This is a genomic window from Streptomyces sp. NBC_01017, assembly GCF_045162795.1.
Classification (GTDB): domain Bacteria; phylum Actinomycetota; class Actinomycetes; order Streptomycetales; family Streptomycetaceae; genus Streptomyces; species Streptomyces machairae.
The window spans coordinates 2,471,462-2,586,804 of the sequence record NZ_CP108683.1 but is presented as its reverse complement, the minus strand read 5'-3'; the positions used below and the strand labels follow the sequence as shown (position 1 = coordinate 2,586,804).

Genomic DNA, 115,343 nt, shown 5'->3' with positions numbered 1-115,343 from the left:
AACTCCAGCTGGCTGACCCGCCGTTGCTTTCGCCAGGCCCGCAGCAGAGGCCCTACGCCCCGATCGGCGGGGGCGGTGCTGGGCGCGGCATCTCCGGGCGGGACCATGGTCATGTGTACGACCGTAGTCGAGGAGCGTGTGAAATGACCGAGCCGTGGACGTCGACCCTGGTGGGCGAGGCCGTGTACCGATCCCGAGTGCGTGGCTGCCTCCTCGGCGGAGCCCTCGGTGACGCCCTCGGCTACCCGATCGAATTCAGCTCGCTGGAACGGATCCGGTCGGCGCACGGCGAGCGCGGAGTGACCGGACTCCTCTTCGCCGGTGACAGCCGCGTGGCCCTGGTCAGTGACGACACGCAGATGACCCTCTTCACCGTCGAGGCGCTGATCCAGGCCCATCAGCGCGAGCGGCTCAAGGGCATCGGCGGCGGATGGGCCCTCCTCGTGCGCTGGGCGTACGAGCGCTGGCTGGAGACCCAGCGGCACCCCGGCCCGGAGCAGGCCGCACCGCCGCAGAGCGGCGCCCCCGAGGGCGGCCTGATCACCCAGGCGTGGCTGTACGCCCGCCGGGCTCCCGGCAACGCGTGCGTGTCGGGGATCGCCCAGGGGGCGCCCCCTCTGGGGGAGTACGCCCCCGACCCCGGGCTCGCCCTCGACGGCACGCCCGGACAGGTCAACCCCGACTCCAAGGGCTGCGGCACGGTCATGCGCTCGGCCCCCTTCGGCCTGCTGAATTCCGCCGACGGCGCCTTCGCCATGGCCGCCCGGGCCGCCCAGATCACCCACGGTCACCCCACCGGCTACTACGCGGCGGGCGCCCTGGCCGCGATCGTCGCGCATCTCGTGGCGGGCGACTCCCTGGAGGGAGCGGTCCTGCGCACGCTGCGGCTGCTGGCGCGCCACCCCGGCCACGAGGAGACCTCGGCCGCGCTCACAAAGGCCCTCGACCTGGCCCAGGAGGGCTCACCGACGGCGGAGAAGATCGAGTCACTGGGCGCCGGCTGGGTCGCCGAGGAGGCGCTCGCGATCGGCGTGTACTGCGCCCTCGTCGCGCCCTCCGTGCCGGACGCCCTGCTGCTGTCCGTCAACCACTCGGGCGACAGCGACTCCACCGGCTCCGTCTGCGGCAACCTGCTGGGCGCCCGGCACGGCGACCACGGCCTCCCGCACGCATGGCTGGAGCGGGTCGAGGGCAGGGCGCAGATCGCCGCGCTCGCCGACGACCTCGCGGCCGAAGGCGTGCGGCGCTGATCCTGGGGGAACCGTCTGACCAGGGCCGCCGCGCGCAGGCTGTGGCAGGCTGAACGCGAACCATCCCCTGCAGGAAGGAGCGAGGCCATGCCCCTCGAACCGCTGTCGCAGAAGGAGATCGAGGACCGGCTCGCGGAGCTGCCGGGCTGGACGTCGGACGGCGACCGCATCGCCCGCTCCTACCGGCTCGCCTCGCACTTCGCGGCCACGGCGATGGTCGTGCACATCGCCCAGGTCCAGGAGGAGCTCGACCACCACTCCGACCTCACCCTCGGCTACAACACGGTGTCCCTCACCGTGAACACGCACACCGTGGGCGGCGTGACCGAGCTGGACTTCGCACTCGCCCGCAGGATCGAGGAGCTCGCCCCCGGCCACGGGGCACAGTGACGCGCGTGCTCGACTACGACAAGGAAGCCGAGCGGTACGACGCCTCGCGCGGCGGCGAGCCCCGGGCTGCCGCCGCGGCCCAGGCCGTGCTGGACCTGCTGCCGGACGGGACCCGGCGGCTGCTCGACGTCGCCTGCGGCACCGGCATCGTGACGCGGCGGCTCGCCGCCGGGCGGGACGGCCTCTGTGTGACCGGCGTCGACCTCGCGCCCGCCATGGCCCGGCAGGCCGCCACCCGCCTGCCCGGCGCCGTCGTGCTCGCCGACGGCCGCCGGCTGCCGTTCCCGGGCAACGGCTTCGACGCCGTCACCAGCGTGTGGTTGCTGCACCTCGCGCAGTCCGCGCAGGACGTACGCACCCTCGTCGGCGAGTGCGCCCGTGTGCTGCGGCCCGGCGGGGTCTACGTCACCACCGTCGACAAGGGCGCCGCGCACAACGTGGGCAGTGACATCGACGCCGTCATGGCATCCCGCCCGCCCCGCCCGGCCCGGGACGCGGCGGACCTCGTCGAGTCGTACGCACTCGGCCACGGCCTGGCCCCGGCCGGCGGGGCCGGCTTCACGGGTCACGGCCAGGGCCGCAGCCCTCGCCGCACGATGGCCGACCTGCGCCGGGGCTGGTTCGTCACCGTGCCGCCCGGCGGCGCGCTCGCCGACGGTTTCGCCGCCCGCCTGGCGAAGCTCCCGGACCAGGACCGGCCCCGGCCGGACCCGGTGTTCACGCTCCGCGCGTTCCGCAAGACCGAGTGAAGTCCATGGTCCAGTTGGTCAGCCAGGACTCACCGCCGTCCGTGGAGAACGCCTGCTCCCAGCGTGCCGTGGTGGCCGAGATGCCGGACCAGACAAACCGCACCCGTACGTCCTTGCCGTCGTGGACGTCGTCGCCGTAGAAGGCGCCGCGTTCGCCCTCGAAACGCCCGAACACCGGCGGGAACAGTGTGCCGGTGCGGCTGGAGGACCAGGTCAGCGACCACTGCTCGGTCTCCCGGTCGAAGAGCCGCAGCGTCAGCCCCTTCGAGCCCAGGTGCGGCATGTCGATCTCGTCGAGGTTCGCGGCCCCGTCGAACAGCGGTTGGCAGCGGCTGGTGGCCGGGAACTCCTCCCAGTCGCTGCCGGGGTCGAGGAAGTCGGTGCGGCGGCGGTGGCGGACCTCCCACTCGCCGTGGAAGAAGTCGAAGTCGTGCGGGCTGCTCATGTGCGGTCTCCAGTGGTTCCGTCGGGCCGGGAATCGGCCAAGTAGGCCGCCAGATCCGGGACTTCGGGCGCGAGCATGTGCCGCACCCAGGCGTCCCGTTCGTGCAGGATCGGCGGGAGCTCCCAGACGCAGCCGATCCAGGGCAGGTCGGGGACGACGAAATGCGTGGGGTCGCGGTCCGGGCAGCCCAGCACCGGCTGTCCCGCCGACGCGCCCTTGAAGTGCAGGACGTTGTCCCACACCCAGCTGTAGACGTTCAGATAGGCGCCGTCGTCGCCGCCCCGGTGCAGTACGACGAACGTCGCCGGGGGTGTGCCGTCCGGCTCCGGGAGCAGCTCCGGCAGGATCGCGTACGCCGCCCGCTCCACCTCGGGCGCGATGCCCGCGGGGTCGGCGGTGACGTGGTAGCGCTTGATGTGCCGCCCGGCCACCTCGATAGGCGGCGGCACGGTCAGCAGTTTCTCGGCGAAGGCGGGGGTCTCCGTAAGGGCCATGGCAGGACGTTATGACCGCTTCACTGACATCCTGTGGCAGTGAAGTCCAGCCGACTCGTCTCGATCCTCCTGCTGCTCCAGACCCGCGGCCGGATGACCGCCGCCCAACTCGCCGAGGAGCTGGAGGTGTCGGTGCGCACGGTCTACCGGGACGTCGAGGCGTTGAGCGCGGCCGGCGTGCCGCTGTACGGCGACGCGGGCCACTCCGGTGGCTACCGCCTGCTCGACGGCTACCGCACCCGCCTCACCGGCCTGACCAGCGACGAGGCCGAGGCCCTCTTCCTCGCCGGCGCCCCCGGCCCCGCGGCCCAACTGGGCCTCGGCTCCGTGCTGGCCGCGGCCCAGCTCAAGGTCCGTGCCGCCCTGCCCGCGGAACTGCGCACCCACGCCGACCGGATCAGCGGCCGCTTCCACCTCGACGCACCCGGCTGGTACGCCGACGCCGACGAGACGCCACACCTCCCGGCGGTGGCCGACGCGGTCTGGAACTGCCGCGTCCTGCACGTCCTGTACCGCCGCTGGCGTGAGCCCACCGACGTGGAGCGCCGCCTGGAGCCGTACGGACTCGTCCTGAAGGCGGGCCGCTGGTACGTCGTCGCGGGACCCGGACCCCGCACCTTCCGCGTCGATCAGATCCTTCAACTCACCTCCTCTCAGGCGGAGTTCACGCGCCCCGCCGACTTCGACCTGGCCGCGTACTGGAGGGCGTACCAGCGCGACTTCCACGACCGGCTGTACCGCCGGGAGGCGGTGGTGCGGCTGGCTCCCGGAGTGACCCTCGACCGCGCGGCCGGCCACCGTAAGGAGAAGGACGGCTGGACCAGGGTCACCGTCCCCATCGAGTCCGTCGACCACGCACACGCCGAGTTCCTGCGCCTCGGCATCGGCATCGAGGTGCTCCAGCCGCCCGAACTGCGCGAGAGGATCGCCCGGACGGTGGCCGAACTGGCCGAGAGATACGGCAACTTCGGCACGCACGGCGGCGACTGAGGGAGCGGAACCCGTCCGTCCTCCCGAGGAGGTACGTCACGTGCAGCACCCGCGCAAGCACCGCAGACGCCGGGCCGCGTTCGCCGCGACCCTCGCCACCGCAGCCCTGGCCGCCGCCGGGCTCACCACCCTGAACGGCGCCGGAACGGCCGAGGCCGCCACCGCCCGCCAGGTCGAGAAGCTCGACCGGGGCGTGGTCAGCGTCCACACCGCCGACGGCAACCTGGTCGGCTGGCGCTGGCTCGGCACCGACCCGAACGACGTCTCCTTCAACGTCTACCGGGCCGGTACGAAGGTCAACGCGACGCCGATCACCGGCTCCACGAACTACTTCCACTCCGGCGCCCCCGAACAGGCCGACTACACCGTCCGCGCCATCGTGAACGGCGTCGAGCAGGGCGACTCCGTGCACGCCGTCCAGTTCCGCCCGGGCTACAAGGACGTCCCGATCAGCCCGCCCGCCGGCGGAACGACCCCCGACGGAGTGGCGTACACCTACGAGGCCAACGACGCCTCCGTCGGCGACCTCGACGGCGACGGCGCCCTCGACATCGTCCTCAAGTGGCAGCCCACCAACGCCAAGGACAACTCCCAGTCCGGCTACACCGGCAACACCGTCGTCGACGGCATCAAGCTCGACGGCACCCGGCTGTGGCGCGTCGACCTGGGCCGCAACATCCGCTCGGGCGCGCACTACACGCAGTTCCAGGTGTACGACTACGACGGCGACGGCAAGGCCGAGGTCGCCATGAAGACGGCCGACGGCACGCGCGACGGCACGGGCACGGTGATCGGCAGCTCGTCGGCCGACCACCGGAACGCGTCCGGCTACATCCTTTCCGGTCCCGAGTACCTGACCATGTTCAACGGCCGGACCGGCAAGGCGATGGGCACGGTCGACTACGTCCCGGCTCGCGGCACGGTCTCGTCCTGGGGCGACTCCTATGGCAACCGGGTCGACCGATTCCTCGCCGGCACCGCGTACTTGGACGGCTCCCGTCCCTCCCTCGTGATGGCCCGCGGCTACTACACCCGTACGGTCGTCGCCGCCTGGGACTGGCGAGGCGGAAGCTTCACGCGGCGCTGGACCTTCGACACCAACTCCTCCACCAACAGCGGCAAGGGATTCGACGGCCAGGGCTCACACAGCCTGTCCGTCGGGGACGTCGACGGCGACGGCAAGGACGAGATCGTCTACGGCTCGATGGCCGTCGACGACAACGGCAACGGCCTGTGGACCACGCGGACGGGCCACGGAGACGCGCAGCACCTGGCCGACCTCGACCCCGCGCACGCGGGCCTGGAGTACTTCAAGGTCTCGGAGTCGGCCGGGCAGCCGGCCGAGCTGTACATCGACCCCGCGGGCGGCACCGTGAACTGGAAGCTCGCCGCCTGCTGCGACAACGGCCGGGGCGTCGCCGGGGACATCTGGGCGGGCAACGACGGCGCCGAGATGTGGTCCGCCTCCGACACCTCCGTCCGGGACGAGGCCGGCGCCGCCAAGGGCCGCGAGCCGTCCTCGGTCAACTTCCTGTCCTGGTGGGACGGCGACACCGTCCGCGAACTCCTCGACGGCACCCGCATCGACAAGTACGGCACCTCGTCCGACACCCGCCTGCTCACCGGCTCCGGAGTCTCCTCCAACAACGGCACGAAGGCCACGCCCGTCCTGTCCGGCGACATCCTCGGCGACTGGCGCGAGGAGGTCATCTGGCGCACGAGCGGCAACACGGCCCTGAGGATCTACTCGACGCCGCACGAGACGACCACGAAGATCACGACCCTGCTCCACGACACGATGTACCGCACGGGTCTGGCCTGGCAGAACACCGCTTACAACCAGCCGCCGCACCCGAGCTTCTTCATCGGCAACGGCATGCCGACTGCGCCGCGCCCGACCGTCCACACCCCGTGAACGATGGTGGGTGCGCACCCCACGGGAGGCGCGCACCCACCGGTTCGGGGCGACGTGAGGCCCAGCTGAAGCCGCCGGAGTTCAATTCAGGTCCGACGTATCGCCGTAGACGACCCCGCGCCCGTTCGTCGCCACGTGCACCCGCCCGTACACCCGCGGATCACCCGTGATCGCCGCACCCGTCCAACCCCACCGGTGGGCGTCGTCGTTGATGCGCGTCCAGGTCGCGCCCCCGTCCGTCGACCGGAAGATGCCGCGGACGCCGCCGATCTTCGCGCTGGTGTAGAGGGTCTGGTACGACGCGCCCGTGGCCGCCTAGCCGAAGCCGATGGTGTCGGCCTGCTCGACGCCGGGGAGCTTCGTCACCCTTCACGCCGGGCAACGCCTTGAAGCGGACGCCGTCACCGCTCGGCAACCCGGTAGCCGAGGACGCGGTGAAGGTCGCGCCGCCGTCCGTACTGGCGTAGAACTTCCCGGACTTGAACCCGTGGAAGGTCTGGGGGTCGACCCGGTCGGACTCGACGATCGCCCCGGCCGGGATACCGCTCGACGCCTGCACGGGGGTCCCTTCTTCGAAGAGGGTGGCGTGGGCGTCCCAAGGGCGCGGGGAACTGCGCGACCAGCCACAACCAGCCGGCAGTCGCCGTACTCCCGCGCCCCCAGTCGCTCTGCGAACCGCTACTCGAGCAGCTCCGCATACGAGCCCATGGCCAACGCAATGTCCGCCTGAGCCCAGAACCGGTGATACGTGAACGACGGCGCCGCCCCGCCCGCGAGATACGCCTCGATCTTCGACCAGGCCGGATCGTCCTCGTAGAACGACCGGATCGAATCGAAGGTCGACGACGAGTTGATCGCGTCACCGTTCGGCATCGTGCCGCTCCACCCGCTCGGGACGTAGATCGCGTCGTCGAAGCGGTTGTAGTCGGCGCGGGTCTCCGGGACGGCGATGCCGAGGTCGTCCTGGTGGTTGTCCCACATGCCGTCGAGCAGTGCCTTGGCCGTGGCCGCGGCCTGCGTGTCACCGGAGCGGTCGGCGTAGTACGTCAGGGTCTTGGCGTACGAGGCCGCCACGCCGACGTCGTTGGTGTAGTCGGCGACGGTGACGTGAAGTCCGGTGTTGGCGCCCGGACTTGACGCGTTCCAGGTGTCGGGCTGCCCCGACCACTGGAGCGTGGACGGGAACCTGAAGGTGCCGTCCGGGTTGACGGTGGTGTGGGACAGCGCCCAGTCGACCCACTTGTCGAGGACCGCCTTGGCAGCCGCGTTCCCCGTCTGCTGGTAGTACTCGGCCACCCGCTCCATCGACCACGCCTGGAAGCCGAACCACTGGTTGGAGGGCGGGTCATGGTAGACGGGCTGCTGGTCGTAGTACATGCCGTAGAAGGTCGACTTCCCGGCCGGCGGGGTCGCGTACCGGCCCGCCCAGCTGTTGGTCGCCCCGCCCGCGATCGCGCCCTCGCCGGCCTGCAGCCAGCGATAGAACTCGACCTGCCGCTCAAGGGACTTGGCCCAGTCCGCCTGCCCCGTCGCCGACTTCGGCTTCAGATCGGCATACGCGCTGAGCGCATACGCGGCCATCGGGTTCTGGTAGCCGCCGTGCGCATGGCTGGAGCCGATGCGCCAGGCCCAGCCCGCCGAGGTGTCGGTGGCGCCGCCCCAGGCGTAGTACCAGGAGAGCAGGTAGTGCGAGGAGTCCTTGCCGGTGCCGGCGGGACAGGCGGCGGGTCCCACGCAGTTGCCCACCTTCTTGAAGTACTTGTCGTACATCGCGTAGCGCAGGTAGTCGCCCATCTTCGCGGCCTTCGTCACGGTCGCGGAGATGTCACCGCCCTTGCCCTGCTCGTCGGCCCACTTGTCGGCCCAGTACGCGGCCTGCACCGCACGGGCGTCGGCGTCCGGGGCGTTGGTGAACTTCCACTGCTTGGCATACGACGCGTCACTGGTGAAGAGGTCCAAGTACCCGTTCTTTCCGCCGTACTTGAACTGATCACAGGTCGGCTGAGGCACCGTCTCCCACACCGACTCCTGCACACCGCGCTGGAAGGTGTTGATGTACGACGGCCCCGTGTCCGACGGCCCCGCCTCGCACTTGCCCGGCGAGTTGCCGTAGCCGTAGGTGTTGTCGACGTCCTGCAGCCAGTGCATGCCGTACACGTCGTCCGTGCCGTACGCGCTCTTCAGCTCCCCGGCGATCGGGTCCGAACCGGCCGAGACCGACGCGTCGAGCTTCGCCGGGTACTCGTTCGGGGTGTCGAGCTCGGGCGCGTAGGTCGCCGGCTTCGAGGCGTTGTAGAAGGAGTTGGTCGGCTGGTCGGCGTGGGTCGGGATCATGTACTTCTCCATGATTTCCCAGGCGCCGTTGAACTTGGACCAGTCGCCCGTGACCTTGCCGTACATCGCCTGCAGCCAGAGAAGGTAGCTGTAGGCCTCGGACGTGGTCTCGTGGCCGTGGTCCGGCGCCTCGACGATCAGCGTCTCGACCGAGTGGTAGGGGATGCCCTCGGGGGAGAAGTAGCCGTTCGCCGGGTTGGTGATCTTGCCGTACAGCTCCAGGAAGCGGGCGTCGTACGCCTTCGTCGCCGCGATCTGGGTCACGTTGACCGACGCCTTCGCATGGCCGTTGGCCGTCGACTCGAAAGTCGCCGCGCCGGTACCGGAGTTGTCGGCGGTGATGGTCACCTGCTGTGCGGTGTTCCAGTTCGAGGGCGTGAAGGTGAGCGAGGCGCCACCGGTGACCGACAGACCCGAATTGCCGCCGGTGCGGGCTGTGGTGACCGTGACGTCGGCCGACGGTCGGGTCGACAGCTTGATGTCGTACGAGGCCGTCCTGCCCTGCTGGACGGGGAGTTGAGTCTGTGAGGCCACCACGGCGGGGCCCGAGGCGACCGTGATGCCGACCGGCGTGGAGTCCGCGGACGCGCCCAGGCTGTCGTACCCCTTCGCGAGGAGCGAATGACTGCCCACGGTCAAGCTGGAGACCGAGAGCGAGTACGGCGCCGTCGTGTCCGTGCCCAGCAGTGTCGTGTTGTCGTAGAACTCGACCCTGCTGATCGTCGCACCGTCCGCGGCAGCGGCGGTGGCCGCGAGCGGGACGGCGTCGCCCTGTGCGTAGACGGCGCCCGCCGCCGGGCTGGTCAGCACGGTGATGGGGGGCTGGTGGGCGCCGGTGCAGCTCGTGCCGTTGATCGCGAAGTTCGTGGGGGCGGTGTTGGTGCCGCTGTAGGCGAACTGCGCGCCGGTGGTGACAGCGGCTCCGGCGGCGATGCGCCCGTTGTGGCCGGCGTTCTTCACGGTGACCGACTGGCCGGACTGCGACCAGGTGCCGTTCCAGCCGTTGCCGAGCTTCTGGTTGCCCGCGTAGCCGTACGTCAGGGTCCAGCCGTCGATGACGTCCGTGCCGCGGTTGGTGATCGTCAGGTCCGCGGTGAAGCCGGAGCCCCAGTCGTTGGTCCGGTAGTCGACACTGCACTGAAGTGCCGCCGCCTGAGCGGGAGTCGACCCCGTGCTCAGCATGGTCAGGGGAAGCGCCAGGGCCGCAACGACGGCCGTCCAGAACCGTCGTACGCCTCTGCGTCTGCGTGGGGGATGCACGTGCTGGTTCCTCCTTGCGGCTCGGAGAAGTCAAGGCTTGAACCAGTGGGAGCGCTCCCATAGTGGAGATGGGGGTGCGAGGGGTCAAGATGCTTGAAGAGTCGAAAAGATTCGATGCGTTCCGTTGAGTAAAAGTCAGCAACTCCCCTGTCCTTCACCGACACTTGGCGCTAGCTTCATGGACACCAGTGGGAGCGCTTCCATCAGTCGACGCGTCCGTCACGACGCGCCGGAGCTGTGAGGAGTCGCTCATGCGACACCCCCCGCGTTCAGTACTTTTAGCCGTCATCGGCACCTCCTCCTTGCCTCTTGCGCGCCCTGCACGGACGGACCGTCAGCACCCGCAACCAAGAAGGAACCCGCACTCATGACTCGTACCAGAACTGCGATGCTCGCCGCCCTGGCACTGGTCGCCGGGGCCTCGGGGACCGCGCTCGCCGCGGACCCCGGCGGAATCGGCACGGCCGCCGTCCCCTGCACCGTCGACTACAAGGTGCAGAACCAGTGGGACACCGGCTTCACCGCCGCCGTGACGGTCACCAACCAGGGTGCCGCCAAGTCCAACTGGTCGGTGAAGTGGTCGTACGCCGGAAACCAGAAGGTCACCAGCGGCTGGAACGCCAGGATCAGCCAGAGCGGCGCCGCGGTGACCGCCGCCAACGAGACCTACAACGGAACCCTGTCGACGGGCGGTTCGGTCAGCTTCGGCTTCCAGGGCTCCTACAGCGGCACCAACGCCGTCCCGGCCACCTTCACCCTCGACGGCGTGACCTGCAACGTCGACGACGGCTCGGGCCCCACGGATCCCACCGACCCGACCGATCCCGGCCCGACCGGCCCGAAGGTCGACAACCCGTACTCCGGCGCCAAGGTGTACGTGAACCCGGAGTGGTCCGCGAAGGCCGCCGCCGAGCCGGGCGGCAGCCGGATCGCGAACCAGCCGACCGGCGTCTGGCTCGACCGCATCGCGGCCATCAACGGCGTCAACGGCGGCATGGGTCTGCGCGACCACCTCGACGAGGCCCTGACCCAGAAGGGCTCCGGCGAACTCGTCGTCCAGCTGGTGATCTACAACCTGCCCGGACGTGACTGCGCGGCCCTCGCCTCCAACGGTGAGCTCGGCCCGACGGAGCTCGGCCGGTACAAGACCGAGTACATCGACCCGATCGCCGCGATCCTCGCCGACCCGGAGTACGCCTCGCTGCGGATCGTGACGACCATCGAGATCGACTCGCTGCCCAACCTGGTCACCAACACCGGCAGCCGGCCCACGGCCACCCCGCAGTGCGACGTGATGAAGGCCAACGGGAACTACCAGAAGGGCGTCGGTTACGCCCTGGGCAAGCTCGGTGACGCGCCCAACGTCTACAACTACATCGACGCCGGGCACCACGGCTGGATCGGCTGGGACGACAACTTCGCCGCCAGCGCCGCCGTGATGAAGGAGGCAGCCACCTCGGAGGGCGCCACCGTCAACGACGTGCACGGCTTCATCGCCAACACGGCCAACTACAGCGCCCTGAAGGAGAACAACTTCACCATCAACGACTCCGTCGGCGGCAAGTCCGTCCGCGAGTCCAAGTGGGTCGACTGGAACCGGTACACCGACGAGCTGTCCTTCGCGCAGGGCTTCCGCAACCAGCTGGTCACGACCGGGTTCAACTCGGGCATCGGCATGCTGATCGACACGTCGAGGAACGGCTGGGGCGGCAGCGCACGGCCTGCCGGTCCGGGCGCGACGACCGACGTCGACACCTACGTCAACGGCGGCCGCTACGACCGCCGGATCCATGTCGGCAACTGGTGCAACCAGTCCGGCGCCGGCCTCGGCGAGCGCCCGCAGGCCAATCCGGCGGCCGGGATCGACGCGTACGTCTGGATCAAGCCGCCGGGGGAGTCCGACGGCGCCAGCCGGGAGATCCCGAACGACGAGGGCAAGGGGTTCGACCGGATGTGCGACCCGACCTACACGGGCAACCCGCGCAACGGCAACAACCTGTCCGGCGCCCTGCCCGACGCTCCGCTGTCGGGGCACTGGTTCTCGGCGCAGTTCCAGCAGCTGATGCAGAACGCCCATCCGGCGTTGTGACGGTTCGGTGGTGACGTCGGCTGCGGGTTGTCCGTGGCCGGTCGCGCCCGCGCGGCGGAGCCGCACATAGGTACAGCCCCGCGCCCCTGTAGGGCGTCGTAGTCCGCCGGGGCGTGGACCGTTCTCCTGGTCCAGGCCCCGGCGGATCGCCGATTTTTGCTCCCGTTTGTTGCCGTTCCGGCAACGACGGTGGCCCCGCGGCGGTGCGTCGGCGCACGCTGGCCTCATCCGAAGGAGAGGCTGACGAGCATGGCGCACAACCACCACTCAGACCGGCATGCCGGTCACCACCACCACGACCACACCGACGTCGACTGGGCCGAGATGGGCCCGGAGCTGGAGGCGCAGGCGGAGCTCTTCACGCCCCTCTACGAGCACACCATGGCCTGGCTGGCCAAGCGGCAGACCGAACCGGGGCTGATCGTCGACGCGGGCAGCGGCCCCGGCGTCATCGCGTGCCTGCTCGCCGACACCTTCCCCGGCGCCCGTGTGGTCGCCGTGGACGCTTCCGAGCCGCTCCTGGCGCGGGCCGGCGCGCGGGCCGGGCGGCTCGGTGTCGCCGACCGCTTCGGCACCCTCACCGGTGAACTCCCGGACGTACTGGACGACTTGGACTATCCCGCCGATCTGCTGTGGGTCGGCCGCACCCTGCATCACCTCGGCGACCAGCGGGCCGCCCTCGCCGCGTTCGCCGCCCGCCTCGCCGTAGGCGGCACGCTGGCGCTGCAGGAGGGTGGTCTGTCGGCCCGGTACCTGCCGCGCGACGTCGGCTTCGGGCGGCCCGGGCTGCAGGCGCGCCTCGACGCGCTGGAGGAGGAGTGGTTCGCCGCGATGCGCGCGGACCTGCCCGGCACCGTCGTGGAGACCGAGGACTGGCCCGCCCTGCTCGCCGCGGCCGGCCTCAGGCCCAGCGGCACCCGCACGTTCCTCCTCGACCTGCCCGCCCCGACCACGGACCGCGCCCGCGCCTACGTCGCCGCCACCCTGACCCGCACCCGCGACGGCATCGGCGACCACCTCGAAGCCGACGACCGCGCGACCCTCGACCGGCTCCTCGACCCGGACGACAAGGCGAGCGTGTATCACCGGCCGGATCTGTTCCTGCTGGCGGCACAGACCGTGTACACGGCCGTACGGACGAAGTGACGACGGTCAGCGCCCGCCACTCGTCCCCCTCCTCGGTGCCTTGACTTCGAGAGCTCTCCAAGTGATGGACTCCCCTGCGTCCGAACTGCACACAGAACGTCGCACAGAACGACACGGAGAACGACACACAGGGGGATCACCATGACCGACTCACCCGTCGCGCTCATCACAGGCGGTGGCAGCGGCATCGGCGCCGCGGTCGCACGGCAGCTGCTGGAGGCCGGACACCGGGTCACCGTCACCGGCCGGGGCGAGGCGCGGCTTCGTGACTTCGCGGAGGGGCTCGGGAATCCGGAGGGCCTGCTGACGGTCGTCGGGAACGCGGCCGACCACGGTGACGTCCGGACGGCCGTCGAGGCCACGCTCAAGGCGTTCGGCCGACTGGACACCGTCGTCGCCAACGCCGGTTTCGCGACCCACGACTCGGTCGCCGAGGGTGACCCGGCCGGATGGACCGAGATGGTGCTGACCAACGTCCTCGGCCCGGCCCTGCTGATCCGCGCCTCCGTCGACGCCCTCAAGGAGACCCGCGGCCGGATCGTCCTCATCGGCAGCGTCGCCGGGTTCGTGCCCGGGCCGGGGAACATCTACGGGGCGACGAAGTGGGCGGTGACCGGGCTCGCCGAGAACACCCGGCGACAGGTCACCGACTGGGGCATCGGCGTGACCCACATCGCGCCGGGCCGGGTGGAGACGCCTTTCTGGGACGCCCACGGCAGTCTGCCGCCCGGGCATCTGCTGACCGCCGACCAGATCGCCGACTCGGTGGTGTGGGCCGTCCGGCAGCCCGACGGCGTGGACGTCAACACCGTCGTCGTACGGCCGCTCGGACAGCCCAACTGACCTGACTCCCGGCTCGGTCACCGGGCATCAGCTGCCCCCGGCGAACTCCTTCGCCAGCTTCTCGCCCAGCGAGGCCGCCGCACTGCGGCTCTCGATGGGCGAGACCTGGGAGTTCTTGAAGAGGATGTACGTCACGCCGGAGGCGGCCCCGCCGGCGGCCGGGTCGGGGTCGATGCCGAGGGCCTCGGCGGCGGCGTAGGAGGCCTCGCCGATGATCTGCTGCGGGCCGGTGTCGCCGACCACGGCGTACAGCACCTGGTCGTCGTGGATGACCGCTGCCACGCCGCCGCCCTTGATGCCGGCGGCGCGGTAGTCCCAGGTGCCGCTGGGGCTGGGCACGACGACGTAGGGCAGGGTGTCGGACCGCAGGGGCTTGCCGTCGGACTGGTGGAACGCCGTGTCCGGAAGGAACCAGGGGTCGGTGGTCTCGTTGCAGTTGTCGGTGCGCCGGCCGTCGCAGTCGATGTCCATGTCGGCCGTCCAGAACACGGCACGCTTCGTGCCGCAGACGGGGACGGTGGCCGAGGCCGCCTGGTCGGTGCGGTACCTGCTCTTCGAGATCTGTGAGCAGGACGTCACCTTCGCGAGCAGGTCGGCCGCGCTCACGCCGGCTTCTTCGGGTTCCGCCGGCCGGGCGCCGGCGGGGAGCGCCGCGGTGGCGAGCAGCGCGGCTCCGGCGGCCGCCGCGAGGATCAGTCTTCGGGTGCGCACTGTGGGGGTGGCCCTTCCATCGGGAAAGTTTCCTTACTGATGGCTGATTGCGACGCCATGCCCCCAGTAGAAGACTGGATGTATAGAAAAGTTCGCATATGCCCGGATTTCCGGGAGGTGTCATGTTCGTACGCGCCGTCTACACGACCGGTGATCCCGCGAAGATCGACATGGCCATCAGGGCGATGAACACCCAGGGCCGCGACCTGCTGGAGGACCGTCCGGGATACCGGGGAGCGAGTGTCTTCGTGGACCGGGTCCTCGGGAAGCTGCTGGCAGCGAGCTGGTGGGAGTCGGAGCGGGCCCGGCGCAACAGCGACGAGGTGTTGCGCGAGCGCCGGTCGGCGATGCTGGAGCCGTTCGCGGGGACCGTGGCGGTCGACAACTACGAGGCGCTGGTCTTCCACCAGGTCCGGCAGCCGCGGGCGGGCGGCGGACTGCGGCTCACCAGGCTGGAGTTCGACCCGATGGACACGGACCTGCTCGCCGACACCTTCCGCGCGACGGTGGTGCCCAGGCTGGAGACCCTCCCCGGGCTGGCCAGGGCGTCCCTCATGGTCGACCGGGAGCGCGGCCGCGGGATGGCCGCAGCGGTCTTCGTCGACCAGACGTCCCTGGCGGCCTCCCGCGCGGGTCAGGCGGGGGCGCGGCACGAGGGCGCTGCCAAGGCGCACGTGTCCGTGATCGGGCTGGAGGAGTTCGAGGTCGTCCACACCGATGTGCGCGGTGACTGAGGCCGGTGACCGGGGTGATGCGTACGCGTCCGCCCGCCGCTCATACAGCTGAGCGGCGGGCGGAGTGCCGTACGAAAAACGGACGTCAGGCGTCGAACGTCGCCGGGTCGGGACCGATTCGCCGGTCCTCGTTCAGCGCGCTGATCGCCGCGAGGTCCTCGTCGTCCAGGCTGAAGTCGAAGACTCCGATGTTCTCCTTGATCCGCGACGGCGTCACGGACTTCGGGATCACGACGTTGCCCAGCTGCAGGTGCCAGCGCAGCACGACCTGCGCCGGGGTGCGGCCGTGCTTCTGCGCGATGGCGACGATCGCCGGAACCTCCAGCAGACCCTTGCCCTGGCCGAGCGGCGACCAGGCCTCGGTGGCGATGCCCTGCTCGGCGTGGAACTCGCGGGAGGCGTGCTGCTGCAGATACGGGTGCAGCTCGATCTGGTTGACCGCGGGGATGACCGACGTCTCGTCGATCAGGTGCCGAAGGTGCTCCGGAAGGAAGTTGGAGACACCGATCGCGCGGACGCGCCCGTCGGCGTGGAGCTTCTCGAACGCCTTGTAGGTGTCGACGTAGGTGCCCCGGGCCGGGAGCGGCCAGTGGATGAGGTACAGGTCGACGTAGTCCAGGCCGAGCTTCTCCAGCGACACGTCGAAGGCGCGCAGCGTGGCGTCGTAACCCTGGTCGCCGTTCCAGAGCTTGGTGGTGACGAAGATGTCCTCGCGGGGGACACCGGAGCCGGCGATGGCCTTGCCGGTGCCCTCTTCGTTGCCGTAGATCGCCGCTGTGTCGATGCTGCGGTACCCGGCCTCCAGGGCCGTCGCGACCGCCTGCTCGGCCTCGTCGTCCGGCACCTGCCAGACGCCGAAGCCCAGCTGGGGCATCTCGACGCCGTTGTTGAGGATGATCGGGGGGACCTTGCTGCTCACGAGCTCTTGATCCTTACGGTTGTCGTCAGGTGGTACTCACCATCGTCAACGATCACGGGCGCCCATGCATTCCGGACCGGAGAAAAAGGCAGGACTCACGCCTGGTACAGCGCGTCGACCTCGCCCGCGTAAGCGTTCTCGATCGCCTTGCGCTTCAACTTCAGCGACGGCGTGAGCAGTCCGTGCTCCTCGGTGAACGGCTGCGCGAGGATACGGAACGTGCGGATCGACTCGGCCTGCGAGACAAGGGTGTTGGCGGCGACGACCGCGCGCCGCACCTCGGTCTCCAGGTCGGCGTCGCGGACCAGCTGGGCCGGGGTCATCTGGGGTTTGTCGCGCATCATCAGCCAGTGCTCGACGGCCTCCTGGTCGAGGGTGACCAGGGCCGCGATGTACGGGCGGTCGTTGCCGACGACGATGCACTGGGAGACCAGCGGATGGTCGCGGACGCGCTCCTCCAGCACGCCCGGCGAGACGCTCTTGCCGCCGGACGTGACCAGGATCTCCTTCTTGCGGCCGGTGATGGTGAGGTAGCCGTCCTCGTCGAGGGACCCCAGGTCACCGGTGGCCAGCCAGCCGTCGTGCAGGGCCTCGTCGGTGGCCTTCTGGTTGTTGAGGTAGCCCTGGAAGACGTTGCCGCCGTGCAGCCAGACCTCGCCGTCGTCCGCGATGTGCACGGTCGTGCCCGGGATGGGCTGCCCGACGGTGCCGTAGCGGGTGCGATAGGGCGGGTTGGCGGTCGCGGCCGCCGTGGACTCGGTGAGGCCGTACCCCTCGTAGACGTGGACGCCGGCGCCCGCGAAGAACAGGCCGAGCCGTCGGTCCATCGCCGAGCCGCCGGTCATCGCCTGCTTGATCCGGCCGCCCATCGCGGCCCGCATCTTGGAGTAGACGAGCTTGTCGAAGAGCTGGTGCTGCATGCGCAGACCGGCCGAGGGGCCGGGGCCGATGCCCCACGCCTTGGCCTCCACGGCGTCCGCGTACTTCACGGCGACCTCGACGGCCTTCTCGAAGGGGCCGGACTTGCCTTCCTTCTCGGCCTTGCGGCGGGAGGCGTTGAAGACCTTCTCGAAGATGTACGGCACGGCGAGGAAGAAGGTCGGCTTGAACGCGGCGAGGTCCGGCAGCAGCGCGGCCGCGTTCATCTGCGGCTGGTGGCCGAAGCGGACCTTGCCGCGGATCGCGGCGACCTGCACCATCCGCCCGAAGACGTGCGCGAGCGGCAGGAACAGCAAGGTCGCCGCCTCGTCGCCCTTCTTGGAGTGGAACACCGGCTCCCAGCGCTCGATGACCGTGTCCGTCTCGTGCATGAAGTTGCCGTGCGAGATGACACAGCCCTTGGGGCGGCCGGTCGTGCCCGAGGTGTAGATGATCGTGGCGATCGATTCCGGCGTGACCGCCTGCCGGTGGCGGTGGACCACCTCGTCGTCGAGGTGGGCGCCGTCGTCGTACAGCTCCTGCACGGCGCCCGAGTCCAGCTGCCACAGCTGGTGCAGCCGCGGCAGCCGGTCGATGACCGTGGCGATCGTCATCGCGTGGTCCTCGTGCTCCACGATCGCCGCCGACACCTCGGCGTCGTACAGCGTCCAGAAGCACTGCTCGGCCGAGGAGGTCGGGTAGATCGGCACCACCTGGGCGCCGATCGTCCACAGGGCGAAGTCGAAGAGCGTCCACTCGTACCGGGTAGGGGACATGATCGCGACCCGGTCGCCGAACCGGATGCCGCGGGCGAGAAGGCCCTTGGCGAGGGCGAGCACCTCGTCCCGGAACTCGGCGGCGGTGACGTCACGCCAGTTCCCGTGGTCGTCCTTGCGGCCGAGGGCGACATGGAGCGGGTCTTCCTGGGCATGCTGGAAGACGACGTCGGCCAGGCCGCCCACCGGCGGTGCCAACGCCAACGGAGGGTTGGTGAACTCGCGCAAACCCCGCTCCCCGCTCCGAATGGCCTCGGCTGACGCTCCGCGCAGCGCCGTGAAAGCTACCCCACCCGCGTTTCGGACGGGAGGGGGCCGGAAATCGACGGGCGCTCAGGTATGCACTGGTCAGGGCCGGAAAATGCGCTCACATAGGGAAGGGTCGGACAGAAAACTGACGGTTGAGTAAGTTTCGGGCCCGTAATCTCCACCGAATCTGTACGACCCGATTACCCGGTACGGGCCCTGTTGATCATGTCATCCCCTGCGAGCCGCCGTCTCCTCCTCTGTCAGCGTGCGAGTGGCCGGAGGTGTCACCCTGGCCTTGGTCACGGTCGGCCTCCTGACCAGCGCGAGGACCAGCGTGCCCGTCGGCGAATGCGGCGCGCAGGACGCCCTCCCCGAACACGTCCCGCGGCGCACCGGCGCCGCCGCCCGCAAGGGTGTGGGCCGCATCCGCGGGCAGCGTGTCCTGCATCCGCGAGGTCAGCACCGTGCCGAACAGGGCGATGCCCAGGGCGTACCCGAGCTGCCGGAAGGTGTTCACCGCACCGCCCGCCATTCCGGCCCGCTCCGGCGATACGGCGGCCGGCGCGGCACCCGCGATACCGGGCGACACCAGCCCCGTGTGGTATCAGGGCTTCGCCGTCGACCCGGCGTCCAGGACCGCCATGCAGTACTGGCCCGCCCCGATCAGCAGCAGCCCGCCGCCGATGGTGAGCCGCACCGACACCCCGTGCAGCCGCCGCCCGCCGGCCGCCGCGACCACGAACGACGCCAGCGACGGCCACAGGAGACGACCCCGCCGCGCACCGCGCTCATCCCGAGCAGGGTCTGCAACCAGATCGAGGTGTACGCCATGGCACCGAACGCCGCCGCGTTGAACCCGCCGCTCCACCACGAGGAAGCAGGCCAGCGCCAACGCCGCCCCGGCGAACCACACCAGCGTCCACGTTGCGCCCCACCCATGGCTTCCGGCCCGCACGGCCCCGTACGTCAGGGCCCCCGCGAAGGCCACGAACGTCACCGTGCCCGCCCAGTCGATACGACGACCGCGCGCACCCCGCGACTCCGGCACCACCCGCAGCGTCAGCCACACCGCGGCCACGCTCACCGGCAGATTGACGTAGAAGATCCACCGCCGGCCCGGCCCGGGGCGGTGTACGTCGACGTGGCGTACAACTCCGAGACCATCGGCTTTCCGGTCGGCGCCGTCCTGTGGATCACCACCACCCCGGCCGCCCTGACCGCGGTGGGTGAGGCCCTCGCCACCCACGACGAGATCGCCCACGCCGCGGCGACGGCGGGGCCGTGCAGCATCGTGGCGACGGCGGTGGTGCGGAACACGGCCGACCTGTACGCGTACCTGAGCGGGCCACTCGGGCGGCTGGAAGGCGTACAGCACGTGGAGTCGTCGGTGTTTCTGCGACGCGTGAAGCAGCTGACGCATCAGCGCCCGCCGCGCTGAAGCGCCCCCGCCCTAACGCCGGTGCAACCGGTCCCCGCCCGCCAGAATCGCCCCCGCCAACGCATCCGCGGCCCCCTGAGCCGCCGTTCGGCGCCGGCCGTGCACCAGCACGAAGTCGACCCGCCCCAGCTCCGGCAGCCCCGATCGTTCGGGCACCCGCACCAGGCCCGGCGGAATCAGGCCCCGGGAGTGCGCCATCACGCCGAGCCCGGCCCGTGCCGCCGCGATCAGTCCGTTGAGGCTGCCGCTCGTGCACACGATCCACCAGTCACGCCCCTGCCGCTCCAGCGCCTCCAGCGCGAGCGCCCTGGTGATGCCCGGCGGCGGATAGACGATCAGCGGCACCGGACGGTCCGGCTCCAGGCGCAGCCGCTCCGCGCCGATCCACACCAGCCGGTCGTGCCAGACCAGGTCGCCCCGTCGGTCCTCGGGGCGCCGCTTGGCGAGCACCAGGTCCAGCTTCCCGGCCTCCAGTTGCTCGTGCAGGGTGCCTGAGAGTTCGACCGTCAGTTCCAGGTCGACCTCGGGGTGGTCGTAGCGGAAGCTCTCCAGGATCTCCGGCAGGCGGGTCAGCACGAAGTCCTCGGACGCGCCGAAGCGGAGCCGGCCGCGCAGCCGGGTACCGGTGAAGAAGGCCGTCGCCTGCTCGTGCACCTCCAGGATCCGGCGGGCGAAGCCGAGCATCGCCTCGCCGTCCTCGGTGAGCTCCACGGAGTGCGTGTCCCGGGTGAACAGCGGCCGCCCCGTGACGTCCTCCAGGCGGCGTACGTGCTGGCTGACGGTCGACTGGCGCAGGCCGAGGCGGCGGGCTGCCTGAGTGAAGCTCAGGGTCTGCGCCACCGCGAGGAACGTGCGCAGATGGGACGGATCGTACATGCCCCGAGCCTAGCGCGGGTTATCGCAGAACGTGATGACAGTCAGAGTGGTATGCCGGATTCCCGATCGCTGATCGTCGGAGGACGATGGGGAGGGCACGTCCGTGCCGGGAACCCGAAGTTCAGCGAAGCGACAGCCAGTACGACAGCGAAGTAGTGGAGCACAGTGAAACGCCTGCAATGGCCGCGTTGGATGCCGATCGACCCGTACATCCTGCTGCTGCTCGGGACCGTGGGCCTCGCGGCCCTCCTCCCGGCGCGCGGGACGGCCTCCGATGTGGCGTCCGGTGCCTCCACGGCCGCGATCGCCTTCCTCTTCTTCCTCTACGGCGCCCGGCTGTCCACCCGTGAGGCGATGGACGGCCTGAAGCACTGGCGACTCCATGTCACCGTCCTGGCCTGCACCTTCGTCGTCTTCCCACTGTTGGGGCTGGCGGCGCGCGGGCTCGTCCCGGTGCTGCTGACGCACCCCCTCTACCAGGGGCTGCTCTTCCTCACCCTCGTCCCGTCGACCATCCAGTCGTCGATCGCCTTCACCTCGATGGCCCGTGGCAACGTGCCCGCCGCGATCTGCGCGGGCTCCTTCTCCTCGCTGGTGGGCATCGTCATCACCCCCCTGCTCGCGGCGGCCGTGCTCGGCGGCAGCGGGGGCGGCTTCTCCGCCGACTCGGCGGTCAAGATCGTGCTGCAGCTGCTGGTGCCGTTCGTCGCCGGGCAGTTGCTGCGCCGCTGGATCGGCGGCTTCGTCACCCGGCACAAGAAGGTCCTCGGGCTCGTCGACCGTGGCTCGATCCTGCTGGTCGTCTACACCGCGTTCAGCGCGGGCATGGTCCAGGGCATCTGGCACCAGGTGAGCGCGGTCCAGCTGGGCGGGCTGCTCGCCGTCGAGGCGGTGCTGCTGGCCGTGATGCTGCTGCTGACCTGGTACGGCGCCAAGGCGCTGCGCTTCGACCGCGAGGACCGCATCGCGATCCAGTTCGCCGGCTCCAAGAAGTCCCTCGCCGCCGGGCTGCCCATGGCGAGCGTCCTGTTCGGCGCGCACGCATCGCTGGCGGTGCTGCCGCTGATGCTGTTCCACCAGATGCAGCTGATGGTGTGCGCGGTCATCGCCAAGCGCCGCGCCCACGACGCCGAGGCCCGCGAGACCGAGGGCGCCGCACCCGGCCCGGTCACCGCGTCTGTGCCAGCCGCAGAGTCACGAACCGCGGTCGGTACAGGGACACGTTCCGGTTGAGCTGCCCCGCGGCACTGCCCGGCTCCAGCCAGTTGACGTCGTAACTCAGGACGAGGCGTCCGTCGTCGCTCAACTCGGGGTGCGTCTGCGGGTTGTAGGCGGCGACCTGGCCGCCCTGCGGCAGCGCCGGGCTGAAGTCCTTCGTCGGCCCGTGCCAAGGGCCGGCGGGGGAGCACGCCCAGTACGACGTGACGGTCGTCAGCCCCTTCGTGCCCGCGGCCATCGTGAACAGGACGTACGTCCCCCGCACCCGCACCACCGAGAAGGCGCTCCCCACCCCCGTGCGCCGGCCGTCCCCGAGCACCGCACGCGGCCGGGCACCCGCCCCGGCCCACTCGGAGCCGTTCCAGTACTGCCAGGCACCCGGTTCGCCGAGCCTGCCCTCGGGCACCCGCGCCACGTACGCCTGCGAGGCCGGCCGGGACGCGGCCTGACCGTCGTCGCCGCCGAAGACGTACGTCCAGCCGTCCTCCTCGACCAGCGTCGTCCCGAACAGCACACGCCGGGACGGATCCGGCACCAGCTGCTGGTCGAGAACCTTCACCACCGACTCGACCCGCAGGTCGGGCAGCGTGAGCGTGGCGACCTCGGTGGCGGTGGGCACACCGAAGATCCAGGGCGGCTGCCCGGCCGTGCGCACCCAGAGCAGCACCCGCAGCACCTGCTCCGACGAGCCGGGGGAGCGGGGCTCGACGCGGGCCGCGACCGGCCAGCGCCACTGGTTCGGGGCGGGGTCGGGAAACAGCGGCGTGGCCAGCGTGCTCTCCAGGCGTCCGTCGCGCATGACGACCGCCGAGTTCCGCACCAGGGGAGCGGTGGCCTCCCGCCAGGTGTGGGACTCGCCGAACGGGTTGGGCGGCGAGTACACCTGGCCCAGGTAGGTGTCCGAGAACAGCCACAGCACGCGACCGTCCGGCAGCCGCACCGAGTGCGTACCGTCGCCGCCGGTCCAGTCGTCGGTGCGGGACGGGTTGTCGCCGTACCGGGAGAACTCGCCGGTGAGTCTGTCGTCGGCCGACCAGGCCGCGACCGAGTGCGGTGCACACGCGCCACCGCCCTCCCGTTCGCCGTCGTCCGGGAGGGCGGTGAGCAGCACGGCCGCGAGAACCAGGGCCAGGAGTACTCCCAGGCCGGTTCCCATGCGCTGCCGTGCTCGTGCGTCGTCGGGCACGCCCGGGACGTTAGTGGCCTCAGCGCACTTGGTCCATGGGCAGCCACAGGACGGTGTCGGAGGTGGCCGAAGACTTACCGCTCGTGCGGGCACGTGCCGCGGCCGTGAGCTCCGAGTCACCGAGCGCCCGGTTCCACACGTGGACGTCGTCGATCGCACCGGTCAGGAACGCCCTGCTGTCCATGCGCTGCCCGACATGCACGCCGAACGGCGAGTTACGGCTGACCGAACCGGCCACGTCCGTGGTGCTGATCGCCCTGCCGTCGACGAACAGCGTCAGCCGGCCGCCGCCGCGCCGCAGCGCGAGATGGTGCCACTCGCCGTCGTTGTGGGCGTCCCCGGCCCACACGGACGCCGTGCGCACCGTCCCGAAGCCCTCCCGGGTGGTGATCAGGCCCCGCACCCGGTCGCTGTCCGGCTCGCCGCGCAGCCAGATCTGTGGCTGGGTGCTGCCGATCCCGCCCATCCACAGGAACGGCTGCTCGCCGGAGGCCGCGGAATAGCGGAAGAACAGCGAGACCGTGAACTCGCCGGTGCCGAGCGGGAGTCTGGACCGGTACGGCAGCCGTACGGCGTCGTTGTCGCCGTCGAACTCGAAGGCGTTGCCCAGCACGCCGTCCGTCACCCTGGGTCCGCCGAGGACCGTCGCGCGGGGTGCGCTCGGGGCGAGGTCCGAGGTGGTCGGATCGGCGCCGCGCCGCGGTCCCAGCCAGTCCTCGTTGAAGCGGGCGAAGCGGATCTCGTCGCGCGCGTCCACGGCGCCGCCCTCGTACATCAGGCCCACTGTGGACGCGTCCACGTCCACCATGTCGGAGTAGCCCGACCAGTCCGTGGTGACGACCTTGCCGCGGTCCGCGCTGTCCCAGGTGGCGCCGCCGTCGTAGGAGGACCTGACCATCATGGTCCGCCGGCGGTCGGGGTCGCCGGGGGCGGACAGCAGCATCCGGTTGCCCAGGCGGAGCGTGGCGCCCTGGACCTGAGGCGTGTACAGGTCCGGAAGGTCGCGGAACGGGCCGGTGAAGGTGGAGCCGCCGTCCTTGCTGTACGTCTGGCTGCGATGGCCGAGATCGGTGCCGTCCTGCTCCCTGCCGCTGATCAGGATCGTGCCGTCCGTGCGCTCGGTGAGGGTCACCTCGGACGGCTTCTGCCGGAAGGTGCTGTCGGCCGCGGAGATGGGCCAGGAGTCGGTGGCGCCGACCTTCCAGGTGTCGCCGCCGTCATCGCTGACGATGAGCGCGGCGTGGTTGGTGCTGACCCGACTGCCGTCCCAGGTCTCGGTGTTGACGCCGAAGACGAGACGGCCGGTGTGCGGGCCCTTGGTGAGCTGGATGCCGTGCACGGGGCCCGTGGCGTACCAGGAGTTCCACTCCTTCGGCAGTATCTGGTCGCTCAGATCGCGCGGCGCGGACCAGGTCGCGCCGTCGTCGTCGCTGTACTGCAGATGAGGGGTGCGATCACACGGCACGGTGCAACTGCCGCTGTCCGTGCGGCCCGTGTTGTACGTTTCCGCCAGCAGGATGCGGCCGGTCTCCCGGTCCACGATCGGTGCCGGGTTGCCGTGCGTGTCGCCGGCGCCCTTGCTGACGACCTGGAGCGGCCCCCAGGTGCGGCCGCCGTCCGTCGACCGCTTGAGCACGATGTCGATGTCGGCGGCGTCGCCGCAGTTGAGCACCCGCCCCTCGGCGAACGCCAGCAGGGTGCCGTCCTTGGACTTCACGATCGCCGGAATGCGGAAACAGGCGTACCCGGGATCCTGGGACGCCTTGAAGAGGACCTGCTGCTCGAACGACGGTGTCTTGGTGGCCGGTTGGGACTCGGCCGGACTTAAGGTCGCGGCCGTCGCGAGGGTGGCGACGGCCGTGACCAGGGCAGCTCTGAGACGTGCGCGAACTCTTGAAGGCATGGTGCGGCCCGCCCCTTCATCGTCTGGTCATGCGTCCAGGCATCCGAACATTCGGACATCCCACGTCCAAAGTGCGCATCACAGACGTTAGTTGGGCTATCGCACACATCACAAGAACCGTGCACGTGTCACTCCCGTATGGAGTACTACTTTCCCTCGGTTGGCCCGCGTCTCGACCGCCACATGGGCCTCGAGGGCCTCCTCCAGAGTGAACTCCCCGTGCACGGCAGGCTTGACGGCGCCTTCCTCGAACAGCTCCCACAGCTCCCGTCGCCACCGCTCGTACAACTCCGGCTCGCCCCGAGCGATCCGGGCCATCTGGAATCCGACGACGGACTTGGCGCCTACAAGAAGGTCGTATGCCTGAATTGTCCCGCCGCCCGAACTGTAGGCCACGAGTCGCCCGCCCGGCGTGAGCGCCGCGAGGGCGGGGCTCAGCAGGTCGCCGCCGACGGCATCGAGGACGTAGTCGACGGGGTCCCCCCAGTCCTCGTCCCGGTACGTGACCACCTCGTCGGCGCCGAGGGAGCGCACGAAGTCCGCCTTCGCCGGATCGGAGACGGCGCCCACGACCCGTCCCGCGCCCCGAACCCGCGCCAGCTGCACGGCCAGGTGTCCGACCCCGCTCGCCGCCGCGGTGATCAGTGCCGCCTCCCCGTGCCGCGGCCGGGCGGCCTCCAGTGCGCCGAGCGCCACCAGGCCGCCGCGGACGAGGGCGACCGCGTCGACGGCGGTGGCGGTGTCGGGAATGGCGGAGGCCATGTCCTCGCGCAGGACCGCGTAGTCGGCGTAACCGTGTCCGAAGCACAGGCCGGTCACGCGGTCGCCGGTGCGGAAGCGGCCGGCTCCGGCGCCCACGGCCACGACCTCACCCGCGACCTCGCCGCCGAGCGGGACGGGCTCGGCCGTCTCGGTGACCTTGCGGACCACCGGGAGCGTGACGCCGACGGCCTCGCAGCGGACGAGCAGCTCGCCGGGGCCCGGTTCCGGGACCGGGGTCTCCTCCAGGAACAGGGGGCCGCCGGTCGATTCGTAGCGGACGCGGCGCATCGCATCTCCAGAAGTCATTGGGACCACCAACGGTTTGGGCGGTGCTGACGCTAGCCGTCGGTCATGGGGAGGTCCAATGAATTCCCGATAGGGTGCCGGCATGCTCGAAGCACCCCTTCCCGCGATCCGCTCCCTCCCCAGCTGGCTGCTCGGCCGAGCGGCGGCCCGGGGGCGTTCCCTGGTGGCCGAGGCGCTCGCGGCCGAGGGGATGAAGATGTGGCACCACGTGGTGCTCTCGGCCGTCCGCGACCTGGCCCCCGTGGCGCAGGCGGATCTCGGCCGCGGCGTCCAGCTCGACCCCAAGGACCTGGTCGGGATCCTCAACGACCTGCAATCCGCCGGTCTCGTCCTGCGCGAGCCGGACCCGAACGACCGCCGCAAGAACGCGGTCTCCCTCACCGACACGGGTGCGCGCCTGCTGGAGCGTTGTGAGAAAGCGGCCCGCGAGGCCAATGACGCGCTCCTCGCCCCGCTGTCACGTGCCGAACGCGACCGGTTCATGGACCTGTTGGTCCGGATCTCCGGCACGCGGAGCTGAGCGACCGTCGTGCGCGAGCCTGTCGTGCGCGAGCCTCGGGCTGAGACGGGGCCCCTGCACGGCGCAGGGGGCGCTCCCCGCCGGTCGGGGCCCCGCCGCCGTGTCGCGGGGAACCTGTCAGGCCTGGGCGGCCGCGGTCCGCAGGGCCAGCCGGTGTTCGCCCGCGTACACGTTCATGGAGCTGCCCCGCAGGAAGCCCACCAGCGTCAGGCCCGTCTCCGCGGCCAGGTCGACTGCGAGCGACGAGGGCGCCGAGACCGCCGCGAGCACCGGGATCCCCGCCATCACCGCCTTCTGCGCCAGCTCGAAACTGGCCCGCCCGGAGACCAGCAGGATCGTCCGGGACAGCGGCAGGTCCCCGTTCTGCAGGGCGCGCCCGACCAGCTTGTCGACCGCGTTGTGCCGGCCCACGTCCTCGCGGATGTCCAGCAGCTCGCCGTCCTCCGTGAACAGGGCCGCCGCGTGCAGGCCCCCGGTCCGGTCGAAGACCCGCTGGGCCGCGCGGAGCCGGTCGGGGAGGCTCACGAGCAGTTCGGGTTCGACCCGGACCGGGGGAGTGTCGGCTATCGGCCAGCGGGCCGTCGTGCGGACCGCGTCGAGGCTCGCCTTGCCGCACAGGCCGCAGGACGAGGTCGTGTAGACGTTCCGCTCCAGCGTGATGTCCGGGATCTTCACGCCCGGCGCGGTCCTCACGTCCACCACGTTGTACGTGTTGGAGCCGTCCACCGTGGCGCCGGCGCAGTACACGATGTTCTGCAGATCGCCCTGCTCGGCGAGGACCCCCTCGCTGACCAGGAAACCTGCCGCCAGCGCGAAGTCGTCGCCCGGGGTGCGCATGGTGATCGCGAGCGGCTTGCCGTTCAGTCTGATCTCCAGCGGTTCCTCGGCGACGAGGGTGTCCGGGCGCGTGGAGACGGCCCCGTCCCGGATGCGGATCACCTTGCGTCGTTCCGTGACTCGTCCCATGTCGTGTCTCAGCCTCGGTTCTGTACGTGCTGGTAGCCGAAGCGGCCCTTGATGCAGAGGTTGCCGTGGGTCACCGGGTTGTCATGCGGTGAGGTGACCTTCACGATTTCATTGTCCTGCACGTGGAGAGTGAGGTTGCAGCCCACTCCGCAGTATGCGCACACGGTGGTCGTCTCCGTCTGCGCCGACTCGTCCCACGTACCGGCCGCCCGCATGTCGAACTCCGACTTGAAGGACAGGGCCCCCGTCGGGCACACCTCGATGCAGTTCCCGCAGTACACGCACGCCGAGTCGGTCAGCGGGGCGTCGTGCTCGACCGCGATCCGGGCGTCGAAGCCGCGGCCGGCGACGGAGATCGCGAAGGTGTTCTGCCACTGGTCGCCGCACGCGTCCACGCACTTGTAGCAGAGGATGCACTTGTCGTAGTCACGCACGTACAGATCGTTGTCGACCTTGGGTTCCTCGCCCAGGCGGGCCGCGTCCGGGCCGAATCGGTCCGGCTTCGCCTCGTACTCCTTGATCCATTCAGCGACTTGTGGAGTCGTCGACAAGTCGACCGAGGATGCGAGGAGTTCGAGGACGACCTTACGGCTGTGGCGGGCCCGTTCCGTGCCGGTACGGACCTCCATGCCGGGCTCGGCCCTGCGGGAGCAGGCCGGGACCAGGGTGCGGGAGCCCTCCACCTCGACGACGCACACCCGGCAGGCGTTCTTGGGCGTGAGCGTGTCGCCCTGGCAGAGGGTCGGCACGTCCTTTCCGGCGGCCCGGCAGGCGTCGAGGATCGTCGAACCCTCGGGAGCGCGCACCGCCTCCCCGTCGATCGTGAATTCCAGCAGCCGGCGCGGGATCCCCAGCGGTATCGCGGTCATTCGTACGCCCCCAGACGGTCGATGGCGGATTCCACGGCGTTCCACGCGGTCTGCCCCAGACCGCAGATCGAGGCGTCCCGCATCGCGCGGCCGACCTCCCTGAGCAGGGCGATGTCATCGGCGGCCGCCGCACCCGTGCGCTCCACGATCCGGTGCAGCGCCTCCTCCTGCCGTACGGTCCCGACCCGGCACGGCACGCACTGCCCGCACGACTCGTCGCGGAAGAACTCGGCGATCCGCAGCAGCAGCCTGGGCAGCGGGACCGTGTCGTCGAAAGCCATGACCACACCCGAACCGAGCGTGGTGCCCGCCTCCCGCGTGCCCTCGAAGGTCAGCGGGATGTCCAGCTCGTCGGCCCGTACGAAGCCGCCCGCCGCCCCGCCCAGCAGCACCGCCCGCAGCCCGTCCCGCGCCCCGGCCAGCTCCAGCAGGTCACCGAGCGTCGCGCCGAAGGGGAGCTCGTAGATGCCCGGCCGCGCGACACTCCCCGACACGCAGAACAGCTTCGGGCCGGTGGACTTCCCCGTCCCGATCGCCGCGTACGCAGGTGCGCCCATGGTCAGGATCGGCAGGACGTTGACCAGCGTCTCCACGTTGTTCTCGACGGTCGGCTTGCCGAACAGGCCCTTCTCCACCGGGAACGGCGGTTTCGAGCGCGGCTCGCCGCGGTAGCCCTCGATCGAGTTGAACAGGGCGGTCTCCTCGCCGCAGATGTACGCCCCGGCCCCCCGGCGGATCTCGATGTCGAAGGCGTACCCCTGGCCGAGGATGTCGTCCCCGAGCAGTCCCCGCGCGCGTGCCTGCGCGAGGGCGTGTTCCAGGCGGTGCAGGGCGCGTGGGTACTCGCCGCGCAGGTACAGGTATCCCTGGTGCGCGCCGGTGGCGTACGCGGCGATCGTCATGGCCTCGACCAGCGCGTACGGGTCGCCCTCCATCAGCACGCGGTCCTTGAAGGTGCCCGGTTCGGATTCGTCCGCGTTGCAGACGACGTAGTGGGGATGGTCGGGCTGCGACGCCGTGGCCTGCCATTTGCGGCCGGTGGGGAAGGCGGCGCCGCCACGCCCGACCAGGCCGGAGTCGGTGACCTCGCGGATGACTCCGGCGGGGCCCAGCTCGAAGGCCCGGCGCAGGGCGGTGTAGCCACCGTGGGCGCGGTAGTCGTCCAGCGACGAGGGGTCCACGACTCCGACGCGGCGCAGCAGGATCAGCTCCTCGCCGCCCGCCTGGGGAACCGCCAGCGCCGCCGGCGGCTCCTCGGGTGCCGAGTCCGGAGCGCTCGCCGCGAGGACCGCGTCGTGCACGGTCGCCGGCGCCGAGACCGCCGTACGCACCGGGTCCCCGGCCTTGATCGCGAGCGCCGCCGGAGCCCGTTCGCACAGGCCCAGACACGGGCTGCGCTCCACGCTCACCCCGCTGCCGAGGCCGAGACGCGCCTCGATCCCGGCGCACAGCTCGCTCGCCCCGGAGGCCGCGCACGCGAGGTCCGTGCAGACGTGGAGCACGGTGGCGGGGCGCGGCTTGACCGAGAACATGGCGTAGAAGGTGGCGACGCCGTACGCCTCCGCAGGCGGAACGGTCAGCCGCCGGCACAGGTAGTCGAGGGCGCCGTCGCTGATCCAGCCGATCCGGTCGTTGATGGCGTGCAGCCCCGGCAACAGCAGGTCGCGGCGGTCCCGGGCCTCGCGGCCGCCCTTGGCCCACCTCAGGTCCGCGTCGGAGCGGTCGGCGCCCTCCCAGGAGGACTCCGGAGGGCCGAGCAGGGCGTCGACGGCGGCCCGTTCGTCGTCCGTCGGTTTGCTGTCGCCGAAGTGCAGGTCCACTTATGTCACCTCACGATGGTCGCGACGGGGAGCTTCTCGATCCGGATCGCCGACGCCTTGAACTCCGCCGTCCCCGCGATCGGGCAGTTCGCCTCGATCGTCAGCTGGTTGGTGTCCACCTCGTCGGGAAAGTGCATGGTCATGAAGGCGAGCCCCGGCCGCAGCGCGGTGTCGATCCACACCGGCGCGACGACCGAACCCCGCCGCGAGCTCACCCGGACCTCCTCGCCGACCACCACCCCGTACCGCTCGGCGTCCTCCGGGCACAGCTCCACGTACTCGCCGCGCCGCAGTGGGGAGGCGAAACTCCCGCTCTGGACACCGGTGTTGTACGAGTCGAGCCGCCGCCCGGTGGTGAGCCGGATCGGGAACTCCTCGTCGGTGAGGTCGACCGGCGGATCGTGCTGGACGATCCCGAACGGCGCCGGCATCCCGCGCCGGGCCGGCTCCGGTTCCCACAACCGACCGTGCAGATAGGTCGGTTCGAGCTGCTCCGTGCTCGGGCACGGCCACTGGATGCCCTGGTGCTCCTCCAGGCGTTCGTACGTCATCCCGTAGTGGTCCGGCGACACCGACCTGAGCTCGTTCCAGACGGCCTCGGAATCGGCGTACTTCCACTCGTGGCCGAGCCGCGCCGCCAGCTCGCAGATGATGTCGATGTCCTCGCGTGCCTCGCCGGGCGGGGTGACCGCTCGCCGCACCCGCTGAACTCGCCGTTCGCTGTTGGTGGTTGTGCCCTCGGTCTCGGCCCACCCGGCGGTGGCCGGGAGGATGACGTCCGCCAGCTCGGCCGTCTTCGTCAGGAAGATGTCCTGGACGACGAGGAAGTCCAGCTGCCGCATCCGCCGTACGGCCTGCTCGCTGTCCGCCTCCGACTGCGCCGGGTTCTCGCCGATGCAGTAGACGGCCTTGAGCGTGCCCTCCTCCATCGCCTCGAACATCTCGGTGAGGTTCAGGCCGTAGTGGGGCTGGATCACCGTGTCCCAGGCCGACTCGAACTTCAGACGGGTGTCCGGGTCGAGGATGTCCTGGAAGCCGGGGAGGCGGTTGGGAATGGCGCCCATGTCGCCGCCGCCCTGCACGTTGTTCTGCCCGCGCAGGGGCTGGAGCCCGCTGCCGTAGCGGCCGACGTGCCCGGTCAGCAGCGACAGGTTGATCAGCGCGCGGACGTTGTCGGTGCCGTTGTGGTGCTCGGTGATGCCGAGGGTCCAGCACAGCTGGGCGCGCTCGGCGCGGGCGTAGGCGTGGGCCAGCTCCCGGATGGCGGCGGCCGGTACGCCCGTGACCTTCTCGGCGAGGGACAGCGTCCACGGCTCGACGAGCGCCTTGTACTCCTCGAAGCCGCTGGTCGCCCGCTCGATGAACGCCTCGTTGGCCAGTCCCGCGTGGATGATCTCGCGGCCGATCGCGTGCGCCATCGCGATGTCGGTGCCGACGTTCAGGCCGAGCCAGCTCTCCGCCCACTCGGCGGTGGAGGTGCGGCGCGGGTCGACGGCGTACATGCGGGCGCCGTTCCTGATGCCCTTGAGCGCGTGCTGGAAGAAGATCGGGTGCGCGAAGCGGGCGTTGGAGCCCCACATCACGATGACGTCGGTGTGCTCGATCTCCTCGTACGAGGAGGTGCCCCCGCCCGAGCCGAAGGCCGCCGACAGTCCTGCCACGCTGGGCGCGTGGCAGGTGCGGTTGCAGGAGTCGACATTGTTGGTGCCCATCACGACCCGGGCGAACTTCTGGGCGACGTAGTTCATCTCGTTGGTGGCTCGGGCGCAGGAGAACATGCCGAACGCGCCGCGCGCCGCCGCAAGGCCGCGGGCCGCCCGGTCCAGTGCCTCCTCCCAGCTCGCCTGCCGGAACGGCTCGTCGCGGGAGTCCCGGACGAGCGGGTGCGTCAGCCGGGTGTACGTCTTCGGAGTACGGTCGCGTTTCCTCATACGGCGCTCCTCATGCGGCGCTCCTCAGCGCGAGCAGGTCCGAGATGGCGTGCACGGTGCGCAGGGTGGGCACCTCCACGCCGGTGATCTCCGCCAACTCGACGACCGCCGCGAGGAGTACGTCGAGTTCCAGCGGCTTGCCGCGCTCCAGGTCCTGGAGCGTGGAGGTGCGGTGGTCGCCGACCCGTTCCGCACCCGCGAGGCGGCGCTCGATGGAGATGCCGACCTCGCAGCCGAGGGCCTCGGCGACCGAGAGCGTCTCGGTCATCATGATCTCGATGACCTTGCGGGTGCCGCCGTGCAGGCACATCTGCCGCATGGTGGCGCGGGCCAGCGCGCTGATCGGGTTGAAGGAGATGTTGCCGAGCAGTTTGAGCCAGATGTCGTTGCGCAGGTCCGGCTCGACCGGGCACTTCAGGCCGCCGGCGATCATGGCCTCGCCGAGGTCCTGACAGCGCTTGGACACGCTGCGGTCGGGCTCGCCGACGGAGAACCGGGTGCCTTCCAAGTGCCGTACGACACCGGGGCCTTCGAGCTCGGTCGCGGCGTACACGACACAGCCGACGGCCCGTTCGGGCGCGAGCACCGCACTGACCGCGCCGTCCGGGTCCACACTTTCGATGCGGTGGCCGTCGTAGGGGCCGCCGTGGCGGTGGAAGTACCACCAGGGGATGCCGTTCTGGGCGGCCACGACCGCTGTGGTGGCGTGCAGAAGGGGCTCGATGAGCGGCCCGCACGCCGCGTACGAGTTGGCCTTCAGGCCCAGGAAGACGTAGTCGACCGGGCCGACTTCGGCCGGATCGTCGGTCGCGTGGGCGCGGGCGGTGAAGTCGCCGCGCGGACTGAGCACCCGCACTCCGTGCTGCCTCATGGCCGCCAAATGCGGTCCACGGGCGATGAGGTGCACGTCGGCGCCCGCGCGATGGAGCGCGGCTCCGACATAGGCGCCGATGGCACCGGCGCCGAGGACTGCAACTTTCACTTCGGAACGCTCCGTTCGGTCGAGGGAGTACCGCGGAGGTGGCTGAGAAAGGTCCGACAGCAGTGGAACTGTCAAATCCTGTCGACGGAATATTGTCTACAGTATGGATAAGGGGTCAGCAAGGGTTCGCGCACGTTCCCGCACGCTCCCGTGCCTCTCCGGACGGTGTTCGACCGTTCGTCGCTTGCTGCATACCGCTCACCGCATACGGTCGACGTGCCGCCTTCTCAAGTCCCCTCTTGCTCCCTACCGTTCGGGATCATGAGTCCACCGGTCGCACCCCCGGGATGGAGCCGCTGGCTGGTTCCGCCCGCTGCTCTGTCGGTCCATCTGTCCATCGGCCAGGCCTACGCCTGGAGCGTGTTCAAGCCGCCGCTCGAATCCGCCCTCGGCCTCAGCGGCACGCAGAGCGCGCTGCCGTTCCAGCTCGGCATCGTCATGCTCGGTCTGTCGGCCGCGTTCGGCGGCACGCTGGTGGAGCGCAACGGACCGCGCTGGGCGATGACGGTCGCCCTGATCTGCTTCTCTTCCGGCTTCCTGCTCTCCGCGCTGGGCGCGGCCACCGAGCAGTACTGGCTGATCGTTTTCGGCTACGGCTTCGTCGGCGGGATCGGCCTCGGCATCGGCTACATCTCCCCGGTCTCGACGCTGATCAAGTGGTTCCCGGACCGGCCCGGCATGGCCACCGGCATCGCCATCATGGGCTTCGGCGGCGGCGCGCTCATCGCCTCGCCCTGGTCGGCGCAGATGCTGGAGTCGTTCGGCAGCGACAGCTCCGGGATCGCGATGGCGTTCCTGGTGCACGGGCTGTCGTACTCCGTGTTCATGCTGCTGGGCGTGCTGCTGGTCAGGGTGCCGCGCACCGAGAAGCCGGTCGGCGACGGGCCCGGCGTGTTCGACGGACCGCAGGTGTCCGCCCGCAACGCCGTGCGCACCCCGCAGTTCTGGTGTCTGTGGGTCGTGCTCTGCATGAACGTGACGGCGGGCATCGGCATCCTGGAGAAGGCCGCCCCGATGATCACGGACTTCTTCGCCAACACCTCCACACCGGTGTCGGTGTCGGCCGCCGCCGGCTTCGTCGCCCTGCTGTCCGCCGCCAACATGGCGGGCCGCATCGGCTGGTCGTCGACCTCCGACCTGATCGGACGCAAGAACATCTACCGCCTCTACCTGGGCGCGGGCGCGCTGATGTACGGGCTGATCGCGCTGGCCGGCGACTCGTCGAAGCCGCTGTTCATCCTGTGCGCGCTGGTGATCCTCTCCTTCTACGGCGGCGGCTTCGCGACGATCCCCGCCTATCTGAAGGACCTCTTCGGCACCTACCAGGTGGGCGCCATCCACGGCCGGCTGCTCACCGCCTGGTCCACGGCCGGCGTCCTCGGACCGCTGATCGTCAACTGGATCGCCGACCGGCAGGAGGAGGCGGGCAAGGACGGCTCGGCCCTGTACACGATGTCCCTGTTCATCATGATCGGGCTGCTCGCGGTCGGCTTTGTCGCCAATGAGCTCGTCCGCCCCGTCCATCCCCGCCATCACGTCCCGTCCCCCACCTCCGCCCCGGCGTCGAAGGAGGCCGCAGATGTCCAGCGACAGCAGTCCGCCTAGCCGGCGGGGCCTGATCGCCTTCGCCTGGGTGTGGGTGGGGGTACCGCTCGCGTACGGGCTCTACGAACTCGTACAAAAGGCGACGCAGCTGTTCACCGGGTAGGCGTTCGAGAGATGTTCGGGCGTCCGATGGTCTGATAGAAGCCGACAACAGGGGCGCCCGATTCCTGTGGCATCACCTGCCGTCGTACCCGCGAGTCACTGATCAGACTGGTGAATCCCGCTACCCGATGTTCGAGGGGACCACCATCGATGAACGGCTCGCGCATCGCCGCAGTCGGCCACTATCAGCCCGCCAGGGTGCTCACCAACGAGGAACTGGCGGGCATGGTCGACACCAGTGACGAGTGGATCACATCCCGGGTGGGCATCCGTACGCGCCACATCGCCGGGCCCGACGAGCCGGTCGACGAGCTGGCCGCGCACGCCGCCGCCAAGGCGCTCGCGGCGGCGGGCCTCGCGCCCGGCGACATCGATCTGGTCCTGGTCGCCACCTCCACCGCCATCGACCGCTCCCCGAACATGGCCGCCCGCGTCGCGGCCCGCATCGGCATCCCGTCGCCCGCCGCGATGGACATCAACGTCGTCTGCGCCGGGTTCACCCACGCCCTGGCCACCGCCGACCACGCCGTACGGGCGGGAGCCGCGACCCGCGCCCTGGTGATCGGCGCCGACAAGATGTCCGACGTGACCGACTGGAGCGACCGCACGACCTGTGTGCTGGTCGGCGACGGGGCCGGCGCGGCCGTCGTGGAGGCGTCCGGAGAGGCCCACATCGGGCCGGTGCTGTGGGGGTCGGTGCCCGAAATGGGGCACGCGGTGCGCATCGAGGGGCAGCCCGCGCGGTTCGCGCAGGAGGGCCAGAGCGTCTACCGCTGGGCGACGACGCAGCTGCCGGCCATCGCCCGCCGGGCCTGCGAGCGGGCGGGCCTGGCGCCCGAGGACCTCGCCGGGGTCGTCCTGCACCAGGCCAACCTGCGCATCATCGAGCCCCTCGCCGAGAAGCTCGGCGCGGTCAACGCCGTGGTCGCGCGGGATGTGTCGGAGTCCGGCAACACCTCGGCGGCGAGCATTCCGCTGGCACTGTCCAAGCTCGTGGAACAGGGGCGGATCTCGACCGGGGATCCGGTGCTGCTCTTCGGGTTCGGCGGCAACCTGTCGTACGCCGGGCAGGTCGTGCGCTGCCCCTGACGCCGGTGTGATGTGGCCAACTCCCCGGTTCCCTGGCCTTTGTGCGCCGTAGACTGTAGACGAAAGACAATTGATACTGGCTTTCCGTGACGGTCGGCTACGCGACGCAGTCGCCCGGTGTTCGCCCAGGAGGGGACCGATGTTGTCGACAGGACTGCCGCAGGGTGCGGTGCCCAAGCTCGAACGGCCCGGCCCGCTGCGCGACCGCGTCTACGAGGCGCTGCTCGAACTCATCACGACCCGCGCCCTCCAGCCCGGCCAGCATCTGGTCGAGAGCGAACTGGCAGGTCACCTCGGTGTGTCCCGGCAGCCGGTGCGCGAGGCGCTGCAGCGGCTGAACACCGAGGGCTGGGTCGATCTACGACCCGCACAGGGCGCGTTCGTGCACGAGCCGACGGAGGAGGAGGCCGACCAGCTCCTCACCGTCCGCACCCTCCTGGAGGCCGAGGCGGCCCGCCTCGCCGCCGCCCACGCCGACAGCGCCGGCATCGCGGCTCTGGAGCAGCTGTGCGCGGAGGGCGAGAAGGCGGTCGCCGCCGACGACGTGGATGCCGCCGTCGCCCTCAACGCCCGCTTCCACGCGAAGATCATGGAGCTCGCGGGCAACGCGGTCCTCGCCGAGCTGGCGGCCCAGGTCGACCGGCGCGTGCGCTGGTACTACACGCCGGTCGCCCGCCAGCGCGGGCAGCAGTCCTGGATCGAGCACCGCGGCATGATCGCCGCGATCACCGGCCGGGACGAACAGGGCGCCACGCAGCTGATGCGGGAGCACACCGAGCACACGCGGCGGTCGTATCACGACAGGGTCAAGTCCTGAGCGCTGCCATGGAGTTCAGTACTGCGCGTTGCTCCCCGTGGCATCCGTCCGCGGACTCGCGAGCTGTATCCACGTGCCCATCTCCCGCTGCTCGATGCGGGTGACGTTGGTGGCGAGCATTTGGTCCCGGGTGTCCGGGGCGGCGTACGGCTCGGCGCCGGTGTAGTAGAGGCGGCGTTCCGCCTCGACCGCCTCGCGGGCTTCGCTGAAGCGCAGGTAGTCGTCCTGCCAGTGGAAGACGGACCGCAGGCCGGTGATCACCACGACGACGCCGCCCAGGATCGCGGGCACTACGGCGGTCCCGGGCGAGATGACAGCCGAGACCGGGATCGAGGCCGAGACGAGCAGGAGCAGGGTCTCGGTCAGCCGGAAGTTGCGGCGCGCCCTGATGGCGGCGTTGTGGTACCAGTCGTACGACCCGTTCGCCACGCGCATCGCATAGCCGGGCCCGGTGCCGGGCGACGAACGTCCGGACCTCGGGGGAGCGGCGGGGGCGGGTATGGGCGCCGTGGCGGGAACAGGTGGTGGCGGCGTGACGCCGGCGCTGTCCGCGGCCCGCGTCGATACCGGTTCGTCGGACGAGGTTCCCTGAGCCATTCGCGCTCCCCCCAAAGCACCGCTGCTGGAGGGACAGGGTAGCCAACCGGACCCCTTTGCACGGCACTTGCGCATCCTCGGCACACCGAGACGATCGGCGGCAGGGGGCGTACCGATCTCGTCTTTGTCCTGTGAGTGGAGAAAGTTGATGGCAATCTCTGCGCAACTTCTTCCCAGCCCCGGCGCCCACTGCTACGTTCCCCTCGAAAGCAGGCCGCGGACGTGGCCGAAACCCGGCGCGCACAGGCCGATTGAGGCGGGGAGGGGCTCGTGAGACGCATGACGGCACGACCCGCGAACGCCCATCAGGCCAAGCTGCTCAGGCTGCTGCGCGACGGCGGGCCCAACTCCCGGGCCCAGCTGGGTGATCAGATCGACCTGTCACGGTCCAAGCTGGCCGTGGAGGTGGACCGTCTGCTGGAGACGGGCCTCGTCGTGGCCGACGGACTCGCCGCCTCGCGCGGTGGCCGCCGTTCCCACAACGTCCGGCTCAACCCCGGGCTGCGTTTCCTCGGCGTCGACATCGGCGCGACCTCGGTCGACGTCGCCGTCACCAACGCCGAGCTGGAAATCCTCGGCCATGTCAACCAGCCCATGGACGTCCGCGAGGGCCCGGTCACGGTCTTCGAGCAAGTCCTGTCCATGGCGGCGAAGTTGAGGGCCTCCGGGCTCGCGGAAGGGTACGACGGCGCCGGCATCGGCGTCCCCGGACCGGTCCGCTTCCCCGAGGGCGTGCCGGTGGCACCGCCGATCATGCCGGGCTGGGACGGCTTCCCCGTCCGGGAGGCGCTCAGCCAGGAACTCGGCTGCCCGGTCATGGTCGACAACGACGTGAACCTCATGGCGATGGGGGAGCAGCACGCGGGCGTCGCACGCTCCGTGGGCGACTTCCTCTGCGTCAAGATCGGCACCGGCATCGGCTGCGGCATCGTCGCGGGGGGCGAGGTCCACCGGGGCGTCACGGGCAGCGCGGGCGACATCGGGCACATCCAGGCCGTGCCCGACGGCCGCCCCTGCGCCTGCGGCAACCGGGGCTGTCTGGAGGCCCACTTCAGCGGGTCGGCCCTCGCCAGGGACGCCGTCGAAGCGGCCCAGCAGGGCCGGTCGGAGGAACTCGCCTCGCGGCTGGCGGCGAACGGCACCCTGACCGCCGTCGACGTCGCCGCCGCGGCCGCCGCGGGCGACTCCACCGCCCTCGACCTGATCCGCGAGGGCGGCAACCGCGTCGGCCAGGTCATCGCCGGACTCGTCAGCTTCTTCAACCCCGGCCTGGTGGTGATCGGCGGCGGGGTGACCGGCCTCGGCCACAACCTGCTCGCCGCGATCCGCACCCAGGTCTACCGCCAGTCGCTGCCCCTCGCGACCGGCAACCTCCCCATCGTCCTGGGCGAGTTGGGTCCCACCGCCGGAGTCATCGGCGCGGCCCGGCTCATCAGCGACCACCTGTTCTCACCCGCGTAAGCCACCTACTTCGTTCGGCTCACCCGCACAGCACCCGGCACCCCCTGCTCTGCCCCGCACAGTACCCCGCACCGCCCTGCTCTGCCCCGCACAGCACCGCGCCCAGCTCCGCCCTGCCCTGAACCGGCCCGCACGCCCGCCAAGGGGACCTCATGGCATCAGAACCACCCCTGCTCAGCATGTCCGGCATCACCAAGTCGTTCCCCGGAGTCCGTGCCCTCGACGGCGTCGACCTCGACGTCCAGGCCGGTGAAGTGCACTGTCTGCTCGGCCAGAACGGCGCCGGCAAGTCCACGCTCATCAAGGTCCTGGCCGGCGCCCACCAGCCCGACACCGGCACCATCCGCTGGTGCGGCGAGGAGGTCACCCTCCGCTCGCCGATCGCCGCGATGCGCCTCGGCATCGCCACCATCTACCAGGAACTCGACCTGGTGGAGCACCTGTCGGTGGCCGAGAACGTCCACCTGGGCCACGAACCGACGGCCGCCGGATTCGTCGTACGCGGAAAGGCGGCACGGGCCTCGACAGCCCAGCTGCTCAAGCGACTCGGGCATCCCGAGATCGACCCGGCCCGCCTGGTCGGGGAGTTGTCGGCGGCGCAGCAGCAGATCGTCTCCATGGCGCGGGCGCTCTCCCACGACGTACGGCTGATCGTGATGGACGAGCCGTCCGCCGCCCTGGACCCGGACGAGGTCGACAACCTCTTCCGCATCGTCGGCGACCTCACCGCCGCCGGAGTCGCCGTCGTCTACATCTCGCACCGGCTGGAGGAGATCCGCCGGATCGGCGACCGGGTGACGGTGCTGAAGGACGGTCGGGCCGTCGCGGGCGGGCTCCCCGCGAAGACCACGCCGACGCGCGACGTCGTGGCCATGATGACGGGGCGCAACGTCGAGTACGTCTTCCCCGAGCGGCCGGCGAAGGACGTGGCCGCGGCCGGGAAGCCGCTGCTGGAGGTGCGGGGACTCGCCAGGGACGGCGAGTTCGAGCCGCTCGACCTGACGGTGCGGCCCGGGGAGATCGTCGGGCTCGCCGGGCTGGTGGGCTCGGGGCGCTCGGAGATCCTGGAGACGATCTACGGGGCCAGGAGGCCCACCGCCGGTCAAGTCATCGTGGACGGGCGGGCGTTGCGACCCGGAAGCGTGCGAGCCGCGGTGCGCGCCGGGCTCGGGCTCGCCCCCGAGGAACGCAAGGCGCAGGCGCTGCTGATGCTGGAGTCCGTCACCCGCAACGTGTCGGTGTCGTCCATGTCCCGCTTCTCACGCGGCGGCTGGATCGACCGGACGGCCGAACTCGGGGCGGCGAGGGCCGCGACCCGCGAACTGTCGCTGCGGCCCGACAACCCGTCCGTGCCCGTGCGCACGCTCTCCGGCGGCAACCAGCAGAAGGCCGTCCTGGCCCGCTGGCTGCTCCGCGGCTGCCGTGTCCTGCTGCTCGACGAACCCACCCGCGGCGTCGACGTCGGCGCCCGCGCCGAGCTGTACGCCGTGATCCGGCGACTGGCCGACGAAGGCCTCGCCGTGCTCCTGGTCTCCAGTGAAGTGCCCGAAGTGCTGGGCCTCGCCGATCGCATCCTGGTGCTGCGCGAGGGCCGTGTCGTACACACCGCTCCCGCGCGCGAACTCGACGAACACCGCGTACTCGACCTCGTCATGGAAGGAAGCCCGGCGTCATGACGCAGCACGCCTCACCGCCCCGGGACAGCACCGGCAAGGTGCAGTCGGCCGGAGCACCGCCCGCCTGGCGGGGCCTGATGGCCCGCGCCGACGTGCGGACCCTGTCCCTGCTCGGCGTCCTCGCCGTGCTCATCATCATCGGCGGCATCACCAAGCCGGACGAGTTCCTGGACACCCGCAACCTCCAGCTCGTCCTCACCCAGGCGTCCGTGATCGGCGTCGTCACCGTCGGCATGACCTTCGTCATCATCTCCGGCGGCATCGACCTGTCCGTCGGCGCGATCGTCGCGCTCGCCTCGGTGTGGGCGACGACGGTCGCGACCCAGGAGTACGGCTTCGCCGGCATCCTGTTCACGGCGGTGATCGTCGGCGTGGGGTGCGGGCTCGTCAACGGGATGCTGATCGCGTACGGCGCGATGGTCCCGTTCATCGCCACCCTCGCCATGCTGGCCTCGGCGCGTGGGCTGGCGTTGCAGATCACCGACGGCAAGACGCAGATCGTCACCATCCCCTCGGTACTCGACCTCGGCGAGCGCGACGCCTACGTCCTCGGCATCCCGCCTCTGGTCATGGTGTTCGCGGTCGTGACGATCATCGGCTGGCTGGTCCTGAACCGCACGACGTTCGGGCGGCGCACGGTCGCCGTCGGCGGCAACGCGGAGGCGGCCCGGCTCGCCGGCATCGACGTCCGTCGCCAGCGGCTCTACCTCTACCTGCTGTCCGGACTGTGCTGCGGCATCGCCGCGTTCCTGCTGATCATCCTGTCCGGCTCCGGCCAGAACACCAACGGCAACCTCTACGAACTCGACGCCATCGCCGCCGCGATCATCGGCGGCACCCTGCTCACCGGGGGCCGCGGCACCATCGTCGGCTCCGTGCTCGGCGTCCTGATCTTCACCACGATCACCAACATCTTCGCCCTGAACAACCTGCAGAGCGACGTCCAGCAGATCGCCAAGGGCGCGATCATCGTCGCCGCCGTGCTGGTCCAGCGCCGTACCGCAAGCACGACCTGAGGGTCGTACCGCTTCCGCTTCGCACGACCTGAGGAAAGGGTTCACCGCCATGCCAGAGCTCACCAGTCGCAGAGGGCTGTTGTTCGGATCCGCCGCCATAGGAGCCGGTGCCCTCCTCACGGGTTGCACGAGCAACGAGTCCAAGGACGAGCCGGCCGCGAACGACCAGCCGGCCGCCGACGACAAGCCCGGCAAGCAGGTCACCATCGGCTTCGCCGGACCGCAAGCCGACCACGGCTGGCTCAACGCCATCAACGACAACGCCAAGAGCCGGGCGAAGAAGTACTCCGACGTCACCCTGGAGATCACCGAGGGCTCCAACGACACCGCCGCACAGATCGGCCAGATCGAGACGCTGATCAACAAGAAGGTCGACGTGCTGGTGGTGCTGCCCGCCGACGGCAAGGCGCTCACCCAGGTCGGCCTGAAGGCGATGCGGGCCGGGATCCCGGTCATCAACCTCGACCGGATCTTCAACACCCCGCAGGCGTACCGCTGCTGGATCGGCGGCGACAACTACGGCATGGGCCTCAACGCCGGCCACTACATCGGCGAGAAGCTCAAGGGGAAGTCCGGCGCCAAGGTCATCGAACTCGCCGGCCTCGACAACCTGGAACTCACCAAGCAGCGCACCCAGGGCTTCGACGACGCTCTCAAGAACTACCCGAACATCCAGAAGGTGGCCCGCCAGGCCGCCGAGTTCACGGTCGAGTCCGGACAGGCCAAGATGGCCCAGCTCCTGCAGGCCCAGTCGAAGTTCGACGCGCTCTGGAACCACGACGACGACCAGGGCGTGGGCGCGCTGCGGGCCATCGAGCAGGCCGGACGCGACGACTTCCTGATGGTCGGCGGCGCGGGCGCCCTGTCCGCCTTCCAGGCGATCAAGCAGGACGACGGCGTCCTCAAGGCCACCGTCCTGTACCCGCCGACCATGGCGGCGTCCGCCATCGATCTGGCCCGTGCGCTCGGCCAGGGCAACGGCGTGAGCGGCATGGCCGAGTTCGAGATCCCGGCCTCGATCACGCTCTACTCGGCGGTCGTCGACAAGGCCAACGTCGACCAGTACATGCCCACCGGCTTCAAGTGATCCGTTCCGCCCGCACCCCCCACGTGCGCCACCCCGACCAGGACGAGGAGGACACCCACATGGGACAGCCGCAGCAGCAGTCAGAAGGGACCGAGGCAGGTAAGCCGCCCTTGCGCGTCGGAATGGTCGGCTACGCCTTCATGGGCGCCGCGCATTCCCAGGGCTGGCGCACCGCGGGCCGTGTCTTCGACCTGCCGCTGAACCCGGTGCAGGCCGTGATCTGCGGCCGGGACGCCGCCGCAGCGCGGGCGGCGGCCGACCGGCACGGCTGGGCGTCCGTCGAGACCGACTGGCGTGCCCTCGTCGAACGGGACGACGTCGACCTCGTCGACATCTGCACCCCCGGCGACAGCCACGCCGAGATCGCCCTCGCGGCTCTGGCCGCCGGCAAGCACGTCCTGTGCGAGAAGCCTCTCGCCAACACGGTCGAGGAAGCCACGTCGATGGCGCGGGCGGCCGAAGAGGCCTTCGAGCGCGGCCAGGTGGCGATGGTCGGCTTCAACTACCGGCGGGTGCCGGCCACCGCCCTGGCCCGCAGCATGGTCGCCGAGGGCCGCCTCGGCGCGCTGCGGCACGTGCGCGTGACGTACCTCCAGGACTGGCTCGTCGACCCCGAGTTCCCGCTGACCTGGCGGCTGCGCAAGGAACTCGCCGGCTCGGGCGCGCTCGGCGACCTGGGCGCCCACATCATCGACCTCGCGCAGTACCTGGCGGGGGAGCGGCTGACCGGGGTGTCGGCCCTGACGGAGACCTTCGTACGGGAGCGTCCGCTGCCCGGCGGAGCCACGAGCGGCCTGTCCGCCGTCTCCGCCAACGGGTCCGGCCAGGTCACCGTCGACGACGCCGCCCTGTTCACCGGCCGTCTCCCGTCGGGTGCACTCGCCTCCTTCGAGGCCACCCGCTACGCCACCGGCCGCAAGAACTCCCTGCGCATCGAACTCAACGGCGAGCTCGGCTCGATCGCCTTCGACCTGGAGCGGCTCAACGAGCTCTCGTACCACGACGGCAGGGAACCGGGCGCGCACGCCGGCTTCCGCCGCATCCTCGTCACCGAACCCGACCACCCGTATCTGGACGCCTGGTGGCCCCCGGGCCACGGCCTCGGATACGAGCACACCTTCGTCCACCAGGCCCGCGACCTGGTCCACGCCGTCGCCGAGGGCCGCCGGCCCGAACCCTCCTTCGCCGACGGGCTGCAGGTGCAGCGCGTGCTGGCGGCGGTGGAGGAGAGCGCCGAGAAGAACGCCGTCTACACCCCGATCGCGGTCTGACACACCCCGAGCGGCCCGAGGAGGCTGACGCGCATGCCGCGTACGTTCACGCTGTTCACCGGCCAGTGGGCCGACCTGCCGCTGGAGGAGGTCTGCCGGCTCGCTCGCGACTTCGGCTACGACGGGCTCGAACTCGCCTGCTGGGGCGACCACTTCGAGGTCGACAAGGCCCTCGCGGACCCGTCGTACATCGACTCCAGGAAGACACTGCTCGACAAGTACGGCCTCAAGTGCTGGGCGATCTCCAACCACCTGGTCGGGCAAGCGGTCTGCGACGCCATCATCGACGAACGCCACCAGGCCATCCTGCCGGGCGAGGTGTGGGGCGACGGGGACCCGGAGGGGGTCCGGCAGCGCGCAGCCGCCCGCATGAAGGACACCGCGCGTGCCGCGGCGGCCTTCGGCGTCGATACGGTGATCGGCTTCACCGGCTCCGCGATCTGGCACCTGGTCGCCATGTTCCCGCCCGCGCCCGAGTCGATGATCGAACGCGGCTACGAGGACTTCGCGACCCGCTGGAACCCCATCCTGGACGTCTTCGACGAGGAGGGCGTCCGGTTCGCGCACGAGGTCCACCCCAGCGAGATCGCCTACGACTACTGGACGACCTGGCGAGCCCTGGAGGCTGTCGGCGGCCGCCCCGCCTTCGGCCTGAACTTCGACCCGTCGCACTTCGTGTGGCAGGACCTCGACCCCGTCGGCTTCCTCTGGGACTTCCGCGACCGCATCTACCACGTCGACTGCAAGGAGGCCCGTAAGCGCCTCGACGGCCGCAACGGCCGGCTCGGCTCCCACCTGCCGTGGGGCGACCCGCGCCGCGGCTGGGACTTCGTGTCGGCCGGGCACGGCGACGTCCCCTGGGAGGACGTCTTCCGGATGCTGCGCTCCATCGACTACAAAGGCCCGATCTCCGTCGAGTGGGAGGACGCCGGCATGGACCGGCTCCAGGGCGCCCCCGAGGCGCTGACCCGTCTCAAGGCGTACGACTTCGAGCCGCCCAGCGCGTCCTTCGACGCCGCGTTCAACAACTGAACCACGCACCCGGCGCTGGTCGGGGACGGGGACCGGCAGCACCGCCGGTCCCCCCTCCGACCTGCGCAGATCCTGCTTTGTCCTTTGACGGGAGAAAGTTCAACCGAGTCCGACGCAAGGGGTGTTCGCCCCGGCCGGACGCGGTTACCGTCCCTGAAGTGTTCAGGACACACACGGAAGCGTTCAGGGCACACAGAAGTGTTCACGGCACACAGAAGTGTTCATGGCACAGCCACCTCCGGGGTGACGGCGCACCCCGGCGCCCGCACCGCACGTCTTCGCACCCACCCCGTACGGCCCACCCGTTCCCGGAGGGACTTCGTGCACAGAACCAGACTCCGCAGCACCCGCACCCCGCGCACCAGACTTCGCACCGCCGTCGCCCTGTTCACCGGCCTGCTCCTGGCCGTCGGCGCCCCGGCGACCGTCGCCGGCGCCCACCCCGGCCACCCGGAACACGACGAACCGGCGGCCGAGGGCCAGTTCCAACAGGTGCCGCTCGCCAAGGGCGAACCCGAGATGGGCGAGCCGATGTCGCTCGCCGTGCTCCCGGACCGCAGCGTGCTGCACACCTCGCGCGACGGCACACTGCGCCTCACCGACCAGGGCGGCGTCACCAAGGTCGCCGGCAAGATCCCCGTCTACAGCCACGACGAGGAGGGCTTGCAGGGCGTCGGCATCGACCCGGACTTCAAGAACAACCGGGCGATCTACCTCTACTACGCCCCGCCACTCGACACCCCCGCGGGCGACGCCCCGGAGACCGGCACCGCCGAGGAGTTCAAGAAGTTCGACGGCGTCAACCGCCTCTCCCGGTTCGTGCTGAACGCCAACGGCACGCTCGACATGGCCAGCGAGAAGAAGGTTCTGGACGTCGCGGCCTCCCGCGGCACGTGCTGCCATGTCGGCGGCGACATCGACTTCGACGCGGCGGGCAACCTCTACCTGTCCACCGGCGACGACACCAACCCCTTCGCCTCCGACGGCTACACGCCGATCGACGACCGCGAGGGCCGCAACCCCGCCTTCGACGCCCGCCGCAGCGCCGGCAACACCAACGACCTGCGCGGCAAGCTCCTGCGCATCAAGGTCGCCGAGGACGGCTCGTACACCGTCCCGGAGGGCAACCTCTTCGCCCCGGGCACCGAGAAGACCCGTCCCGAGATCTATGCGATGGGCTTCCGCAACCCGTTCCGGATGAGCGTCGACGACAAGACCGGCATCGTGTACGTCGGCGACTACGGCCCCGACGCGGGCGCCGCCGACCCGAACCGGGGCCCGGCGGGACAGGTCGAGTTCGCCAAGGTCACCAAGGCGGCCAACTTCGGCTGGCCGTTCTGCACGGGGAACAACGACGCCTACCTCGACTACGACTTCGCCACCGGCACCTCCGGCGAGAAGTTCGACTGCGCCGCCCCGAAGAACACCTCGCCCTACAACACCGGCCTCACCGACCTGCCACCCGCGCAGGCCGCGTGGATCCCGTACGACGGCGGCTCCGTGCCCGAGTTCGGCAGCGGCTCCGAGTCCCCGATGGCGGGCCCGGTGTACCGCTACGACCCCGACCTCGACTCCAAGGTGAAGTTCCCCGAGGCCTACGACGGCGACTTCTTCGCGGGTGAGTTCGGCCGCCGCTGGATCAAGCGGATCGAGCAGAACGAGGACGGCTCCGTCGCGAAGATCAACGATTTCCCGTGGACCGGCACCCAGATCATGGACATGGAGTTCGGCCCCGACGGCGCCCTCTACGTCCTCGACTACGGCATCTCCTGGTTCCAGGGCGACGAGCACTCCGCGCTGTACCGGATCGAGAACGCCGAGGACGGCTTCTCGCCGATCGCCGAGGTGAGCGCCGACAAGACGTCCGGCGCGGCCGGACTGAAGGTCGCCTTCACGGCCACCGCCAAGGACGCCGACTCCCCGGACCTCACCTACAGCTGGGACTTCGGCGACGGCACCAAGGGCGAGGGCCTCGAGCCCACCCACCGGTACAAGAAGGTCGGCACCTACACCGCCACCTTCACCGCCAAGGACCCCGAGGGCAACACCGGCAACGCCAGCGCCCGGATCGTGGTCGGCAACACCGAGCCCAAGGTGAAGATCGACATCCCGGGCAACGGTGCTCTGGCCGAGTTCGGCAAGCCCGTGCCGTTCAAGGTGACCGTCACCGACCCCGAGGAGACCGTCGACTGCTCCAAGGTCAAGGTGGCCTACAGCCTCGGCCACGACTCCCACGCCCACGAGCTGACCAGCGAGATGGGCTGCGAGGGCACCCTGACACCGCCCGCCGGTGACGGCGGCCACGACCCCAACGCCAACATCTACGGCGTCGTCGGCGCCAGCTACACCGACGGCGGGGCCAACGGCCAGGAGGCCCTGACCGGCACCGCCCGCACCGTCCTCCAGCCGCTGCACCGCCAGGGTGAGCACTTCGGCACCCAGTCGGGCGTGTCGGTCATCGACAAGACCGGCGCCAACGGCGGCAAGACCGTCGGCAACATCAACGACGGCGACTGGATCTCCTTCAGCCCCTACCGGTTCGACGGACAGAAGAAGATGACCGTGCGGGCCTCCTCCGGCGGCGCGGGCGGCTTCATCGAACTGCGCACCGGCTCGCCCGACGGCCCGCTGCACGGCTCGGCCTACATCCCGCCGACCGGCGGCTGGGAGACCTTCCAGAACGTCGACGTGCCGCTGCGGTCGCTGCCCAAGGGCACCACGGAGATCTACCTGGTCTTCAAGGGCGGCGAGGGCGCGCTCTACGACGTGGACGACTTCGAGTTCTCCAAGCAGCCGTTCAAGGGCGGCAAGAAGGTCCTGGTCTTCTCCAAGACCGCCGGCTTCCGGCACGACTCCATCCCGGCCGGCATCGCCGCCCTGAAGGAGCTCGGCGCCCCGGCCGGCATCACGGTCGACGCGACCGAGGAGGCCCGGCAGTTCACCACGACCAACCTCGCCAAGTACGACGCGGTGGCGTTCCTGTCCACCACCGGTGACGTGCTGGGCGCCGAGCAGCAGCAGGCGTTCGAGAACTACGTCAAGAACGGCGGCGGCTACATGGGCATCCACGCCGCCGCCGACACCGAGTACGAGTGGGAGTTCTACGGCGGCCTCGTCGGCGCCTACTTCGACTCGCACCCGGCCATCCAGAAGGCCACCGTTCGCGTCGAGGACCACGACCACCCGTCGACCGCGCACCTCGGCGACGCCTGGGAGCGCACCGACGAGTGGTACAACTACCGCACCAACCCGCGCGAGCAGGCCAAGGTCCTCGCCACCCTGGACGAGACCACCTACCAGGGCGGGAACATGAAGGGCGACCACCCGATCGCCTGGTGCCAGAGCTACGGCGGCGGCCGGTCCTTCTACACCGGCGGCGGCCACACCAAGGAGTCCTACGCCGAGGAGGCCTTCCGGGCCCACCTGCTCGGCGGTCTGCAGTACGCCACCGGCCAGGTCAAGGCGGACTGCAAGCCGAGCAAGGACTACCGGAAGATCTTCAACGGCCAGACCCTGGAAGGCTGGAAGCAGGCCGGCCCCGGCAAGTTCAACGTCAAGGACGGCACCCTGGAGTCCGAGGGCGGCATGGGTCTGCTCTGGTACCAGGCCAAGGACCTGAAGTCGTACTCCTTGAAGCTCGACTGGAAGATGCAGGGCGACGACAACTCCGGGATCTTCGTGGGCTTCCCGGCCTCCGACGACCCCTGGTCCGCGGTGAACAAGGGCTACGAGATCCAGATCGACGCCACGGACGCGCCCGAGCGCACGACGGGCTCCGTCTACTCGTTCCAGTCGGCGAACATCAAGGCCCGTGACCAGGTCCTGCGTCCGCCCGGCCAGTGGAACTCCTACGAGATCAAGGTCCAGGGCGAACGCCTCCAGGTGTTCCTCAACGGAGTCAAGATCAACGACTTCACCAACAAGGACCCCGAGCGGAGCCTGACCGACGGTCACATCGGCCTCCAGAACCACGGTGCCGACGACCAGGTCTCCTTCCGCAACATCCAGTTGAAGGAACTGCCCACCACGGGCGGCTGAGCGGCGGCGGGCGGGGGACGCCGGACCCCCGCCCGCCGTCTTTGTCCCTCCCCCCGGGGTTTGCGCACGACAAGGAGGCTGCCCATGTCCGCGTCCCTCTCCATACCGCGTGTGGGAGTGTGGCTGATCGGAGCCCGAGGCTCCGTCGCCACCACCGTCGTCACGGGGTGCGCCGCCGTCACCGCGGGACTGCACCCGCCCACCGGCATGGTGAGCGAGACCCCGGCGTTCACCGACAGCGGCCTGCCCGCCCTGTCCGACCTCGTCTTCGGGGGCCACGACACGCTCGACTGCCCCCTGCCCAAACGCGCCGAGACCCTGACCGCCGGCGGCGTCCTCCCGCCCGGAGTCGCCACCGCCGTCGCCGCCGAACTCGCCGCCGCCGACCGGGAGATCAGGCCCGGAGGCCCCGCCCCGGGCGACACCAGGAGCGAGGCCGAACTGATCACGGCCTTCACCGACGACATACGCGACTTCATGCACCGCCACGAACTGGAGCGGGCCGTGGTGGTCAACGTCGCCTCCACCGAACCCGCGTCCCAGGGGCCCGACGCCCCGCTGCCGGCCAGCACCTTGTACGCCCTGGCAGCCCTGCGCGCGGGCTGCCCCTACGTCAACTTCACCCCCTCCGAGGGCATTCACCACCCCGTCGCCGCCCGCGAGGCCGAGCGGAGCGGCCTGCCGTACGCCGGCCGGGACGGCAAGACCGGACAGACCCTGCTGCGGGCCGTGCTGGGCCCGATGTTCGCGCAGCGGGCGCTCGCCGTCCGCGCCTGGTCCGGCACCAACCTGCTGGGCGGCGGCGACGGCGCCGCCCTCGCCGACCCGGCCGCCGCCGCGGCGAAGAACGCCGGCAAGGAACGCGTCCTCGCCGACACCCTCGGCACCGTCCCCGAGGGCGAGGTGCACATCGACGACGTCCCGGCCCTCGGCGACTGGAAGACCGCCTGGGACCACATCGCCTTCGACGGCTTCCTGGGCACGCGCATGATCCTCCAGACCATCTGGCAGGGCTGTGACTCGGCCCTCGCAGCCCCCCTGGTCCTGGACCTCGCCCGCCTCACGACCCGCGCCCACGAAGCCGGCCTGACCGGTCCGCTCGGCGACCTCGGCTTCTACTTCAAGGACCCGATGGGGGACGGACCGGCGAGCTTGGGAGAGCAGTACGCAGCACTGGTGGGCCTGGGGGAGCGGCTGCGCCGGGCGGATGCCGGCGAGACCACCCCGGAGGCCGGGCACGACGGGGCGGTTGAGGGGGCTGCGGCTCGGGGCGCTGGTCTGCGTAGGTCGGTTGAGGGGGCTGCGGCTCGGGGCGCTGGTCTGCGCGGGTCCGTTGAGGACGCTGCGGTAGGGGGCGCCGGGCACCAGGGTTCGGCGGAGGTGGCTGCCGCACAGGGCGGCGATCCGCGCGAGTCGGCCGAGGAGGCTGCGGTGCGGGGCGCTGATCTGCGTCGGTCCGATGAGGAGGCCGTGGTGCGGGGCGCTGATGTGCAGGGGTCTGCTGAGGAGGCTGCGGCACAGGGCGGCGATCCGCGTGAGTCCGCCGCGGAGGCCGCCGAACGGGCCGTCGACGCGCGCGAGCCCGCTCCGGGGAGCGGCCGTGAGCGGTAGACGCGCCTGGGCCGAACTGCTGCGGCTCCCCGCCCTGTTCACCGTCCCCGGCGACGCGCTCAGCGGCGCCGTCGCCGCCGGGGGTCGGCCCAACCCCCGCACCCTGCTCGCCATCGGATCCTCCCTCTGCCTTTACGAGGCCGGCATGGCCCTCAACGATTGGGCGGACCGCGCGGAGGACGCCGTCGAACGCCCTCACCGCCCCCTGCCCTCCGGCCGCATCCGACCGTCCTCCGCCTTCACCGCGGCCTGCGTCCTGACCGCCGCCGGGCTCGGCCTGGCCGCCAGGGCCGGTCGCCCCGCCCTGGCGGTTGCCGCCCCCCTGGCCGCCACCGTCTGGGCCTACGACCTCGCCCTGAAGCACACGCCTGCGGGCCCCGTGGCCATGGCCGCCGCTCGCGGCCTCGACCATCTCCTCGGCGCCGCCACCACCGGCCGACCCCAGGAGGCACTGCCCTCCGCCGCCCTCCTCGGCACCCACACCCTCGCCGTGACGACCGTCTCCCGCCGGGAGACCCAGGGCGGCACGTCCCTGCCACCTCTGGCCGCCCTTGCCGCGACGGCCACCCTCGCCGGGCTCGTGGCACGCGGCGCGCGCGGAACGAAGCGAGCCGGGTCGACGGGCGCCGGCAAAAGGACTGGTACCGGCATGGGCACCGCCACTGGCACCGGCATGGGCACCGCCATCCGTGCCGGCACGGCAATCGCCGCCGGACGTCGGACGCTCGCGCCCGGCAGGCCCGGCCTCACGCTCGACATGGCCCTGCGCACAGCCCTGGCCATCGCCTACGCCGCCGCCGGCCGCCGCTACACCCACGCCGTGCTCAACCCCTCACCGCCCCTGACCCAGCGAGCAGTCGGCGGCGGTGTCCGCGCCACCATCCCGCTCCAGGCGGCGCTCGCGGCCCGCGCCGGATCCGCGCTCACCGCCGTGGCCATCGCCGCGCTCGCTCCGCTCGGACGGAAGTACGCGAAGAAGGTGAGCGTCACATGAGCCCTCGGCCGCACCCGTGGCGGGACAACGGCGAACCGCCCTCCCCCCGCGTCCCCCTCCGCTTCGGCTACGGCACCAACGGCCTCGCCGACCTCCGTCTCGACGACGCTCTCGCCCTCCTCGCCGACCTCGGCTATGACGGCGTCGGCCTGACGCTCGACCACATGCACCTCGACCCCCTCGCCCCGGACCTCGCCGCCCGCACCCGCCGCCTTGCACAACGCCTGGACGCGCTCGGTCTGGACGTCACCGTGGAGACCGGCGCCCGCTATGTACTCGACCCGCGCCGCAAGCACGGACCCTCCCTGCTGGACCCCGACCCGGACGACCGCGCCCGCCGCGTCGACCTCCTGATCCGCGCCGTCCGGGTCGCCGCCGACCTCGGTGCCCACGCCGTCCACTGCTTCAGCGGCATCACACCCGCGGGCACCGATCCCGACACGGCCTGGGACCGTCTCGCCGAGGCACTCACCCCGGTCCTGGACGCCGCCACCACGGCCGGCGTCCCCCTCGCCGTCGAACCCGAACCCGGCCACCTCCTCGCCACCCTCGCCGACTTCCACCGACTCCGCCGCACTCTCGGCGACCCGGACCACCTCGGCCTCACTCTCGACATCGGCCACTGCCAGTGCCTCGAACCCCTCTCTCCCGCCGACTGCATACGCGCCGTCGGCCCCTGGCTCCGGCACGTCCAGATCGAGGACATGCGCCGTGGCATCCATGAACACCTCCCCTTCGGCGACGGCGAGATCGACTTCCCACCCGTCCTCGCGGCCCTCGCCGCCACCGGATACCAAGGCCTGACCGTCGTCGAACTGCCCCGCCACTCCCACGCGGGCCCCCACTTCGCCGAACTCTCCCTCCCGTTCCTCCGCGGCGCCGAGACCACGGCACTCAGATCTCCCCTCCCTGTCCCCTCGCACGGCGATCCCTCCGCCACCCCTGAAGGGAGCACCTCATGACCCAGCCCCGCATCAGCCCGGCCACCCCGGGCGCGGACACGGAGAGCCACCCGCCCACGAACGCAGGGGCCGACTCGGAACCCCGGCGGGACACCGTGCGGCCGTCCCGTCCCGTGACCACGGCCCTCGCCCTGACCCCACCCGCCGAGTTGCGCGGCCAGGTCACCGACCACCTCGACGCCACCGGCCGTGGCTGGCTGCACCGCGCTCTCGACGAGGCCGCTGCCCACCCGGGCACCCACGGGCCCATCTCCGCCTGGGAGTTGCGCATCGCCGAGGCCGGCCGCCGCTGCGGTTCCGAGTACGCCGATGCCGCCCGCGTCCTCATCCTGCACGCGGCCGGCGCCGACGCCGACGCCCTCACGCGGGTCTACTTCCAGGGCACCGCCGCCGAACGCCGCGCCGTCCTGCACGCGCTGCCCCACCTCGTGCCCGGCCCCGAGGCCCTCCCACTCGTCGAGGACGCCCTGCGCACCAACGACACGAGCCTCCTCGCCGCCGCCGTCGGCCCCTACGCCGCCCGGCACCTCGACGCTCACCAGTGGCGCCACGCCGTCCTGAAGTGCCTGTTCACCGGTGTGCCGGTCGACACGGTCGCCGAGCTGGACCGCCGTGCCCGCGACGACGCGGAACTCGCCCGCATGCTCGGCGACTACGCGGCCGAACGCACCGCCGCAGGCCGTCCGGTCCCCGGGGACCTGGACCGCGTCCTGACCCTGACCGACCCCACGGCCACAACGCCGGCCCCCCACGGCCCCCGCGGCACCGACGGCACCGACGGCAAGGAGTCCTGATGCGCCTCTTCGACCCCCACATCCACATGACGTCGCGCACCACCGACGACTACGAGGCCATGCACGCCGCCGGCGTCCGCGCCGTCGTCGAGCCCTCCTTCTGGCTCGGCCAACCCCGCACCTCTCCGGCCTCCTTCCTCGACTACTTCGACTCCCTCCTCGGCTGGGAGCCCTTCCGCGCCGCCCAGTACGGCATCGCCCACCACTGCACGCTCGCCCTCAACCCCAAGGAGGCGAACGACCCGCGCTGTGTCCCCGTCCTCGACGAACTGCCCCGCTATCTCGTCAAGGACCAGGTCGTCGCCGTCGGGGAGATCGGCTACGACTCGATGACCCCTGCCGAGGACACCGCCCTCGCCGCCCAGCTCCAGCTCGCCGCCGCGCACGAACTGCCCGCACTCGTCCACACCCCGCACCGCGACAAGCTGGCGGGCCTGCGTCGCACCCTCGACGTGGTCCGGGAGTCCGCACTGCCCCCGGACCGCGTCCTGGTCGACCACCTCAACGAGACCACGGTCAAGGAGGCCAAGGACAGCGGCTGCTGGCTCGGCTTCTCCGTCTATCCCGACACCAAGATGGACGAGGAGCGGATGGTCGCGATCCTCCGCGAGTACGGACCCGAGCAGGTGCTGGTGAACTCCGCCGCCGACTGGGGCAGAAGCGACCCCCTGAAGACCCGCAAGGTCGCCGATCTGATGCTCGCCGAAGGCTTCGGCGAGGATGACGTCGACCTGGTGCTGTGGCGCAACCCCGTTGCCTTCTACGGGCTCAGCGGCCGTCTCACCCTGGACGTCGCGACCCCGGAGGCGACCCACGAGGGCAACTCCATCCTCCGCGGCGCCCCGAAGGACTCCCAGGAATCGGCCGCTGCCCCGACCCCGGGGGCGTGACGCATGCGCTTCCGCCACCCCGACGGCTCCACCGTCCACCTCGCCTACTGCACCAACGTCCACCCGGCCGAGACCCTCGACGGCGTCCTCGCACAACTCCGCGACCACTGCGAACCCGTCCGCCGACGGCTCGGCCGCGACCGCCTCGGCATCGGCCTGTGGCTCGCCAAGGACGCCGCACACGCCCTCGTCACCGACCCGTCCGCCCTGCGCGGTCTGCGGACGGAACTCGACAGGCGCGGTCTCGAGGTCGTCACCCTCAACGGCTTCCCGTATGAAGGCTTCGGTGCCGAAGAGGTCAAGTACCGCGTCTACAAGCCGGACTGGACCGACCCCGAGCGCCTCGACCACACCACGGCCCTGGCCCGGGTCCTCGCCGGTCTGCTCCCCGACGACGTCACTGAAGGCAGCATCTCCACACTGCCCCTCGCCTGGCGCACCGCCTATGACGGGCGCGGTGCCGAGGCCGCCCGCACCGCCCTGCTCACGCTCGCTCAACGTCTTGACGTCTTGCGGGAGTTGACCGGCCGTGACATCCGCGTCGGCCTCGAACCCGAGCCCGGCTGCACCGTCGAGACCACCGGCGATGCCATCGCCCCACTCACCGCGATCGGCCACGACCGCATCGGCATCTGCGTCGACACCTGTCACCTCGCCACCTCCTTCGAAGACCCGCACACCGCGCTGGACACGCTCGCCGAAGCCGGCGTCCCCGTCGTCAAGTCCCAGCTCTCGGCCGCCCTGCACGCCGAACACCCCCATCTCCCCGAGGTCCGCGAGGCACTCGCCGCCTTCGACGAGCCCCGCTTCCTGCACCAGACCCGTACCGCCACCGCCGCCGGCCTGCGCGGCACCGACGACCTGGGCGAGGCGCTCAAGAGTGACGCCCTGCCCGACGCCTCACCGTGGCGCGCCCACTTCCATGTCCCGCTCCACGCAGCCCCCGCCGCGCCCCTCACCTCCACACTCCCCGTACTCAAGGCCGCGCTGACCCGCCTGGTCGGCGGACCGCACCCGCTCACCCGCCATCTCGAGGTCGAGACCTACACCTGGCAGGCACTACCGGCCGAGCTGCGACCCCGCGCCCGCAGTCAGCTCGCCGACGGCATCGCCGCCGAACTCACCCTGGCCCGCGACCTGTTGACGGACCTCGGCCTGAAGGAGCTGCCATGACCGAGCAACCGGAGGCTGCGCGGACCGAGCGACCGGAAGCCGCAAGGTCCGAGCGACCGGACCCGGCAGTCCCGACCACCGGTCAAGCACCCCTGCCGCAGGACGTCATCGTCGCGCACCAGCCCACCCCTCTCCTCGTCCTCGACGTCGTCGGCCTCACCCCCCGCCTCCTCGACCAAATGCCCCACCTCAAGACCCTCGCCCAGTCCGGCTCCCACGCGCCGCTGGGCACCGTCCTGCCCGCTGTCACCTGCGCCGCCCAGTCCACGTTCCTGACCGGCACCCACCCGTCGGAGCACGGCATCGTCGGCAACGGCTGGTACTTCCGCGACCTCGGCGACGTACTTCTGTGGCGCCAGCACAACGGACTGGTCGCCGGTGACAAACTCTGGGACGCAGCCCGCCGCGCCCACCCCGGCTACACCGTCGCCAACATCTGCTGGTGGTACGCGATGGGCGCCGACACCGAAATCACCGTCACCCCCCGTCCGATCTATTACTCCGACGGCCGCAAGGAACCCGACTGCTACACCAGGCCGCCCGCCCTGCACGACGAACTCACCGACAAGCTGGGTACCTTCCCGCTCTTCCACTTCTGGGGCCCCGGCGCCGACCTCGTCTCCAGCCGCTGGATCATCGACGCGACCCGTCACATCCTCCGCACCCGGCACCCCGACCTGGCCCTCTGCTACCTCCCTCACCTCGACTACGACCTGCAGCGCTTCGGCCCCGACGACCCGCGCTCGCTGAAGGCGGCCGCCGACCTGGACACGGCCATGGCCCCGCTCCTGGACGAGGCCCGAGCGGAGGGCCGTACCGTGGTCGCGCTCTCCGAATACGGCATCACCCGCGCGGACCGACCCGTGGACATCAACCGGGCCCTGCGGCGGGCAGGCCTGCTGGAGGTGCACACCCAGGACGGCATGGAGTACCTCGACCCGATGGCGTCACGTGCCTTCGCCGTCGCCGACCACCAGATCGCGCACGTCTACGTACGCCGGCCGGAAGACCTCGACGAGACCCGAGCGGCACTGGACGGACTGCCCGGCATCGAGCAACTCCTCGACGACGAGGGCAAGAAGGCCCACCATCTCGACCATCCGCGCTCCGGCGAGCTCGTCGCCGTCGCGGAGCCGGACGCCTGGTTCACGTACTACTACTGGCTGGACGACGCCCGCGCGCCCGACTTCGCGCGACTCGTCGAGATCCACCGCAAACCCGGCTACGACCCGGTCGAACTCTTCATGGATCCTCTCGACCCCTACGTCAAGGTCAAGGCGGCGACCGCGCTGGCCCGTAAGAAGCTCGGCATGCGTTACCGCATGGCGGTCGTGCCTCTGGATCCGTCACCTATTCGCGGCAGCCACGGCCGCCTTCCTGCGAGCGACGACGACGGTCCGCTCCTCATCTGCTCCACCCCCCGCGCTGTCGGCGACCGCATCGCGGCCACCGATGTGAAGTCACTCCTGCTCCAACTCGCCGGTCTCGGCTGACGGACAAGGGTCGGCACACACCAACTCGCCGGTCCCATCGGCCCGTCTCTTCCGACTGGTCACGAGTGAAGCACTCACCACTGACAACGGCCTTCGATCACAGGGAGTTCCAGGCATGAGCCGCTTTTCCCAGACGGACCCCGAACTCACCCACCGCCTCACCAGACGAGGCATGCTCGGCGTCGCGGCGGGCACCACGGCCGCCGCGCTGCTGGGCGCCGCCGCAGCGCCCGCGACCGCCGCACCGGACACCGCATCCGAAGCCGCAACGGCTTCCGCAGGCCGCGACCATGGGCATGGGCATGGCCGCGGCCGTCCCGTTCTCCCGCCCGGCCGCCTCGGCATCCAGCTCTACAGCCTGCGCGACAAGGTCTCCACGCTCGGCTTCGCCCCCGTCTTCGCGGAACTGGAGAAGTACGGCTACGACGAGGTCGAGTTCGCCGGCTACACCCAGGGCTCGGCCGGCCCGATCACCCTCGCGCAGCTCAAGCGGCTGGCGCGGAACCACGGCCTGAATCCGATCGGCAGCCACGTCGGCTACTACTCCGACGACCCGGGCGCCTACACCTTCGCCCAGAACCTCACCAAGGTCCTCGACGACGCCCAGGCCCTCGGCCTGAAGCACATAGGTACCGCCTCCGGGCCGTTCCGCTACGGCTCCACCGTCGACGCCTGGAAGCGTGCCGCCGAGGAGTTCAACACCTACGGTGCGGCGGCGAGGGCGCGCGGTATGAAGTTCTACCAGCACAACCACTCCGAGGAGTTCTCCTTCGCCACCGACAACCCCAAGGTCCGTCTCTACGACGTGCTGCTCGCCGAGACCGACCCCGACCTCGTGTTCCTGGAGATGGACATCTTCTGGGCGTACTCGGGCCAGTTCCGCTTCTCGAAGCGGCCCGACGGTTCGGCCGCGCCCTTCGAGCCGCTCGACTACGTGCTGAAGCAGCCGCACCGCTACCCGCTCTTCCACGTCAAGGACGGCGTGAGCGACCCGTCCAACCAGTACGGCTACGACATGGTCGACGTCGGCGACGGCGACATCGACTACCAGCGGTTCATCTCCGCCGTGACGAAGCTGCGCGGTCAGCGATTCGCCCATCACTGGCAGGCGGAACACGACAACCCGAGCGAGTCCCTCACGTTCGCACGCCGTTCGAGCAAGCATCTCCATTCGCTGCGGGAGAAGTGCTGACCGTCATGACGACATGAAGAGGCCCTCCCCGGGACGGGGAGGGCCGCCTGTCGTTCGCGGTCTGTCAGCGTGCAGGCTGCGGCATCGCGGTGCGGCCCGGCGCCGGGTTGCGGCCCGGCTGCCGCAACAGCAACGCGATCCCCGCCGCCACCATCGACACGCCGCCGGCGAGGGCGTACGCGCCGTCGTAGCCCCACGCCGCGACCACCATGGAGCCGAGACCGCCGCCGAACAGGCCGCTGATGAGCTTGCCGCTGTAGACGAGGCCGTAGTTGGTTGCGTTGTAGTTCTCTCCGAAGTAGTCCGGGGTGAGCGCCGCGAAGAGCGGGTAGAACGCGCCGCCGCCGAACCCGGAGAGGAAGGCGAAGAACAGGAACAGCCACTCGCTTCGAACGTCGCCCGCCCAGATCACGCCGAACTGGGCGAGGCCCAGGACGACGATCACGAACACCAGGGTCGATTTGCGTCCCCAGCGGTCGGACAGCCAGCCCACGACACCGCGGCCGATGCCGTTGATGACGGCCATCACGCCCATCGACGAGGCCGCGACGAGTGGGCCGAAGCCCACCTCCTTGGCGTAGTCGACCTGGAAGGAGATGCCGAAGATCGAAACGCCGGCAGTCAGGACGATGGACAGCCACATCAGTGGGAGCATGCCTGTCCTGATGGCCTCCCGGGGCGTGTACTGCTTCACCGCCGGAGGGTTCTTGGCCAGGCTCACCGCGTTCTTCCGGTCGCCCGTCTGCCTCAGTGGATCGATGTCGGCGGGCCACCAGTTCTTCGGGGGGTCCTTGAAGAAGAACGCGGATCCGAGAACGACGATCATGATGTAGCAGCCGATCAGGTCCAGGACGCGGTGATAATTCGCGGTGTCGAACCCGTAGTTGAAGATGAAGATGAACGGCAGAGATCCGTACGCGAACCCGCCATTGACGAACCCGGTCCGGGCGCCGCGCCGCTCGGGGAACCACTTGCCGACCATGTTGATGCAGGTCGCGTAGATCAGGCCGGCGCCGATGCCGCCGATGACGCCGAATCCGAGGATCGCGAGCCAGACATTTCCCAGGTGCGACAGGGCGAGGAACCCCAGCAGGCACATGCCGGAGCCGATGTACATGGCGGTGCGGGCCGTCAGGATGCCCTTCTCCCGCAGCCAGCCCGCCGGGAAGGCGATGCCGGCCTGGAAGAACACCCAGACGCTGAGGATCCAGAAGGTGTTGCTCTGCGTCCAGCCGTGCGCGTGGGACAGGGTGTCCTCCGCGGAGCCGTACGCGTATTCGAAGACGCTGATGGCCATCATGGCGATCCACGGGAGATACACCATGAACTTGCGGGAGTGACCGAGGATGTCGCGGTCGGTCTCGCCGATGCGGTAGACGCGGCCTCGCGCGTCGGTCACCTCGCGGTAGGGACGGTGTGCGGCGTCGGAGTGTGCTGATGAACTGCTTCCTGCGTACGGATCTGCCGTCATGTCAGGCCATGTCCTCGCCGAGCGGTCGTGGGTTGGCAACGATGCGGGTCTCGTCCTTGTCGCGTCCCGGTGGGCTGAGGAACAAGGCCACACAGCCGGCGAAGAGGGAGATGGAGCCGGCCAGGATGAAGGCACCGGAGTGCCCCCAGGCGCTGACGACCACGGCACCCATGCCCGCGCCCAGGCCTGAGACGAGCTTGGCGCTGTAGACCATGCCGTAGTTGGACGCGTTGTTGTTCTCGCCGAAGTAGTCGGCGGTGAGCGCCGCGAACATCGGGAAGATGGCGCCGCCGCCGAAGCCGGAGATCGCGGAGAAGACCAGGAACAGGGTCAGGTTCTTGCTGTCCGCCGACCAGAGGATGCCGAACTGGGCGAGGCCCAGGATGACGCACACGGCGAGCAGGCACCGCTTGCGGCCGTAGAGGTCCGAGAGCCAGCCGATCACGCCACGGCCGGTACCGTTGACGATCGCCTTGAGGGACATGGCTGTGGCCACGATCCCGCCCGCGAATCCGGCTTCCTCGCCGATGTCCACCTGGAACGCGATACCGAAGATGTTCACGCCGGACGTGCACGCCAGACAGAACCACATCAGGCCCACCCGGCCGGTCTTCCACGCCTCCTTGGGGGAGTACTGGTGGACCGCCGGCGGGTTCATCCGCAGCGAGCGCGCCGCGCGCGGGTCCTTCGGCGGGTTGAGCGGGTCGATGTCGGCGGGCCACCAGTTCTTCGGCGGGTCCCTGAAGAAGTAGCCGGAGAACGCGACGATTCCGGCCAGGAACACACCCACCGAGACCAGTACCCAGCGGAAGTTGGTGAGGTCCATATAACCGTTGAAGATGAAGACGAAGGGCACCGAGCCGTAGGCGAAACCGCCGTTGACGAACCCGGTCTTGCCGCCCTTGCGCTCCGGATACCACTTGCCCACCATGTTGACGCAGGTGGCGTACACCATGCCTGCGCCCATGCCGCTGAACATGCTGAAGCCGATATAGGCGAAGACGACATGCGGTGCGAATGCCAACGACAGGTAGCCCAGCAACGTGCCTGTCGCGCCGCACATCATCGCCCAGCGGGCCGGTAGTTTTCCGCTCTCACGCAGCTTGCCCGCGGGAAAGGCCACCGCGGCCTGGAAGAAGACCCAGACGGTCATCATCCAGAAGATGTGCATGCTGTTCCAGCTGTGCGCGGTGTGCAGGGTGTCCTCGGCCGATGCGAACGCGTACTCGGCGGAGGAGATGCCCATCATGCCGATCCAGGGAAGGATCACCATCCACTTGCGCTTGCGACCCATGATGTCGATGTCGGACTCGCCCAAGCGGTAGACGCGTCCGTTCTTGTCGGTCACCTCCCGATAGGCGGCGACCCTTGGAACGTCGGTGGTTGTCACGTTAGTTGCACCCCTTGCGTCGAAAGTTCTGGCCAGCGCCCCCTGTCCAATGCCTTTCGTGCGCGCGCGGGTCCCGGGGCCGGCCGACGCGCACCGTCGGCCGGCCCCCCGCTGCCTCACCTCATGAACCGCCCCCCAACAGTCCGGCCGCCCGCGCCCACCGGTACTTGGCGCCGAGCACCGCCACCGGCTTCTCGGTCGTGTACGGGTACGCCACGACCCCGCGCTCGTACAGGTACTGGCAGGCCTCCTCGACCTCCACGTCACCCGCGAGGGAGGCGACGACAGGCTTCTCTATGCCGCGCTCCCGGAATTCGGCCACCACGCGCGCGGTGAGCTCCGCGAAGACCATCGGGGGAGTGACGATGGTGTGCCAGTAGCCGAGTACGAGCGCGTGGATGCGCGGATCCTCCAGACCGAGCCGGATCGTCGCCTCGTACGTCGACGGCGGCTCGCCCCCGGTGATGTCCACCGGGTTGCCCGCCGCCCCGAAGGGCGGGATGAACTTCCGGAAGGCCTCGTCCAGGTCCGGCGGGATCTCCATCAGGGACAGCCCGTTGTCGGTCACCGCGTCCGACAGCAGTACGCCGCTGCCGCCGGCCCCTGTGATGATCACGATGTTGTCGCCCTTGGGGGCGGGCAGGACCGGCAACCCGCGCGCGTACTCCAGCATGTCGTTGAGCCCGGGCGCCCGGATGACACCGGCCTGCTTGAGGATGTCCTCGTACACGGCGTCGTCGCCGGCGAGGGCTCCGGTGTGCGAGCCCGCGGCCTTCGCGCCCGCCGCCGTACGACCGGCCTTGAGGACGACGACCGGCTTCTTCGGTACGGTCGCCCGCGCGGCCTCGACGAACGCGCGCCCGTCCTTGAGGTCCTCCAGGTGCATCGCGATGCACTCGGTGTGCGGGTCCTCGCCGAACCAGGTCAGCAGGTCGTCCTCGTCCAGGTCCGACTTGTTGCCGAGGCCGACGATCGCCGACACGCCCGTCTTCGTGGTCCGCGCGAAGCCCAGGATGGCCATGCCGATGCCGCCGGACTGCGAGGTCAGCGCCACCCCGCCCTTGACGTCGTACGGCGTGCAGAACGTGGCGCACAGGTCCTGCCACGTCGAGTAGTAGCCATAGATGTTCGGCCCGAGCAACCGGACGCCGTGCCGCTCGGCGATGGCCACGATCTCCTCCTGGAGTTCGTGCTCACCGGTCTCCGCGAACCCGGAGGGAATCAGCACGGCGTTCGGGATCCCCTTGCGTCCCACCTCCTCCAGGGCCGAGGCCACGAACTTGGCGGGGATAGCGAAGACCGCCACATCCACCTCACCGGGAACGTCCGTCACACTCTTGTACGCCTTGCGGCCCAGAATGTCATCGGCCTTGGGGTTCACCGGATGGATGTCCCCGGCGAAACCACCGTCGATGAGGTTGCGCATGACCGAATTGCCGATCTTGCCCTGTTCGTTGGAGGCGCCGATGACGGCGACCGACGACGGCTGCATCAGCCGGCGCATCGAGGTGAGGATCTCCTCGCGCGAGTAGCGGCGACGCGGTTTCGCGGGAGCTTCGGAGAGGATCACGCGGATGTCGGCCGCGACCGCCCCCTCCGCGGTCGCGATCACCGGGTTGAGGTCCACCTCGGCGATCTCCGGGAAGTCCGCCACGAGCTGCGAGACACGGCGGATCTGCTCGGCGACCGCCCACCGGTCCACGGCCGCCTGGCCGCGCACCCCGCGCAGGATCTCCGCCGCCCGGATCGAGTCCAGCATGGACAGCGCCTCGTCGGCGTCCACGGGCGCGAGGCGGAAGGTCACGTCCTTGAGGACCTCCACCAGCACTCCGCCGAGCCCGAAGGCGACGACCTTCCCGAACGTCGGGTCGGTGACCGCGCCCACGATGACCTCCTGCCCCTGCGGCAGCAGTTCCTGGACCTGCACGCCCTCGATGCGGGCATCCGCGTCGTACGCGCGGGCGTTGTCGATGATCTTGTGGAAGGCGGCCCGTACGTCCGTCGCACCCTCGACCCCGACGATCACGCCGCCGGCGTCGGTCTTGTGCAGGATGTCCGGCGAGACGATCTTCATCACCACCGGCCCGCCGAAGCGCGCCGCGTACGCCACCGCCTCGTCGACGTCCGTCGCGAGTTCCTCGCCCGGTACGGCGATCCCGTACGCGTCGGCGATCACCTTGCCCTCGGGTGCGGTCAGTGCGGTACGTCCCTCGCCCCGTACGGAGTCGAGGAGCGTCCGCACCCTCAGGACGCGGTCTTCGGCCATCACGTCAGATCACTCCGTTCGACTTGAGCAGGCGCAGCTCCTCGTCGCCGAGGCCGAGCTCGCCGATGTAGACCTCTTCGTTGTGCTGGCCGAGCAGGGGCGAACTGCTCACCTCGACAGGTGAGTCGGAGAGCTTCAGAGGGCTGCCGACTGTCACGAAGTCGCCCCGCTCGGGGTGCGGCACGGTGACGACCATCTCGTTGGCGACCAGCGAGGAGTCCTCGATGATCTCCTTGGTGGAAAGGATCGGCCCGCACGGGATGTTGTGCGCGTTGAGCCGCTCCAGCACCTCCCACTTGGGCAGGGTCGAGGACCACTCCTCGATCAGCTGGAACATCTTGCTGAGCTTGGGCAGCCGTGCCTCCGGCGTCCCCCACTCGGGGTCGTCGGCGAGTTCGGGCCGGCCGATGAGCTCGCTGAGCGGCCGCCAGCCGACCGGCTGCACGATGACGTACACGTAGTCGTTCGGGCCGCCGGGTGCGCACTTGACCGCCCAGCCGGGCTGACCGCCGCCGGACGCGTTTCCCGAGCGGGGAACTTCCCGGCCGAAGTCCTCGTTCGGATATTCAGCAAGCGGCCCATGTGTCAGGCGCTGCTGGTCCCTCAGCTTCACCCGGCACAGGTTGAGTACAGCGTGCTGCATGGCCACGTTGACCCGCTGTCCACGCCCGGTGTTCTCGCGCTGGAACAGTGCCGCGAGAATCCCCGCGACGGCGTGCACACCCGTCCCCGAGTCCCCGATCTGGGCTCCGGTCGCCAGCGGCGGCCCGTCCTCGAAACCGGTGGTCGACATCGACCCGCCCATGGCCTGCGCAACGACCTCGTACGCCTTGAAGTTGGTGTACGGGCCGTCGCCGAACCCCTTGATGGAGGCATAGACGATACGCGGATTGATCTCCTGGATGCGGTCCCAGGTGAAGCCCATGCGGTCGACCGCGCCCGGTCCGAAGTTCTCGACCATGACGTCGGAGCGCCGGATCAGCTCGGTGAGTATCTCCTTGCCGCGCTCGGTCTTGGTGTTGAGGGTGATGCTCCGCTTGTTGCAGTTGAGCATCGTGAAGTAGAGGGAGTCGACGTCCGGGAGATCGCGCAGTTGTTTGCGGGTGATGTCACCGGTCGGCGCCTCCAGCTTGACGACGTCCGCGCCGAGCCAGGCGAGCAGCTGGGTAGCGGAGGGCCCGGACTGGACGTGGGTCATGTCCAGGACGCGGATGCCTTCGAGAGCCTTGGTCGGCGTTCCAGTCATGGAGGCCACCTCACTTGTACATGGTCTGGTTCATGGTTCCGGGGGCGTACGCGTCGGGGTCGACCCAGACGTTGATCAGCGAGGGCTTCCCGGACTCGCGGGCGCGCTGCAGCGCGGGGCCGATGTCGGCGGGGTCGCGGACCTCCTCGCCGTAACCGCCCAGCATCTGCGCGAACTTGTCGTAGCGGACGTCGCCGAGTGTGTTGCCGACCCGCTCGCGCTCCAGGCCGTACTTCTGGGCCTGGCCGTAGCGGATCTGGTTCATGGAGGAGTTGTTGCCGACGATGCCGACGAAGGGGAGGTTGTAGCGCACGAGAGTCTCGAAGTCCCAGCCGGTGAGGGAGAACGCGCCGTCGCCGAAGAGCGCGACGACCTCCTTGTCGGGCCGGGCCTGCTTGGCCGCGAGTACGAACGGCACCCCGACGCCGAGCGTGCCCAGCGGTCCCGGGTCCATCCAGTGACCGGGTGACTTGGGCTGCACGACCTGCCCGGAGAAGGTGACGATGTCGCCGCCGTCGCCGATGTAGATCGAGTCCTCGGTGAGGAAGTCGTTGATCTCGCTGACCAGCCGGTACGGGTGGATCGGTGAGGCGTCCGACTTCAGGCTCGGCAGCCGCTTCTCCAGGGCGGTCTGCTCGGCCGCGCGCAGCTCGTCGAGCCACTCCTTGCGCTTCGACGCGCCCCCGTTGACGCGTCCGGACGCGGCCTCGGTGACCGACTTCAGCACCAGCCCGGCGTCGCCCACGATCCCGAGGTCGATGTCGCGGTTCTTGCCGACGGTGCGGTAGTCGAGGTCGATCTGCACGACGGTCGCGTCCGGCGACAGCCGCTTGCCGTAGCCCATGCGGAAGTCGAAGGGCGTGCCGACGATGACGATGACATCGGCGCCTGAGAAGGCGTACCGCCGCGACAGCTGGAAGTGGTGCGGATCGCCGGGCGGGAGGGTGCCGCGGCCGGCGCCGTTCATGTACGCCGGGATGTTGAGGGTGCGGACGAGCTCGATGGCCGCCTCGGTGCCGCGGGTCGTCCACACCTGGCTGCCCAGCAGGATGGCCGGCTTCTCGGCGTGGACCAGCAGGTCGGCGAGCTTCTCGATGGCCTCGGGGTCGCCGGCCGAGCGGGTGGAGGCACGGTAGGCGCCCTCCTTGGGCACGCGCGCCTTGCTCACCGGCACCTTGGCGTCGAGGACGTCACGGGGGATCTCCAGGAAGGAGGGCCCGGGCGCACCGTGGTAGCACTCGCGGAACGCCATCGACACCATGTCCGCCGCGCGCGCGGTGTCGGGCACGGCCGCCGCGAACTTGGTGATCGGCGTCATCATGTCGACGTGCGGCAGGTCCTGGAGGGACCCCATCTTGTGCTGGGTGAGGGCGCCCTGGCCGCCGATGAGCAGCATCGGGGACTCGGCGCGGAAGGCGTTGGCGACGCCGGTGACGGCGTCGGTGGTGCCGGGACCCGCGGTGACGACCGCGCAGCCGGGCTTGCCGGTGATGCGGGCGTAGCCGTCGGCGGCATGGGCGGCGACCTGCTCGTGACGGACGTCGACGACCTCGATGCCCTCGTCGACGCAGCCGTCGTAGATGTCGATGATGTGGCCGCCGCACAAGGTGTAGATGCGGTCGACCCCCTCGGCCTTCAGAGCCTTGGCAACGAGATGACCACCGGAAATGACGTCCTGGGTGTCGTCGGGCATGGCGAAGTCCTGTCCCTTCGTAGGGGGTGGAACGGCTCTCGCGGTACATTGCATACAGTCGACGAATACTGTATGAACCTTGTTATCCCGCATCCAGTGGGTGGTGTCCAGGGGGCGTGCGGCACTTTTGAGTCAGGAGCCGGAATGGACCTGTACGAACACCAGGCAAGGGAACTCTTCGAGGAACACGGCATCTTGGTGCCGCGGGCAGAGGTGACCGACTCACCCAAGGAAGCCCGCGAGATCGCACGTCGGCTCGGTGGCCGAGTCGTGGTCAAGGCGCAGGTGAAGACCGGTGGCCGGGGCAAGGCGGGCGGTGTGAAGCTCGCCGCGGATCCCGCCGCTGCCGAGCTCACGACACGCCAGATCCTCGGCATGGACATCAAGGGCCACACGGTCGGCAAGGTGATGCTCGCCCAACCCGTGGACATCGAGGCCGAGTTCTACGTGTCCTACGTCCTCGACCGGGCGGCCGGCCGCTTCCTCGCGATCGCCTCGGCCGAAGGCGGCATGGACATCGAGGAGGTGGCCGCCAGTCGTCCGGAAGCCGTGGCCCGCATCCCCGTCGACCCCGCCGAGGGCGTCACCTCCGCGAAGGCCGCCGACATCACGGAAGCAGCCGGACTGCCACCGCAGACCGTCGACGTCCTCATCCGACTCTGGGAGGTACTGGTCCGCGAGGACGCCGTCCTGGTCGAGGTGAACCCGCTGGTCCGTACCGGGCAGGGCCAGATCCTCGCCCTCGACGGCAAGGTCACCCTCGACGACAACGCCCGCTTCCGGCAGGCACGTTGGGGTGCCGACGACGTGGAGCACGACGACGCGCTGGAGGCCACGGCGGCCGCCAAGGGCCTCAACTACGTCAAGCTCGACGGCGAGGTCGGCATCATCGGCAACGGCGCCGGCCTCGTCATGTCGACCCTCGACGTCGTCGCCGGCTGCGGCGCCCGCCCAGCCAACTTCCTCGACATCGGCGGCGGCGCATCGGCACAGATCATGGCCGACGGACTGTCGGTCATCCTGTCGGACCCGGCCGTGAAGTCGGTCTTCGTCAACGTCTTCGGCGGGATCACCGCGTGCGACGCCGTCGCCGACGGCATCGTGCAGGCCCTGGACACCGTCCAGCTGACCAAGCCGCTCGTCGTCCGCCTCGACGGGAACAACGCCGCCCGCGGGCGGGCCATCCTCGACGACCGCGCCCACCCCCTGGTCCAGCAGGCCACCACCATGGACGGCGCCGCGCTGCGGGCCGCGCAACTCGCCACCACAGCCTGAGGAGACGTGACGACATGGCCATCTACCTCACCAAGGAGAGCAAGGTCCTCGTCCAGGGCATGACCGGCGGCGAAGGCATGAAGCACACCCGGCGCATGCTCGCCGCCGGCACGAACGTCGTCGGCGGCGTCAACCCGCGCAAGGCCGGCCGCAGCGTCGACTTCGACGACCGCGCCGTCCCCGTGTTCGGGTCGGTCGCCGACGGAATGCGCGAGACCGGCGCCGACGTGACCGTCGTCTTCGTGCCGCCCGCCTTCACCAAGGCGGCCGTCGTCGAGGCCGCCGACGCCGGGATCGGACTCGCCGTCGTGATCACGGAGGGCATCCCGGTCCACGACTCCGTCGTCTTCACCTCGTACGCGAAGACCAAAGGCACCCGCATCATCGGCCCCAACTGCCCCGGCCTGATCACCCCCGGCCAGTCCAACGCGGGGATCATCCCGGCCGACATCACCAAGCCCGGCCGCATCGGCCTGGTCTCCAAATCCGGCACGCTCACCTACCAACTGATGTACGAGCTGCGGGACATCGGCTTCTCGACGTGCGTCGGCATCGGCGGCGACCCGGTCGTCGGCACCACCCACATCGACTGCCTGGCAGCCTTCCAGGACGACCCCGACACCGAACTCATCGTCCTCATCGGGGAGATCGGCGGCGACGCGGAGGAGCGCGCGGCCGCCTACATCCGCGACCACGTCACCAAGCCGGTCGTCGGCTACATCGCCGGATTCACCGCCCCCGAGGGCAAGACGATGGGGCACGCCGGCGCGATCGTGTCCGGCTCGTCCGGCACGGCGGCGGCGAAGCAGGAAGCGCTGGAAGCGGTCGGCGTTGGAGTCGGCAACACACCCACCGAGACCGCGCGCCTGGTGCTGGACCGCCTGGGCGTCGAGGCGTGACGTCACTCATAGTCGGCGCGAGGTCACTTTCAGGAGTTGCCGCACGCCGCTAACTTCCGCCATAGCCATCAACGACCGCCCCCGACTGTGCACCGAGAGCGGAGCCCCCATGGCAACCACCCTCACCCTCAAATCCGGCACCTCCTGGGCCGACGCCTGGCAACGCTGCCTCGCGGTCGCCCCCGAGGCGTTCCGGGACGACCGTGTCCTCAACCTCTGGAACTCCACCTGGCAGGCGGACGGCCGGGCCCTGCCCGCCACCAGTCCCGTCGACGGCAGTCCGATCGCCGGCCCGCCGCGCCTGGACCGGGCCACCGCCCACCAGGCCGTGCGCGCGTCGCTGGACCAGCACCGCGCCTGGCGGCACATCCCGCTGGAAGAGCGCCGAGCCCGCGTCGCGGCCACGCTCGACGCCCTGACCCAACACCGGGACCTGCTCGCCCTGCTGCTCGTCTGGGAGATCGGCAAGCCCTGGCGGCTGGCCCGCGCCGACGTCGACCGGGCCATCGACGGCGTGCGCTGGTACGTCGACGGCATCGAGCCGATGGTCGCCGGCCGGGCACCGCTGGACGGTCCGGTATCCAACATCGCGAGCTGGAACTACCCGATGAGCGTGCTCGTTCACGCAGTGTTGGTACAGGCATTGGCAGGCAACGCGGTCATCGCCAAGACCCCGACCGACGGCGGTGTCGCCTGTCTCACCCTGGCCTGCGCGTTGGCCGCCCGCGAGGGAATCCCCGTCACCCTCGTCAGCGGCAGCGGGAGCGAGCTGTCGGAGGCGCTGGTGCGGGCGCCCGAGATCGGCTGCGTCTCCTTCGTCGGCGGCCGCGACACCGGAGCCGCGGTGGCCACGGCCGTCGCCGACCTCGGCAAACGACACGTACTCGAACAGGAAGGACTCAACACCTGGGGCATCTGGAACTACACGGACTGGGACGCGCTCACGGCGGTCGTGCCCAAGCTCTTCGACTACGGCAAACAGCGCTGCACGGCGTACCCGCGCTTCGTCGTCCAGCGCGAGCTGTTCGACGAGTTCCTCGCGGCGTACCTCCCGGCGGTGCGCACGCTCACGGTCGGCCACCCGCTGGCGGTGGAGAAACGGGACCACGACCCCTTCCCGCAGCTGGACTTCGGGCCGGTCATCAACGCGGCCAAGGCCAAGGAGCTCCAGGACCAGGTGGCCGAGGCGATCGACCGCGGCGCCGTCCCGCTGCACCGGGGCAGGCCGGCGGACGCCCGCTTCCTGCCCGGCCAGGACACCTCGGCATACGTCCAGCCGGTCACGCTGCTCAATCCGCCCCCGTCCTCCCCGCTCCACCACGCGGAGCCCTTCGGCCCGGTCGACACCATCGTCCTGGTCGACACCGAGGCGGAGCTGCTGGCGGCGATGAACGCGTCCAACGGCGCACTGGTCGCCACGCTGTCCACGGACGACCGCGCGACGTACGACCGCCTGGCCCCGCAGATCCGCGCGTTCAAGGTCGGCCACGGCAAGCCGCGTTCCCGCGGCGACCGTGACGAGCTGTTCGGTGGCTTCGGCGCGTCCTGGCGCGGGGCGTTCGTCGGCGGCGAGCTGCTGGTGCGCGCGGTGACACAGGGGCCGGCGGGGGAGCGGTTGCCCGGGAACTTCCCGGAGTATCAGCTCGGCCCGTGAGGAGAGGGCGTCGCGTCCGACGCCGGGTTCGCCACGCGGTCCGCCGCACCGGTGCCCGGCGTCGGTCGCCGACGCGATGGCACAGGTCGTCCTGTCTCCCCTGGTTGATCCGCAACCGGTCAGCCGATGCCCTGGCGATCCGGATGCAGGGCGAACGCGCGGTCCGAGGGGAACTGCTCGGCGCGGTCCACCGCCTGGTGGAGGAGTTCGCGGTGGCGCAAGATCGGTCCGCTGCGCTCCGGCGGTGCGAGCAGGAGGAGGTCGTCCAGGCCGGCCTGCATGCGCCGTGAGACCTGCGGGCTGCCGACGGCGCAGCCCCGCACCTCGGTGAACCCGAGATCCACCAGCTCGGTCCACCCCGGCACGGGCTGCACCAGCCGCACCACCCCGCGCCGGTCCCGGTGCAGGGCGGCGTCCAGCGGCCGACGGCTCAGCGCGGCCAGGAACTGGACGACACGGTCCAGCGCCTGGACGGCGGTTGTCGGGTCGTTGATCGCGGGCGACAGTGCACGCAGCGCGATGTCGGACAACTGCCGCAGCCCGAAGCCGAGATCCTGGTGGTAGGTCCGCTCCACACCCACCGAGATCGTGTACCGCAGCGCCCGCCGCGGCGGGGCCGCACCGCCGTGCACCGCCAGCAAGGGCGTACCAGGCACCACGAAGTCCCCGATCCGAGGGATCAGCCGCAGCGTCACCCCGTGCTTGCGAGCAGTCCGGACCAGCCGCGTGATGTGCACGTCCCGCAGCACCCCCGCCCGGCCCTCGTGCGGCACCCAAGCGGTGGCGGTGCCGAGGTCGGGCGTGTCCGGTCCGTCCGTCGACACGGGCATCGACGCGGTCACCCGGAAGGACTCCGCGGCGATCCGTGCGATCACGTAACTGATCCGCATCAACCGCAGAGTGCTGTTCACGTACAGCACGAAGAGCAACAGGCTGAACGCGACCATGCAGAGCGTGAGCACCGACTGCACCAGAGGCACCGTCGTGACGGCACGGGCATCCTCGGCGGTGTCGAAGGAGGTCAGCACGAGAAGGCTCAGCACGAAGGTCGCGAGGAAGACGGCGAAGGTCGCCTTGGTGATCCGGCTGCGCACGAAGAGCCGGACCACGCGCGGGGTGAACTGCCCGCTCGCCATCTGCACGGCCACCAGCGAGATGCTGAAGACCACACCGATGAAGGTCATCATCGCCGAGGCGACGGCGTTCACCACGGCCTTCGCGTCGTCCGCGAACCGCAGCAGTTCGTCGAGCGTCTCGTAGTCGCCGTCCTTCTGGAGCGCATCGACGATGGCTGCGTCGAGCGCCTGAGCCGCCAGCCAGACCACGAAGACGGCCACCATCGCAGCCATGGGGGCGAACCAGAACGTGTCCCGCAGATGCTCCCTGAGGGGCGACAGCGCACGCGGGCGACGTCCTGCGGAAGGACTCTGCGTAACCGTCCAGTCACTCATGATGCGACCCTAAGGGCATCGGGCCGTGCGGTCCCGGACCCCCGCCCGATGGACGGAAACGCAGGTGAAAGGCACTCCGAAACCTTGGTATTGTTGTCCACGTCGCCGCCGGGAAGGCCCCCGGCAAGGCGGCAGACACCTAGTAGGACTCCGTTAGGTTGCTCTGGCTCTGGGGTTTTGGCTGGTGGTGGATGTTCTGGGCAGGGGGCGGTGGCAGGTGGTGCAGGTGCCGGTCCAGCAGTTCAGCAGGTCCTGGATGGCGTCGAGGGTCTGGTAGAGGGTGAGTTGGCTGTATCGGCTTTTGGGGCCAGTCGCTGTTCGGTGAGGAACGCGTGGGCGGCGGTGACCAGGGTGACGTGGTGATGCCAGCCGTTCCAGGAACGTCCCTCGAAGTGGTCCAGGCCGAGGCCGTGCTTGAGTTCCCGGTAGTCGTGCTCGATGCGCCAGCGGATCTTCGCCAGGCGGACCAGTTCGGCGATTGGGGTGTCTGCGGGCAGGTTGGACAGCCAGTAGCCGGTGGGTGCTTCGGCGCCGTCGGGCCATTCGGCCAGCAGTGTGACCTCAGGCAGGACGCCGTCCCAGTGGCCGTGTGAGGCGAGGGCGGCGGCCTGGGCGAGGCGTTTGGATTTGATCCCGGCGGGCCGCACCTGCAGGGACAGGAAGTGTGAGCGCAGCGGTCCGCGGGATCCTTCCCGCCAGGTCACCTCGGTGAAGGCCTGCCGTCCGTGGCCGGCCACCAGCGCGGCCACCGGAGTCGGCCTGTCGCGGTAGCGGGGCTGCGGCTTGCGGCCGTTGCCGGACCAGGTGGGGGCCATGGGCATCGCATCATGCGGGTGGACGGTCACATCCGAGCGGATCGCCACCACGTAGTCGATGCTGCGATGTTCCAGGCCGTCGCGGAAGTCGGCGTTCTGTCCGTAGCCGGCGTCGGCCACCAAAACCGGAGGCACCAGACCCCATCCGGCCAGCTCATCGATGGTGTCCAGGGCCAGACGCCACTTCTCCCGGTGCCCGATCTCGTCGGGCATCCCGGTCTTGCGCCGGCGAACCGGATCGTGCGCCCACTCCTCAGGCACGAACAGGCGCCATTGCAGCGGACAGGACGCCGTGTCGGAGACCGCGTGCACACTCACTGCGACCTGGCAGTTGGCCTGCTTGCCCAGCGCCCCGCAGTACTGGTGGGCGACCGCCACCGACATCTTCCCGTCCTTGGGAAACGACACGTCATCGACCGCCCACGCGTCCGGACCGACCAGCGGCACCATCCGCTGCGCAATCCGCCGCCGCACCGGCAGCGGATCCCACGTCGACTGGTTCACGAACTGCTGCAGATTCTGCTCGTTGCCGTCCGGCAGCCGCTGCGCCATGGCCTGGATGGACTTGCGGCGACCGTCCACCATCAGTCCCCGCAGATAGCAGTCGCTCTTGGCCCGCTGGTCCTTGCGCGGCACCGAGGCGAACACATCAGCCACGAATAACGCCAACTTCGCCCGAGCCCGGTTCACTTCATGTGTATCCACACCTTCAGCGTTCCCCCAAACAGGACCGACAGGCAGACATAACGGAGTCCTACTAGTCCGGGTGGCGGAATGGCAGACGCGCTAGCTTGAGGTGCTAGTGCCCTTTATCGGGCGTGGGGGTTCAAGTCCCCCCTCGGACACAGAACATCTGCAACCCGTGCGGGTCGAGGGCCACCTCGACCCGCACGGGTTGTTTTGTCGGACGGTTGATCGGTACCGCCTCCAGGCTTAGCCTCGCCGCATGGTGCAGAGCGCGGCGGAGGATGTCGACGGCTATCTGGCCGAGGTGCCGATGGAGCGGCGAGAGGCCCTGACGCGGCTACGGCAGGTGTGCCGCGCGGAACTGCAGGGCTTCAGCGAGGTCATGGCCTATGGCATGCCGACGTACCAGCGCGACGGTGCGGCCGAGATCGCGTTCGCGAGTCAGCGGCAGTACGTCTCCTTCTATCTGATGCGCAGTGATGTCCGTGACGCCTTCCAGGAACGGCTGGCCGGACAGGACATGGGCAAGGGCTGCCTGCGCTTCCGCAAGCCGGAGAAGATCGATTTCGACCTCGTACGGGATCTGCTGCGGGCCACCGCGGCCGGCCGGGGCTCGATCTGCTGACTGCGCCGGCCAGGCCGCCGAGGGCCGTCGTCAGGCGCCCGCGCTCCTCGGCCAAGGGCGGCCGGTGATGCGTTCGATGTCGGTGTTGAACTGCTGTAGATCGGCGATGAACCGGTCCAGGCGCTCGGAGGGCCACTCCGCCACCACCGTCGACAGGCTGGTGGCGATTCCCTCGCGCTGCTGCGCGAGCAGCCTGAGGCCCTCCTGGGTGATCCGGAACTTGCGGGCCACCCCGCCGGACGGATCGAGGGCCCGCTCCACCAGCCCGTTGCGCAGCAGGGCCGAGGTCTGCCGGGTGAACGTCGACGCCGCGAGCCCGAAGGCCTCGACGAAGTCCGGGATGGACATCGCTCCCTGGGTCTCGAGCCTGGTGAGGATGACGTAGGCGCACTGGTCCAGCGGGTCCCCGCCGCGTGGGCCCCGGGGAGGTGGGTGAGCGACGCGGAAGCGTTCGACAACCTCCTGGAGCCCCCGGCCGAATGGGAGCAACTGCGCGGCCGGTGCCCGGTGGCCACCGTTGAACTCCCCAGCGGGGACAAGGCGACCTCCCTGACCCGCTACGACCACATCAAAGCCCTGCTGGCCGACCCCCGTTCCACCCGCCCGACGGCCGAGGACGGTGCTGCCCGGATCGCCCCCGAAGGCGCCGGTGGTCCCGCCGCTGACGGAACCACCACGCTCGTCCTGCCCGACCGCGGGGAGCCGCAGGTGGCGACGGCAGGTGGGCAAGTACTTCACCGCCAAGCGCATGACGGCGCTGCGCCCCGGCATGGCGCGCATCGCCGAAGACCTCGTCGACGACATGGGCCGCAGTGGACGGCCCGCGGACCTCAAGGCCGGCCTCGGCTTCCCCCTGCCCGTCCACGTCATCTGCGACATCCTCGGCGTCCCCGGCGTGGACCGGGACCGCTTCTCGCACTGGTCCGACGCCTTCCTCAACGTCAGCCGCTACACCGGCGTTCAGACCGGCGCGGCGTACGCCGAGTTCGCCGAGTACATGTCCGCGCACATCGCGGCGACACGCGCCGAACCCGGCGACGACCTGATCGGCATGGTGATCAGGGAGGGCGAGGGGAGGGGCAGGGGCTGACCGGCGACGAGTTGTTCGGCACCGCCATGGGGCTCCTGGTCGCAGGACACGAGACCACCGCCAACATGATCGGCAAGATGGTCGCCATGCTGCTCGCCGACCGCACCCGTTGGGAGCGGCTGCCGGCCGACCCCGCCCTGGTGCGCACCGCGGTCGACGAGGCGCTGCGCTTCGACGCCAACCTCGGCTTCGGCATCCGGCGTTACCTCACCGAGGACGTCGAGGTCGACGGAGAGCTGCTGCCGAGCGGCACGACCGTCGTGTGCAGCATGCCGGCCGCCAACCGTGACGAACGGGTCTTCGCCGACGCCGACGACATGGTGCTGTCCCGGTCCCCGAACCCCCCACCTCACCTTCGGCGCCGGACCGCACGCCTGCCTGGGCCAGAGCCTGGCACGCACCGAGCTCCAGGTCACGCTCGAAGTACTCCTGCGCAAGCTGCCGACCCTCCAACTCGACGCATCCATCGATGAGTTGAAGCGCGTCGAGGGTCTCCTCGTCGGCGGACTGCGCACGGTGCCCGTGCGATGGTGACGGCTCCCGCACGGGGAAGGAAGGCAACGGCCGTGAAAGTGAACGTGGACCAGGGACGCTGTTGCGGCGCCGGACAGCAGGCCGCCGTCCGTGAGGCAGCAGCGGTGTGCCCGGCGTCGGCCATCACGATCGACGACGACCAGTAGGAGAAAAATCAGCTGCCTCGACCTCGCCCGGCTCCCTACACTCACCACACAAGCACGCGCCGCCCACCACTCGGCGGCGCGTCGTCGTGACGAGTTGAGGGGAGCCGGGCCGTGCGTGACCGCACCGCTGTCGTCGTCTCCCCTTCCCGGGACGACCGGTACAACCGATGCCACCGGTTCAACCGGTACGACGTGATCCTGGTGTCCCTGTCCGTCCGGTGCCCGCTGCGCGGCCGGCACTGGATGTCCGTGACGAACACCTGAGAGCGCCCCAGTACGTCAACGCTCCTGTCATGCGCCCTAATTGATGGAGCGACAGGTCGCGCCGACGTGCGCCCGCGCCACCGCGCCATGTGCGTGCACGTATCGTCCGGGAATCGCGCTGCCCCTTTCCGTTCCGCTTACGGATCACCCGAAAGGCCAAAGGCCGTGCGCACGAACATCACCAACCTCACCAACGTCAACACCCTCGCCGCCGTCCGCAACCTCGGCATCCTCGCGCATGTCGACGCGGGCAAGACCACCGTCACCGAGCGGATCCTGTACGCCACCGGAACCACCCACAAGCGGGGCGAGGTCCACGACGGCACGACCGTCACGGACTTCGACTCGCAGGAGCGGGACCGCGGCATCACCATCTTCGCGGCTGCGGTGAGTTGTGCCTGGGACGGTCACCGGATCAACCTGATCGACACCCCCGGGCACGTCGACTTCGCCGACGAGGTGGAGCGTTCGCTGCGTGTCCTGGACGGCGCGGTCGCGGTGTTCGACGCCGTGGCGGGGGTCGAGCCGCAGAGCGAGTCGGTGTGGCGGCAGGCCGACCGGCACGGCGTCCCGAGGATCGCGTTCGTCAACAAGCTCGACCGAGCCGGGGCGGACCTCGACACGGCCGTCGCGTCGATCAGGGAACGGCTGCATCCGGCGCCGCTGGTCGTGCAGTTGCCCATCGGCGCGGAGGACGGATTCCGCGGCGTCGTGGACCTCGTACGCATGCGGGCGCTGGTGTGGGCCGACGGTGCCGAGACGGCAGCGGAAGGGCCGGTGCCGGAGGAACTCCTGGACGAGGCGCACCGGCGTCGGCGGCTGCTGGAGGAGGCGGTGGCCGAACTGCACGCCGGCGCACTGGAGGAGTTCTGCGCGCGGTCGGAGGTCTCCGCGGAGACGCTGGTCGCCGCCCTGCGCGAGCTGACCCGCAGCGGTGAGGGCGTGGTCGTGCTGTGCGGCTCGGCCTACCGCAACCGCGGTGTGGAGCCGCTGCTCGACGCGGTCGTGGCGTATCTGCCGTCACCGCTCGACGTGCCGGCCGTACGCGGCCTGCGCGACGGCGTCGACGAGGAGCGGCCGGCCGACCCGTCGGCACCGTTCGCGGCGCTGGCGTTCAAGGTGAGCGCGACCCCGACCGGGCGGCTGACCTACCTGCGGGTTTACTCGGGAACCATCGAGAAGGGAGGCGTGGTGTTCGACGCGGTTGCGCGGCGCACCGAGCGGATCGGGCGGATCCTGCGGGTCCAGGCCGACCGTCATGCCCACGTCGACCGTGCGGTCGCCGGGGACATCGTGGCGGTCGTCGGCCTGAAGTCGGCTCGCCCGGGCTCCACCCTCTGCGCCCCGGACGCCCCGCTCGTCCTGGAACCGCCGAGCGTGGCCGACCCGGTGGTGTCCGTCGCGGTCGAGGCCCGCAGGTCCACCGACACCGATCGGCTGGCCTCGGCGCTGGCACGGCTGGCGGAGGAGGACCCGTCGCTGGTCGTGCGGACCGACGCCGAGACCGGCCAGACGGTGCTGTCCGGCATGGGCGAACTGCATCTGGAGGTCGCGGTGGAGAAGATCCGGCGTGACCTCGGGCTGGACGTCAACGTCGGCCGCCCGCGGGTGTCGTATCGCGAGACGGTCGGCCGAGGGGTGTCCGGTTTCGTGTTCCGGCACGTCAAACAGGACGGTGGAGCGGGGCAGTTCGCGCATGTTGTTCTCGATGTCGAGCTCCTGACGGCGCCGGCCACGGCGGCCGAACAGGGCGTCAACGGCTTCGAGTTCCGCTCGACCGTCGTCGGCGGCCGGGTGCCGCAGGAGTACGTCCGCGCCGTGGAGGCCGGCTGCCGCGACGCCCTCGCCGAGGGCCCACTCGGCGGCCACCCGGTGACCGGCCTGCGCGTCACCCTCACCGACGGGTCGACCCATGTGAAGGACTCCTCCGACACGGCCTTCCGTACGGCCGGCCGACTCGGCCTCCGCGATGCCCTGCGCGCTTGCGCGATGGTCCTCCTGGAGCCGGTCGTCGAGGTCACGGTCACCGTGCCGGAGGACGCGGTCGGCTCGGTGCTCGGTGACCTGGCGGCCCGGCGCGGCCGGGTCTCGGGCTCCGTCACCCGGGCGGGCGCGGCGGTCGTCACCGCGACTGTGCCGCTGGCCGAACTGTTCGGCTACGCGACGCGGTTGCGCAGCCGGACCCAGGGACGCGGCACGTTCACGGCCCGGCCCACCGGGTATGCGCCGGCGCCGGTCGCCGCGGTGTCGCGGTAGGGCGACAGGGCCCCGTCCTCGACGGACGGGGCCCTCGTCCGGCCTGCCTCACCTCAGGGATACGACACCACGGTCGAAGGCACCGTCGACGTCCCCGACGTCGGCGCCCCCGTGTCGTTGATGACGCACTCGTACTGCCCATTACCGCCGAGCGAGACCACGAGCAGGTTGTGGAAGCGCACGCCGGACCGCACCGGGGCGGCGAAGCCGTGGTGCTGCACGATCGAGGGGTTGACGTTGTAGTAGCAGTAGCTGCCCAGCCCCCAGCCCTCGTGCGACGTCACGGCGTCACCAACGCGGTAGGCGGCGTAGCCCTTGATCGAGCCGTTCTGGATGGCGGCCTGGTTCGGGGCGTCGTACGCCTTCTCGTTCTGGAAGAAGATCGTGCGGCCGCGCTGGCCGAACCACTGCACGTCGTACTTGTTGAAGTGCTCGACGAACAGGCCGGTCGCCAGGACGTCGTCGCCGTTGACCACGACGCCGTAGTCGGCGCGGTTGGTCTCCCAGCCGACTCCCTCGCCGTGGTCGGCCCGCCACACCCACGTGTGGTCGACGATCGTGTGCCGGCTGTTGATCACCATGCTGGTGGTGGCCTTGCCGGCGCCGGCCCCGCCGATGCGGACGAACACGTCCTGGACCGTGATCGGGTTGGCGGAGTGGTCGCTGGACGCGCCCCGCGGCCCGATCTCCACCAGGGTCGCGGAGTTGACGGGTCCGGCGTCGACCAGGAAGCCGGCCAGCCGGACTCCGTCGACGTCGGCGACCTGCACGGCCGTGGCACCGTTGTCGGGGATCAGGGTCGCGTAACCGAGGCCCAGGACGACGGTGTTCGGCCGGTTGACCCGGATCGGCCGGTCGAGGTGGTAGATCCCCGGGGTGAGCAGGAGGTGCAGTCCCTGGGTGAGGGCCTCGTTGAGGGTGGCCGCCGTGACACCGGGCCGCGCGACGTAGAACTGCGTCAGCGGCAGCGAGGTGCCTCTCGGTGTGCCGTTGCCCCAGGTGACGCCGCGGGCATTCGTGCGCTTCTCGGGCAGGAAGACCCGGAAGTCGTTCCCCTGGACGTACAGGAACGGCTTCTCGCGGGAGACGGGAGTCGTGTCGAGCGTGGTGTAGGGCGGGTTGGGGAAGCTCTGCGCGGGGGCGCCCTCGACGCCGGAGAACACCATGTTCCACACGCCGTTCAGCCAGCTGCCGATCGCGCTGTCGCGGGTGTACCACTGCTGCTGCGAGTACGGACCGACCTGGCCGTCGATCCGGCTGTCCGCGATGTAGCCGCCGCTCGCCCAGCCGTAGCCGGTGGGGGAGAGGTTGAGGCCGCCGCGGATGTGCATGCGGCGGAACGGGGCCGCCTGGGCGACCGCCCACCGGTTGGTGCCGTTGACCGGAACCAGGGCCAGGTTCTCCGCCGAACGCCAGAAGTTCTGCGTGGCGTTGCCGTTGAACCAGCCGGCGTCGACGGTGACGTCCCCGTTGATGGTCGTGTCGTCGGGGGACAGACCCAGGCCCGCGATCGAGGTGTAGAAGCCGAGCTGGGCGTTGAGGCCGTGGTAGGTGCCGGGCTTGAAGAGCAGGGCGTAGCGGCCGGTGCCGAACTGTGCCGACTCCTGCTGCCGGAACACCTCGTCCAGTCGGGCCTGGATGCCCGGGGTCGACGGGTCGAAGACGAGGACGTTCGGGCCGAGGTCGCCGCCGCCCGGCAGGGCGCGTGGCTTCTTCCGCGCCGACGGGGACGCCGAAGTCGGCGCGGCAGCCTGGGCGGAGGCTTGCGTGGAGGTCTGTGCGGAGGCCTCGGTCGACAGGCCGAGCACGGCCGGTGCCGAGGCGATCGCGGCGCCGATCAGGGCCCGGCGACCCATCGAGGACGGCCCGGAGGACGGGGAGGGAGGAAGCATCAGGCGGCTCTCCTGGTTCAGGAAGTGAACGTCATGAGGTGCGGGGAGCGCTCTCTTGCCGCTGAATGGTTCAACTGTGGAACGTGTGAGTCAAGAGCTGCGGCGGAAGTTCTGAGAGTGCGTCAAAGCCCTTGACGCGTCTGCCTTCCGAGGCTTAACTCACGCTCTAAACTAAGACGTGATGCGGTGACCCGTAGCCACCGGGACAGGTGTGACGGGTCGCCCGACCGCGACGGCACGAAGGCATCACAGCACGGAATGCGCACCCTGCGAGGACCCCCTCACATCCCCAAGGAGAGCCGCATGCCATCCCGTACCCGTACGCGTATCCGCACTCCACGGACCCTTCTGACCGCGCTCGCCGCCCTCGCCGTGCTCGGCACCGGCTCGGCGTTCGCCGCGCCGCCCGCAGAGCCCACCGCCGCGGCGGCCGCGTGGGACACCGACCGTGCGGCCGAGGTCCACACCGCCAACCCGAACGCCGTCACCGCGTCCGGCGGTGAGAACGCCGGCACCGCACCCGGCCTCGCCTTCGACGGCGACGGAGCGACCCGGTGGTCCAGCAACTTCGCCGAGGACGCCTGGATCCGCGTGGACCTCGGCGCGACGATCCGCGTCGACCGGGTGGTCCTCGACTGGGAGGCGGCTTACGGCAGGAGATACGTCCTGGAGGTCTCGAAGAACGGCACGGACTGGACCCCCTTCTACACGGAGACCGCCGGCACCGGCGGCACGGTCACCGCGCACACCTACCCACAGGAGGTGACCGGCCGCCATGTCCGCATGCGCGGCCTCGAACGCGCCACCCCCTACGGCTACTCGCTGTACTCCTTCAAGGTCTACGGCGGTGAACCGGCCCCCGCGTCCACCACCCGCACCAACCTGGCCCTGAACCACCCCGCGTACACCAACTACTACCAGCACGCGGGCAATTCACCGGCCTTCGTGACGGACGGAGGGTGGCCGGGGGATCTCAAGGCCGACGCCACCCGCTGGTCCAGTGACTGGAACGCGGACCGCTGGATCTCCGTCGACCTGGGCGCCGCGTCGACGATCTCCTCCGTGGACCTCTACTGGGAGGCTGCCTACGCCGTCGACTACCAGCTCCAGGTCTCCGACGACAACCGCACCTGGCGTACCGTCCACCAGCCCTCCGCAGCCGAAGTCGCCGTCCGCCGCGCGAACGTGAAGTCCCCGGCGGAGGCGGTGGGCCTGCACGACACGATCACCCTCTCCTCCCCGGCGACCGGCCGCTACGTCCGCGTGCTCGGCAAGGAACGCCGCAGCTTCCACAACCCGGCCCCCGCGACGGCCCAGTTCGGCTACTCCCTGTACGAGTTCCAGGTCTGGGGCACGGGTGGCAGCGCCGACGCCGCCTACCCGGCGCTCCCGGCCGAGCAGCCGGGGACGTACCGGACGGCCTTCTTCGACGACTTCACCGGCGCCGCCCTCGGCCGCTCCAAGTGGCGTGTCGTGCGCACCGGCACCGAGATGGGTTCGGTCAACGGTGAGTCGCAGGCGTACGTGGACTCGGCGGACAACATCCGCACCGAGAGCGGGAATCTGATCCTGCGTGCCAAGTACTGCAAGGGCTGCACACAGGCCGGCGGCGGCACGTACGACTTCACGTCCGGCCGCATCGACACCAACACGAAGTTCGACTTCACGTACGGCCGGGTCAGCGCCCGCATGAAGCTCCCCGTCGGCGACGGCTTCTGGCCCGCCTTCTGGCTGCTCGGCAGCAACGTCGACGACCCCTCTGTCTCATGGCCCGCGTCCGGTGAGACCGACATCATGGAGAACGTCGGCTACCGGGACTGGACCAGCACCGCCCTGCACGGCCCCGGCTACTCGGCCGACGGCAACATCGGCGCCCGCCAGGTCTTCCCGAACGGCGGCACGGTCGACCAGTGGCACACCTACGCCGTCGAGTGGACCCCGACGGGCATGCGCTTCTACGTCGACGACCGCCTGGTCCAGGAGACGACCCGCAACAAGCTGGAGGCGACGCGGGGGCAGTGGGTCTACGACCACAACCAGTACGTGATCCTGAACCTCGCTCTGGGCGGGGCCTATCCGGCCGGCTGGAACCAGGTGACCACTCCCTACTGGGGTTTGCCGCAGTCGAGCGTGGACCGGATCGCGGGTGGGGGAGTGCAGGCCGAGGTGGACTGGGTGCGGGTGGAGCAGAAGCGGTAGGCGCCGCCGAGCCTTTTTGAAAATGGATATCATGTGATAAGTTGGAGGTGATCTTCGGCCGCTGTTGAATCGCCTGCCCCGTAAGGGGGGTTGTGTGACAGGCGGGGTAACGGAAAGGGCTTGCGAGCTTGATGCATATGATGTGCAAGTGCACGACTACAGCATCAGGGCGGCGAGCCCGCACGACCTCGACGGTGCGCGAGCCCTGATGCTCGACACCGTCCACCGCGATTTCGGTACCGGCTACGTGCCCCGCTGGCACGCGGACATCGTCGACCCGGCCGCCGCCTATCTCGCCTCGCCCCGCCACACCCTCCTCGTCGCGCTCGACCCGCGCGACGGGAGTGTGGTCGCCACCGCCGCCCTCGACTCACGCGGCCCGGCCCACCCGCCGAACCCGCGCGAGCTCGCCGAGCGCTACCCGTCCGGCGAGACCGCGCAGCTGCGTCGCGTCTACGTCCGGGCCGAGCACCGCAGGCGCGGCCTGGCCCGGCAACTCGTCGGCGAACTGCTCGCCTTCGCGGCGGCGGACGGCGGCTACCGCGCCGTCTATCTGCACACCGACCCCAAAGTGCCGGGCGCCGAGGCGTTCTGGCGTTCGCTCGGCAAGGTCGTGCACGACGAGCGCGAGGACAGGGACGGCGGGAACGGCGTCGTCCACTTCGAGATACCGATGGAGCGATAGACCGTGCCACGCCGAATCCGCCCGCTCCTCGCCCTCGTCCTGGCCCCCGTCCTCGCCGGCTGCTTCGCCTCCAGCGGCGGTTCCGACGCCGCGGGCGACGCCCGGGACGGCTCCCGCCTGCGAGTCGCCCTCGCCTTCCCGCCCGCCGAGAACCTCTCGCCGTACGGCGCCGACGCCACCATCCTCAGCCGTCTCGGCGTCACCGAAGGCCTGACCGCGCTGGACGCCAACGGCGCCGCAGCCCCGGCCCTCGCCGCCTCCTGGCGCCAGGAGAACGACCGCACCTGGCTGTTCACCCTGCGCGAGGCCACCTTCCAGGACGGCTCCGCGGTCACCCCCGCCGCGGTCGCCGCCGCCCTCACCCACGCCACGCAGGCCAAGCCCGTCCCCGCCGCCCTCTCCGGCGTCACCCTCACCGCGAAGGCCGAGGGCGGCAAGGGCGTACGGATCACCACCGGGGCCCCCGACGCCGTCCTGCCGCTTCGTCTGTCCAGCCCTTCCCTCGCCATCCTCTCCGGCAAGGCCTACGGCAACAAGGACAAGCAGACCAAGGCCGACCCGGTCGGCCATGCCACCGGGCCCTTCGAGCTCACCAAGGTGCTCGGCTCCACGGCCGCCACCCTCGACCGCTACGACGACTACTGGGGCGGCCGTGCCCAGGCCGCCGGCATCGACGTCAAGTTCGTCGCCGACGGCACCGCCCGCGCGAGCGCCCTGCGCACCGACCAGGTCGACCTCGCCGAGGCGATCCCCGTCGCCCAGGCCGCCACCCTCGACAAGGCCACCCGCGAGGCCACCGCCACCACCCGCACCACGAGCCTGCTCCTCAACACGAGGAAGGGCCCCTTCAAGGACGCCGCTCTGCGGGCCGCCGCCCGGCAGGCCGTCGACACCTCCGCGTTCGCCAAGGGCGTCTACGAGGGATACGCCGACGCCGGCGCAGGCATCTACGGGCCCGCCGTCACCTGGGCCGCCGGCAAGCGGACCGAGCCGGTCGGGCGGGCGAAGGCGGGCAAGCCCGACAAGACCCGGATCAACCTCGCCACCTACGACAACCGGCCGGAACTCCCGGAAGTCGCCCAGGTGCTGAAGCAGCAGCTGGAGAAGGCAGGGTTCGAGGTCACGCTGGAGGTGCGCGAGTACTCGCGGCTGGAGAGCGACGCGCTGGACGGCAAGTTCGACGCGTTCGTCGGCGCCCGCAACAGCCTGGTCGACACCGGCGACCCCGTCGGTGTCCTCGCCGGCGACTACACGTGCGACGGCAGTTACAACCTGGCCCTGCTCTGCGACAAGGACGTCGACCGGGCCGTGGCCGAGGCCGCGGAGATCGCCGGCACGGCCGAGCGGCAGGACGCGGCCATGACGGCCGAGGCCGAGATCCTCGGCACCGACGCCGTCGTACCGCTGGTCCACCAGCGCATCATCACCGGCGTCGGCACCGATGTCCGAGGCGAGCTCCTCGACCCGTACGAGCGCACCCTCGTCGGCATCGGCACCCGGCGCTGACCCGTGCGGCGCCAGACAGTCACGCTCCTGTGGCGTGCGGGGATCGCGGCCGCCCTGGTGTGCGCCATCGGCGTACTGCCCTGGCTGTCGCGCACCGACCCGGCGCTCACCGTGCTCAAGGCCCGGTCGGCGGACCGCGACCCCACCCCCGAGGTGCTGGCGGACATCCGCGCCCAGCTCGGCCTGGACGCGGGCCCGTTCCGTCTCCTCGGTGACTGGCTGAGCGGGCTGGGGCGCGGGGACGCCGGCCGGTCGTGGATCTCCGGCAGCGAGGTCACACCCGCCGTGCTCCAGGCCCTCGGCGCGTCCCTTCTGCTGATGGCGGTGGCCCTCCTGCTCGCCGCCGTCACCGCCGCGCTGATCTGCGCCCGCACCCTGTGGCTCGGCGCCCACCGGCGGCTCGACGGGCGGCGTGCCGGAGGCAGCGGTTCCGCCGTCCTCGCCGCGCTCCCCGAGTTCCTCACCGCGTCCGTCCTCGCGACCGTCGTCGGCGTGCAGTTGGGCTGGCTGCCCGCCCTCGGCTGGTACGGCCCCCAGTGGACGATCCTCCCGGCCCTCGCCCTCGGCCTGCCCGCCGGTGCCGTGCTCGGCCGGCTCCTCGACGACCTGCTGCCCGGCGCCTTCGCCGAGCCCTGGGCGCTGGCCGCCACCGCACGCGGACTCCCCGGCCGCAGCGTCGCCCGCCAGGCCCTGCGCCGCTGCCTGCCCGGGCTGCTCCCCAACACCGTCCTGTTCGTCGTGGGTCTGACCGGCGGATCGGTCACCGTCGAGCAGATCTTCGACATCCCCGGCCTCGGCCGCACCACCCTCCAGGCCGCCCTCGCCCAGGACCTGCCCGTCCTCCAGGCCGGCACCCTCGCCCTCGTCCTGCTCGCCGCGGCCGCCGCCGGACTGGCCCACCTCCTCGCCCGCCTGCTGATCGGCCCGGCCCTGCGCGACGGCGCGCTGCCGTCCCTGCACCGGCCGCCGCCGCCCGCACGCAGGTTCCTGCCGCTCGCATACGGCGGCCTGCTCGTCGGCGTCGTCGCCCTCGGCCTGTCCCGTGACCCGCTGGCCCTCGACACCGCCGAGCGACTCGCGGCCCCTTCGCCGGGGCACCCGTTCGGCACCGACGCCCTCGGCAGGGACATCCTCGCCCGCGTCTCCCACGGCGCCCTCGACACGCTGCTGCTCGCCGGCGCGATCACCGCGGTCACCCTGCTCACCGGAGTGGCGCTCGGCCTGCTGCCCCGGCTGTCCGGCCCGCTCGTCGACACAGTCACCGCGCTGCCGCCGGTCCTGGTCGCCCTGCTCGTCACCGCGGTCGTCGGCAGCGGAACCGCCACGCCCGCGCTCGCCGTTGCCGCCGTGGCGTGGGCCCCACTGGCCGCCCACACCTCGGCGCTGCTACGGCAGGAACGCGCCGCCCTCCACCTCACCGCCACCCGCGCCCTGGGCGCCGGCCCCTGGTACCTGCTGCGCCACGAACTGCTGCCCGCCGTCGTGCCGCCCGTCACCCGCCACGCCCTGCTCCGCCTGCCCGGCGTCGCCCTCGCCCTCGCCTCGTTGGCCTTCCTCGGCCTGGGCGCCCAGCCGCCCTCCCCGGAGTGGGGCCTGCTCCTCGCCGAGAACCAGCCCTACGCCGAGCGCGCCCCCTGGGCGGTCCTCGCCCCCGCCGCCGTACTCGCCCTGCTGGGTGCGCTGGCGGTGACGGCGGCCGGAGGCCTGCGGGGCGGGCGGCGGCGAAGGGACCGGGGTGAGCCTGCCGTGCCCGTGCCCGAACAGCAGTCACCCGCCAAGGAGTTGGTGGGGGCGGGATGACCTCGCTGCTGTCGCGTAGTCTCCGCAAGCCGCCGGACCGACCCCGGCTCTCCCCTCTCCTGCGCCTCCTCATCCTCACCCAACTCGCCTTCAACATCGGCTTCTTCGCCGTCCTGCCCTTCCTCGCCGAGCACCTGGGGCAGGCCGTCGGGATGGCGGGCTGGATGGTCGGGTTCGTGCTGGGGCTGCGGACGTTCAGCCAGCAGGGGCTGTTCGTGGTGGGCGGGGCGCTGGCCGACCGGTACGGCATCCGGCCCGTCGTGCTCACCGGCTGTGCGCTGCGGATCGCCGGGTTCGCCTGGCTCGGGTACGCGCGACAGACGTGGGCGGTCATCGGCGCCGTGCTGCTGATCGGGTTCGCCGCCGCGCTGTTCTCACCCGCCGTCGAGTCCGAGGTCGCCCGGCAGGCCGTGGTGTGGGAGGAGTCCGGCGGCGGCTCCCGGACCCGCGTCCTCGCGCTGCTGACGGTGGCCGGACAGGCAGGCGCGTTCGTCGGGCCGCTGCTCGGCGCGCTGCTGCTGGCGGTGGACTTCCGTACGGTCTGCCTCGCCGGCGCCGGCATCTTCGTCCTCGTCCTCGCCGGGCACGCGTGGCTGCTGCCGCAGCACATACCCGGGCGAGGGGGTGTACGGCTGCGCGGCGGCATGGGGAAGCTGCTGCGCAACCGCCGCTTCCTCGCGCTGTGCTGTGCCTACGGCGCCTACCTGCTCGCCTACAACCAGCTCTATCTCGCCCTCCCCGACGAGGTGGAGCGCGCCACGGGCTCCCAGGCCGCGCTGGCCTGGCTGTTCGCCCTGTCCTCGCTGCTGGTGGTGGTCGCCCAGCTGCCCGTCACCCGGTGGGTGGGGGAGCGGCTCACCCTGCGCCGGTCCATGGTCGCCGGGCTGCTGCTGATCGCGGCGGGGTTCGCGGTGGTGGCCGCGGCCCGGCCCGCCGACTGGACCGGTACGGCGGGGCTGTTGCCCGCGGCCGGCTTCGTCGTCCTGCTCACCCTCGGCCAGATGCTCGTCGCCCCGGTCGCCCGCGCCTGGGTGCCCGACCTCGCGGAGGAGGGCCGACTCGGCCTCTACACCGGCGCGTTGTCCTCGGTCTCCGGCCTGATCGTCCTGCTCGGCAGCTCGGCCACGGGAAGCCTCCTCGACACCGGCCTGCCCGCCGCCGTGCCGTGGCTGGTGCTGGCGGTCGTACCGGTGGCGGCTGTCGGGGTGCTGCCGCGTCGGTAGGGTCCCCGCATGGATGTTCAGGTGGAGATCGCCCGGGAGGCGGGCGCGGAACTCGTGGCCGCCTTCGACCGGCTGCTGCCGCAGCTGTCCCGCAGGGCCAAGCCCCTCGACCTCGCGGCGGTCGACCGCATCGTGAGGTGCGACACGAACACCGTTCTCGTGGCTCGGGCGGACGGCGAGATCGTCGGCACGCTGACCCTCGTACAGATTCCCGTGCCTTCCGGACTGCGTGCCCGGATCGAGGACGTGGTCATCGACGGAGCCGCGCGCGGTCACGGAGTCGCGGGGCTGCTGATGCGTGAGGCGGTCCGGCTCGCCCGGGAGTCCGGGGCGCGGACCGTCGATCTGACCTCGCGGCCGGACCGGGCCTCGGCGAACAGGTTGTACGAACGACTGGGGTTCGCGGCAAGGGACTCGACCGTGTACCGGATGCAGCTCGACGGCTGACTGCCGCTCATGGCGTCCCCGGGGCTGCTGATGCGTGAGGCGGTCCGGCTCGCCGGGGAGTCCGGGGCTCGGACCGTCGATCTGACCTCGCGGCCGGACCGGGCCTCGGCGAACAAGCCCTACGAATGACTGAGCTTCTCAGCAAGGGAATCGACGGCTGACTGCCGTCCACGGCACCCCTGGTGCCGTCCGGCGACCGACCCCTCAGGACGCCACCAGCTCCCGCACCTCCGCCACCGGTGCCCGCCGCACGCGCGCCGGCCGGTTGCGGTACAGCCACAGGATGTCCCGGCCGAACGACCAGACCAGCGCCGCCAGCGCCGTCGCGGTGACCGCGAACGTCGCCAGGTACGGGAAGAGGCCGGACGCGGCCATGAGCAGGAACACACCCTGCATCGCGGCGACCGTCTTGCGGGCCGTGCTCGGCGGGAGCGCGGCGTTCAGCCAGGGCCAGACGCGGGCGGCGGCGACGAAGCCGTAGCGCATGGCGCCGATGAGGAGCACCCACGGACCCAGCGACATCGAGACGTACACGCTCAACACCAGGATCAGGAACGCGTCCACCTCCATGTCGAAACGCGCGCCCAGGGCGGTCGACGTGCCCGTACGGCGGGCCACCTTGCCGTCCACGCCGTCGAGGATCAGGGCGACCGCGGTCAGGCCGACGAACAACGTCACCGGCGGAGAACTCTGGAAGGAGTCCGCGACCAGCGCCGTGACGCCGCCGACCAGCGTCGCGCGGCCGAGGGTGACTCGGTTCGCCGGCCCGAAGGAGCGGAGCCGGGATCGGTGCAAAGCCAGCGAGAGCAGCGCCCAGGTGGCGATGGCGAAGACCAGGCCGGTCAGCCAGCCCGCCGGCCCCATGCCGATCGCCGAGCCGAGCAGGGCCAGCAAAAGGATCTGCACGCCCGCTCCCACAGCGGTCTCCTGCTGGACCAGCCTCGCGTCGTAAGTGTTGTTCAGGGCCACCGCACGTTCCTCCGGCCGGATGACAGAGTCGATCAAGGCCGCGTACTGTGCGCGACCTGTGCATACCTCGGTACGTGAACAGCCCGCAGATCGTTCAGGAGGATTCCGATGAACCACGCCGCACGTGCGTTCTGGCTCACCTCTCCGGGTGAGGGAGAGATCCGGGAGGTCACCCTTCCGGAGCCGGGCGAGGGCGATGTGCTGGTGCGGTCGCTGTACTCCGGGGTCAGCCGTGGCACGGAGACACTCGTGTTCCGGGGCGGGGTCCCGCAGAGCCAGCACGCGGCCATGCGGGCGCCGTTCCAGGAGGGCGATTTCCCCGCCCCGGTGAAGTACGGCTATCTCAGCGTCGGGATGGTCGAGGAGGGGCCGACAGCACTGGTCGGCCGTACGGTCTTCTGCCTGTACCCGCATCAGACGCGGTACGTCGTCCCCGCGAGCGCCGTCACCGTCGTACCCGACACCGTGCCCGCCGAACGGGCCGTCCTCGCCGGCACCGTCGAGACCGCCGTCAACGCGCTCTGGGACGCCGCACCCATGGTCGGTGACCGGATCGCCGTGGTCGGCGGCGGCATGGTCGGCTGCTCGGTGGCCGCCCTGCTGGCCCGCTTCCCGGGTGTACGGCTCCAGCTGGTCGACGCCGATCCGCGCCGGGCCGAGGTCGCCGAGGCCCTCGGTGTCGCCTTCGCCACGCCCGACGAGGCGCTCGGCGACCGCGACCTGGTGGTCCACGCCAGCGCCACCGAGCAGGGCCTCGCCCGGTCGCTCGAACTGCTCCGCCCCGAGGGCACGGTCGTCGAACTCAGCTGGTACGGCGACCGGAAGGTGGCTCTGCCGCTGGGCGAGGCCTTCCACTCCCGGCGGCTCGTCATCCGCAGCAGCCAGGTCGGCACCGTCTCCCCGGCCCGCAGTGCCAGCCGCACGTACGCCGACCGGCTCGCCCTCGCCCTCGACCTGCTCGCCGACCCCGCCCTCGACGCTCTCGTCACGGGGGAGAGCGCTTTCGCGGAGCTGCCCGAGGTGATGCCGAAGCTCGCTTCCGGGGAGATTTCGGCGCTCTGTCATCGGGTCAGGTACGCGGACACGACCTGACAGGACCGGACACGTGCTGACGGACTCGTTCAATCGGGGACGACAAGAGCGCCTGACCTGAGAAAAGAGTGAGAGACGGCTGAACAACGGGAAGCGAAGAGCCGTACTACACGGCATCCCCGGCAGCCGATCGGCGGGGATGAGGAGCGCACCGCACCTGGAGGGTCGTCCGTTGTTCAGCATCACCGTCCGCGATCACATCATGATCGCCCACAGCTTCCGCGGCGACGTCTTCGGACCCGCGCAGCGTCTGCATGGAGCGACGTTCCTGGTGGACGCCACATTCCGGCGCGAGCAGCTGGACGACGACAACATCGTCGTCGACATCGGACTGGCCACTCGGGAACTGGGTGCCGTCGTGGGTGAGCTGAACTACAGAAACCTCGACAACGAACCCGACTTCGCCGGGATCAACACCTCCACCGAGTTCCTGGCCAAGGTCATCGCCGACCGGCTCGCCGAGCGGATCGAGAAGGGTGCGCTGGGCGAGGGCGCCAAGGGCCTCGCAGGTCTCACCGTGACGCTGCACGAGTCGCATGTCGCATGGGCGAGTTACGAGCGTGCGCTGTGACCGACGTGACCCTGGAGCAGGCCGTCGCCGTGGAAAAGGCTCCGGAGAAGTCGGAGAAGGTGGCGCTCGGCTATCTGCCCGTGCAGCACTCCGCCCTGAAGAACGCCGAGATCATCCCCATGTCCCTGCGCTCCGTCCACTTCGTGATGCCGGGCGGCGTCGACGACGCGTCCGCGCCGAGCGGCGGCAACGCCTATGACCGGCGGGTGAGTCTGGATCTGCCCGGCTTCGGCTGGCAGGTGCACAAGCACGCGGTGGACGGCAGCTGGCCCAGCCCGGGGGCGGCGGCGCGCGCCGAACTCGCCCGCACGCTGGGGGAGTTCCACGACGGGACCGTCGTCCTGCTGGACGGACTGGTCGCCTGCGGGGTGCCCGAGATCATCGTCCCGGAAGCGGAACGGCTGAACCTCGCGGTCCTCGTCCATCTGCCGCTCGGCGACGAGACGGGCCTGGACCCCGCCGTCGCCGCGGAGCTGGACGCCCGGGAACGCACGGTGCTGCGGGCCGTTCCCGCGGTGATCGCCACCAGCGACTGGGCCGTCCGCCGCCTCGTCTCCCACCACGGCCTCGCGCCCGACCGCGTCCATGTCGCCGCCCCCGGCGCCGACATCGCGCCGCTGGCCTCCGGCACGGACGGCGTGTCCCGCCTGCTGTGCGTGGCCGCCGTGACACCCCGCAAGGGACAGCACCGGCTGGTCGAGGCGCTGGCGTCGGTGACCGACCTGCCGTGGAGCTGCGTCTGCGTGGGCCCGCTGAACCAGGACCCCGAGTACGTGGCCGAACTGCGGTCCCTGATAGTCGAGCACGGGTTCGAGGACCGGCTGGTCCTTGCGGGCCCGCAGGCCGGCGCCGAACTCGACGCCAGCTACAACGCCGCCGACCTCATGGTGCTCACCTCCTACGCCGAGACGTACGGCATGGCGGTGACGGAAGCCCTCGGGCGCGGCATCCCGGTGCTCGCGACGGACGTCGGCGGACTGCCGGAGGCGGTCGGCCGGGCCCCCGACGGCGGTGTCCCCGGCATCCTCGTCCCGCCGGAGAACCCCGCCGCGATCGCCGCCGAGCTGCGCGGCTGGTTCGGCGAGGCGGACGTACGACGCCGACTGAAGGCGGCTGCCCGGGGACGCCGGGCCGCCCTGAACGGCTGGGCCGGCACGGCCCGCAGCCTGGCCTCGGTACTGGGCCGACTGCCGAACGAACCCCGGAGGGTCGCATGAGGGACACGGCAACGGCGCAGAGCGGAGGGGCGATTCCGGCCCAGCCGGGACCGCGCGATCCTGCACCGCAGAGCGGGATCGTTTCGGCGGAGGGCGCCCCGGGCGGCGTATCCGCACCGGCGGCGGCCGACCCGGACGCCGTGATCCTCGGGGCGGGGCCCAGCCTCGGTCCCGGCGAGCGCGCGACCGTACGGCTCAGGGATGCCGGGCCGGACGACCCGCCCCGCTATGCCCCGGAGTGGCTGGAGCTGCGGGAAGGCGCCGACGCCGCCGCGCGGGCGCACGACTTGCTCGACCCGCTGCGGATCCGGCTCGCCAACCGGCCCGGACGGTCCGGAGTCGTGATCCACGACGTGGGCTGCGGCACCGGCTCCATGGGCCGCTGGCTGGCGCCCCACCTGGACGGCGCCCAGCACTGGGTCCTGCACGACCGCGACCCCTATCTCCTGCACTTCGCCGCCGTGGCCTCCCCGCGCTCCTCCGCGGACGGCAGCCGCGTCACGGTCGAGACGCGCCGCGGCGACGTCGGCCGCCTCACCCCGGACGGCCTCGCCGGCGCCTCGCTGGTGACCGCCTCCGCGCTGCTCGACGTCCTCACCCGCGAGGAGGTCGACGCCCTCGCCGCCGCCTGCGCGGGCGCGGGCTGCCCGGCGCTGCTGACGCTGTCCGTCGCGGGCCGCGTCGAACTCACCCCGTCCGACCCGCTGGACCAGGAGATCGCCGAGGCGTTCAACGCCCACCAGCGGCGCTCGGGGATGCTGGGGCCGGACGCGATCACCGCGGCGGCGGAGGCCTTCTCCGAGCACGGCGCGACCGTCCAGGTGCACCCGAGCCCCTGGCGGCTCGGCCCCGACGAGTCCGCGCTCACCGCGCAGTGGCTGCGCGGCTGGGTCGGCGCGGCGGTCGAGCAGCGCCCCGACCTGCGCGAGCGCGCCGACCGCTATCTGCAGGACCGCCTCGCCGCCTGCCAGGCGGGCGAGTTGAGTGTCGTGGTCCACCACAGCGACCTGCTGGCGCTGGTGCGACCGACGGGCGGAGCGTCATGAGCGTGGGGACGGTGGCGGGGGCGCGCGTCACGCGACGGGGCGCCAAGGCTCGGGAACGGCGAGTGAAGGCCTGTGCCGTGAGCGGGGCCGTCGTGGTCCCGGCGGCGGGCCCTGCCACCCGAGCCGACACCAAGCCCACGGCCCGCCCGGGCCGCCCCCGCCTGCGCACCCGCCTGGCCCGTCTCAACACCCCCGCCGTCCGCACCCACCTGGGCACGGTCTTCGGCGTCGCCATCCTCGTCGCGCTGTTCTGGCGCCTCGGTACCGGCGTCTTCCTCGACGGGCTGCGGCGGATCGACGCGACGGCACTGGTCGCGGCACTCGGGATCGGGCTCGTCACCACCGTGTTCAGCGCGTGGCGCTGGCAGTTGGTGGCACGCGGGCTGCGGATCCGGCTGCCGCTCGGGCCGGCCGTCGCCGACTACTACCGCGCCCTGTTCCTCAACGCCGCCCTCCCGGGCGGCGTCCTCGGCGATGTGCACCGGGCCGTGCGGCACGGGCAGAGCGCCGGTGACATGGGCCGTGGCGTCCGTGCGGTCGTGCTCGAACGCGCGGCCGGCCAGGTCGCCCTCGCCGCCGTCGGTGCCGTCGTGCTGCTGACCATGCCGTCCCCGGTGCTGAACGAGGCCCGCGACCTCACGCCGCTCATCCTGTTGGCCGCCGTGGGCGCACTCGCCGTCGTGGCCGCCCTGCGCATGAACCGTGCGCCGTCCCGCCGTGAGGGGACCAAGCCGACGGCCGTGCGCACCACCCTCGGCGAGGCCCGCGAGGCCCTGCTGTCCCGCCGCAACGGTCCCGGCGTCGCCGTGTCCTCCGGCGTCGTCCTCGCCGGTCACATCGCGATGTTCGTGCTCGCCGCGCGGATCGCCGGCTCCACGGCCTCCGTGGCCGCCCTGCTGCCGCTCGCCGTCCTGGCCCTGCTTGCCATGGGCGTGCCCCTGAACGTCGGAGGGTTCGGTCCCCGCGAGGGCGCCACCGCCTGGGCGTTCGGCGCCGCCGGGCTCGGCGCCGACACCGGACTGGCCGTCGCCGTCGTGTACGGCGTCCTCAGTTTCGTGGCCGCCCTGCCCGGCGTCCTCGTCCTCGTCGCCCGCTGGTACACCGGCCTGCGCACGCGCTCCGGGTCCGCCGTAGCCGTAGCCGTAGCGGACCCGGAGCCCAGCCGCTATTTTCGTGCGTCTCCCGTGTCCCGTACGGAATCGTCCGCGGAGGTCAGCAGTGACACATACGCGCCGAAGGAATCCGCGAGGCTCGCCAGCAGGCGCTTCCCCTTTTCCGCGGAACCCAGCGAAGGGCGGCCTATGACACCCGAATCGGTATAGGCGGACATACCGAGGGTGAGTAGCTGACGGCGGTCGTCCGCAACGAAATCGGAAGTCTCATAACCGGGTCGGATCAATTCGGGATGAGTGTGCAGAAGGATGGAGGTCTCAATTTCCCCCGCGTGCATGTCGGTGAGCAGCGAGGTCTCCACCCCCGCCCGCTCCCGCGCCGCCTCCCAGTCCTCCGGGGCCGGGAACAGTGCCATTCGCTCGCCCTGCGCGGAGGACTCCTGAACGACATTGCCCAGTACGTAATTTCCGCCGTGCCCGTTGACCAGCACCAGAGCGTCGACGCCGGACCGGCGGAGCGAAGCCGCTATGTCCCGTATCACCGCATGAAGGGTCACGGAGGAGATGCTGACGGTCCCCGGCCAGGCCGCGTGTTCGTGCGAGCAGGAGATCGTCACCGGCGGAAGGAGGTGCACCGGGTGTGCGGCGGCTATCTCACGCGCGATGGCGCAGGCCACGAGCGTGTCGGTCGCCAGTGGAAGGTACGGGCCGTGCTGCTCGAAGCTTCCGACGGGCAGGACCGCGACCTGTCGTGAGACACCCGCGCCCCGCGTCCGTACGTCGTCGGTGGTGTCCGCCGGCACCAGCGAGTGTGCCGCCGGCTGCGTCTGCGAATCACTCATCTTTTCCGGCCTTTCGTCTCTGCTTAGGAACTGAAGAATCATGACAGATAAAATTGGCGTCCTCGGCAAGAAGTCCGCTCAGCGCACGCAGCGTTCCGGCGTGGAACGCGTGGTGAATGCCCCCTTGCCCACCGTGTACGGGGAATTCCGCGCGATCGGCTACATGGACCACGACCGCGGTGACGAGCAAGTGGCCCTGGTGTACGGGGAGATAGGCGCGGAGAACGTCCTCACCCGACTGCACTCCGAGTGCCTGACGGGCGACGCCTTCGGCTCCCAGCACTGCGAGTGCGGCGACCAGCTGGCCTCCGCACTGCGCGCGGTGGTCGCCGAGGGCAGTGGCATCGTCGTCTACCTGCGGGGCCACGAGGGCCGCGGCATCGGTCTGCTCGGCAAGCTGCGCGCGATGGCCCTGCAGGCGGAGGGCCTGGACACCGTCGAGGCCAACCTCGCGCTCGGCCTGCCCGTGGACGCCCGCGACTACGGCGTCGCCGCCGGGATCCTGCACGACCTGGGCGTGAACAGCGTCCGCCTCATGTCGAACAATCCGCGCAAGCGCGACGCGTTGCTGCGGCACGGCATCCAGATCGCCGAGCAGGTCCCGCTGCTGATCCCGCCGTGCGAGAACAACATCACCTACCTGCGCACCAAGCGGGAGCGCCTCGACCACCACCTGCCCCATCTGGACGCGGTCGCGCACCTGTCCTGATTGCCGCGGGGCCCATCCGGACAGGAAGAGGGAACGACCGACGACTTCCAGGAGGGTGGGCCCGTGAACATGCATGCGAGTGTCGTCGTCATCGGCGGCGGTGTGATGGGGACCAGCATCGCCTATCACCTCGCCCGTGCCGGGGTACGGGACGTCGTCCTCGTCGAGCGGGACGAACTGGCGTCCGGGTCCACGTCCAAGGCGGCCGGGGGCGTGCGGGCGCAGTTCTCCGACGAGCTCAACATCCAGCTCGGGGCACGCAGCCTGGAGGCGTTCGGCCGGTTCCGGGACGAGACCGGGTACGACATCGGGCTGCACCGGGTCGGCTATCTGTTCCTGCTCTCCACGCCGGAGGAGGTCGCCGGTTTCGAGGCGGGCGTCCGGCTGCAGAACGCACTCGGCGTGCCGAGCCGCATGATCGACCCCGCCGAGGCGCAGCGGCTCTCCCCGCTGATCACCACCGACGGACTGCTGGCGGCCGCGTTCTCGCCGGACGACGGCCACTGCACCCCCGAGTCCGTCGTCCACGGCTACGCGGCCGCGGCCCGCGAGTACGGGGCGCGGCTCTTACGCCACAACGACGTCACCGGCATCGAACTGCACGGCGACCGGATCACCGCCGTGACCACCACCATCGGGCGCATCGCCACCGACACGGTGATCTGCGCGGCCGGTCCCTGGTCGCGCACGATCGGGGCGATGGTCGGCGTGGACCTGCCCGTGGTGCCGCTGCGCCGCCAGATCGCGGTCACCGAAGCGGTCGCCGGACTGCCGCCGCAGCTGCCCATGACGATCGACTTCACCACCAGCCTCTACTTCCACACCGAGGGCCCAGGCCTCCTCCTCGGCATGTCCGACCCCGACGAGCGCCCCGGGTTCGCCACCGACACCCACGACCGCTGGATCCCCCGCCTGACCGAGGCCATGGAGCACCGCGCCCCCGCCCTGCTCGACCTGCGCCGCACGGGAGGCTGGGCGGGTCTGTACGAGGTCACACCGGACCACAACGCGCTGATCGGCGAGGCGACTTCCGTGTCCCGATTTCTGTACGCGACCGGGTTCTCCGGCCATGGCTTTCTGCAGGGACCGGCCGTCGGCGAGGTCATCCGTGACCTGTACCTCGGCCGCGTACCCTTCGTGGACGTCAGCCCCTTGAGCGCCGGCCGGTTCATGGCCGACGCCCCGCGCCCGGAGGCCAACCGCGTATGACCGATCTCCATCTGTGGCTGCGCCACGAGGTCCGTTCCACCGAACGACGCACTCCGATCGTGCCGGCCGACGCCCGGCGCCTCGTCGAGAGCGGGGTGACACTGACCGTCGAGGAGTCCCCGCAGCGGATCTTCCCCATCGAGGAGTACGACGCTGCCGGCTGCCGCGTCGCGCCCGCGGGCTCCTGGGTGTCGGCCCCCGAACAGGCCGTGGTCATCGGGCTGAAGGAACTCCCGGACCGGCCAGGTGAGCTCACCCACCGGCACATCTACTTCGGCCACGCCTACAAGCAGCAGCCCGGCGCCGAGGACCTGCTCCGCCGGTTCGCCCAGGGCGGCGGCGTCCTGCTCGACCTGGAGTACCTGGTGGACGACGACGGCCGCCGCCTCGCCGCGTTCGGCTTCTGGGCCGGCTATCTCGGTGCCGCCCTCGCCGTCCTCCAGCATCGCGGGAAACTCGTCGCGCCGCTCACGCCGACGTCGAAGGAGGAACTGGACGCCACCCTCCAACCCGCTCCCGACGACGAGGAGTTCACCGCGCTCGTGATCGGTGCCCTGGGCCGCAGCGGCCGGGGTGCGCGCCTCGCCTTCATGACCGCCGGGGTCGAGGAGGCCACGCCCTGGGACCTCGCCGAGACCCGCGACCTGGACCGCCCGGCCCTCCTCGCGCACGACGTCCTGGTCAACGCCGTCCTCGCCACCGCCCCGATCCCGCCCTTCCTGCGCGAGCAGGACCTCGACGACCCCGCCCGACGGCTGCGCACCCTCTGCGACGTCACCGTCGACGTCGGCTCCCCCCTGAACGTCCTGCCGGTCTACGACCGCACCACCGACTGGACCGACCCGGTGCGCCGGCTGCGGAAGGAACCCCCGCTCGACCTGATCGCCATCGACAACCTGCCCTCCCTGCTGCCCCGCGAGTCCAGCACCGACTTCTCGGCGGCGCTGCTGCCCCAGCTGCTGGACTTCGGGACGGGCGGGCCCTGGGGGCGCTGTCAGGACCGGTACCACCAGGCCGCCCGCGAACTCGGCATCGCAGAAGCAGAAGGGGAGTACCGCCATGGCTGACAGCTCCGCACGGGTGCCCGCGAGCGGCACCGTCCACTGGGTCGGCGCCGGACTGTCCACCGGCAGCGGTCTGGCCCGGCTGTGCGACACGGCCGACCGCGTACGGCTGTGGCACCGCACCGCGGACCGCGCCGCCGACGCTCTGACCAGGCTGGGCCTCACCGGACGCGCCGAGCCCCGCGCTTACACCCTCCCCTCACTCACGGCCGAACTGGCGCCCGGTGACGTGGTCGTATCGATGCTGCCCGCCCCGGAGCACGCCGGGCTCCTCGCGGCCTGCATCCGGGAACAGGTTCACTTCGCCTGCTCCAGCTATGTGTCGGACGCCGTCCTCGAACAGGTGCCCGCGGCCGGGGCGGCCGGGCTCGTGGTCCTCACCGAGGCCGGCCTCGACCCGGGCATCGACCACCTCTTCGCGCACTGTCTGGTCGGCCGCGCCCGGACGGCCGTCGGTGACGACACGGCCGCCTCGTACAGCCTCACCTCGTACTGCGGCGGTGTCCCCGCCGTCCCGAACGACTTCAGGTACCGCTTCAGCTGGGCGCCCGCCGGTGTTCTCAACGCCCTGCGCGCACCGGCCCGTTACCTCAAGGACGGTGCCGAAACGGTCGCCGAGCGGCCGTGGGAGGTGACACGTCGGCATGTCGTCGACGCGGAGGCGTTCGAGGTCTACCCCAACCGCGACAGCGTCCCGTTCGTCGAGCAGTACGGGCTGCCGCCCGCGTGGAAGCCGCAGACCTTCGTGCGGGGCACCCTGCGCCTGGAGGGCTGGCTGCAGGCCTGGGACGCCGTCTTCGAGGAGCTGAAGACCGGCGACGACGCCCGAATCGCCGCCCTGGCAGGGGAGTTGGCGGCGGCCTACCCCACCACGGACGCCGACCGGGACCGGGTCGTCCTCGCCGTGTCGCTCGATGTGCGCGGCGGGGGAGGGCAGAGCTGGTCCGGCAGTTACCTGCTGGACCTGGTGGGCGACGAGGAGGAGAGCGCCATGGCCCGCTGTGTCTCCCGCCCCCTCGCTCTCGGCGTCCGGCACATCCTGGACGGCTCCCTGCCGGCGGGCCTGAACCGCGCCGCCGAGACGGCGGCCCGCTCGGAGGAGTGGCTGCGCGAACTCGCCCTGGAAGGAGTGGAGTTCACGCTGCGCGTGGACCGGTGACCGGCGGCGGCTCAGCCTTCCGTGACGGCCTCGTGCACGAGCCGCTTGAGGTCCTGGAACATCGTGTGCGAGGTCTTCGGCCGCACCTGGGTCATGAACTGCACCGTCAGATCGCGGCCCGGGTCGACCCAGAACGTGGTGGTCGCCACTCCGCTCCAGCCGTACGTGCCGAGGCCCGCCGGAGCCCTCGTACGAGTCGGGTCGATCACCACCGAGACGCCGAGGCCGAAGCCGAGGCCGTCGTTGCCGGGCTCGTCATGGGCGGGGCGGCTGCCGAAGGACCGCAGGTCGGAGCCGCCCGGGAGGTGGTTGGACGTCATCAGGTCCACGGTCTCGGGGGTCAGCAGACGGGTGCCGTCCAGTTCGCCCCGGCGGCGCAGCAGCTCCATGAAGCGGTGGACGTCGTGCGCGGAGGCCGCCATACCGCCGCTGCCGGACAGGAAGCGGGGCCGGCCGTGCAGCGGGAGGCCGGGGATGGGCTCGATGCCGCCGTCCTCTCTCTCGCCGTACAACTCGGAGAGCCGGTCCGCCTGTTCGCCGCTCACGCAGAACCCGGCGTCGGTCATCCCGAGCGGCCGGAAGATCCGTTCCGCGAAGAACTCGTCGAGCGGCTGCCCGGACACGACCTCGATGACCCGGCCGAGCACGTTGGAGGCGACCGAGTAGTTCCACTGCGTCCCCGGCTCGAACTGCAGCGGCAGGCTCGCGTACACGTCGACCGTCCTGGCCAGGTCGGAGCCGGGCAGCACCGCCGACTCCAGGTTGGCGTCGCGGTAGAGGGCGTCGACGGGATGCGAGTGGTAGAAGGCGAAGGTCAGCCCGGCGGTGTGCGTCATCAGATGCCGGACGGTCAGCGGCCCGTCGGCCGGGCGGGTCACCGTGTCGGCCCCGGATCCGCCGACGTACACCCGGGGCTCGGCGAAGGCGGGCAGATGGCGGCCGACCGGGTCGTCGAGCGACAGCTTGCCCTCCTCCACCAGCAGCAGCGCGGCGACCGAGGTGACCGGCTTGGTCATGGAGTAGATCCGCCACAGCGTGTCCGCCTCGACGGGGAGCCCCGCGGCGACGTCCCGGTGGCCGTGCGTGGCGAGGTGGGCGACGCGTCCACCGCGGGCGACGGCCACCAGGTAGCCGGGTATCCGGCCCTCGTCGACGTAGTGGGCGAAGTGCTGGTCGAGGCGGTCCAGCGCCTTCGCGTCCAGCCCGACCTCACCCGGGTCGACCTCTTGTGTCAGCAGTGCCATCGCTCTCCTCCGAATACGAACGACGAGGTGCGGTCCGGCATACCCCGCCGGAACGGCCTCAGACTCATCGTCGCGCAGGAACGCGTGTACGGTCCCGCGATTGGCCATGATCGTCGATCGTCGCGCCCTCCCGCCCCGGCAACCCCCGGCCCAGCGCCGCACCGGCCAGGGCGAGGGCGGCGAGGACGCTCAGCGGCAGTGCGGGGCCGTCGCCGGACCCCGTGAGGGCGGTCGCGGCGGCCACGCCCAGTACCGGGCCGACGTTCATCGCGGTCTGCTGCAGCCCGCCCGCCACACCGGCCGACTCGACGGCCGCCTCCCGTACGACGACATGGGTCGCCGCGACCATCACCGTGCCGAACCCTGCCCCCACCAGGGCGAACCCGGCGCACAGAGCGGGAGTGGCGGCCGTGCGGGAGAGGGTGAGGATCCCGAGTGCGAGGAGTGCCATCGCGGCCGTGGTCGTACGGCGGGCCCCGGCCCGGCGCAGCAGCACCGCGCAGGCGGCCGCGGCGAGGACCATCAGCAGGGCCAGCGGCAGGCTGACCAGGGCGCTGTGGAACGCGTCCATGCCGAGCGTGTCCTGCAACAGGAACGTGCCGACGAACAGCGCGCCGGACAGCGCCGCCGACGCGGCCACCAGCATGCCGAGCGCCGAGCCGACGGCCGGCGAGCCGATGACGGCCGGCGGCAGCAGCGGGCTCACGGTGCGGCGCTCGTGCCGGACGAAGAGGGCACCCGTGACGGCTGCGGTCGCGGCGGTCCAGGCCCATCCCGGCAGCCCGACGAGGGCGTGCACCAGGCAGGCCAGGGTCACCGCGAGCAGGAGGGCGCCGGGCAGGTCGAGCCGGGCGGGGGAGGCGGTGCGCGAGGGCCGCCGGACGGTGAGGGCGAGGATGCCGAAGACGACGGCGGGCGCGACATTCAGCAGGAACACGGCCCGCCAGCCCGGCCCCGCCACCAGCGCGCCGCCCACCACCGGCCCGGCAGCGGCCGCCACCCCGATCGCGGCGGTCCGCACGGCGATCGGCGTCCGCAGCCGGTCGGGCGGGAACGCGGCCCGCAGCATCCCCAGCGTGGCCGGCTGGAGCAGCGCCCCGAACACGCCCTGCACGACCCGCAGCCCGATCACCCATCCGACGCCGGGCGCGAGCGCGATACCGGCCGACGCGGCACCGAAGCCGAGCATCCCGACACCGAAGAGCCGGTGGTGCCCGTACCGGTCACCTAGCCGCCCGGCGAACACCAACAGGCTTGCCACCGCGATGAGATAGCCGGTGCTGGTCCACTGCACCTGCGCGAAGGAGGCGCCCAGGTCGCGTTGCAGCATGGGCTGGGCGACGGTCAGGACGGTGCCGTCGAGCGCGACGATCACGGCTCCGACGATGCTGCTCGCGAGGGTGAGACGCGGGTTCACTCGCTCTCCGCCCCGAGGTGGGCGTCCAGCGCCGACCGCAGCAGCGGGGCGAAGTCGTCGGCATCCGTGGCGAGTTGGAGGCTTCCCCAGCCCCACAGCTGGGCGATGCCGTGCAGGTTGGCCCACAACGCCCCCGCGACGAGACGGGAGTCGGCGTCGGGGCGCACCCGGCCGACGAGATCCACGAGTCGGCCGAAGAGGGGGAGGCTGGTGTCCCGCAGCCCCAAGTGGCCGCTCTGCAACAAGTCATGACGGAACATCAGCTCGTACATGCCGGGGTTGCCGAGCGCGAACTCCAAGTAGACGTGCCCCAGTGCCGTCAGCTGCTCCCGCGGAGTCGTCGGACCGTCGCTGTTCGCCGCCGTGGCAGCAGTCGCCCGCTCCGCCAACTCCCCGAAGCCGCGGCGGGCGATCGCCGAGAGCAGCTCCAGATGGGTCGGGAAGTAGCGGCGCGGCGCGCCGTGCGAGACGCCCGCCCGGCGGGCGATCTCCCGCAGGGTGAGCGCCTGCGCGCCCTCCCGCGCCACGAGCTCCACACCGACGTCGACCAGTCGGGCCCGCAGCCCTGTATCGGATTCCTGCTCAGGCGTAGACATAGACACTGTCTACCATGATCCAGTAGACGGTGTCTACGGAGGATGGCCGAGGATGCCGGAATGCCCGAGCCGCCCGACAGGGTTGAGGGAGTCATGACTCAGGACGCCACCCAGGACGCCACGCACAACGCACTGCTCACGCTGCTCTCCGAGGGCCATGGCGGGGTGCTGGTCACCCTCAAGCGCGACGGCCGGCCGCAGCTGTCGAACGTCAGCCACGCCTACTACCCCGACGAGCGCCTCATCCGCGTCTCGATCACCGACGACCGCGCCAAGACCCGCAATCTGCGCCGGGACCCCCGGGCGTCGTACCACGTCACGAGCCCCGACCGGCGGGCCTACGTCGTCGCCGAGGGCACGGCCGACCTGGCGCCGGTCGCGAAGGAGCCGTACGACGCCACGGTCGAGGAGCTCGTCCGCCTCTACCGGGACGTCCTGGGCGAGCACCCCGACTGGGACGACTTCCGGGCGGCGATGGTCCGGGACCGGAGGCTCGTGCTGCGGTTGCGGGTGGAGCGGGTGTACGGCATCCCCGAGGGGGTCAACCGGGGCTGACTGCCCGTCACCTCCTGTATCTGCTGTCAGTCAGTGGCCCAGGGCCCGGGGCGGAGGTCCGATGGCCGATGCTCCGGGTGCGAGGGGCCGCCTAGGCTGCTGAGCGGTTCATCGAAGCCCCGGACGCGGCGAGGCCCTGGCCGTCATCAAGTCCCGGACGTGACAAGGAGAGATCGCCATGCCGCTCGACACCCGCAGCCACATCCGCATCGCCCGCCCGTCCAGGGACCTCGCGGCGGCCGAGCGTTTCTGGGTCGAAGGGCTGGGGCTCGGTGTCGTATGGCGGACGGGCGGCGGCGGGGAGCCCGGTGGGCACGAGCTGTTGATGGTGGGGTGGCCGGACGCCGACTGGCACCTGGAACTCGTCCACGAGCCGGCCGGCCTCGTCGAACCCCGGCCGACCGAGGAGGATCTCCTCGTCATTTATGTGGACGGCCCCGTGCCGGACGACGTGGTGGCCCGGCTGGAGCAGCACGGCGGCAAGCGGGTCCTGTCGCCCAATCCCTACTGGAACGAGTGGGGCATCACGGTCGAGGATCCGGACGGGTACCGGCTGGTGCTGTGCCGGAGGGGTTGGTCGAACTCATAGCGGGCGTCGGAGGCACGGACGCCTCCTTCACCCAGGACTCCAGGCACATCACGAACTCGGTGGCGTGATCGGCCCAGTTGAGGTCCGACAGCGCCGCCTCCCACCCCCGGGCGGCCGTGCCCAGCCGCAGCTCCGGGTCGGCGCGCAGACGCCGTACGGCCGCTGCCGCCGAAGCGGGATCCCCGTAGGGGACGACGAGGCCGCAGTCGTAGGTTTCCACGAGGTCGGTCGCGAGGGGCGTGGGTGTGGTGATGACGGGGACGCCGTGGGCCATGTACTCCACGACCTTGGTGGGCCGTGAGTGACGGTAGTTGGGCTGGTCGTGCAGGAGGGAGAGGCCGGCCAGCGCGCCGGAGAGCAGGCCGAGGGCGCGGTCGTTGGGCAGGTAGCCGTGCCAGCGCAGTACGCCGTCCCGGTCGGCCTCGGTGAGCGCGCCGCGCACCTCGGGGTCCGCCGCGCCGATGACGTCGACGTGGACGTCCGGACCCAGCAGCCGTGCCGTTTCGATGAGTTCCAGAGCGCCGCGTTCCCGCGACAGGTGCCCGAGGTAGACGACCCGGTCGTCGCCCGGCGGTTCGGGGGGCTCGGGCGGCACGGTCGCGAGGTTCCGAACCACGGGGTGCGGGTGGCGGAAGCGCTGCTGGTAGGCGTCCTCGGCGAGCAGCAGCCGCAGATGCCGTTCGGCCAGGCGTTCCACCGCCCGTACGGCCAACCGCAGTGGCGGCCGCAGGGGTCGTGGCACCCAGCGTTTCATCACCACCGCCGCCGCCGTGTCCTCGTGCACGTCCCACACGGTGACGGGCGCGCGTCCCCCGCGTCGCCAACGGCGCAGGGTGCCGGGCAGCGCGAGCAGCAACTCCGGGTCGTGCAGCAGAACGACGTCCGCCTTGGGTCCCCTCTCGGCGAGCAGGGTGCGGGCCGCGCGCAGGGCTGCACGGCGGTCCCGGCCGGCGGCCCGGGGCAGGTCCACGCCTTCGACGTTCGGTCGCGGCGTCATCTGCCGGGCGGCGAATGGCGCCGCGTACACGACCCGGTGGCCGCGCTCCCGCAGGGCGGCGATCTCCCGGTGCAGAATCCGCGCGTCCTCGGGATGGTGGACGACGGTGACGACGAGTATCCGCATCAGAGCACCCTTTTTCGACGGTCCCGAGAACGGCGGTCACCGGCCATCACCGTCACCGAACGACAGTCGTGGACGGTGACAGCCACCTGTGAACGACAGCCCGGGCATCAGGCGACGGTCACAGCACCTCGACGCCGGGCCGGAAGATCCGCCCCCGTGTGTCGAACAGCATCCGGGCCGTGTCGCCCAGGGCCGGCAGGTCGTAGGCGGAGTGGTCCTGGAGCAGGATCGTCAGGTCGTGCTCGCGCGCCGCCGCCATGACGTCGTCCACGCGCGGGACGCTCGCCCCGTCCACGGACCACACCCGCACATGCGGGTCGTGGAACGAGACGTCGGCCTGCCGCTCCCGCAGCAGCCGCGCCACCGGCAGCGCCGGCGACTCCCGCTGGTCGGCCACGTCCGGCTTGTAGGTGACCCCGAGCAGCAGCACCCGGGAGCCGTGCAGCGGACGGCCGGCGGTGTTGAGGAGGTCCTGGGCGCGGCGCACCACGTACTCCGGCATCCGCCGGTTGATCTCCTGGGCGAGCTCCACGAAACGGAACTCGTAGCCGAGCGAGGAACGCACCTTGTACGACAGGTAGTTGGGGTCGATGGGAATGCAGTGTCCGCCGACCCCCGGACTGGGGCGGAACGCCTGGAAGCCGAACGGCTTCGTGCCGGCGCAGCGGATCGCGTCCCACAGGTCGACGTGCAACTCGTGGCTGATCACGGCGAGTTCGTTGACCAGGGCGATGTTCACATGCCGGTAGGTGTTCTCCAGCAGCTTGGCCATCTCGGCCTCGCGGGTGCCCTTCGCCTGGACGACGGTGTCGACGAGCTTGCCGTAGAAGGCGACCGCGCGCGCCGCACAGGACGGTGTGCAGCCGCCGACCACCTTCGGCGTGGTGCGCAGCCCGTGCGCGGTGTTGCCGGGGTCGATGCGCTCGGGTGAGAACGCCAGCGCGACGTCCACGCCGACGCGCAGCCCCGACTCCTCCAGGAGCGGCCGTACGACCTCCTCGGTGGTTCCCGGATAGGTGGTCGACTCCAGCACGACCAGTTGTCCGGGGCGCAGCCGGCCCGCCACCGTCCGCACGGCGGAGGTGACCGCGGCCAGGTCGGGCCCGCCGTCCTTGCCGAGCGGCGTCGGCACACAGATCACCACGTTCTGCGCACGGGCCAGACATGCCTCGTCCGTGAACGCGCCGAATCCGGCCGCCCGCATCCGGCGGACGTCCTCGTCGGAGACGTCGTCGACATGGGAGTGCCCGGTGTTGAGCGCCTCCACGACCCGGGGGTCGCGGTCCAGTCCGACGACTCTCAGGCCCACCGACGCCGCCTCACGCGCGAGCGGCAGTCCTACGTAGCCGAGCCCGATCACCGCCAGATCCACGTGATCGGGCCGTTCTGCTTCCCCGAGCGGTTCGCTCTCTTCCCCGAGCGGTCCGGTCTGTTCGACCTGCATGGGACTCACCCCGCATCAAGGCTTCGCATCAAGGCTGCCCAGAGCGCGGTACGCCTCACGGGTTGTGGCGGCGACGCGCTTCCAGGTGCGGTCACGCGCGACCGTCGCGCGGGCGGCTGCTCCCCACTCAGTGCGCCGTTTTCGACTGTAAAGGAGTATTTCAATCTCATCAGCCCAGGAATATGGTGATTCAGGCTTGATTAGCCTCCCGTTAACCTCCGGTTCGACCAGTTCTCTCAGCGCGGTGACATCACTCGCGGCCACCGGAACACCGCTCGCCATCGCCTCGACCGGCTTGAGGGGGGTCACCAGATGGCAGACGCGCTCGTCGGTGCGCGGCACCGCGAACACATCCAACACGGCGTGGAATTGCCGCACTTGGTCGTGCGGAACCCGGCCGGTGAACAGGACGACCCCGTCGGCGAGGCCCAGCCGGGCGGCCAGTCGCTCCAGCGCGGGGCGCTCCGGCCCGTCGCCGACGATCAACAGCCGCAGCGGGACACCACGCCGGATCAGCTCTTCACCCGCATGGAGCAATGTGCCGATGCCCTCGAGCGGGGTGAGGCTGCTGACCGTGCCCACGACGAACTCGTCCGGCGCGATGCCGAGCCGGGCGCGCACGGGTGCCCCGTCCGGCAGTGGGGCCAGGAAGTCGTCGTCGACGGCGTTGGGTGCGATCAGGACCCGCTCCTCGGGCACGCCGCGGTCCACGATCTCGGCCTTCATCGCCTCACCCAGCGTCAGCACCAGGTCGGCCTCACGCATGCAGGTCGTCTCCAGGGCGCGTCGGGTCCGGTACGTCTCGTCGTCCCGGCTGCGGCCCGGCGCCTGCGTCAGCCACGTCTCCTCCAGGAAGCCCCGCACTTCGTAGACCACCGGCAGCCCGTACGTCTCCCGCAGGGCGAGCGCCACGCGCCCGTTGCCGTGGTCGGACGCGGCATGCAGCACCGCGGGCCGCAGTCGCTCCACCAGCCGGGCGGCCAGCTCGGCGTTGCGCGCCAGCAACGCGGCCTGCCCGTACGGCAGCCGCAGCGGCAGCAGCCGGTGCTGCGGGATGCCGTTCACGCGCTGTGACGGGCGGGCGTCCAGCATCCCCTGGGTCACGGGAAAGCCGATCCGGGTCACGACATGCGGGTCGAGGCCGGCCGCCAGCTGGGCCTCGGCGAGCTTCTGCGTGCGCACGGTGTAACCGGCGTGCCGGAACGGCAGCCCGTTGGTGACCAGATGGAGCACCCGCCCCGGCACGGGAGAGAACGACCGCCCAGCGGGCGCGGGCACCCGCCCGGGAGCAGGCGCCCCGGCCGGCCCCACGGCCAGGGCACGCCCGGCCAGCCGCCATTCGAGCGGCCGCAACCCACGCCGAGCCCGCCCCGGCACCAGCCGCACGCCAAGCAGCGCCGCCCGCACCGGATCCTGACGCAGCTCGCCAAGCGCCACGGAGGCGGCCAGACTGAGGGCCCGAGGAACATAACGAACATAACCAGACATATCGTCAAGGTAGGCCGCAACGCCGGCCACGGCCCACCAACCTCAACTGGTCCGACGACACCGGCCGTGAGGGAGCCGAAGGGGCTGAGGCGCCCCGTAGGCGACCGAGCCATCAACACGGAGGCAACCATTGAACGGCTGCGTACTCCACGTGGTCGGCACCCGGCCGAACTTCGTCAAGGCCGCGCCGGTCGTCGCCGCGCTCGGCGCGGCGGGGTGCGACCAGGTGCTCGTGCACACCGGGCAGCACTACGACGAGCGGATGTCGGACATCTTCTTCCGGCAACTCGGTCTGCCCGAACCCGACACCGACCTCGGCGTCGGCTCCGGCAGCCACGCCCGCCAGATCGCCGACCTGCTGGTGGCCCTGGAGGCCGAACTGACCGCCCGCTCACCCGCGCTGGTCACGGTGTACGGCGACGTGAACTCGACGCTGGCCGCCGCGCTCGTCGCCTCCCGGCTGGGCGTCCCTGTGGCGCACGTCGAGGCCGGACTGCGCAGCTTCGACATGGCGATGCCGGAGGAGACCAACCGTCGGCTGGTCGACCAGCTGGCGGAGCTGCTGTTCGTCACGAGCCCCGAGGCCGTCGGCCACCTCGCCCGCGAGGGCATCGCCGCGGAGCGGGTGCACTTCGTCGGGAACCCGATGATCGACACCCTGCTCACCCATCTGGACCATTTCGACCCGGCGACCGCCCGAACGGCCCATCGACTGCCCGAGCGCTACGGCGTCGTCACCCTGCACCGGCCCGCCAACGTCGACGACCCGGAGGCCGCCGCGGCCGCCGCCCGCGTCCTGACGGAGGCCGCCCGCCATCTCGACCTGGCCGTACCGCTGCACCCGCGCGGCCGGGCGGCGCTGAGTGCGGCCGGACTCGCGGACGCACCCGGCATCCATCTCCTCGACCCGCTCGGCTACGTCGAGTTCATGAGCCTCGTGCGGGGAGCAGCCGCGGTGATCACCGACTCGGGCGGCGTGCAGGAGGAGACGACCGTCCTCGGTGTCCCGTGCCTGACCCTGCGCACGACGACCGAGCGCCCGGTCACCGTCACCCACGGCACCAACCGCCTTGTCACGCACGGGGAGTTGGTGCCCGCGCTGCGCAAGGTGCTGGACGGCGGGGGGGCGGCGGCGAGTGAGGGGCCGCCGCTCTGGGACGGCCGGGCGGGCACCCGCATCGCCCGAGTGCTCACGACGTGGCTGGAGCGCCATGGCTGACGACACACGCACACACGACGACATGCGCACACACGACGACAAGCGCCCGCACGACGGAGCACGCCCGCACGACGACCTGCGGACGTACTGGGACGCCCGGCACGCCGACCACGACGAGCTCGCCTCCGGCGGGCACATCGGACTGGACCGTTCGGGCAACGAGATCTTCTACGCCCAGCGGCTCGGCACCCTGCTCACCCTCGTCGGCGACCTGTCCAGCCCCGCCGCCCCGCTGTTCGTGCTCGACGCCGGTTGCGGCAAGGGGTACTTCGCCCGTGCCCTGGCCCGCTGCGGCCATCGGGTGGACGCCTTCGACGCCAGTCCGACCGCCGTGGAGCACGCCCGAGCCGAGGGCGGCGGTCCGCGTTACGCCGTCGCCGGGCTCGACGAGTGGCGCAGTCCGTGGCCGTACGACATCGTTGTCTGCGTGGACGTCCTGTTCCATGTACTGGACGACCAGGCGTGGGCGGCCGGTCTGCGCAACATGGCCTCCCTCATCCGCGTTGCCGGCCGCCTGATCGTCACCGACGAAGACACCGCCGATCGCACGACCCGCGGCGACTACATCGTGCACCGCCCGATCGCCGCCTACCGCGCCGAACTAGAGCCGCTCGGCCTGCGGCACACCCTCTTCAGGCCGTACGGCTTCCGGGAGAACCGGGTCGGCTTCCACGTCTTCACGAGGACCCGCTGATGCGCCTGACCGACCTGCTCCATCCGCACCTCGACGGCGTCACGACCGTGGTGGACGCGACCCGAGGCGCGCTGAGTCTGGAGCCGTACCTGCACCTGCCCCCCGGTGTCGCCCTGCGCGGCGACGAGGAACGACCCGTCACCGAGGGGGAGCTGGCCCTCCTGTCGTACGGTCCCCGCGCCGAGCTGCACGGCGGCGAGGACGCCGTTCATGCGGTGCTGGCGCGGATGCGGCCCGGTGCGCGCGGACTGATCGTGTTCGGCCACGGTGGCTCCGAACTCCCCTACCACCGGCTCCTCGACCACCTGGTGGCCCACCGCTGCCAGGTCCTGCGCGCGGCACCGCTCGACTACGTTCATCTGCACGCCGGCGCGGTCATCGCCCGCACCGACGAGCTCCTGCCGCCGCACGACTTCTTCGGCCGGCCCGTGCCGTCCGACGGCTACGCCACGGCCCTGCGGATCGCCGACGAGTACGTCTTCGCGGACCTCGCCTCCCGGTCCCTGCGCGCCCGGGTGCTGGACCTGGAGCGGACCGTCGAGGTGGCGGAGCACACGCGGGCCGCCGCCGGGCAGGACGGGCTCGCCGAGCGGCTCGCCGCCGCCGTACGGGAGAAGGAGCAGCTGGCCGCCGGGCTGCGTGCCGCCCGTGACCGGGTCGACGTGCTGCAGGCGCGGGTGGCCATGCTGGAGGGCTCGACCTCGCTGCGGGTCGGAAAGGCGCTGGTGTCGGCGGCGCGCTCGCCGAAGCGGGGCGCGGCCCGACTGCCGGGCGAGCTGTACGGACTGTGGCGCGGGCGGCGCCGCACCGCAGGGCAGGCGCCCGCAGACGCGCCGCAGGCCCGGACCGAGCCGGACGCGCCTGTCGACGACCGGTTCCACCTCGCCTACCGTGCCCTGACCTCGGCGCCCCGTGACCGCCTCGTCGTCGCCGGGATCCTCACGGCCGCCACCGCCGAGGACTTCGCGGCGGACGCGGTCGTCAACCGGCTGCTGCCCCATGACGGGCGGCTGCTCGTACAGCGCACCGATCCCGACGTGCTCGTCGTGCAGCTGAGCGCCTGCACGGGCGACGGACCCTGGTGGCTCACCGGCACCGGTCTCGCTCCCGACCTGGACCGCACCCTCGCCGAACTCCTCGCCGAGCAACGGGTGCTGGGCCGTTCGGCCGTGCTGTGGCGGGACGGTCCCGCCTCCGCCGCGCCGGGCCTGGCCCGGCTGGCCTGGGACGCCGTCATCGACACCGACACCGGCGTACGCCTCGCCCGGCTGGACCCGGCCGCTCAGGGCAGGGAACGGCTGCGCGAGGTGTTCCGGGAGGACAGCACACGGGTACGGCTGGCGCGGCTGGCGCAACTCGCCGGAGCCCCCGATCCGCTGGACGAGCGGCGCGTCGCCGTGCTGGCCGCGCCCCGGGACCGTACCGATGTCGCCCGGCTCGTCGGGCAGGTCCTCGGCCAGCTGCACCGCCCGGTCGAGGTCGTCGTACCCGATCCGGCGGGGCTGGACGAACTCACCGCCGCCGGAGTGACCGTACGCCGGGGGCAGCCCCGGGCGTCCTGGGTCGCCGACTGGACGGACCTCACCGAGGAGCGGCCGGACACCCTGCTGCTGGACCTGATGTGCGCCCAGGAGTGGTCCGGCGCCGACGCGGTGGGCCATACGCCGACCGCCGACGACTACGTCTTCGTACCGTCCCTGCGTCCACTGCTGGTACGCCGGTCGCTGCACATGTCCGATAGCGATCCCGGCAGTTGGGCGGGGCAAGGACACCGACTGTTCGCCGTGCGCGGGAAGGAGCCGTCATGACCCGTACGCTGCGGGCGCTCGTCTACGGCGACGTCGACCTCAACCTCATCGACGGCTCCGCCGTGTGGGCCCAGTCGACGGTGCAGGCGCTGTCCCGGGCGGGCTGCACCGCCCGGCTGCTCCTCAAGTCCCCGATCCGCACCGCCCGGTTGACCGATCCGCTGGCCGAGCTGCCCCGGGTCACCCTGGTGCGCCCGCACGAGGAGCGGCTGCTGCCGGGACCGGCCGACCGGCCCATGTCGCCGGTGCAGGCCTCGCAGGTGCTCACCCGGCTCGACGACGAGGACCCCTGCGACCTGCTGGTACTGCGCGGCCGGCGGCTGGTCACGCGGGTCGTGGCCGACGGCATGTTCGACGGGCGGATCTGGGCCTATCTCACCGACATCCCGCAGTCCGCCGCCGAGATGACCGAGACGGCCCGCGCGGAACTCGGCCGTATCGCCGAGGCCTCGCAGCGACTCCTGTGCCAGACCGAGGAGTTGCGCTGCTTCCTGGAGACCTGGGTGCCCGAGGCATACGGCAAGTGTGTGCTGAGCCCGCCCGCCGTGCCCGAGCCGGGCTTCCCGATGCCCGAGAGGGACGCCCCGCACGACCCCCTGCGGCTCGTCTACACCGGCAAGTTCGCACCGCGCTGGAACACCCTGCCCATGACCCGGCTGCCGGAGCTGCTCGCCCGGCGAGGCGTCCCCGCCGAACTGCACACCGTCGGCGACAAGATCCACGACGATCCGGGCCACCCGGACTTCCAGGCGGAGATGGCGCGTGCGCTGGCCGGCACCCCCGGTGTCCTCCACCACGGCGGACAGCCCCGTGAGGAGGCCATGCGCATCGCCGCGGACTGCGACGTGGGCCTCGGATGGCGGGACCCGGTGCTCGACTCCAGCCTCGAACTGTCCACCAAAGTGCTGGAGTTCGGCGCCCTGGGGCTGCCCGTGGTCCTCAACCGCACCCCCGCCCACGAGGCGCTGCTCGGCACCGACTATCCGCTGTTCGTGCCCGGACGCGCCGGACTCGACGACGCCGCGGAAGCCGTGGCGAGGATCGCGCGCGAGCCGGAAGCCCGGCGCCTTGCGGCCGACCGCTGCCGCGAGGCCGCCCGCCACCACACCCTGGACGGCGCGGCCGACCGCTGGCGGGCCCACCTGGACCGCGCCTTCCCCGCCCCGCCCACCGCGGTGACGGCCCGCCGACGGCCCCTGCGGGTGGGAGTCGCCGGGCACGACCTGAAGTTCCTCACCCGGCTCCTCGACCACTTCCGCTCGCTGCCCGGCCTGGACGTACGGGTCGACGCCTGGCCGGCGCTGTCCCGCCACGACCCGGACGCCAGCCGTGAACTCGCCGACTGGGCGGACGTGGTGATCGTCGAGTGGTGCGGTCCGGCCGCCGTCTGGTACAGCCGCCACAAGCGGCGCGGCAGCCGGCTCGTCGTACGGCTGCACCGCTTCGAGCTGGACGCCGGGTGGCCCCGGCAGGTCGACATCGACGCCGTCGACCGGGTGGTGTGCGTCAGCCCGTACTACGCCCGCCGCACCCGCGAGCACACCGGCTGGCCCGCGTCCAAGGTCGTCGTCGTCCCCAACTGGGTGGACACCGACCAGCTGGACCGCCCCAAGGCACCGGGCGCCCACCACCGCCTCGGCATGATCGGTATCGCGCCCGGCCGCAAACGTCTCGACCTCGGCCTCGACGTGCTGGAGGCACTGCGCGCCCGCGACCGGCGCTGGCATCTGTCGGTCAAGTCCAAGCCGCCCTGGGAGTACTGGTGGATCTGGAACAAGCCCGAGGAGCGTTTGCACTACGACGCCGTGCTGCGCCGCATGCAGACCTCGCCGCTGCTGGAGGGTGCCGTCGTCTTCGACGCGTTCGGCCCGGATGTGGCGGGCTGGCTGCGGCGGGTCGGACATGTGCTGTCCACCAGCGACGACGAGAGCTTCCACCTGGCGCCCGCCGAGGGGATGGCCTCCGGCGCCGTACCGTCGCTGCTGCCGTGGCCCGGCGCGGACGAGATCTACGACCGGCGGTGGATCCACGACAACCCGGAGGCGATGGCGGAGGCGATCGCCGCGCTCGGGGAGGAGGGCTGGCGCTCCGCGGGCGAGCTGGCCCGCACGCAGGTGCGGGAGGGCTTCTCCCTGGAGCGGGTGGCCGAGAGCTGGACGGATCTGCTGGTGTCGGGGTGACACCGCTGGTCCAGCGGACAGCCCTGGTCCCCGGAGCCGTCACGGCGTCCGGGGACCAGGGAGTGCGCGCAGGGTCGGCGCGGGATCGGCGCAGGCTCAGGCGGTGACCTTCTCCGGCTGGGTCGCCTTCCGCGGCTCGCGCTCGCCCAGCAGCTCCGTCGGAACCTTCGCCGTCTCGCGGGCCGAGAGCGCGGCCACGACCGGCGGTACGCACAGGGCCGCCGTGAAGAGCGCCACCGCGGACCAGTTGTCACCGTCCGGACCGGCGATCTGCGCGGCGAACGTGACCGCGAAACCGGCGACCGCGAAGCCGATCTGGGTGCCGATCGCCATGCCGGACAGACGGACCCGGGTGGAGAACATCTCGCCGTAGAAGGAGGGCCAGACACCGTTCGCGGCGCTGTAGACCACTCCGAAGGCGACGACGCCGAGCAGCAGGGTCAGCGGGTAGGAGCCGGTCGAGATCGCCCACAGGTAGAGGAACATCGTCACCGCACTGCCGGCCGCGCCGATCAGATACACCGGGCGGCGGCCGATGCGGTCCGACAGCGTGGCCCACAGCGGGATCGCGGCGAGCGCGACCAGGTTGGCGAGGGCGCCCACCCACAGCATGCCGGACCTGCTCATGCCGACCGAGTCGCTGGTGGCGTACGACAGTGCCCACACCGTGAAGATCGTGCTGACCGAGGCGACCAGCGCGCCGGCGATCACCCGCAGCACATCCGCCCAGTGGTCCCGCATCAGCACCGCGAGCGGCAGCTTGACGACGCCCTCGGCGGCGGCCTGCTGCTCGAAGGCGGGCGTCTCCTCCAGCTTGCGGCGGATGACATAGCCGACGACGGCGACGGCGATGCTCATCCAGAACGGCAGCCGCCAGCCCCACGACAGCAACTGCTCCTCCGGCAGCGCGGCGACCGGGATGAAGACCAGGGTGGCCAGCAGCTGCCCGCCCTGGGTGCCGCTCAGCGTGAAACTGGTGAAGAAGCCACGCCGGTGCGGTGGCGCGTGTTCCAGGGTCATCGAGTTGGCGCTGGCCTGCTCGCCCGCCGCCGAGATGCCCTGAAGCACCCGGCACAGCACCAGCAGCACGGGCGCGAGGGTGCCGACCTGGTCGCGGGTGGGCAGACAGCCGATGAGGAACGTCGACACGCCCATCAGGATCAGCGTGAAGACCATGATCTTCTTGCGCCCCAGCCGGTCCCCGAAGTGACCGAGGAACAGCGCGCCGACCGGCCGGGCCGCGTACGCCACACCGAACGTGGCCAGCGACAGCAGGGTGGCGGTCGCCGGGTCGGACTCGTCGAAGAAGACCTCGGGGAAGATCAGCGCGGCGGCGCTGCCGTAGATGAAGAAGTCGTAGTACTCGAGGGCGCTGCCGATCCAGGCGGCGGTCGCGGCTTTCTTCGGTTGCCCGGGCGGGGCCTGGGGGACGGGGACGGACACGGCGTGCTCCTTCGAGGGGGCTCCAACGTAAGCGGAGTGAGCGGAAACGAGGGACTACCAGGGAAGGGGAGATGTGCCGGATCCCGGCTAATTAACCCACTGGGTAGTTAGTAGCGGTGGCTACGGATGTTGCGCCGACGTTTCCCGGGTGTCAAGAGGTGCTGCCGTACGACTTCGGTCCGCTGCTTCGCCCCGTCGCCTCAGTCGGCCGCGCGCTCCGCCGTCAGATACGCGATCACCATGTCGCCGAGCATCGCCCGGTAGTGCTCGCGCTGGGCCGGGTCCACCAGGTCACGGCCGAACAGGGCGCCGAAGGTGTGCCGGTTGGAGACCCGGAAGAAGCAGAAGGAGCTGATCATCGCGTGCAGGTCGACGGCGTCGACATCGGCCGTGAACAGGCCGGACTGCTGTCCCGACTCCAGGATCCGGCGGATCACGTCCAGGGCCGGTGAACCGATCTTGCCGAGCTTCTCGGAGGCGGCGATGTGCTCGGCCCCGTGGATGTTCTCGATGCTGACCAGGCGGATGAAGTCCGGGTGCTGCTCGTGGTGGTCGAAGGTCACCTCGGCGAGTCGGCGGATGGCCGCGACCGGGTCCAGATGCTCGACGTCGAGCTCCTGCTCGGCCTCCCGGATCACGCCGTACGCCCGCTCCAGCACGGCCGTGAACAGCTGTTCCTTGCCGCCGAAGTAGTAGTAGATCATCCGCTTCGTGGTCCGGGTGCGGGCGGCGATCTCGTCCACGCGGGCGCCGTCGTAACCGGCGCGGGCGAACTCCTGCGTCGCGACGTCGAGGATCTCGGCCTGGGTGCGGGCGGCGTCACGGATCCGCCCGTTGCTGCGTGCCGGCTCTTCGACGCTGGTCATCGGCTTCCTTCGGCGAGGGGTGAGGGCGCCCCGGTGGCCCACCCGCGTGCCGGTGATTGTAGAAGCCCGATCGCTGCGCGTGCCGGGCCAGGCCTTTCCAAGCTCCGGTTCGCCTGCTATTACTAACTCACCAGTTCGTACATTAGTGAGCCGCTCAGGAGGTCTACCGGTGGCCAAGGACGCCAAGGACTCGTATCTCGTCGGGCTGATCGGCTCCGGCATCGGTCCGTCGCTCAGCCCTGCGCTGCACGAGAGGGAGGCCGACCGGCTGGGCCTGCGCTATC

Annotated in this window: 95 protein-coding genes, 1 tRNA gene and 4 pseudogenes (2 of these 100 running past the window's edge); 61 read left to right on the top strand and 39 right to left on the bottom strand. The window is 70.9% G+C overall.

The genetic code is table 11. The features are described 5' to 3' along the window. Positions 1–113: the start of a helix-turn-helix domain-containing protein gene (locus OG331_RS11965; protein ID WP_406194914.1), read on the bottom strand. The gene continues 733 nt to the left of window position 1, outside the view; 113 of the gene's 846 nt are visible here — the first part of the coding sequence; it begins with the start codon at positions 111–113; its stop codon lies off the left edge, out of view. A gap of 30 nt (positions 114–143) precedes the next feature. Between OG331_RS11965 and OG331_RS11960 the strand changes: the two genes are divergently transcribed. From OG331_RS11960 to OG331_RS11950, 3 genes are all read left to right on the top strand, one after another. Continuing rightward, positions 144–1,250: an ADP-ribosylglycohydrolase family protein gene (locus tag OG331_RS11960; protein WP_406194912.1), complete on the top strand. Its 1,107-nt coding sequence runs from the start codon at positions 144–146 to the stop codon at positions 1,248–1,250. Between the two features lie 87 nt (positions 1,251–1,337). Continuing rightward, on the top strand, positions 1,338–1,640 hold the full coding sequence (locus OG331_RS11955; RefSeq protein ID WP_406194910.1) for a 4a-hydroxytetrahydrobiopterin dehydratase: 303 nt from the start codon (positions 1,338–1,340) through the stop codon (positions 1,638–1,640). Between the two features lie 5 nt (positions 1,641–1,645). Continuing rightward, positions 1,646–2,389, top strand: coding sequence for a class I SAM-dependent methyltransferase (locus OG331_RS11950; protein ID WP_406194907.1), 744 nt, complete (start codon positions 1,646–1,648; stop codon positions 2,387–2,389). On the opposite strand, the gene OG331_RS11945 is transcribed toward OG331_RS11950, so the two are convergent. Both OG331_RS11945 and OG331_RS11940 read right to left on the bottom strand, forming a co-directional pair. Then, positions 2,358–2,834 (bottom strand): hypothetical protein, encoded by a 477-nt coding sequence (locus tag OG331_RS11945; protein WP_406194905.1) that lies wholly within the window; start codon positions 2,832–2,834, stop codon positions 2,358–2,360. The genes OG331_RS11950 and OG331_RS11945 overlap by 32 nt on opposite strands. Continuing rightward, a complete protein-coding gene (locus tag OG331_RS11940) occupies positions 2,831–3,328 on the bottom strand; it encodes a hypothetical protein (protein ID WP_406194903.1) in 498 nt (165 codons plus the stop codon). Before OG331_RS11940 ends, OG331_RS11945 begins: the two co-directional genes overlap by 4 nt. A gap of 39 nt (positions 3,329–3,367) precedes the next feature. On the opposite strand from OG331_RS11940, the gene OG331_RS11935 reads away from it, so the two are divergent. Both OG331_RS11935 and OG331_RS11930 read left to right on the top strand, forming a co-directional pair. Continuing rightward, positions 3,368–4,318: a helix-turn-helix transcriptional regulator gene (locus tag OG331_RS11935; protein WP_406194900.1), complete on the top strand. Its 951-nt coding sequence runs from the start codon at positions 3,368–3,370 to the stop codon at positions 4,316–4,318. 40 nt (positions 4,319–4,358) lie between these two features. Beyond that, positions 4,359–6,233: a rhamnogalacturonan lyase gene (locus OG331_RS11930; protein WP_406194897.1), complete on the top strand. Its 1,875-nt coding sequence runs from the start codon at positions 4,359–4,361 to the stop codon at positions 6,231–6,233. An 81-nt stretch (positions 6,234–6,314) separates the two neighbouring features. Here OG331_RS11930 and OG331_RS11925 read toward each other — a convergent pair. Together OG331_RS11925 and OG331_RS11920 are read right to left on the bottom strand one after the other, a co-directional pair. Next, a pseudogene (locus OG331_RS11925) lies at positions 6,315–6,822 on the bottom strand (xyloglucanase); the annotation flags it as partial. 89 nt (positions 6,823–6,911) lie between these two features. Then, on the bottom strand, positions 6,912–9,827 hold the full coding sequence (locus tag OG331_RS11920; protein WP_406194894.1) for a glycoside hydrolase family 48 protein: 2,916 nt from the start codon (positions 9,825–9,827) through the stop codon (positions 6,912–6,914). A gap of 367 nt (positions 9,828–10,194) precedes the next feature. Here OG331_RS11920 and OG331_RS11915 point away from each other — a divergent pair, with 367 nt between their 5' ends. The 3 genes from OG331_RS11915 (at position 10,195) to OG331_RS11905 (ending at position 13,905) form a co-directional block, all read left to right on the top strand. After that, positions 10,195–11,916, top strand: coding sequence for a glycoside hydrolase family 6 protein (locus OG331_RS11915; RefSeq protein ID WP_406194891.1), 1,722 nt, complete (start codon positions 10,195–10,197; stop codon positions 11,914–11,916). 249 nt (positions 11,917–12,165) lie between these two features. Continuing rightward, a complete protein-coding gene (locus tag OG331_RS11910) occupies positions 12,166–13,062 on the top strand; it encodes a class I SAM-dependent methyltransferase (protein WP_406194887.1) in 897 nt (298 codons plus the stop codon). 141 nt (positions 13,063–13,203) lie between these two features. Beyond that, the gene (locus OG331_RS11905; RefSeq protein WP_406194884.1) at positions 13,204–13,905 is read left to right on the top strand and encodes an SDR family oxidoreductase; all 702 of its coding nucleotides are present in this window, start codon (positions 13,204–13,206) and stop codon (positions 13,903–13,905) included. A 27-nt stretch (positions 13,906–13,932) separates the two neighbouring features. On the opposite strand, the gene OG331_RS11900 is transcribed toward OG331_RS11905, so the two are convergent. After that, positions 13,933–14,616 carry a glycoside hydrolase family 75 protein gene (locus OG331_RS11900; RefSeq protein WP_406194882.1) on the bottom strand — a complete coding sequence of 228 codons (684 nt, stop codon included), beginning with the start codon at positions 14,614–14,616 and terminating at the stop codon, positions 13,933–13,935. Between the two features lie 122 nt (positions 14,617–14,738). Here OG331_RS11900 and OG331_RS11895 point away from each other — a divergent pair, with 122 nt between their 5' ends. Then, the gene (locus OG331_RS11895) at positions 14,739–15,350 is read left to right on the top strand and encodes a hypothetical protein (protein ID WP_406194880.1); all 612 of its coding nucleotides are present in this window, start codon (positions 14,739–14,741) and stop codon (positions 15,348–15,350) included. A gap of 85 nt (positions 15,351–15,435) precedes the next feature. Here the strand turns inward: OG331_RS11895 and OG331_RS11890 are convergent, their stop codons facing one another. From OG331_RS11890 to OG331_RS11875, 4 genes are all read right to left on the bottom strand, one after another. Beyond that, complete coding sequence (locus OG331_RS11890; RefSeq protein WP_406194878.1) at positions 15,436–16,269, bottom strand: aldo/keto reductase; 834 nt, start codon at positions 16,267–16,269, stop codon at positions 15,436–15,438. Positions 16,270–16,364: 95 nt separating this feature from the next. Then, complete coding sequence (locus tag OG331_RS11885; RefSeq protein ID WP_406194875.1) at positions 16,365–18,191, bottom strand: AMP-dependent synthetase/ligase; 1,827 nt, start codon at positions 18,189–18,191, stop codon at positions 16,365–16,367. Positions 18,192–18,435: 244 nt separating this feature from the next. After that, entirely contained in the window at positions 18,436–18,801 is a 366-nt protein-coding gene (locus OG331_RS11880) for a hypothetical protein (RefSeq protein ID WP_406194873.1), read from the bottom strand. Positions 18,802–18,816: 15 nt separating this feature from the next. Further along, the gene (locus OG331_RS11875; RefSeq protein ID WP_406194870.1) at positions 18,817–19,296 is read right to left on the bottom strand and encodes a hypothetical protein; all 480 of its coding nucleotides are present in this window, start codon (positions 19,294–19,296) and stop codon (positions 18,817–18,819) included. A 57-nt stretch (positions 19,297–19,353) separates the two neighbouring features. On the opposite strand from OG331_RS11875, the gene OG331_RS11870 reads away from it, so the two are divergent. Continuing rightward, the gene (locus OG331_RS11870) at positions 19,354–19,650 is read left to right on the top strand and encodes an Lrp/AsnC family transcriptional regulator (protein WP_406194868.1); all 297 of its coding nucleotides are present in this window, start codon (positions 19,354–19,356) and stop codon (positions 19,648–19,650) included. Between the two features lie 12 nt (positions 19,651–19,662). Here OG331_RS11870 and OG331_RS11865 read toward each other — a convergent pair whose 3' ends face one another. Then, positions 19,663–20,526, bottom strand: coding sequence for a LysR substrate-binding domain-containing protein (locus OG331_RS11865; RefSeq protein WP_406194866.1), 864 nt, complete (start codon positions 20,524–20,526; stop codon positions 19,663–19,665). Positions 20,527–20,718: 192 nt separating this feature from the next. Here OG331_RS11865 and OG331_RS11860 point away from each other — a divergent pair, with 192 nt between their 5' ends. Continuing rightward, positions 20,719–21,759, top strand: coding sequence for a bile acid:sodium symporter family protein (locus OG331_RS11860; protein ID WP_406194863.1), 1,041 nt, complete (start codon positions 20,719–20,721; stop codon positions 21,757–21,759). On the opposite strand, the gene OG331_RS11855 is transcribed toward OG331_RS11860, so the two are convergent. From OG331_RS11855 to OG331_RS11845, 3 genes are all read right to left on the bottom strand, one after another. After that, positions 21,695–22,930 (bottom strand): DUF4185 domain-containing protein, encoded by a 1,236-nt coding sequence (locus OG331_RS11855; RefSeq protein WP_406194861.1) that lies wholly within the window; start codon positions 22,928–22,930, stop codon positions 21,695–21,697. The genes OG331_RS11860 and OG331_RS11855 overlap by 65 nt on opposite strands. Before the next feature lie 19 nt (positions 22,931–22,949). Then, positions 22,950–24,833, bottom strand: coding sequence for an exo-alpha-sialidase (locus OG331_RS11850; RefSeq protein ID WP_406194859.1), 1,884 nt, complete (start codon positions 24,831–24,833; stop codon positions 22,950–22,952). Between the two features lie 108 nt (positions 24,834–24,941). Then, entirely contained in the window at positions 24,942–25,883 is a 942-nt protein-coding gene (locus OG331_RS11845) for a zinc-binding alcohol dehydrogenase family protein (RefSeq protein ID WP_406209959.1), read from the bottom strand. A 100-nt stretch (positions 25,884–25,983) separates the two neighbouring features. On the opposite strand from OG331_RS11845, the gene OG331_RS11840 reads away from it, so the two are divergent. Then, a complete protein-coding gene (locus OG331_RS11840) occupies positions 25,984–26,421 on the top strand; it encodes a MarR family winged helix-turn-helix transcriptional regulator (RefSeq protein WP_406194857.1) in 438 nt (145 codons plus the stop codon). 117 nt (positions 26,422–26,538) lie between these two features. On the opposite strand, the gene fdhD is transcribed toward OG331_RS11840, so the two are convergent. Genes fdhD through OG331_RS11815 form a run of 5 tightly spaced genes read right to left on the bottom strand, consistent with a single transcriptional unit; the run spans position 26,539 to position 32,989 of the window. Further along, positions 26,539–27,387, bottom strand: a complete 849-nt coding sequence (gene fdhD, locus OG331_RS11835) for a formate dehydrogenase accessory sulfurtransferase FdhD (protein ID WP_406194854.1) — start codon at positions 27,385–27,387, stop codon at positions 26,539–26,541. 8 nt (positions 27,388–27,395) lie between these two features. Beyond that, the gene (locus OG331_RS11830) at positions 27,396–28,256 is read right to left on the bottom strand and encodes a 2Fe-2S iron-sulfur cluster-binding protein (protein ID WP_406194852.1); all 861 of its coding nucleotides are present in this window, start codon (positions 28,254–28,256) and stop codon (positions 27,396–27,398) included. Continuing rightward, positions 28,253–30,076, bottom strand: coding sequence for an NAD(P)H-dependent oxidoreductase subunit E (locus tag OG331_RS11825; protein WP_406194850.1), 1,824 nt, complete (start codon positions 30,074–30,076; stop codon positions 28,253–28,255). The genes OG331_RS11830 and OG331_RS11825 overlap by 4 nt, the downstream gene beginning before the upstream one ends. A gap of 5 nt (positions 30,077–30,081) precedes the next feature. Beyond that, on the bottom strand, positions 30,082–32,007 hold the full coding sequence (locus OG331_RS11820; protein WP_406194847.1) for a molybdopterin oxidoreductase family protein: 1,926 nt from the start codon (positions 32,005–32,007) through the stop codon (positions 30,082–30,084). A gap of 10 nt (positions 32,008–32,017) precedes the next feature. Next, positions 32,018–32,989, bottom strand: a complete 972-nt coding sequence (locus OG331_RS11815; RefSeq protein ID WP_406194845.1) for a 2-dehydropantoate 2-reductase — start codon at positions 32,987–32,989, stop codon at positions 32,018–32,020. A 261-nt stretch (positions 32,990–33,250) separates the two neighbouring features. On the opposite strand from OG331_RS11815, the gene OG331_RS11810 reads away from it, so the two are divergent. From OG331_RS11810 to OG331_RS11795, 4 genes are all read left to right on the top strand, one after another. Continuing rightward, positions 33,251–34,594, top strand: a complete 1,344-nt coding sequence (locus OG331_RS11810) for an OFA family MFS transporter (RefSeq protein ID WP_406194843.1) — start codon at positions 33,251–33,253, stop codon at positions 34,592–34,594. Beyond that, a complete protein-coding gene (locus OG331_RS11805) occupies positions 34,569–34,697 on the top strand; it encodes a hypothetical protein (protein ID WP_274245889.1) in 129 nt (42 codons plus the stop codon). The genes OG331_RS11810 and OG331_RS11805 overlap by 26 nt, the downstream gene beginning before the upstream one ends. A 149-nt stretch (positions 34,698–34,846) precedes the next feature. Further along, the gene (locus tag OG331_RS11800; protein ID WP_406194840.1) at positions 34,847–35,785 is read left to right on the top strand and encodes a beta-ketoacyl-ACP synthase III; all 939 of its coding nucleotides are present in this window, start codon (positions 34,847–34,849) and stop codon (positions 35,783–35,785) included. A gap of 139 nt (positions 35,786–35,924) precedes the next feature. After that, entirely contained in the window at positions 35,925–36,602 is a 678-nt protein-coding gene (locus OG331_RS11795; RefSeq protein ID WP_406194837.1) for a GntR family transcriptional regulator, read from the top strand. Between the two features lie 15 nt (positions 36,603–36,617). Here OG331_RS11795 and OG331_RS11790 read toward each other — a convergent pair whose 3' ends face one another. Next, positions 36,618–37,199 carry a DUF4231 domain-containing protein gene (locus tag OG331_RS11790; protein WP_406194834.1) on the bottom strand — a complete coding sequence of 194 codons (582 nt, stop codon included), beginning with the start codon at positions 37,197–37,199 and terminating at the stop codon, positions 36,618–36,620. Between the two features lie 279 nt (positions 37,200–37,478). Here OG331_RS11790 and OG331_RS11785 point away from each other — a divergent pair, with 279 nt between their 5' ends. The 15 genes and pseudogenes from OG331_RS11785 (at position 37,479) to OG331_RS11715 (ending at position 57,889) form a co-directional block, all read left to right on the top strand. Beyond that, entirely contained in the window at positions 37,479–38,660 is a 1,182-nt protein-coding gene (locus OG331_RS11785; protein ID WP_406194831.1) for an ROK family protein, read from the top strand. 152 nt (positions 38,661–38,812) lie between these two features. Continuing rightward, positions 38,813–40,336, top strand: coding sequence for a sugar ABC transporter ATP-binding protein (locus tag OG331_RS11780; RefSeq protein ID WP_406194829.1), 1,524 nt, complete (start codon positions 38,813–38,815; stop codon positions 40,334–40,336). Further along, on the top strand, positions 40,333–41,352 hold the full coding sequence (locus OG331_RS11775; protein WP_328878100.1) for an ABC transporter permease: 1,020 nt from the start codon (positions 40,333–40,335) through the stop codon (positions 41,350–41,352). Before OG331_RS11780 ends, OG331_RS11775 begins: the two co-directional genes overlap by 4 nt. A 49-nt stretch (positions 41,353–41,401) precedes the next feature. Next, entirely contained in the window at positions 41,402–42,439 is a 1,038-nt protein-coding gene (locus tag OG331_RS11770) for a substrate-binding domain-containing protein (protein ID WP_406194827.1), read from the top strand. Positions 42,440–42,498: 59 nt separating this feature from the next. Next, positions 42,499–43,710 (top strand): Gfo/Idh/MocA family protein, encoded by a 1,212-nt coding sequence (locus OG331_RS11765; protein WP_406209957.1) that lies wholly within the window; start codon positions 42,499–42,501, stop codon positions 43,708–43,710. Between the two features lie 33 nt (positions 43,711–43,743). Then, positions 43,744–44,742 carry a sugar phosphate isomerase/epimerase family protein gene (locus OG331_RS11760; protein ID WP_406194824.1) on the top strand — a complete coding sequence of 333 codons (999 nt, stop codon included), beginning with the start codon at positions 43,744–43,746 and terminating at the stop codon, positions 44,740–44,742. 321 nt (positions 44,743–45,063) lie between these two features. Continuing rightward, entirely contained in the window at positions 45,064–48,780 is a 3,717-nt protein-coding gene (locus OG331_RS11755; protein ID WP_406194821.1) for a ThuA domain-containing protein, read from the top strand. An 84-nt stretch (positions 48,781–48,864) separates the two neighbouring features. Then, positions 48,865–49,977: pseudogene (locus OG331_RS11750) on the top strand (inositol-3-phosphate synthase); the annotation flags it as partial. Positions 49,978–50,380: 403 nt separating this feature from the next. Further along, entirely contained in the window at positions 50,381–51,385 is a 1,005-nt protein-coding gene (locus OG331_RS11745; protein WP_406194818.1) for an SCO3242 family prenyltransferase, read from the top strand. Next, entirely contained in the window at positions 51,382–52,347 is a 966-nt protein-coding gene (locus OG331_RS11740; protein ID WP_406194815.1) for a sugar phosphate isomerase/epimerase family protein, read from the top strand. The genes OG331_RS11745 and OG331_RS11740 overlap by 4 nt, the downstream gene beginning before the upstream one ends. After that, positions 52,344–53,141, top strand: coding sequence for an EboA domain-containing protein (locus tag OG331_RS11735; protein WP_406194813.1), 798 nt, complete (start codon positions 52,344–52,346; stop codon positions 53,139–53,141). Before OG331_RS11740 ends, OG331_RS11735 begins: the two co-directional genes overlap by 4 nt. Beyond that, positions 53,141–54,031, top strand: coding sequence for a TatD family hydrolase (locus OG331_RS11730; RefSeq protein WP_406194811.1), 891 nt, complete (start codon positions 53,141–53,143; stop codon positions 54,029–54,031). The genes OG331_RS11735 and OG331_RS11730 overlap by 1 nt, the downstream gene beginning before the upstream one ends. Positions 54,032–54,034: 3 nt before the next feature. Further along, positions 54,035–55,204, top strand: coding sequence for a metabolite traffic protein EboE (gene eboE / locus OG331_RS11725; RefSeq protein WP_406194809.1), 1,170 nt, complete (start codon positions 54,035–54,037; stop codon positions 55,202–55,204). Then, positions 55,201–56,697 carry a nucleotide pyrophosphatase/phosphodiesterase family protein gene (locus OG331_RS11720; RefSeq protein WP_406194807.1) on the top strand — a complete coding sequence of 499 codons (1,497 nt, stop codon included), beginning with the start codon at positions 55,201–55,203 and terminating at the stop codon, positions 56,695–56,697. The genes eboE and OG331_RS11720 overlap by 4 nt, the downstream gene beginning before the upstream one ends. A 115-nt stretch (positions 56,698–56,812) precedes the next feature. Continuing rightward, positions 56,813–57,889: a sugar phosphate isomerase/epimerase family protein gene (locus tag OG331_RS11715; RefSeq protein ID WP_406194804.1), complete on the top strand. Its 1,077-nt coding sequence runs from the start codon at positions 56,813–56,815 to the stop codon at positions 57,887–57,889. 64 nt (positions 57,890–57,953) lie between these two features. Here OG331_RS11715 and OG331_RS11710 read toward each other — a convergent pair whose 3' ends face one another. From OG331_RS11710 to OG331_RS11690, 5 genes are all read right to left on the bottom strand, one after another. Continuing rightward, positions 57,954–59,360, bottom strand: coding sequence for an OFA family MFS transporter (locus OG331_RS11710; protein WP_406194802.1), 1,407 nt, complete (start codon positions 59,358–59,360; stop codon positions 57,954–57,956). 1 nt (position 59,361) lies between these two features. Further along, positions 59,362–60,750, bottom strand: coding sequence for an OFA family MFS transporter (locus OG331_RS11705; RefSeq protein WP_406194799.1), 1,389 nt, complete (start codon positions 60,748–60,750; stop codon positions 59,362–59,364). Between the two features lie 121 nt (positions 60,751–60,871). Continuing rightward, positions 60,872–63,016, bottom strand: a complete 2,145-nt coding sequence (locus tag OG331_RS11700) for an acetate--CoA ligase family protein (RefSeq protein ID WP_406194796.1) — start codon at positions 63,014–63,016, stop codon at positions 60,872–60,874. Positions 63,017–63,020: 4 nt separating this feature from the next. Next, entirely contained in the window at positions 63,021–64,262 is a 1,242-nt protein-coding gene (gene frc, locus OG331_RS11695; protein ID WP_406194793.1) for a formyl-CoA transferase, read from the bottom strand. A gap of 10 nt (positions 64,263–64,272) precedes the next feature. After that, entirely contained in the window at positions 64,273–65,955 is a 1,683-nt protein-coding gene (locus OG331_RS11690; RefSeq protein WP_406194790.1) for a thiamine pyrophosphate-binding protein, read from the bottom strand. Positions 65,956–66,099: 144 nt separating this feature from the next. On the opposite strand from OG331_RS11690, the gene sucC reads away from it, so the two are divergent. The 3 genes from sucC (at position 66,100) to OG331_RS11675 (ending at position 69,783) form a co-directional block, all read left to right on the top strand. Further along, a complete protein-coding gene (gene sucC / locus OG331_RS11685) occupies positions 66,100–67,230 on the top strand; it encodes an ADP-forming succinate--CoA ligase subunit beta (RefSeq protein WP_406194787.1) in 1,131 nt (376 codons plus the stop codon). Between the two features lie 14 nt (positions 67,231–67,244). Beyond that, positions 67,245–68,129, top strand: coding sequence for a succinate--CoA ligase subunit alpha (gene sucD, locus OG331_RS11680; protein WP_406194785.1), 885 nt, complete (start codon positions 67,245–67,247; stop codon positions 68,127–68,129). Between the two features lie 109 nt (positions 68,130–68,238). After that, the gene (locus OG331_RS11675; RefSeq protein ID WP_406194783.1) at positions 68,239–69,783 is read left to right on the top strand and encodes an aldehyde dehydrogenase family protein; all 1,545 of its coding nucleotides are present in this window, start codon (positions 68,239–68,241) and stop codon (positions 69,781–69,783) included. A 119-nt stretch (positions 69,784–69,902) separates the two neighbouring features. Here the strand turns inward: OG331_RS11675 and OG331_RS11670 are convergent, their stop codons facing one another. Together OG331_RS11670 and OG331_RS11665 are read right to left on the bottom strand one after the other, a co-directional pair. Then, complete coding sequence (locus tag OG331_RS11670; protein WP_406194780.1) at positions 69,903–71,234, bottom strand: DUF2254 domain-containing protein; 1,332 nt, start codon at positions 71,232–71,234, stop codon at positions 69,903–69,905. Positions 71,235–71,476: 242 nt separating this feature from the next. Continuing rightward, positions 71,477–72,754, bottom strand: coding sequence for an IS701 family transposase (locus OG331_RS11665; protein WP_406190343.1), 1,278 nt, complete (start codon positions 72,752–72,754; stop codon positions 71,477–71,479). 55 nt (positions 72,755–72,809) lie between these two features. On the opposite strand from OG331_RS11665, the gene OG331_RS11660 reads away from it, so the two are divergent. Together OG331_RS11660 and OG331_RS11655 are read left to right on the top strand one after the other, a co-directional pair. After that, positions 72,810–72,894 (top strand) — tRNA-Leu (locus OG331_RS11660). 101 nt (positions 72,895–72,995) lie between these two features. Continuing rightward, a complete protein-coding gene (locus OG331_RS11655; protein WP_406194778.1) occupies positions 72,996–73,361 on the top strand; it encodes an iron chaperone in 366 nt (121 codons plus the stop codon). A 30-nt stretch (positions 73,362–73,391) separates the two neighbouring features. Here OG331_RS11655 and OG331_RS11650 read toward each other — a convergent pair whose 3' ends face one another. Next, positions 73,392–73,850, bottom strand: a complete 459-nt coding sequence (locus OG331_RS11650) for a MarR family winged helix-turn-helix transcriptional regulator (RefSeq protein ID WP_406194776.1) — start codon at positions 73,848–73,850, stop codon at positions 73,392–73,394. On the opposite strand from OG331_RS11650, the pseudogene OG331_RS11645 reads away from it, so the two are divergent. The 3 genes and pseudogenes from OG331_RS11645 to fusA all read left to right on the top strand — a co-directional run bounded on the left by OG331_RS11645 (position 73,794) and on the right by fusA (position 77,651). After that, positions 73,794–74,985, top strand: a pseudogene (locus OG331_RS11645) (cytochrome P450). The gene OG331_RS11650 and the pseudogene OG331_RS11645 overlap by 57 nt on opposite strands. 257 nt (positions 74,986–75,242) lie before the next feature. Continuing rightward, positions 75,243–75,395, top strand: coding sequence for a hypothetical protein (locus OG331_RS11640; protein WP_406194774.1), 153 nt, complete (start codon positions 75,243–75,245; stop codon positions 75,393–75,395). Positions 75,396–75,560: 165 nt separating this feature from the next. Further along, on the top strand, positions 75,561–77,651 hold the full coding sequence (fusA, locus tag OG331_RS11635; protein ID WP_406194771.1) for an elongation factor G: 2,091 nt from the start codon (positions 75,561–75,563) through the stop codon (positions 77,649–77,651). Between the two features lie 53 nt (positions 77,652–77,704). Here fusA and OG331_RS11630 read toward each other — a convergent pair whose 3' ends face one another. Further along, entirely contained in the window at positions 77,705–79,543 is a 1,839-nt protein-coding gene (locus OG331_RS11630; RefSeq protein WP_406194769.1) for a coagulation factor 5/8 type domain-containing protein, read from the bottom strand. A 303-nt stretch (positions 79,544–79,846) separates the two neighbouring features. Between OG331_RS11630 and OG331_RS11625 the strand changes: the two genes are divergently transcribed. From OG331_RS11625 to OG331_RS11600, 6 genes are all read left to right on the top strand, one after another. Continuing rightward, complete coding sequence (locus OG331_RS11625; protein ID WP_406194767.1) at positions 79,847–81,742, top strand: discoidin domain-containing protein; 1,896 nt, start codon at positions 79,847–79,849, stop codon at positions 81,740–81,742. 148 nt (positions 81,743–81,890) lie between these two features. Continuing rightward, a complete protein-coding gene (locus OG331_RS11620; RefSeq protein ID WP_406194764.1) occupies positions 81,891–82,427 on the top strand; it encodes a GNAT family N-acetyltransferase in 537 nt (178 codons plus the stop codon). Positions 82,428–82,430: 3 nt separating this feature from the next. Then, entirely contained in the window at positions 82,431–83,933 is a 1,503-nt protein-coding gene (locus OG331_RS11615; protein WP_406194762.1) for an ABC transporter substrate-binding protein, read from the top strand. 3 nt (positions 83,934–83,936) lie between these two features. Then, on the top strand, positions 83,937–85,733 hold the full coding sequence (locus OG331_RS11610; protein WP_406194759.1) for an ABC transporter permease subunit: 1,797 nt from the start codon (positions 83,937–83,939) through the stop codon (positions 85,731–85,733). Further along, the gene (locus tag OG331_RS11605; RefSeq protein WP_406194757.1) at positions 85,730–86,956 is read left to right on the top strand and encodes an MDR family MFS transporter; all 1,227 of its coding nucleotides are present in this window, start codon (positions 85,730–85,732) and stop codon (positions 86,954–86,956) included. The genes OG331_RS11610 and OG331_RS11605 overlap by 4 nt, the downstream gene beginning before the upstream one ends. Positions 86,957–86,965: 9 nt before the next feature. Further along, positions 86,966–87,403 (top strand): GNAT family N-acetyltransferase, encoded by a 438-nt coding sequence (locus tag OG331_RS11600; protein ID WP_406194755.1) that lies wholly within the window; start codon positions 86,966–86,968, stop codon positions 87,401–87,403. 204 nt (positions 87,404–87,607) lie between these two features. Here the strand turns inward: OG331_RS11600 and OG331_RS11595 are convergent, their stop codons facing one another. Then, a complete protein-coding gene (locus OG331_RS11595; RefSeq protein ID WP_406209954.1) occupies positions 87,608–88,372 on the bottom strand; it encodes a CDP-alcohol phosphatidyltransferase family protein in 765 nt (254 codons plus the stop codon). Positions 88,373–88,480: 108 nt separating this feature from the next. On the opposite strand from OG331_RS11595, the gene OG331_RS11590 reads away from it, so the two are divergent. The 5 genes and pseudogenes from OG331_RS11590 to OG331_RS11570 all read left to right on the top strand — a co-directional run. Beyond that, on the top strand, positions 88,481–89,464 hold the full coding sequence (locus tag OG331_RS11590; protein WP_406194753.1) for a zinc-binding alcohol dehydrogenase: 984 nt from the start codon (positions 88,481–88,483) through the stop codon (positions 89,462–89,464). Between the two features lie 172 nt (positions 89,465–89,636). Then, the gene (locus OG331_RS11585) at positions 89,637–90,035 is read left to right on the top strand and encodes a 6-carboxytetrahydropterin synthase (protein ID WP_093747920.1); all 399 of its coding nucleotides are present in this window, start codon (positions 89,637–89,639) and stop codon (positions 90,033–90,035) included. Next, positions 90,032–91,252 carry a glycosyltransferase family 4 protein gene (locus tag OG331_RS11580; protein ID WP_406194749.1) on the top strand — a complete coding sequence of 407 codons (1,221 nt, stop codon included), beginning with the start codon at positions 90,032–90,034 and terminating at the stop codon, positions 91,250–91,252. Before OG331_RS11585 ends, OG331_RS11580 begins: the two co-directional genes overlap by 4 nt. Beyond that, positions 91,249–92,298, top strand: a complete 1,050-nt coding sequence (locus OG331_RS11575; protein WP_406194746.1) for a trans-aconitate methyltransferase — start codon at positions 91,249–91,251, stop codon at positions 92,296–92,298. Before OG331_RS11580 ends, OG331_RS11575 begins: the two co-directional genes overlap by 4 nt. Beyond that, positions 92,295–93,311: pseudogene (locus OG331_RS11570) on the top strand (lysylphosphatidylglycerol synthase transmembrane domain-containing protein); the annotation flags it as partial. The gene OG331_RS11575 and the pseudogene OG331_RS11570, both read left to right, overlap by 4 nt. 152 nt (positions 93,312–93,463) lie before the next feature. Here OG331_RS11570 and OG331_RS11565 read toward each other — a convergent pair. Next, positions 93,464–94,252: a creatininase family protein gene (locus tag OG331_RS11565; protein WP_406194742.1), complete on the bottom strand. Its 789-nt coding sequence runs from the start codon at positions 94,250–94,252 to the stop codon at positions 93,464–93,466. Positions 94,253–94,292: 40 nt separating this feature from the next. Here OG331_RS11565 and ribA point away from each other — a divergent pair, with 40 nt between their 5' ends. The 4 genes from ribA to OG331_RS11545 all read left to right on the top strand — a co-directional run bounded on the left by ribA (position 94,293) and on the right by OG331_RS11545 (position 98,393). Next, complete coding sequence (gene ribA, locus OG331_RS11560) at positions 94,293–94,961, top strand: GTP cyclohydrolase II (protein ID WP_406194740.1); 669 nt, start codon at positions 94,293–94,295, stop codon at positions 94,959–94,961. A 69-nt stretch (positions 94,962–95,030) separates the two neighbouring features. After that, positions 95,031–96,170: an NAD(P)/FAD-dependent oxidoreductase gene (locus tag OG331_RS11555; RefSeq protein WP_406209951.1), complete on the top strand. Its 1,140-nt coding sequence runs from the start codon at positions 95,031–95,033 to the stop codon at positions 96,168–96,170. Further along, complete coding sequence (locus OG331_RS11550; RefSeq protein ID WP_406194737.1) at positions 96,167–97,237, top strand: saccharopine dehydrogenase; 1,071 nt, start codon at positions 96,167–96,169, stop codon at positions 97,235–97,237. The genes OG331_RS11555 and OG331_RS11550 overlap by 4 nt, the downstream gene beginning before the upstream one ends. After that, positions 97,230–98,393, top strand: coding sequence for a saccharopine dehydrogenase family protein (locus OG331_RS11545; RefSeq protein WP_406194735.1), 1,164 nt, complete (start codon positions 97,230–97,232; stop codon positions 98,391–98,393). The genes OG331_RS11550 and OG331_RS11545 overlap by 8 nt, the downstream gene beginning before the upstream one ends. Before the next feature lie 11 nt (positions 98,394–98,404). Here OG331_RS11545 and OG331_RS11540 read toward each other — a convergent pair whose 3' ends face one another. From OG331_RS11540 to OG331_RS11530, 3 genes are all read right to left on the bottom strand, one after another. After that, positions 98,405–99,637, bottom strand: coding sequence for a serine hydrolase domain-containing protein (locus OG331_RS11540; RefSeq protein ID WP_406194733.1), 1,233 nt, complete (start codon positions 99,635–99,637; stop codon positions 98,405–98,407). Between the two features lie 64 nt (positions 99,638–99,701). Beyond that, complete coding sequence (locus OG331_RS11535) at positions 99,702–101,054, bottom strand: MFS transporter (RefSeq protein ID WP_406194730.1); 1,353 nt, start codon at positions 101,052–101,054, stop codon at positions 99,702–99,704. Continuing rightward, positions 101,051–101,650 carry a TetR/AcrR family transcriptional regulator gene (locus tag OG331_RS11530; protein ID WP_406194728.1) on the bottom strand — a complete coding sequence of 200 codons (600 nt, stop codon included), beginning with the start codon at positions 101,648–101,650 and terminating at the stop codon, positions 101,051–101,053. Before OG331_RS11530 ends, OG331_RS11535 begins: the two co-directional genes overlap by 4 nt. 93 nt (positions 101,651–101,743) lie before the next feature. Between OG331_RS11530 and OG331_RS11525 the strand changes: the two genes are divergently transcribed. Next, entirely contained in the window at positions 101,744–102,205 is a 462-nt protein-coding gene (locus OG331_RS11525; protein ID WP_406194726.1) for a TIGR03618 family F420-dependent PPOX class oxidoreductase, read from the top strand. Positions 102,206–102,383: 178 nt separating this feature from the next. After that, positions 102,384–102,794 (top strand): VOC family protein, encoded by a 411-nt coding sequence (locus OG331_RS11520; protein WP_406194724.1) that lies wholly within the window; start codon positions 102,384–102,386, stop codon positions 102,792–102,794. Here OG331_RS11520 and OG331_RS11515 read toward each other — a convergent pair. From OG331_RS11515 to OG331_RS11505, 3 genes are all read right to left on the bottom strand, one after another. Further along, complete coding sequence (locus OG331_RS11515; RefSeq protein ID WP_406194720.1) at positions 102,730–103,917, bottom strand: glycosyltransferase; 1,188 nt, start codon at positions 103,915–103,917, stop codon at positions 102,730–102,732. The genes OG331_RS11520 and OG331_RS11515 overlap by 65 nt on opposite strands. 118 nt (positions 103,918–104,035) lie before the next feature. Continuing rightward, complete coding sequence (locus tag OG331_RS11510) at positions 104,036–105,361, bottom strand: nucleotide sugar dehydrogenase (protein ID WP_406194717.1); 1,326 nt, start codon at positions 105,359–105,361, stop codon at positions 104,036–104,038. Positions 105,362–105,376: 15 nt separating this feature from the next. Continuing rightward, entirely contained in the window at positions 105,377–106,879 is a 1,503-nt protein-coding gene (locus OG331_RS11505) for a glycosyltransferase family 4 protein (RefSeq protein ID WP_406194714.1), read from the bottom strand. A gap of 100 nt (positions 106,880–106,979) precedes the next feature. Between OG331_RS11505 and wecB the strand changes: the two genes are divergently transcribed. From wecB to OG331_RS11485, 4 genes are read left to right on the top strand one after another with little or no spacing between them, the layout of a single operon-like run. Beyond that, positions 106,980–108,068 (top strand): non-hydrolyzing UDP-N-acetylglucosamine 2-epimerase, encoded by a 1,089-nt coding sequence (gene wecB, locus OG331_RS11500; protein WP_406194712.1) that lies wholly within the window; start codon positions 106,980–106,982, stop codon positions 108,066–108,068. Next, positions 108,061–108,762, top strand: a complete 702-nt coding sequence (locus OG331_RS11495; protein ID WP_406194709.1) for a class I SAM-dependent methyltransferase — start codon at positions 108,061–108,063, stop codon at positions 108,760–108,762. Before wecB ends, OG331_RS11495 begins: the two co-directional genes overlap by 8 nt. Next, the gene (locus OG331_RS11490) at positions 108,762–110,570 is read left to right on the top strand and encodes a hypothetical protein (protein ID WP_406194707.1); all 1,809 of its coding nucleotides are present in this window, start codon (positions 108,762–108,764) and stop codon (positions 110,568–110,570) included. The genes OG331_RS11495 and OG331_RS11490 overlap by 1 nt, the downstream gene beginning before the upstream one ends. Next, the gene (locus tag OG331_RS11485) at positions 110,567–112,750 is read left to right on the top strand and encodes a glycosyltransferase (RefSeq protein WP_406194704.1); all 2,184 of its coding nucleotides are present in this window, start codon (positions 110,567–110,569) and stop codon (positions 112,748–112,750) included. The genes OG331_RS11490 and OG331_RS11485 overlap by 4 nt, the downstream gene beginning before the upstream one ends. 96 nt (positions 112,751–112,846) lie before the next feature. On the opposite strand, the gene OG331_RS11480 is transcribed toward OG331_RS11485, so the two are convergent. Beyond that, positions 112,847–114,193, bottom strand: a complete 1,347-nt coding sequence (locus OG331_RS11480) for an MFS transporter (RefSeq protein ID WP_406194702.1) — start codon at positions 114,191–114,193, stop codon at positions 112,847–112,849. 200 nt (positions 114,194–114,393) lie between these two features. Beyond that, positions 114,394–115,059, bottom strand: coding sequence for a TetR/AcrR family transcriptional regulator (locus OG331_RS11475; protein ID WP_328878046.1), 666 nt, complete (start codon positions 115,057–115,059; stop codon positions 114,394–114,396). 169 nt (positions 115,060–115,228) lie between these two features. Here OG331_RS11475 and OG331_RS11470 point away from each other — a divergent pair, with 169 nt between their 5' ends. Next, positions 115,229–115,343, top strand: the start of a protein-coding gene (locus OG331_RS11470) for a shikimate dehydrogenase (protein WP_406194697.1). 773 nt of this gene lie beyond the right edge of the window; 115 of the gene's 888 nt are visible here — the first part of the coding sequence; the start codon lies at positions 115,229–115,231; the stop codon falls past the right edge of the window.

Bases quoted from the DNA above. Each gene is read 5' to 3' on its own strand.
- OG331_RS11960 (WP_406194912.1), top strand. From the start codon at position 144: ATGACCGAGCCGTGGACGTCGACCCTGGTGGGCGAGGCCGTGTACCGA.
- OG331_RS11955 (WP_406194910.1), top strand. From the start codon at position 1,338: ATGCCCCTCGAACCGCTGTCGCAGAAGGAGATCGAGGACCGGCTCGCG.
- OG331_RS11945 (WP_406194905.1), bottom strand. From the start codon at position 2,834: ATGAGCAGCCCGCACGACTTCGACTTCTTCCACGGCGAGTGGGAGGTC.
- OG331_RS11940 (WP_406194903.1), bottom strand. From the start codon at position 3,328: ATGGCCCTTACGGAGACCCCCGCCTTCGCCGAGAAACTGCTGACCGTG.
- OG331_RS11915 (WP_406194891.1), top strand. From the start codon at position 10,195: ATGACTCGTACCAGAACTGCGATGCTCGCCGCCCTGGCACTGGTCGCC.
- OG331_RS11910 (WP_406194887.1), top strand. From the start codon at position 12,166: ATGGCGCACAACCACCACTCAGACCGGCATGCCGGTCACCACCACCAC.
- OG331_RS11905 (WP_406194884.1), top strand. From the start codon at position 13,204: ATGACCGACTCACCCGTCGCGCTCATCACAGGCGGTGGCAGCGGCATC.
- OG331_RS11895 (WP_406194880.1), top strand. From the start codon at position 14,739: ATGTTCGTACGCGCCGTCTACACGACCGGTGATCCCGCGAAGATCGAC.
- OG331_RS11865 (WP_406194866.1), bottom strand. From the start codon at position 20,526: ATGTACGATCCGTCCCATCTGCGCACGTTCCTCGCGGTGGCGCAGACC.
- OG331_RS11860 (WP_406194863.1), top strand. From the start codon at position 20,719: ATGCCGATCGACCCGTACATCCTGCTGCTGCTCGGGACCGTGGGCCTC.
- OG331_RS11850 (WP_406194859.1), bottom strand. From the start codon at position 24,833: ATGCCTTCAAGAGTTCGCGCACGTCTCAGAGCTGCCCTGGTCACGGCC.
- OG331_RS11845 (WP_406209959.1), bottom strand. From the start codon at position 25,883: ATGCGCCGCGTCCGCTACGAATCGACCGGCGGCCCCCTGTTCCTGGAG.
- OG331_RS11840 (WP_406194857.1), top strand. From the start codon at position 25,984: ATGCTCGAAGCACCCCTTCCCGCGATCCGCTCCCTCCCCAGCTGGCTG.
- fdhD (WP_406194854.1), bottom strand. From the start codon at position 27,387: ATGGGACGAGTCACGGAACGACGCAAGGTGATCCGCATCCGGGACGGG.
- OG331_RS11830 (WP_406194852.1), bottom strand. From the start codon at position 28,256: ATGACCGCGATACCGCTGGGGATCCCGCGCCGGCTGCTGGAATTCACG.
- OG331_RS11820 (WP_406194847.1), bottom strand. From the start codon at position 32,007: ATGAGGAAACGCGACCGTACTCCGAAGACGTACACCCGGCTGACGCAC.
- OG331_RS11810 (WP_406194843.1), top strand. From the start codon at position 33,251: ATGAGTCCACCGGTCGCACCCCCGGGATGGAGCCGCTGGCTGGTTCCG.
- OG331_RS11805 (WP_274245889.1), top strand. From the start codon at position 34,569: ATGTCCAGCGACAGCAGTCCGCCTAGCCGGCGGGGCCTGATCGCCTTC.
- OG331_RS11800 (WP_406194840.1), top strand. From the start codon at position 34,847: ATGAACGGCTCGCGCATCGCCGCAGTCGGCCACTATCAGCCCGCCAGG.
- OG331_RS11795 (WP_406194837.1), top strand. From the start codon at position 35,925: ATGTTGTCGACAGGACTGCCGCAGGGTGCGGTGCCCAAGCTCGAACGG.
- OG331_RS11790 (WP_406194834.1), bottom strand. From the start codon at position 37,199: ATGGCTCAGGGAACCTCGTCCGACGAACCGGTATCGACGCGGGCCGCG.
- OG331_RS11785 (WP_406194831.1), top strand. From the start codon at position 37,479: ATGACGGCACGACCCGCGAACGCCCATCAGGCCAAGCTGCTCAGGCTG.
- OG331_RS11780 (WP_406194829.1), top strand. From the start codon at position 38,813: ATGGCATCAGAACCACCCCTGCTCAGCATGTCCGGCATCACCAAGTCG.
- OG331_RS11775 (WP_328878100.1), top strand. From the start codon at position 40,333: ATGACGCAGCACGCCTCACCGCCCCGGGACAGCACCGGCAAGGTGCAG.
- OG331_RS11770 (WP_406194827.1), top strand. From the start codon at position 41,402: ATGCCAGAGCTCACCAGTCGCAGAGGGCTGTTGTTCGGATCCGCCGCC.
- OG331_RS11765 (WP_406209957.1), top strand. From the start codon at position 42,499: ATGGGACAGCCGCAGCAGCAGTCAGAAGGGACCGAGGCAGGTAAGCCG.
- OG331_RS11760 (WP_406194824.1), top strand. From the start codon at position 43,744: ATGCCGCGTACGTTCACGCTGTTCACCGGCCAGTGGGCCGACCTGCCG.
- OG331_RS11740 (WP_406194815.1), top strand. From the start codon at position 51,382: ATGAGCCCTCGGCCGCACCCGTGGCGGGACAACGGCGAACCGCCCTCC.
- OG331_RS11735 (WP_406194813.1), top strand. From the start codon at position 52,344: ATGACCCAGCCCCGCATCAGCCCGGCCACCCCGGGCGCGGACACGGAG.
- OG331_RS11730 (WP_406194811.1), top strand. From the start codon at position 53,141: ATGCGCCTCTTCGACCCCCACATCCACATGACGTCGCGCACCACCGAC.
- eboE (WP_406194809.1), top strand. From the start codon at position 54,035: ATGCGCTTCCGCCACCCCGACGGCTCCACCGTCCACCTCGCCTACTGC.
- OG331_RS11720 (WP_406194807.1), top strand. From the start codon at position 55,201: ATGACCGAGCAACCGGAGGCTGCGCGGACCGAGCGACCGGAAGCCGCA.
- OG331_RS11715 (WP_406194804.1), top strand. From the start codon at position 56,813: ATGAGCCGCTTTTCCCAGACGGACCCCGAACTCACCCACCGCCTCACC.
- OG331_RS11710 (WP_406194802.1), bottom strand. From the start codon at position 59,360: ATGACGGCAGATCCGTACGCAGGAAGCAGTTCATCAGCACACTCCGAC.
- OG331_RS11700 (WP_406194796.1), bottom strand. From the start codon at position 63,016: ATGGCCGAAGACCGCGTCCTGAGGGTGCGGACGCTCCTCGACTCCGTA.
- frc (WP_406194793.1), bottom strand. From the start codon at position 64,262: ATGACTGGAACGCCGACCAAGGCTCTCGAAGGCATCCGCGTCCTGGAC.
- OG331_RS11690 (WP_406194790.1), bottom strand. From the start codon at position 65,955: ATGCCCGACGACACCCAGGACGTCATTTCCGGTGGTCATCTCGTTGCC.
- sucC (WP_406194787.1), top strand. From the start codon at position 66,100: ATGGACCTGTACGAACACCAGGCAAGGGAACTCTTCGAGGAACACGGC.
- sucD (WP_406194785.1), top strand. From the start codon at position 67,245: ATGGCCATCTACCTCACCAAGGAGAGCAAGGTCCTCGTCCAGGGCATG.
- OG331_RS11675 (WP_406194783.1), top strand. From the start codon at position 68,239: ATGGCAACCACCCTCACCCTCAAATCCGGCACCTCCTGGGCCGACGCC.
- OG331_RS11670 (WP_406194780.1), bottom strand. From the start codon at position 71,234: ATGAGTGACTGGACGGTTACGCAGAGTCCTTCCGCAGGACGTCGCCCG.
- OG331_RS11655 (WP_406194778.1), top strand. From the start codon at position 72,996: ATGGTGCAGAGCGCGGCGGAGGATGTCGACGGCTATCTGGCCGAGGTG.
- OG331_RS11630 (WP_406194769.1), bottom strand. From the start codon at position 79,543: ATGCTTCCTCCCTCCCCGTCCTCCGGGCCGTCCTCGATGGGTCGCCGG.
- OG331_RS11625 (WP_406194767.1), top strand. From the start codon at position 79,847: ATGCCATCCCGTACCCGTACGCGTATCCGCACTCCACGGACCCTTCTG.
- OG331_RS11605 (WP_406194757.1), top strand. From the start codon at position 85,730: ATGACCTCGCTGCTGTCGCGTAGTCTCCGCAAGCCGCCGGACCGACCC.
- OG331_RS11600 (WP_406194755.1), top strand. From the start codon at position 86,966: ATGGATGTTCAGGTGGAGATCGCCCGGGAGGCGGGCGCGGAACTCGTG.
- OG331_RS11590 (WP_406194753.1), top strand. From the start codon at position 88,481: ATGAACCACGCCGCACGTGCGTTCTGGCTCACCTCTCCGGGTGAGGGA.
- OG331_RS11575 (WP_406194746.1), top strand. From the start codon at position 91,249: ATGAGGGACACGGCAACGGCGCAGAGCGGAGGGGCGATTCCGGCCCAG.
- OG331_RS11565 (WP_406194742.1), bottom strand. From the start codon at position 94,252: ATGAGTGATTCGCAGACGCAGCCGGCGGCACACTCGCTGGTGCCGGCG.
- ribA (WP_406194740.1), top strand. From the start codon at position 94,293: ATGACAGATAAAATTGGCGTCCTCGGCAAGAAGTCCGCTCAGCGCACG.
- OG331_RS11555 (WP_406209951.1), top strand. From the start codon at position 95,031: ATGCATGCGAGTGTCGTCGTCATCGGCGGCGGTGTGATGGGGACCAGC.
- OG331_RS11550 (WP_406194737.1), top strand. From the start codon at position 96,167: ATGACCGATCTCCATCTGTGGCTGCGCCACGAGGTCCGTTCCACCGAA.
- OG331_RS11545 (WP_406194735.1), top strand. From the start codon at position 97,230: ATGGCTGACAGCTCCGCACGGGTGCCCGCGAGCGGCACCGTCCACTGG.
- OG331_RS11540 (WP_406194733.1), bottom strand. From the start codon at position 99,637: ATGGCACTGCTGACACAAGAGGTCGACCCGGGTGAGGTCGGGCTGGAC.
- OG331_RS11530 (WP_406194728.1), bottom strand. From the start codon at position 101,650: ATGTCTACGCCTGAGCAGGAATCCGATACAGGGCTGCGGGCCCGACTG.
- OG331_RS11525 (WP_406194726.1), top strand. From the start codon at position 101,744: ATGACTCAGGACGCCACCCAGGACGCCACGCACAACGCACTGCTCACG.
- OG331_RS11520 (WP_406194724.1), top strand. From the start codon at position 102,384: ATGCCGCTCGACACCCGCAGCCACATCCGCATCGCCCGCCCGTCCAGG.
- OG331_RS11515 (WP_406194720.1), bottom strand. From the start codon at position 103,917: ATGCGGATACTCGTCGTCACCGTCGTCCACCATCCCGAGGACGCGCGG.
- OG331_RS11510 (WP_406194717.1), bottom strand. From the start codon at position 105,361: ATGCAGGTCGAACAGACCGGACCGCTCGGGGAAGAGAGCGAACCGCTC.
- OG331_RS11495 (WP_406194709.1), top strand. From the start codon at position 108,061: ATGGCTGACGACACACGCACACACGACGACATGCGCACACACGACGAC.
- OG331_RS11490 (WP_406194707.1), top strand. From the start codon at position 108,762: ATGCGCCTGACCGACCTGCTCCATCCGCACCTCGACGGCGTCACGACC.
- OG331_RS11485 (WP_406194704.1), top strand. From the start codon at position 110,567: ATGACCCGTACGCTGCGGGCGCTCGTCTACGGCGACGTCGACCTCAAC.
- OG331_RS11475 (WP_328878046.1), bottom strand. From the start codon at position 115,059: ATGACCAGCGTCGAAGAGCCGGCACGCAGCAACGGGCGGATCCGTGAC.